General features: G+C 71.4%; 97 protein-coding genes, 1 pseudogene and 1 riboswitch (1 of these 99 cut by a window edge). Of the genes and pseudogenes, 67 read left to right on the top strand and 31 right to left on the bottom strand.

The window, feature by feature from the left end; all coding sequences use genetic code 11:
* Positions 1 to 363, top strand: the end of a protein-coding gene (thiD, locus tag ACFZCP_RS31055) for a bifunctional hydroxymethylpyrimidine kinase/phosphomethylpyrimidine kinase (protein ID WP_391433309.1). It extends 423 nt beyond the left edge of the window; the window shows 363 of its 786 coding nt (coding positions 424-786); its start codon lies beyond the left edge, outside the window; it ends in the stop codon at positions 361 to 363.
* A gap of 232 nt (positions 364 to 595) precedes the next feature.
* On the opposite strand, the gene rpmB is transcribed toward thiD, so the two are convergent.
* Complete coding sequence (rpmB, locus tag ACFZCP_RS31050) at positions 596 to 781, bottom strand: 50S ribosomal protein L28 (RefSeq protein WP_009190838.1); 186 nt, start codon at positions 779 to 781, stop codon at positions 596 to 598.
* A 257-nt stretch (positions 782 to 1,038) separates the two neighbouring features.
* On the opposite strand from rpmB, the gene ACFZCP_RS31045 reads away from it, so the two are divergent.
* Positions 1,039 to 2,883, top strand: a complete 1,845-nt coding sequence (locus tag ACFZCP_RS31045) for a DAK2 domain-containing protein (protein ID WP_391433306.1) — start codon at positions 1,039 to 1,041, stop codon at positions 2,881 to 2,883.
* Positions 2,884 to 2,898: 15 nt separating this feature from the next.
* On the opposite strand, the gene ACFZCP_RS31040 is transcribed toward ACFZCP_RS31045, so the two are convergent.
* Together ACFZCP_RS31040 and ACFZCP_RS31035 are read right to left on the bottom strand one after the other, a co-directional pair.
* On the bottom strand, positions 2,899 to 5,919 hold the full coding sequence (locus ACFZCP_RS31040; protein ID WP_391433303.1) for a tetratricopeptide repeat protein: 3,021 nt from the start codon (positions 5,917 to 5,919) through the stop codon (positions 2,899 to 2,901).
* Positions 5,919 to 7,745 (bottom strand): HSP90 family protein, encoded by a 1,827-nt coding sequence (locus tag ACFZCP_RS31035; RefSeq protein WP_391433300.1) that lies wholly within the window; start codon positions 7,743 to 7,745, stop codon positions 5,919 to 5,921. Before ACFZCP_RS31035 ends, ACFZCP_RS31040 begins: the two co-directional genes overlap by 1 nt.
* Positions 7,746 to 8,105: 360 nt before the next feature.
* Here ACFZCP_RS31035 and recG point away from each other — a divergent pair, with 360 nt between their 5' ends.
* From recG to mutM, 8 genes are all read left to right on the top strand, one after another.
* The gene (gene recG / locus ACFZCP_RS31030; protein WP_391433297.1) at positions 8,106 to 10,385 is read left to right on the top strand and encodes an ATP-dependent DNA helicase RecG; all 2,280 of its coding nucleotides are present in this window, start codon (positions 8,106 to 8,108) and stop codon (positions 10,383 to 10,385) included.
* A 163-nt stretch (positions 10,386 to 10,548) separates the two neighbouring features.
* Positions 10,549 to 11,136 carry a 16S rRNA (guanine(966)-N(2))-methyltransferase RsmD gene (rsmD, locus tag ACFZCP_RS31025; protein WP_391433294.1) on the top strand — a complete coding sequence of 196 codons (588 nt, stop codon included), beginning with the start codon at positions 10,549 to 10,551 and terminating at the stop codon, positions 11,134 to 11,136.
* 26 nt (positions 11,137 to 11,162) lie between these two features.
* On the top strand, positions 11,163 to 11,642 hold the full coding sequence (gene coaD, locus ACFZCP_RS31020; RefSeq protein WP_391433406.1) for a pantetheine-phosphate adenylyltransferase: 480 nt from the start codon (positions 11,163 to 11,165) through the stop codon (positions 11,640 to 11,642).
* 83 nt (positions 11,643 to 11,725) lie between these two features.
* Complete coding sequence (locus tag ACFZCP_RS31015) at positions 11,726 to 12,880, top strand: DivIVA domain-containing protein (RefSeq protein ID WP_391433291.1); 1,155 nt, start codon at positions 11,726 to 11,728, stop codon at positions 12,878 to 12,880.
* 130 nt (positions 12,881 to 13,010) lie between these two features.
* Positions 13,011 to 13,655: a YceD family protein gene (locus tag ACFZCP_RS31010; RefSeq protein ID WP_362691137.1), complete on the top strand. Its 645-nt coding sequence runs from the start codon at positions 13,011 to 13,013 to the stop codon at positions 13,653 to 13,655.
* Positions 13,656 to 13,657: 2 nt separating this feature from the next.
* A complete protein-coding gene (rpmF, locus tag ACFZCP_RS31005; protein WP_003951102.1) occupies positions 13,658 to 13,831 on the top strand; it encodes a 50S ribosomal protein L32 in 174 nt (57 codons plus the stop codon).
* 8 nt (positions 13,832 to 13,839) lie between these two features.
* The gene (gene rnc / locus ACFZCP_RS31000; RefSeq protein WP_391433287.1) at positions 13,840 to 14,664 is read left to right on the top strand and encodes a ribonuclease III; all 825 of its coding nucleotides are present in this window, start codon (positions 13,840 to 13,842) and stop codon (positions 14,662 to 14,664) included.
* A gap of 229 nt (positions 14,665 to 14,893) precedes the next feature.
* A complete protein-coding gene (mutM, locus tag ACFZCP_RS30995; RefSeq protein WP_391433284.1) occupies positions 14,894 to 15,754 on the top strand; it encodes a bifunctional DNA-formamidopyrimidine glycosylase/DNA-(apurinic or apyrimidinic site) lyase in 861 nt (286 codons plus the stop codon).
* On the opposite strand, the gene ACFZCP_RS30990 is transcribed toward mutM, so the two are convergent.
* Positions 15,727 to 16,152 carry a winged helix-turn-helix transcriptional regulator gene (locus ACFZCP_RS30990; protein WP_391433279.1) on the bottom strand — a complete coding sequence of 142 codons (426 nt, stop codon included), beginning with the start codon at positions 16,150 to 16,152 and terminating at the stop codon, positions 15,727 to 15,729. The two genes, mutM and ACFZCP_RS30990, sit on opposite strands and share 28 nt — an antisense overlap.
* Before the next feature lie 126 nt (positions 16,153 to 16,278).
* Here ACFZCP_RS30990 and ACFZCP_RS30985 point away from each other — a divergent pair, with 126 nt between their 5' ends.
* Positions 16,279 to 16,863 carry an NAD(P)H-dependent oxidoreductase gene (locus tag ACFZCP_RS30985; RefSeq protein ID WP_391433276.1) on the top strand — a complete coding sequence of 195 codons (585 nt, stop codon included), beginning with the start codon at positions 16,279 to 16,281 and terminating at the stop codon, positions 16,861 to 16,863.
* A gap of 573 nt (positions 16,864 to 17,436) precedes the next feature.
* Here the strand turns inward: ACFZCP_RS30985 and ACFZCP_RS30980 are convergent.
* Complete coding sequence (locus tag ACFZCP_RS30980) at positions 17,437 to 18,612, bottom strand: CAP domain-containing protein (protein ID WP_391433274.1); 1,176 nt, start codon at positions 18,610 to 18,612, stop codon at positions 17,437 to 17,439.
* A gap of 185 nt (positions 18,613 to 18,797) precedes the next feature.
* Between ACFZCP_RS30980 and ACFZCP_RS30975 the strand changes: the two genes are divergently transcribed.
* The 4 genes from ACFZCP_RS30975 to ACFZCP_RS30960 all read left to right on the top strand — a co-directional run bounded on the left by ACFZCP_RS30975 (position 18,798) and on the right by ACFZCP_RS30960 (position 25,208).
* Positions 18,798 to 19,079, top strand: a complete 282-nt coding sequence (locus tag ACFZCP_RS30975) for an acylphosphatase (protein ID WP_067301301.1) — start codon at positions 18,798 to 18,800, stop codon at positions 19,077 to 19,079.
* Positions 19,080 to 19,461: 382 nt separating this feature from the next.
* On the top strand, positions 19,462 to 19,665 hold the full coding sequence (locus ACFZCP_RS30970) for a hypothetical protein (protein ID WP_359061453.1): 204 nt from the start codon (positions 19,462 to 19,464) through the stop codon (positions 19,663 to 19,665).
* 291 nt (positions 19,666 to 19,956) lie between these two features.
* On the top strand, positions 19,957 to 23,589 hold the full coding sequence (smc, locus tag ACFZCP_RS30965) for a chromosome segregation protein SMC (RefSeq protein WP_391433270.1): 3,633 nt from the start codon (positions 19,957 to 19,959) through the stop codon (positions 23,587 to 23,589).
* A gap of 200 nt (positions 23,590 to 23,789) precedes the next feature.
* Positions 23,790 to 25,208 (top strand): sugar porter family MFS transporter, encoded by a 1,419-nt coding sequence (locus ACFZCP_RS30960; protein ID WP_362691108.1) that lies wholly within the window; start codon positions 23,790 to 23,792, stop codon positions 25,206 to 25,208.
* Positions 25,209 to 25,362: 154 nt separating this feature from the next.
* On the opposite strand, the gene ACFZCP_RS30955 is transcribed toward ACFZCP_RS30960, so the two are convergent.
* Positions 25,363 to 26,334, bottom strand: a complete 972-nt coding sequence (locus ACFZCP_RS30955) for an LLM class flavin-dependent oxidoreductase (RefSeq protein ID WP_362691103.1) — start codon at positions 26,332 to 26,334, stop codon at positions 25,363 to 25,365.
* 98 nt (positions 26,335 to 26,432) lie between these two features.
* Between ACFZCP_RS30955 and ACFZCP_RS30950 the strand changes: the two genes are divergently transcribed.
* Positions 26,433 to 26,633, top strand: a complete 201-nt coding sequence (locus tag ACFZCP_RS30950; RefSeq protein WP_391433265.1) for a hypothetical protein — start codon at positions 26,433 to 26,435, stop codon at positions 26,631 to 26,633.
* A 6-nt stretch (positions 26,634 to 26,639) separates the two neighbouring features.
* Here ACFZCP_RS30950 and ACFZCP_RS30945 read toward each other — a convergent pair whose 3' ends face one another.
* Positions 26,640 to 28,100, bottom strand: coding sequence for a cytosine permease (locus tag ACFZCP_RS30945; RefSeq protein WP_391433262.1), 1,461 nt, complete (start codon positions 28,098 to 28,100; stop codon positions 26,640 to 26,642).
* A gap of 172 nt (positions 28,101 to 28,272) precedes the next feature.
* Between ACFZCP_RS30945 and ftsY the strand changes: the two genes are divergently transcribed.
* Entirely contained in the window at positions 28,273 to 29,484 is a 1,212-nt protein-coding gene (gene ftsY, locus ACFZCP_RS30940) for a signal recognition particle-docking protein FtsY (RefSeq protein WP_391433259.1), read from the top strand.
* A 96-nt stretch (positions 29,485 to 29,580) separates the two neighbouring features.
* Here ftsY and ACFZCP_RS30935 read toward each other — a convergent pair whose 3' ends face one another.
* Positions 29,581 to 30,243: a bifunctional DNA primase/polymerase gene (locus ACFZCP_RS30935; protein WP_391433256.1), complete on the bottom strand. Its 663-nt coding sequence runs from the start codon at positions 30,241 to 30,243 to the stop codon at positions 29,581 to 29,583.
* Between the two features lie 458 nt (positions 30,244 to 30,701).
* Here ACFZCP_RS30935 and ACFZCP_RS30930 point away from each other — a divergent pair, with 458 nt between their 5' ends.
* The 6 genes from ACFZCP_RS30930 to ftsH all read left to right on the top strand — a co-directional run bounded on the left by ACFZCP_RS30930 (position 30,702) and on the right by ftsH (position 40,363).
* The gene (locus ACFZCP_RS30930) at positions 30,702 to 32,180 is read left to right on the top strand and encodes a hypothetical protein (RefSeq protein WP_391433253.1); all 1,479 of its coding nucleotides are present in this window, start codon (positions 30,702 to 30,704) and stop codon (positions 32,178 to 32,180) included.
* 329 nt (positions 32,181 to 32,509) lie between these two features.
* Positions 32,510 to 33,850, top strand: coding sequence for an ammonium transporter (locus ACFZCP_RS30925; RefSeq protein WP_391433250.1), 1,341 nt, complete (start codon positions 32,510 to 32,512; stop codon positions 33,848 to 33,850).
* The gene (locus ACFZCP_RS30920; protein WP_039656487.1) at positions 33,847 to 34,185 is read left to right on the top strand and encodes a P-II family nitrogen regulator; all 339 of its coding nucleotides are present in this window, start codon (positions 33,847 to 33,849) and stop codon (positions 34,183 to 34,185) included. The genes ACFZCP_RS30925 and ACFZCP_RS30920 overlap by 4 nt, the downstream gene beginning before the upstream one ends.
* 27 nt (positions 34,186 to 34,212) lie before the next feature.
* Positions 34,213 to 36,666, top strand: a complete 2,454-nt coding sequence (locus ACFZCP_RS30915) for a [protein-PII] uridylyltransferase (RefSeq protein WP_391433247.1) — start codon at positions 34,213 to 34,215, stop codon at positions 36,664 to 36,666.
* 83 nt (positions 36,667 to 36,749) lie between these two features.
* Complete coding sequence (gene ffh / locus ACFZCP_RS30910) at positions 36,750 to 38,297, top strand: signal recognition particle protein (RefSeq protein ID WP_391433244.1); 1,548 nt, start codon at positions 36,750 to 36,752, stop codon at positions 38,295 to 38,297.
* Between the two features lie 128 nt (positions 38,298 to 38,425).
* Complete coding sequence (ftsH, locus tag ACFZCP_RS30905; RefSeq protein WP_391433241.1) at positions 38,426 to 40,363, top strand: ATP-dependent zinc metalloprotease FtsH; 1,938 nt, start codon at positions 38,426 to 38,428, stop codon at positions 40,361 to 40,363.
* Positions 40,364 to 40,618: 255 nt separating this feature from the next.
* On the opposite strand, the gene ACFZCP_RS30900 is transcribed toward ftsH, so the two are convergent.
* Positions 40,619 to 41,422, bottom strand: a complete 804-nt coding sequence (locus ACFZCP_RS30900; RefSeq protein WP_391433238.1) for an SAM-dependent methyltransferase — start codon at positions 41,420 to 41,422, stop codon at positions 40,619 to 40,621.
* Positions 41,423 to 41,980: 558 nt separating this feature from the next.
* Here ACFZCP_RS30900 and ACFZCP_RS30895 point away from each other — a divergent pair.
* From ACFZCP_RS30895 to ACFZCP_RS30815, 17 genes and pseudogenes are all read left to right on the top strand, one after another.
* The gene (locus ACFZCP_RS30895; RefSeq protein WP_116146747.1) at positions 41,981 to 42,583 is read left to right on the top strand and encodes a hypothetical protein; all 603 of its coding nucleotides are present in this window, start codon (positions 41,981 to 41,983) and stop codon (positions 42,581 to 42,583) included.
* Positions 42,584 to 42,867: 284 nt separating this feature from the next.
* On the top strand, positions 42,868 to 43,287 hold the full coding sequence (gene rpsP, locus ACFZCP_RS30890; protein WP_391433235.1) for a 30S ribosomal protein S16: 420 nt from the start codon (positions 42,868 to 42,870) through the stop codon (positions 43,285 to 43,287).
* 5 nt (positions 43,288 to 43,292) lie between these two features.
* Positions 43,293 to 43,532, top strand: a complete 240-nt coding sequence (locus ACFZCP_RS30885) for an RNA-binding protein (RefSeq protein WP_005479813.1) — start codon at positions 43,293 to 43,295, stop codon at positions 43,530 to 43,532.
* An 82-nt stretch (positions 43,533 to 43,614) separates the two neighbouring features.
* Positions 43,615 to 44,235, top strand: coding sequence for a ribosome maturation factor RimM (rimM, locus tag ACFZCP_RS30880; protein ID WP_391433232.1), 621 nt, complete (start codon positions 43,615 to 43,617; stop codon positions 44,233 to 44,235).
* A complete protein-coding gene (trmD, locus tag ACFZCP_RS30875) occupies positions 44,232 to 45,065 on the top strand; it encodes a tRNA (guanosine(37)-N1)-methyltransferase TrmD (RefSeq protein ID WP_391433229.1) in 834 nt (277 codons plus the stop codon). The genes rimM and trmD overlap by 4 nt, the downstream gene beginning before the upstream one ends.
* A 135-nt stretch (positions 45,066 to 45,200) precedes the next feature.
* Positions 45,201 to 45,551 carry a 50S ribosomal protein L19 gene (rplS, locus tag ACFZCP_RS30870; protein ID WP_362691061.1) on the top strand — a complete coding sequence of 117 codons (351 nt, stop codon included), beginning with the start codon at positions 45,201 to 45,203 and terminating at the stop codon, positions 45,549 to 45,551.
* 45 nt (positions 45,552 to 45,596) lie between these two features.
* Positions 45,597 to 46,295: a signal peptidase I gene (gene lepB, locus ACFZCP_RS30865; RefSeq protein WP_391433224.1), complete on the top strand. Its 699-nt coding sequence runs from the start codon at positions 45,597 to 45,599 to the stop codon at positions 46,293 to 46,295.
* Positions 46,288 to 47,376: pseudogene (lepB, locus tag ACFZCP_RS30860) on the top strand (signal peptidase I); the annotation flags it as partial. The gene lepB (ACFZCP_RS30865) and the pseudogene lepB (ACFZCP_RS30860), both read left to right, overlap by 8 nt.
* Positions 47,267 to 48,274, top strand: a complete 1,008-nt coding sequence (gene lepB, locus ACFZCP_RS30855) for a signal peptidase I (protein ID WP_391433221.1) — start codon at positions 47,267 to 47,269, stop codon at positions 48,272 to 48,274. The pseudogene lepB (ACFZCP_RS30860) and the gene lepB (ACFZCP_RS30855), both read left to right, overlap by 110 nt.
* A gap of 65 nt (positions 48,275 to 48,339) precedes the next feature.
* Entirely contained in the window at positions 48,340 to 49,122 is a 783-nt protein-coding gene (gene lepB / locus ACFZCP_RS30850; RefSeq protein WP_391433218.1) for a signal peptidase I, read from the top strand.
* Positions 49,112 to 49,636, top strand: coding sequence for an NUDIX hydrolase (locus ACFZCP_RS30845; protein WP_362691049.1), 525 nt, complete (start codon positions 49,112 to 49,114; stop codon positions 49,634 to 49,636). Before lepB (ACFZCP_RS30850) ends, ACFZCP_RS30845 begins: the two co-directional genes overlap by 11 nt.
* 56 nt (positions 49,637 to 49,692) lie before the next feature.
* Positions 49,693 to 50,001 carry a DUF2469 domain-containing protein gene (locus ACFZCP_RS30840; protein ID WP_003965949.1) on the top strand — a complete coding sequence of 103 codons (309 nt, stop codon included), beginning with the start codon at positions 49,693 to 49,695 and terminating at the stop codon, positions 49,999 to 50,001.
* Positions 50,002 to 50,246: 245 nt separating this feature from the next.
* On the top strand, positions 50,247 to 50,642 hold the full coding sequence (locus tag ACFZCP_RS30835) for a YraN family protein (protein ID WP_391433215.1): 396 nt from the start codon (positions 50,247 to 50,249) through the stop codon (positions 50,640 to 50,642).
* Position 50,643: 1 nt separating this feature from the next.
* A complete protein-coding gene (locus ACFZCP_RS30830; RefSeq protein WP_391433211.1) occupies positions 50,644 to 52,254 on the top strand; it encodes a YifB family Mg chelatase-like AAA ATPase in 1,611 nt (536 codons plus the stop codon).
* Positions 52,255 to 52,717: 463 nt separating this feature from the next.
* Positions 52,718 to 53,914: a DNA-processing protein DprA gene (dprA, locus tag ACFZCP_RS30825; RefSeq protein ID WP_391433208.1), complete on the top strand. Its 1,197-nt coding sequence runs from the start codon at positions 52,718 to 52,720 to the stop codon at positions 53,912 to 53,914.
* Between the two features lie 342 nt (positions 53,915 to 54,256).
* Positions 54,257 to 55,099 carry an RNA polymerase sigma factor WhiG gene (gene whiG, locus ACFZCP_RS30820; RefSeq protein WP_362691037.1) on the top strand — a complete coding sequence of 281 codons (843 nt, stop codon included), beginning with the start codon at positions 54,257 to 54,259 and terminating at the stop codon, positions 55,097 to 55,099.
* A gap of 65 nt (positions 55,100 to 55,164) precedes the next feature.
* Complete coding sequence (locus ACFZCP_RS30815) at positions 55,165 to 55,722, top strand: TetR family transcriptional regulator (protein ID WP_391433402.1); 558 nt, start codon at positions 55,165 to 55,167, stop codon at positions 55,720 to 55,722.
* A 340-nt stretch (positions 55,723 to 56,062) separates the two neighbouring features.
* Here the strand turns inward: ACFZCP_RS30815 and ACFZCP_RS30810 are convergent, their stop codons facing one another.
* Positions 56,063 to 56,644, bottom strand: a complete 582-nt coding sequence (locus tag ACFZCP_RS30810) for a peptidoglycan DD-metalloendopeptidase family protein (RefSeq protein ID WP_391433204.1) — start codon at positions 56,642 to 56,644, stop codon at positions 56,063 to 56,065.
* Between the two features lie 274 nt (positions 56,645 to 56,918).
* Here ACFZCP_RS30810 and rpsB point away from each other — a divergent pair, with 274 nt between their 5' ends.
* From rpsB to ACFZCP_RS30785, 5 genes are all read left to right on the top strand, one after another.
* Entirely contained in the window at positions 56,919 to 57,842 is a 924-nt protein-coding gene (rpsB, locus tag ACFZCP_RS30805) for a 30S ribosomal protein S2 (protein WP_391433202.1), read from the top strand.
* Positions 57,843 to 57,993: 151 nt separating this feature from the next.
* Positions 57,994 to 58,830: a translation elongation factor Ts gene (tsf, locus tag ACFZCP_RS30800; RefSeq protein ID WP_391433199.1), complete on the top strand. Its 837-nt coding sequence runs from the start codon at positions 57,994 to 57,996 to the stop codon at positions 58,828 to 58,830.
* 203 nt (positions 58,831 to 59,033) lie between these two features.
* Positions 59,034 to 59,792 (top strand): UMP kinase, encoded by a 759-nt coding sequence (pyrH, locus tag ACFZCP_RS30795; protein ID WP_116146707.1) that lies wholly within the window; start codon positions 59,034 to 59,036, stop codon positions 59,790 to 59,792.
* Between the two features lie 184 nt (positions 59,793 to 59,976).
* A complete protein-coding gene (frr, locus tag ACFZCP_RS30790) occupies positions 59,977 to 60,534 on the top strand; it encodes a ribosome recycling factor (RefSeq protein WP_391433195.1) in 558 nt (185 codons plus the stop codon).
* Positions 60,534 to 61,736: a phosphatidate cytidylyltransferase gene (locus ACFZCP_RS30785; protein ID WP_391433193.1), complete on the top strand. Its 1,203-nt coding sequence runs from the start codon at positions 60,534 to 60,536 to the stop codon at positions 61,734 to 61,736. Before frr ends, ACFZCP_RS30785 begins: the two co-directional genes overlap by 1 nt.
* A 93-nt stretch (positions 61,737 to 61,829) precedes the next feature.
* On the opposite strand, the gene ACFZCP_RS30780 is transcribed toward ACFZCP_RS30785, so the two are convergent.
* Both ACFZCP_RS30780 and ACFZCP_RS30775 read right to left on the bottom strand, forming a co-directional pair.
* Complete coding sequence (locus ACFZCP_RS30780) at positions 61,830 to 62,615, bottom strand: SMI1/KNR4 family protein (RefSeq protein WP_391433190.1); 786 nt, start codon at positions 62,613 to 62,615, stop codon at positions 61,830 to 61,832.
* Positions 62,612 to 62,944, bottom strand: a complete 333-nt coding sequence (locus tag ACFZCP_RS30775) for a deoxyxylulose-5-phosphate synthase (RefSeq protein WP_391433187.1) — start codon at positions 62,942 to 62,944, stop codon at positions 62,612 to 62,614. Before ACFZCP_RS30775 ends, ACFZCP_RS30780 begins: the two co-directional genes overlap by 4 nt.
* A gap of 244 nt (positions 62,945 to 63,188) precedes the next feature.
* Between ACFZCP_RS30775 and ACFZCP_RS30770 the strand changes: the two genes are divergently transcribed.
* The 6 genes from ACFZCP_RS30770 to ACFZCP_RS30745 all read left to right on the top strand — a co-directional run bounded on the left by ACFZCP_RS30770 (position 63,189) and on the right by ACFZCP_RS30745 (position 71,188).
* Entirely contained in the window at positions 63,189 to 64,397 is a 1,209-nt protein-coding gene (locus ACFZCP_RS30770) for a cytochrome P450 (RefSeq protein ID WP_391433184.1), read from the top strand.
* An 852-nt stretch (positions 64,398 to 65,249) separates the two neighbouring features.
* The gene (gene rlmN, locus ACFZCP_RS30765) at positions 65,250 to 66,356 is read left to right on the top strand and encodes a 23S rRNA (adenine(2503)-C(2))-methyltransferase RlmN (RefSeq protein WP_391433180.1); all 1,107 of its coding nucleotides are present in this window, start codon (positions 65,250 to 65,252) and stop codon (positions 66,354 to 66,356) included.
* Positions 66,357 to 66,389: 33 nt separating this feature from the next.
* A riboswitch (TPP riboswitch) is annotated at positions 66,390 to 66,497 on the top strand.
* Positions 66,498 to 66,578: 81 nt separating this feature from the next.
* Positions 66,579 to 67,652 carry a thiamine ABC transporter substrate-binding protein gene (locus tag ACFZCP_RS30760; protein WP_391433177.1) on the top strand — a complete coding sequence of 358 codons (1,074 nt, stop codon included), beginning with the start codon at positions 66,579 to 66,581 and terminating at the stop codon, positions 67,650 to 67,652.
* 89 nt (positions 67,653 to 67,741) lie between these two features.
* Positions 67,742 to 69,343, top strand: coding sequence for an ABC transporter permease subunit (locus tag ACFZCP_RS30755; RefSeq protein ID WP_391433173.1), 1,602 nt, complete (start codon positions 67,742 to 67,744; stop codon positions 69,341 to 69,343).
* Positions 69,343 to 70,365, top strand: coding sequence for an ATP-binding cassette domain-containing protein (locus tag ACFZCP_RS30750; protein ID WP_391433170.1), 1,023 nt, complete (start codon positions 69,343 to 69,345; stop codon positions 70,363 to 70,365). The genes ACFZCP_RS30755 and ACFZCP_RS30750 overlap by 1 nt, the downstream gene beginning before the upstream one ends.
* Before the next feature lie 25 nt (positions 70,366 to 70,390).
* Complete coding sequence (locus ACFZCP_RS30745; RefSeq protein ID WP_391433166.1) at positions 70,391 to 71,188, top strand: maleylpyruvate isomerase N-terminal domain-containing protein; 798 nt, start codon at positions 70,391 to 70,393, stop codon at positions 71,186 to 71,188.
* 72 nt (positions 71,189 to 71,260) lie between these two features.
* Here the strand turns inward: ACFZCP_RS30745 and ACFZCP_RS30740 are convergent, their stop codons facing one another.
* From ACFZCP_RS30740 to ACFZCP_RS30710, 7 genes are all read right to left on the bottom strand, one after another.
* Positions 71,261 to 71,950, bottom strand: coding sequence for an LAETG motif-containing sortase-dependent surface protein (locus ACFZCP_RS30740; protein WP_391433162.1), 690 nt, complete (start codon positions 71,948 to 71,950; stop codon positions 71,261 to 71,263).
* A gap of 160 nt (positions 71,951 to 72,110) precedes the next feature.
* The gene (locus ACFZCP_RS30735; RefSeq protein ID WP_391433159.1) at positions 72,111 to 73,235 is read right to left on the bottom strand and encodes an LOG family protein; all 1,125 of its coding nucleotides are present in this window, start codon (positions 73,233 to 73,235) and stop codon (positions 72,111 to 72,113) included.
* Positions 73,236 to 73,272: 37 nt separating this feature from the next.
* Positions 73,273 to 73,680 carry a VOC family protein gene (locus ACFZCP_RS30730; RefSeq protein WP_391433156.1) on the bottom strand — a complete coding sequence of 136 codons (408 nt, stop codon included), beginning with the start codon at positions 73,678 to 73,680 and terminating at the stop codon, positions 73,273 to 73,275.
* A 124-nt stretch (positions 73,681 to 73,804) separates the two neighbouring features.
* On the bottom strand, positions 73,805 to 75,172 hold the full coding sequence (locus ACFZCP_RS30725) for a hypothetical protein (RefSeq protein ID WP_391433153.1): 1,368 nt from the start codon (positions 75,170 to 75,172) through the stop codon (positions 73,805 to 73,807).
* Positions 75,154 to 75,897, bottom strand: a complete 744-nt coding sequence (locus ACFZCP_RS30720; protein ID WP_362690983.1) for an ATP-binding cassette domain-containing protein — start codon at positions 75,895 to 75,897, stop codon at positions 75,154 to 75,156. The genes ACFZCP_RS30725 and ACFZCP_RS30720 overlap by 19 nt, the downstream gene beginning before the upstream one ends.
* A gap of 211 nt (positions 75,898 to 76,108) precedes the next feature.
* Positions 76,109 to 77,491: an aspartate aminotransferase family protein gene (locus ACFZCP_RS30715; RefSeq protein ID WP_391433150.1), complete on the bottom strand. Its 1,383-nt coding sequence runs from the start codon at positions 77,489 to 77,491 to the stop codon at positions 76,109 to 76,111.
* The gene (locus ACFZCP_RS30710) at positions 77,476 to 77,994 is read right to left on the bottom strand and encodes an Lrp/AsnC family transcriptional regulator (RefSeq protein ID WP_351323573.1); all 519 of its coding nucleotides are present in this window, start codon (positions 77,992 to 77,994) and stop codon (positions 77,476 to 77,478) included. Before ACFZCP_RS30710 ends, ACFZCP_RS30715 begins: the two co-directional genes overlap by 16 nt.
* Before the next feature lie 170 nt (positions 77,995 to 78,164).
* Between ACFZCP_RS30710 and ACFZCP_RS30705 the strand changes: the two genes are divergently transcribed.
* A complete protein-coding gene (locus tag ACFZCP_RS30705) occupies positions 78,165 to 79,604 on the top strand; it encodes a gamma-aminobutyraldehyde dehydrogenase (RefSeq protein WP_362690974.1) in 1,440 nt (479 codons plus the stop codon).
* 324 nt (positions 79,605 to 79,928) lie between these two features.
* Positions 79,929 to 81,122, top strand: a complete 1,194-nt coding sequence (locus tag ACFZCP_RS30700) for an extracellular solute-binding protein (RefSeq protein WP_391433147.1) — start codon at positions 79,929 to 79,931, stop codon at positions 81,120 to 81,122.
* 28 nt (positions 81,123 to 81,150) lie between these two features.
* Here the strand turns inward: ACFZCP_RS30700 and ACFZCP_RS30695 are convergent, their stop codons facing one another.
* On the bottom strand, positions 81,151 to 82,062 hold the full coding sequence (locus ACFZCP_RS30695; protein WP_391433144.1) for an ADP-ribosylglycohydrolase family protein: 912 nt from the start codon (positions 82,060 to 82,062) through the stop codon (positions 81,151 to 81,153).
* A 169-nt stretch (positions 82,063 to 82,231) separates the two neighbouring features.
* Entirely contained in the window at positions 82,232 to 82,354 is a 123-nt protein-coding gene (locus ACFZCP_RS30690; RefSeq protein ID WP_391433141.1) for a hypothetical protein, read from the bottom strand.
* 305 nt (positions 82,355 to 82,659) lie between these two features.
* On the opposite strand from ACFZCP_RS30690, the gene ACFZCP_RS30685 reads away from it, so the two are divergent.
* From ACFZCP_RS30685 to fxsT, 3 genes are all read left to right on the top strand, one after another.
* Positions 82,660 to 82,968, top strand: a complete 309-nt coding sequence (locus tag ACFZCP_RS30685) for a trypco2 family protein (RefSeq protein ID WP_391433138.1) — start codon at positions 82,660 to 82,662, stop codon at positions 82,966 to 82,968.
* 142 nt (positions 82,969 to 83,110) lie between these two features.
* Positions 83,111 to 84,559: a hypothetical protein gene (locus ACFZCP_RS30680; RefSeq protein ID WP_391433134.1), complete on the top strand. Its 1,449-nt coding sequence runs from the start codon at positions 83,111 to 83,113 to the stop codon at positions 84,557 to 84,559.
* Between the two features lie 193 nt (positions 84,560 to 84,752).
* Positions 84,753 to 88,658, top strand: a complete 3,906-nt coding sequence (fxsT, locus tag ACFZCP_RS30675) for an FxSxx-COOH system tetratricopeptide repeat protein (protein WP_391433131.1) — start codon at positions 84,753 to 84,755, stop codon at positions 88,656 to 88,658.
* Between the two features lie 53 nt (positions 88,659 to 88,711).
* Here the strand turns inward: fxsT and ACFZCP_RS30670 are convergent, their stop codons facing one another.
* The gene (locus ACFZCP_RS30670; RefSeq protein ID WP_391433128.1) at positions 88,712 to 90,580 is read right to left on the bottom strand and encodes an aKG-HExxH-type peptide beta-hydroxylase; all 1,869 of its coding nucleotides are present in this window, start codon (positions 90,578 to 90,580) and stop codon (positions 88,712 to 88,714) included.
* 339 nt (positions 90,581 to 90,919) lie between these two features.
* A complete protein-coding gene (locus ACFZCP_RS30665) occupies positions 90,920 to 91,954 on the bottom strand; it encodes a trypsin-like peptidase domain-containing protein (RefSeq protein ID WP_391433399.1) in 1,035 nt (344 codons plus the stop codon).
* A gap of 309 nt (positions 91,955 to 92,263) precedes the next feature.
* On the opposite strand from ACFZCP_RS30665, the gene ACFZCP_RS30660 reads away from it, so the two are divergent.
* The 6 genes from ACFZCP_RS30660 to ACFZCP_RS30635 all read left to right on the top strand — a co-directional run bounded on the left by ACFZCP_RS30660 (position 92,264) and on the right by ACFZCP_RS30635 (position 98,553).
* A complete protein-coding gene (locus ACFZCP_RS30660) occupies positions 92,264 to 93,274 on the top strand; it encodes an alpha/beta hydrolase fold domain-containing protein (RefSeq protein ID WP_391433125.1) in 1,011 nt (336 codons plus the stop codon).
* A gap of 146 nt (positions 93,275 to 93,420) precedes the next feature.
* Positions 93,421 to 94,383 carry a hypothetical protein gene (locus tag ACFZCP_RS30655; protein WP_362690944.1) on the top strand — a complete coding sequence of 321 codons (963 nt, stop codon included), beginning with the start codon at positions 93,421 to 93,423 and terminating at the stop codon, positions 94,381 to 94,383.
* Between the two features lie 28 nt (positions 94,384 to 94,411).
* Positions 94,412 to 95,074 carry a hypothetical protein gene (locus ACFZCP_RS30650; protein ID WP_391433122.1) on the top strand — a complete coding sequence of 221 codons (663 nt, stop codon included), beginning with the start codon at positions 94,412 to 94,414 and terminating at the stop codon, positions 95,072 to 95,074.
* Positions 95,058 to 95,942 carry an inositol monophosphatase family protein gene (locus ACFZCP_RS30645; RefSeq protein WP_391433119.1) on the top strand — a complete coding sequence of 295 codons (885 nt, stop codon included), beginning with the start codon at positions 95,058 to 95,060 and terminating at the stop codon, positions 95,940 to 95,942. The genes ACFZCP_RS30650 and ACFZCP_RS30645 overlap by 17 nt, the downstream gene beginning before the upstream one ends.
* A gap of 58 nt (positions 95,943 to 96,000) precedes the next feature.
* Positions 96,001 to 96,123 carry a DUF397 domain-containing protein gene (locus tag ACFZCP_RS30640; protein WP_391433116.1) on the top strand — a complete coding sequence of 41 codons (123 nt, stop codon included), beginning with the start codon at positions 96,001 to 96,003 and terminating at the stop codon, positions 96,121 to 96,123.
* Between the two features lie 135 nt (positions 96,124 to 96,258).
* Entirely contained in the window at positions 96,259 to 98,553 is a 2,295-nt protein-coding gene (locus tag ACFZCP_RS30635) for a hypothetical protein (RefSeq protein ID WP_391433113.1), read from the top strand.
* A 132-nt stretch (positions 98,554 to 98,685) separates the two neighbouring features.
* Here ACFZCP_RS30635 and ACFZCP_RS30630 read toward each other — a convergent pair whose 3' ends face one another.
* From ACFZCP_RS30630 to crcB (ACFZCP_RS30605), 6 genes are all read right to left on the bottom strand, one after another.
* Positions 98,686 to 99,027: a hypothetical protein gene (locus tag ACFZCP_RS30630; RefSeq protein ID WP_391433109.1), complete on the bottom strand. Its 342-nt coding sequence runs from the start codon at positions 99,025 to 99,027 to the stop codon at positions 98,686 to 98,688.
* 392 nt (positions 99,028 to 99,419) lie between these two features.
* A complete protein-coding gene (locus ACFZCP_RS30625) occupies positions 99,420 to 99,842 on the bottom strand; it encodes a hypothetical protein (RefSeq protein WP_391433395.1) in 423 nt (140 codons plus the stop codon).
* A gap of 267 nt (positions 99,843 to 100,109) precedes the next feature.
* Positions 100,110 to 101,273 (bottom strand): NAD-dependent formate dehydrogenase, encoded by a 1,164-nt coding sequence (locus tag ACFZCP_RS30620; protein ID WP_391433106.1) that lies wholly within the window; start codon positions 101,271 to 101,273, stop codon positions 100,110 to 100,112.
* A 160-nt stretch (positions 101,274 to 101,433) separates the two neighbouring features.
* Positions 101,434 to 101,808, bottom strand: a complete 375-nt coding sequence (crcB, locus tag ACFZCP_RS30615) for a fluoride efflux transporter CrcB (protein WP_362690923.1) — start codon at positions 101,806 to 101,808, stop codon at positions 101,434 to 101,436.
* Positions 101,805 to 102,152, bottom strand: a complete 348-nt coding sequence (locus ACFZCP_RS30610; protein WP_391433101.1) for a DUF190 domain-containing protein — start codon at positions 102,150 to 102,152, stop codon at positions 101,805 to 101,807. The genes crcB (ACFZCP_RS30615) and ACFZCP_RS30610 overlap by 4 nt, the downstream gene beginning before the upstream one ends.
* A complete protein-coding gene (gene crcB, locus ACFZCP_RS30605) occupies positions 102,149 to 102,586 on the bottom strand; it encodes a fluoride efflux transporter CrcB (protein WP_362690917.1) in 438 nt (145 codons plus the stop codon). Before crcB (ACFZCP_RS30605) ends, ACFZCP_RS30610 begins: the two co-directional genes overlap by 4 nt.
* Before the next feature lie 219 nt (positions 102,587 to 102,805).
* Between crcB (ACFZCP_RS30605) and ACFZCP_RS30600 the strand changes: the two genes are divergently transcribed.
* From ACFZCP_RS30600 to fmdA, 3 genes are all read left to right on the top strand, one after another.
* A complete protein-coding gene (locus tag ACFZCP_RS30600) occupies positions 102,806 to 103,084 on the top strand; it encodes an FmdB family zinc ribbon protein (RefSeq protein ID WP_362690914.1) in 279 nt (92 codons plus the stop codon).
* An 87-nt stretch (positions 103,085 to 103,171) separates the two neighbouring features.
* The gene (locus ACFZCP_RS30595; protein ID WP_391433096.1) at positions 103,172 to 103,807 is read left to right on the top strand and encodes an AmiS/UreI family transporter; all 636 of its coding nucleotides are present in this window, start codon (positions 103,172 to 103,174) and stop codon (positions 103,805 to 103,807) included.
* A gap of 27 nt (positions 103,808 to 103,834) precedes the next feature.
* Complete coding sequence (fmdA, locus tag ACFZCP_RS30590) at positions 103,835 to 105,085, top strand: formamidase (RefSeq protein WP_362690908.1); 1,251 nt, start codon at positions 103,835 to 103,837, stop codon at positions 105,083 to 105,085.
* A gap of 151 nt (positions 105,086 to 105,236) precedes the next feature.
* On the opposite strand, the gene ACFZCP_RS30585 is transcribed toward fmdA, so the two are convergent.
* Positions 105,237 to 106,526: an SLC13 family permease gene (locus tag ACFZCP_RS30585; protein ID WP_391433091.1), complete on the bottom strand. Its 1,290-nt coding sequence runs from the start codon at positions 106,524 to 106,526 to the stop codon at positions 105,237 to 105,239.
* A gap of 101 nt (positions 106,527 to 106,627) precedes the next feature.
* Between ACFZCP_RS30585 and ACFZCP_RS30580 the strand changes: the two genes are divergently transcribed.
* Together ACFZCP_RS30580 and ACFZCP_RS30575 are read left to right on the top strand one after the other, a co-directional pair.
* Positions 106,628 to 112,471, top strand: coding sequence for a TIR domain-containing protein (locus tag ACFZCP_RS30580; RefSeq protein WP_391433088.1), 5,844 nt, complete (start codon positions 106,628 to 106,630; stop codon positions 112,469 to 112,471).
* 211 nt (positions 112,472 to 112,682) lie between these two features.
* Positions 112,683 to 113,195, top strand: a complete 513-nt coding sequence (locus ACFZCP_RS30575; RefSeq protein ID WP_391433085.1) for a hypothetical protein — start codon at positions 112,683 to 112,685, stop codon at positions 113,193 to 113,195.
* A 111-nt stretch (positions 113,196 to 113,306) separates the two neighbouring features.
* Here the strand turns inward: ACFZCP_RS30575 and ACFZCP_RS30570 are convergent, their stop codons facing one another.
* Positions 113,307 to 115,301: a glycosyltransferase gene (locus tag ACFZCP_RS30570; protein ID WP_391433082.1), complete on the bottom strand. Its 1,995-nt coding sequence runs from the start codon at positions 115,299 to 115,301 to the stop codon at positions 113,307 to 113,309.
* Positions 115,302 to 115,343 lie beyond the last annotated feature (42 nt).

Below are 115,343 nucleotides of genomic sequence, written 5' to 3'. Positions count from 1 at the left end.
GCCCGGCTCACGGGGGTGCGGGTCGAGTCCGAGGACGATCTGCGACGGGCTGCGCAGGCCGTGCTGGAACACGGTCCGCGCTGGGTGCTGATCAAGGGCGGGCATCTGCCCGGGGACGCCGTGGACCTGCTCACGGACGGCCGCGACGAGTACTTCCTGCGCGCGCCCCGCCATGACAACCGGCACACCCACGGCACGGGCTGCACGCTCGCCTCGGCGATCGCGTCGGGGCTGGCGAAGGGGCTGGCGGTGCCGGAGGCCGTCACCCAGGCCAAGGAGTACGTCACCGGGGCGATCGCGGCCGGGTTCGCGCTGGGCGCGGGGATCGGGCCGGTGGACCACGGGTGGCGCTTCAGGGACTGATCCGGGTGGGACGGCGGGGAGCGCGCCCGGAACCGGACCGGGCGGCGCGGCGGGGGCGCCCCCGGACCGGACCGGGTGGGACGCCGAGGGCTCGGCAGGTCACTTTGCAGAAGGCCGTGCAGGAAGCCGCGGTGAGAGGGCACGGTGGCAGGGCACGGCAAAAAGCCGGTCCACCCTCAGGTGGACCGGCTTTTTGCAGCGAACCGAACAGTGGCCGCGCGCGGATGTAACGTCAGCGCGAGACCTTGCCGGCCTTGATGCACGAGGTGCAAGCGTTCACGCGCTTCGGCGTCCCGCCGACCACGGTACGCACACGCTGGATGTTCGGGTTCCAGCGACGGGACGTACGGCGGTGCGAAAACGAGATGTTGTTGCCGAAGCCCGGCCCCTTGCCGCAGACGTCGCAGTTGGCAGCCACGGGTCACTCCAAAGACTTCAGATGCACTTACGGATAATCCCGGCATGCCGGGATCGAGATCGCAGGATCAGAGATCTGAGTGGCGCTGCCAGGGGAACGGCCCGATGTGTATCGGGCAACCGGAGCAGCATACAACGACTGCGCCAGCACAACGAAACTACCATGGCAGCTCAGGGGTCCGCTCCCGGCCCTCTTCCGGAGCACACCCCTGCGGGGTCTACGCTGCGTCCACGTCCAGCCAGTTCAGGGAGGCGCAGGTGGCGCAGGTGCCGCAGACATTCTTCGATGCTCTCGCGGTGCGCACCTGGTGCGGTCTGGCGCTGGGTGCGCTCGGCAGGGCGCGCGAGGAGATCGACGCGATCAACGTCTATCCGGTGGCCGACGGCGACACCGGAACCAATCTGTATCTGACCCTGGAGTCGGCGGCGACCGCCGTGGAGGCCGTGTTCGCCGGGTACGGGACGGGCACGCAGGAGCCGTCGCTCGCGGACACCGTGCGCGCGATGGCCCACGGGGCGCTCATCGGGGCCCGCGGCAACTCCGGGACGATCCTCGCCCAGCTGCTGCGGGGCATGGCCCAGGTGCTCGCGGCGCGGGAGGCGGGCGAGGCGTCCCGCATCGACGGTGCCGGGCTGCGGCTGGCCCTGCGGCGCGCCGCGGACTCCGCCCGTGAGGCCGTGGCCCACCCGGTCGAGGGCACGGTGCTGACGGTCGCCTCGGCCGCGGCCGACGCCGCCGAAGGGGCCGAGGGGGACTGCGGGACGGTCGCACGGGCCGCTTACGACGGCGCCAGGGCGGCCCTGGCGGCGACTCCGGGCCAGCTGGCCGTGCTGCAGCGGGCCGGGGTGGTCGACGCGGGCGGCAGGGGGCTCGTGACGGTGCTGGGGGCACTGGTGGAGGCATGCACGGGGGAGGCGGTGCGGGAGGCCGAGGGGGCGCGCGGGGCCGGGGCGCCGCGGGAGGCCGGGGTGGTGCGCGAGGCCGCCGTCGGGCCGTCGCGGGCGGTTTCCGAGGCGGTCTGCGGAGCTGCCTCGGGTTCCGGTTTCGAACCTGCCTCCGGTTCCGTTTCCGGATCTGTCACCGGTTTCCGTTCCGGACCCGGTTCCGACCCGCACGCGCGCGTGGATCGCGTGGACGCCGCAGGCGAGGGGGAGCCGTGCGCGGAGGGGATCGGGGACGGCGGGCCCGCCTACGAGGTGATCTATCTCCTGGAAGCCGGCGACGGGGCCGTGGCCCGGCTGCGGGAGCGGCTCGACGTCCTCGGGGACTCCCTCGTCGTGGTCGGCGGCGACGGGCTGTGGAACGTCCATGTGCACGTCGACGACGCGGGTGCCGCGGTGGAGGCCGGCGTCGAGGCCGGGCGGCCCTACCGGATCCGGATCACGCACTTCGGGCTCGGCGACGTGCACACCGGCGGCGAGCGGCCACCGCGCGAGCGCGTCCAGCGAGCCGTCGTCGCCGTCGTGCCCGGGGAGGGCCTGGCCGGGCTGTACACCGAGGCCGGCGCGACCGCCGTCCTCGCGCGCCCAGGGGAGCCGCCCGCGAGCGGGGAGCTGGTGCAGGCCGTACGACGGGCCCACGCGCGCGAGGTGGTGCTGCTGCCCAATGACGCCGAACTGCGCCACACGGCAGCGGCGGCCGCCGAGCAGGCCCGCACCGAGGGCATCCGCGTGGCCCTGATCCCGACCCGCTCGGCGGTGCAGGGCATCGCCGCGCTCGCCGTGCACGAGCCGGAGCGCCGCTTCGACGAGGACGTCGTCCAGATGACCTCGGCGGCCGGCGCCACGCGCTACGCCGAGGTCCTCGTCGCCGAGCACCAGTCGTGGACGACGGCCGGGATCTGCCAGGCCGGGGACGTCCTCGGCCTGATCGACGGCGACGTGGCGGTGATCGGCGCGGACGTCACCGCCGTCGCCGAGACCGTCCTGGACCGCATGCTCCAGGCCGGCGGCGAGCTGGTCACCCTCGTCGTCGGTGACGAGGCGCCCGCGGGTGCCGCCGACCGCCTGGAGGCACGCGTCCGGGAGTCCTACCTCGCTGTGGATACGACGGTGTATCCCGGTGGCCGTCAGGGAGCGCTGTTGCTCATCGGTGTGGAGTGAGCGGGCGCCCGCCGCTCACCGCTCCGTCTCGGTGAGCCGGAGCATCCGGGCCGCCTCCGCCCGCCGTGCCTCGGTCGTCTCGTCCTGCTCGTCGGCGGATGCGTAGGCCGCGAGCACGGCACGCGCGCGTGCCGCCGCCTCGGCGGGGCGGCCGAGTTCGGTCTCCAGCCGGCCCGCGGCCAGTTCGGCGCCGGTACGTTCGTGCAGGCCCTCCGTGCCGAGCGAGCCGAACAGCGCCGCAGCGCGGTCCAGCTGGGCCAGTGCGTCCTCGAACGCGGCCCGGATCGTCCCGCCCTCGGCTTCCTCCGTCATCCCTTCCGTCTCCTCGGCTTCCTCCGTCACCTCCGCCTCCTCGGCCGCCCAGCGTGCCAGCAGGTCACCGAACTGCAGGTGCGTGTCGGCGAGTTCCGCGGTGAGCTGTTCGCCGGCCGCCGGGTCCCCGGCGGTCTCCAGCGCGTGCTCGCACTCCCGCACCGCGTCCGCCATCGCGTCCCGAGCGCCCTGCGCCCCGGCCTCCGAGCGCAGCGCCAGCCAGGCGCGGGCGCGCAGCGAGCGGACGAGGAAGTGCGGGTTGCCGATCGAGCGCCACAGCTCACCCGCGCGCGCGTAGGCCCGGTCCGCCTCGTCCAGCAGCCCGGCGCTGCTCAGGGACTCGCCGGCGAGATGGGCGAGCGTGGCGTGGTCCTGCTGCTCGGGCCAGTGCCGGGCGATCTCGGCGGCCTGCAGCCGGCGCTCGGCGGCCGCCCGGTGCTCGCCCAGCTCGCTCAGGCAGTCCCCGAGCCACCACTGCGCCTGGACCACGGCCCCGTCGCCGTGCGTCTCGGCGGACAGGTCGGGCAGCGCCGACTCCAGCACCTCGGCGGCCTCAGCCCACCGGCCCTGGCGCAGCAGGAAGCCGCCCAGCTGGTGCCGGGCCCAGGCGCCCAGCGTGGCGCTCTCGCCCGCCTCGTCGGCCCAGTGAGCTGCCTCAAGCGCGTGCTCCGCCGCTTCCACGGGCTCCTGCCGGGCGCCGATCACCTCGGCGAGCTGGAGATGCAGCTGGGCCCGCCCGATCGGCTCCACGTACGGCCCGCCGTGCTCCAGGGCGGCCCGCAGTGCCCCCTCGGCCTCGCCCATGTCGCCGAGCTGATGCGCCAGCGCCGCCGCGCGCACCTCGTGCTCCAGAGCGAACCACGGCAGCCCGGCGGCCACGTACTCCGCGGCGGCCTGCCGCAGCAAGCGCGCTGCCCGCCCGGCCGCGCCGGTCCGCTCGGCCAGTTCGGCCAGCATCGCCCGCGCCTCGGCGGACCGCGCCGCCAGCCGCACGTCGTCCCCGAGCCGTCCGTCGACGAGCGCCAGCACCTCACGCACGGCCTGCTCGGCGTCGGAGAGGGGGCCCTGGACAGGGCCGCCGGCCGCGGGACCCGGCCCGTGCGCACCCGCTTCCGCCGCGGCCCCCGGAACCTCTGCCGCCTCGTGCACCCGTCGCATCAGGATGCGCGCCCGGCTCATCACCACCGACGCCGTCTGCCGGACGCCGGTGGCCTCCTCGGCGTACAGCGCGAGCGCCTCGTCGTAGAGCCCGGCGACCGCCGTCAGGGCCGCGTCGACCTCGCCCGTCAGCGCGCGTATGTACGCGCCACGCGCGCGTGCCGCCAGCGCCTCGCCGGGGTCGCCCGCCTCCGCGTACAGCTCGGCGGCCCGCTCGAACAGGGGGACGCCCTCGGGGCCGCGGGCCATCGCCTCGTGATCGGCGATCTCCGCGCGGTCGCGCGCCTCCAGTCCGGCGCCCTCGGCGGCCTGCGCCACCGCCGCCCACGCCTCCAGGGCGTGCGGCTGCAGGGTGTCGGACAGCCGGCGGGCCTCGGCGATCAGCGCGGACAGGCCGGACGGGGAGGGGACCCGGGGCGCCGGGGGCGCGGCCACCGGCGCCGGTGCGGAGCGCACCGTCCGCACCCCCAGCGGCAGCCGCTCCACCAGCGGGCGCTGCGCCATGCGCGCGCGGGCGCGGTCGCCGACGTACGAGGTGCCGTTGCGGGTGTCGAACCGTCCGGCCAGTTCCAGGGCCTCGGCGCGCGTGTGTGCGGCCAGTCCCTGTGCGGTCCAGGACCGTCCGGCAGGGCCCGGTACCTGCCGCTCGCCCAGCCCCAGCCCGGTCAGCCGGTCCATCAGCAGCGTGACGACGGCCAGGAAGTCCAGCCGGCTGCGCGGGTGCCCGGTGTCCGTGAAGTACGCCGGCCGCTCGGCGAGCAGTTCCAGACCGCGCGCCTCGTTCCCGGTCAGCGCGCAGAACTCCACATGGTCGGCGAAGGCGCCCCGCATGCTCTCCATGGACCGCACGAGGCGGAAGCCCCGCAGGTGGTGGGCGCGGGCCTCGTCCAGGCGGCCCAGCCGCAGCAGCGGCGTGAGCGAGGAGGCGAGCACCGAGTGCGGCTCGTGGGCGCAGCTGTACTCGCCCTCCAGCACCGGCCGCCACAGCTGGAGCGCCTCGGTGTCCCGGCCGCTCCTGACCTGCCACACGCCCTGCCCGTGCAGTTCGCAGGCGTGGCAGTCGGCCATCCGGTCCCGGTCCGCGGCCAGCCAGGCGGTGTACGCCCGCTGTGCCCGCTCCAGGTCGCCGGTGTGCGCCGCCACACTGAACTCGGCGCTGCGCACAGCCCGTTCGGAGTGCCCGGCGAGCCGGTAGCGGTGCTCCATCTCGCCGAGCCACTTCTCGATCGAGGCGAGCGGGATGTGCGGCTGGTCCAGCATGCCCGCCGACACCCACTTGAAGACCCAGTGCAGGGAGTGCGCCTCGTACTCGTCGAAGTCCTCCGGGTGTTCGTCCCACAGGCGCAGCAGCCGCGCGAACGGGACGAACATCCGGTCCTTCTCGGAGCTGTAGTTGTAGACCTTGAGCTGGTGCCCGAGCGCCTCGATCACGGCGAGCGGGACGTTCAGCTTCTCGGCCTCGGCGAGCAGCTCCTCCGCGCGCGCGTTGCGGGCCGGGCCCTCCGGCTGCCCGGAGTTCTCCGCCATCGCCCGGCGCAGTGCGTCGAAGTCCGTGATCTCATCCATCAGCGGCCGTCCTCACGGTGCGTGGCCCACTCCAGGAGGCCGATGAACGCGCGGTTCAGCAGTGCGGAGTCGGCGGGCCGGAGTGGCCGCTGCGCCATCAGCAGTGCCTGCCCGTACAGCGACTCGGTCGCGGTGCCGATCAGTTCCGGCTCCCCGAGCGAACTGATCCTGCGGATCAGCGGGTTGAGATGGTTGAGCACCAGACGCGCGCGCGGGGCGCTGCCGCGCAGCGAGCCCAGGATGCCCGCCCACAGGTCGTCGGCCTGTTCCTCGGCCTCCGCCCGCGCCTGCTCGTGCCGGGCGGCCCGGTCGTCCAGGTGCAGCGCGGGCACCGACAGCGGATGGAAGGCGCGCAGGACGACGTCACAGCCCAGCGGGTCGAGCTTCGCACGCGCGGCCGCCAGGAAACCGGACAGCGCCAGTTCCTCGGCCGGGTCCACCGCGTCCAGATGGGCGGTCACGGTGTCCGCGTCCAGCTCGGCGACCACGGTTCCCGCGCGCACCGAGGGGAGCGCCTCGACCAGCTCGCTGTCGTACGTGTAGCCGCCGTTGACCACACCGACGCCCTGGGCGGAGGCGATCGGCGCGACCTGCCGGTACTCCTCGACGGTCCGCGTGAAGTGCACCACCGGGTGCCGCTGTGCGAACTCCTCAAGGGACAGCTGCCCGTCGGTCGTCTCGAAGGGCAGCCACGGCAGCATCGTGCGCAGCATCTCCCGGTCGTGCCGGGCCAGGGACTTCACCCCGAGGTGGTGCACGGCGAGGAAGGCGGCCAGCCGCTCGGGGTCGCCGGCCGCGAGCGACGTGAGCCAGGACCGGATCCGTTCGCCGAGCGCTTCCCGCACGGCCGAGAGCGTCTCGTCCTCGTACAGCGACTCGCGCGAGGCGGTGGGGCGCAGGCTGTCGGTGTCCAGGACGCAGCGTACGAAGAAGGCCCAGTCGGGCAGCAGCTGTTCGGCCCGTTCGGTCAGCAGCATGCCCTTGAGGTGCACACGGTGCGTGGCCCGCTGGGCCGGGCTGACCGCGGCGGGCAGTACGTACGCCACCCCGCGGATCCCGGCCAGCGGCACGTCGAGACCGATCGAGTCCAGCGGGGTGAAGCCGAACAGCTCGTGGCAGTGCCGGGCCAGCGCCACCCTGCGGGTGGCGGGACTCGGATAGGAGCGGTCCCAGGGCGCGGGGAGATCCGTGACCGCCTCCTCGCCCACCCGGATGTCGTACGGCAGCAGCGAACCGAACTCCCGGGCGAGCGCGAGCACCCGCGGCTCGGCCAGCCACTCGGCCGCACCGGCCCGCGCCGTCAGATGCACGGTGGTGCCCGGCTCGGGCCGCGCCGAGGCGGGCAGCGTGCGCACGGTGTACGAGCCGTCGTCGCTCGCCGTCCACTCGACCGGCGGGGCCTCGGGCGTACGGGCGCTGCGGCTGACCACCCGGATCCGCTCGGCGACCACGAAACAGGCCAGCAGGCCGATCCCGAACTGGCCGAGGAAGTCCGAGCGGGCCTCCTGCAGGCCGTCCGCCCGCTTGGAGCTGCGGCCGATGGTCGCCAGCAGGCTGTGCACGTCCGACTCGGTGAGCCCGACGCCGCTGTCCTCCACTCGCAGGGCACCGTCCGCGGCATACAGCCGCACCCGTGCCGGGGCGCCGGGCTCCTCGGTCCGCCGGGCGGTGACGGCGTCCACGGCGTTCTGCAGCAGCTCGCGCAGATAGACCTTGGGGCTGGAGTAGAGGTGATGGGAAAGCAGGTCCACCAGACCACGCAGGTCGACCTGGAACGTGTGAGGTGACTGGGATGCCTGGGATGACTGTGAGGTCTGGGAGTCCATCGTCGCAGCGCCGGAGGGGGGAGCAGGCGTTCGGCGCGGGGTCGGGCGGTCCCGGATGGGGCGGTGACCGCGGGGGATGGCCGGAACGCGCCATCCTAGAGCCGGATCGGGCCACCTGACCAGGGCTTTCCCAGACGTAAACGACCTGATTCGACGAATGCGCAGGGCAGCGTCCGACACTCGTGAACGACGGCGACCGGCGATCCGCGGCGCGGTGAGTGGCGATCCGCGGCGCGGTGTGTGGGCATCCACGGCGCGGTGTCCGGTGATGCGTGGCGCGCGGCGTCCGGCGATCCGTGGCGCGGCGTCCGGCGAATCCCCAGGGCAGCGTCTACGGCATTGTCAGTGGTGTGGTGTGCAATGGATCTCGTGCCCGCACTGGAAGAACCACTGAAGCAACCACTGAAGTCAGTGCTCGGCCCCGCCACCGCGAAGGTGATGGCCGAGCACCTCGGCCTGCACACCGTCGGCGACCTCCTGCACCACTACCCCCGCAGATACGAGGAGCGCGGCCAGCTCACGCACCTCGCCGACCTCCCCATGGACGAGCACGTCACCGTGGTCGCCCAGGTCGCCGACGCCCGCCTGCACTCCTTCGCCTCCGCCAAGGCCCCGCGCGGCAAGGGCCAGCGGCTGGAGGTCACGATCACGGACGGCAGCGGCCGGCTCCAGCTGGTCTTCTTCGGCAACGGCGTGCACAAGCCGCACAAGGAGCTGCTGCCGGGCACGCGCGCGATGTTCGCGGGCAAGGTCTCCGTCTTCAACCGCCGTCTCCAACTGGCCCACCCCGCCTACGAGTTGCTCCGCGGCGACGGTGAGGAGGCGGTCGAGACCTGGGCCGGAGCCCTGATCCCGCTCTACCCTGCCACCGCCAAGCTGGAGTCCTGGAAGATCGGCAAGGCCGTCCAGACGGTCCTGCCGAGCGCCCAGGAGGCCCTCGACCCGCTGCCGCCCGCCCTGCGCGAGGGCCGCGGTCTGCTCCCCCTCCCCGAGGCCCTGCTCAAGATCCACCGCCCGCACACCAAGGCCGATGTCGCCGACGCCCGCGCCCGCCTGAAATGGGACGAGGCCTTCGTCCTCCAGATCGCCCTGGCCCGCCGCCGGTACGCCGACAGCCAGCTCTCCGCCGTGCCGCGCACACCGAAGCCGGACGGCCTCCTCTCGGCCTTCGACGACCGCCTGCCCTTCACCCTCACCGAGGGCCAGCGGAAGGTCTCCCGGGAGATCTTCGACGACCTCGCCACCGAACACCCCATGCACCGGCTGCTCCAGGGGGAAGTGGGGTCGGGCAAGACCATGGTGGCCCTGCGCGCCATGCTCGCCGTGGTCGACGCCGGCGGCCAGGCCGTCATGCTCGCGCCCACCGAGGTCCTCGCCCAGCAGCACCACCGCTCGGTCACCGAGATGATGGGCGAGCTGGCCAGTTGGGGGCTGTGGCGCGAAGCGCCTCCGCAGAAGGGCGGTGGTGGGCGACGGGAGGGCGGCATGCTGGGCGGCGCCGAGCACGCCACCAAGGTCGTGCTGCTCACCGGCTCGATGGGCGCGGCCGCCCGCCGCCGGGCCCTGCTGGACCTCGCCACCGGTGAGGCGGGGATCGTGATCGGCACGCACGCGCTCATCGAGGACAAGGTGCAGTTCCACGACCTCGGGCTGGTGGTCGTGGACGAACAGCACCGCTTCGGCGTCGAGCAGCGCGACGCCCTGCGCGGCAAGGGCAAGCAGCCTCCGCACCTGCTGGTCATGACGGCGACCCCCATCCCGCGGACGGTCGCCATGACCGTCTTCGGCGACCTGGAGACCTCCGTCCTGGACCAGCTCCCGGCCGGCCGCTCCCCGATCGCCAGCCATGTCGTCCCCGCCGCCGACAAGCCCCACTTCCTCGCCCGGGCCTGGGAGCGCGTCCGCGAGGAGGTGGAGGGCGGCCACCAGGCCTACGTGGTCTGCCCCCGCATCGGCGACGACATCGACGAGGCGGCCGATCCGAAGAAGTCCGGGAAGAAGTCCCCCGAGGACGAGGCCGAGAAGCGTCCCCCGCTGGCCGTCCTCGACGTGGCCGACCAGCTGGGCGGCGGCCCGCTCAAGGGCCTCGTGGTCGAGGTCCTGCACGGCAGGATGCACCCCGACGACAAGGACGCCGTCATGCGCCGCTTCACGGCAGGCGAGACGGATGTCCTGGTGGCCACCACGGTCATCGAGGTCGGCGTGAACGTCCCCAACGCCACCGCCATGGTGATCATGGACGCGGACCGCTTCGGTGTCTCCCAGCTCCACCAGCTCCGCGGCCGGGTGGGCCGGGGATCCGCCCCCGGCCTCTGCCTCCTGGTCACGGAGATGCCCGAGGCGAGCCCCGCCCGCCAGCGCCTGAACGCCGTGGCCTCCACCCTCGACGGCTTCGAACTCTCCCGCATCGACCTGGAACAGCGCCGCGAGGGCGACGTCCTCGGGCAGGCCCAGTCCGGCGCCCGCTCCAGCCTGCGCGTCCTTGCGGTCATCGAGGACGAGGAGGTCATCGCGGAGGCGAGACAGGAGGCGGCGGCGGTGGTGGCCGCCGACCCGGAGCTGACCGGCCTCCCCGGCCTGCGCACGGCCCTGGACGCCCTGGTGGACGAGGAGAGGGAGCAGTATCTGGAGAAGGGCTGAAGCGGACCGCCCGACAGGGCGGCGCGGGGCGACACTGACATGCGGCTCCACCGCGCGGGCGCGAGGGGCCACCACGCTGCCGCACTGCCGGCGGTGGTCGGGCACCACCCCATGGGGCCTGCCAAAATGACCACAGAAAGCCGCTAACGCAGAAGGACCTCCCATGACCCGCGTGATCGCCGGCAGGGCAGGCGGACGGCGCCTGTCAGTACCCCCCGGCACCGGAACCCGGCCGACATCAGACCGCGCACGTGAGGGCCTCTTCTCCACCTGGCAGTCCCTCCTCGGCGGCCCCCTGGACGGCGAACGGGTCCTCGACCTCTACGCCGGCTCCGGAGCCGTGGGGCTGGAGGCCCTCTCCCGGGGCGCGAGCCACACCCTGCTGGTCGAGGCGGACGCCCGCGCCGCGCGGATCGTCCGGGAGAACGTGAAGAACCTGGGCCTGCCCGGCGCCGAGGTGAGAGCAGGCAAAGCGGAACAGATCATCAGAACCGCACCCCCCACCGAGCCGTACGACGTGGTCTTCCTGGACCCGCCCTACGCCGTCGGGGATGACGATCTTCGAGAGATTCTCCTCACACTCCGCTCGGAAGGCTGGCTCGCCGGGGAAGCCCTCGTCACCGTGGAGCGCAGCACCAGAGGCGGCGAATTCCACTGGCCGGACGGCTTCGAGGCCCTCCGGTCCCGTCGCTACGGCGAGGGAACGTTTTGGTACGGTCGCGCCGCCTCTATGTGCGAAGACGCACGATGACCGGACCGGAGAGCGAGGGATCTCAAGTGCGCCGCGCCGTCTGTCCCGGGTCGTTCGACCCGATCACCAACGGACACCTCGACATCATTGCCCGCGCCTCCCGTCTGTACGACGAGGTCTACGTCGCAGTGATGATCAACAAGTCCAAGAAGGGCCTGTTCGAGATCGAAGAGCGGATCGAGCTGATCCGCGAGGTCACCGCCGACTGCGCCAACGTCCGGGTCGAGGCCTTTCACGGCCTCCTCGTCGACTTCTGCAAGCAGCGCGACATCCCCGCCATCGTCAAGGGCCTGCGCGCGGTCAGCGACTTCGACTACGAACTCCAGATGGCCCAGATGAACATCGGCCTCACCGGAGTCGAGACGCTGTTCGTGCCGACCAACCCCACCTACAGCTTCCTGTCCTCCTCCCTCGTCAAGGAGGTCGCGGCCTGGGGCGGCGACGTCTCCCACCTGGTCCCGGCGCCCGTCCTGGAGGCCCTCGCCGAGCGTCTGCGCAAGGACTGAGCACAGGGACTGATCACCAGGACCGAAAGGGCTACAGTCGTCCCGTCCGTCTCCAACACAGCTGTAGAGAGTGGCGAGCACAGGTGGACGTCCAGAAGAAGCTCGACGAGATCGTCTCCACGGTCTCCGGCGCCCGGTCCATGCCCATGTCGGCCTCGTGCGTGGTCAACCGCGCCGAGCTGCTCGCGCTGCTCGAAGAGGTGCGCCAGGCCCTGCCCGGATCGCTCGCGCAGGCGCAGGAACTGATCGGCGGCCGTGAGCAGATGGTCGAGCAGGCCCGCCAGGAGGCCGAGCGGATCATCGGGAACGCGCACGCCGAACGCGGCTCGCTGATCTCGGACACCGAGATCGCCCGGCGTTCCCAGACCGAGGCCGACCGGATCGTCACCGAGGCCCAGAAGGACGCCGAGGAGATCCGCGCCGAGGCCGACGACTACGTCGACTCCAAGCTCGCCAACTTCGAGGTCGTCCTCACCAAGACCCTCGGCTCGGTCGGCCGCGGCCGCGAGAAGCTGCTCGGCACCGGACCCGGCCTGGACGAGAACGGCTACGAGGACGAGGACGCCCCCGAGCGCAGCCAGGACCCGGAGACCCTGCGGCACAACGCGGACGCCTACGTGGACGCCAAGCTCGGCGCCTTCGAGGCGGTCCTCGCCAAGACCCTGGAGGCCGTCGGCCGCGGCCGGCAGAAGCTGCACGGCCGGATCGCCACCGACGACCTCGGCGCCCTCGCCGACGACGCCACGACCTTCCAGCACTCCAGCGACGCCGACTACCTCGCCGACCTCGCGGGCCTCGCGGACACCCCGGCCGCGCGCCCGGCCGGGGCGCAGCAGCCCCAGTCCCAGCCGACGCAGCCGTCGTACGACCCGCAGCCCGCCTATGCCCCCGCCGCCGACTACGCCCCGGCGGCAGGCGCCCCGGTCCAGCAGCCCGACCCGTACGCGGGCTTCCCGCAGCAGGCCGACTACGCCCAGCAGGAGCAGGTCGACTACACGCAGCAGGACCCCTACGGCTACCAGCAGGCCGATCCGTACGCCGCCGCCTCCGGCTACGCCCCGGCGGCAGGCGCCCCCTTCCAGGCCTACGACCCCCAGCAGGCCGCCTACGACCCCCAGCACGGCCAGCAGCAGCCCCAGCCGCAGCAGGGCTACGCCCTCGACGAGACCAGTCTCTTCGACACCGGCATGATCAGCGCGGAGCAGCTGCGGGCCTACGAGCAGGGCCGGGGCCTGTAGCCACCACCGGATTGGGCCCTGAGCCAAAGGTCCAGTATCCTGGCTGTTCGGTCGCGCGTACGTCCGCGATCAACGCTGCCCGGAACACCGATGGGCGGCGTCCCTTCGAGTTTGAAGATCGAAAGCAGGAATGGCTTCCAACGCCCGCCTCGACCACCGCAACCCTCTTGTGTTCGACACGCACGAGCTGGGGCGGCGTCCTGGCGCGCAGCAGCGCCTGACCCGCGAGATCGACGCCCCCGCGGATCTCGGTATCCAGGGAGTCGTCGGAGTGCCGCAAGGCGCCCCGGTGGAGCTCGAACTCCGACTTGAGTCGGTCATGGAAGGGGTGCTCGTCACAGGCACCGCCCGTGCACAGGCCGAGGGGGAGTGCGTAAGGTGTCTGGAGCCGGTCGGGCTGGAGCTCGAAGCGGAATTCCAGGAACTGTTCTCGTACCCTGACGCCGACGACCGGGGCCGCGTGATCGCGGAACCGGGCGACGACGCCGAGGACGACGAGGACAGGTTCTTCCTCGAGGACGGACTCTTCGACCTCGAACCTCTGCTGCGTGATGCGGTGGTGCTCGCACTGCCGATGCAGCCGGTGTGCCAGGACGACTGCCCGGGCCTGTGCTCCGAGTGCGGAGTGCGGCTCGCGGACGACCCGGACCACCACCACGACGCCGTCGACATCCGTTGGGCGGCACTGAAGGGACTCGCCGGTTCGTCTGAGCCCGGCGAGAAGGACGAGATGAGCGGCGCCGAAGCGGGCGTCGACGAGAAGCAGGAGAAGTAGCCGTGGCTGTTCCGAAGCGGAAGATGTCGCGCAGCAACACGCGCCACCGCCGGTCGCAGTGGAAGGCTGCGGTCCCCACCCTGGTTGCGTGCGAGCGCTGCCACGAGCCCAAGCAGCAGCACATTGCGTGCCCGTCTTGCGGCACCTACAACAAGCGCCAGGTCCTCGAAGTCTGAGCGGGCTGGTGAGAGGCACTGTGTCCAGTCCCAAGAAGGCGGAAGACGCCAAGGCGGACGCACCCGCCAAGAAGAAGGCGGACAACCAGGCCTCGTCCCACACGCTTCTGGAAGGGCGGCTCGGCTATCGGCTCGAGTCCGCCCTTCTGGTGCGCGCGCTGACCCACCGTTCCTACGCGTACGAGAACGGCGGTCTGCCGACGAACGAGCGCCTGGAGTTCCTCGGGGACTCCGTGCTGGGCCTCGTCGTCACGGACACGCTGTACCGCACCCACCCCGACCTGCCCGAAGGCCAGCTGGCCAAGCTGCGGGCCGCGGTGGTCAACTCTCGTGCGCTGGCGGAGGTCGGACGTGGCCTGGACCTGGGCGCCTTCATCCGGCTCGGCCGTGGTGAAGAAGGCACGGGCGGCCGGGACAAGGCGTCCATTCTTGCCGACACCCTCGAAGCGGTGATCGGCGCGGTCTATCTCGATCAGGGCCTCGACGCGGCGTCCGAGCTGGTCCACCGGCTCTTCGACCCGCTGATCGAGAAGTCCTCGAACCTCGGAGCCGGCCTGGACTGGAAGACCAGTCTCCAGGAGCTCACCGCGATCGAGGGGCTCGGCGTGCCCGAGTACCTGGTCACGGAGACCGGCCCCGACCACGAGAAGACCTTCACTGCTGCTGCCCGCGTCGGAGGCGTCTCGTACGGCACCGGCACCGGCCGCAGCAAGAAGGAGGCGGAGCAGCAAGCCGCCGAGTCCGCCTGGCGGTCCATCCGGGCCGCGGCGGACGAGCGGGCCAAGGCGGCCGAGAAGGCCGCCACGGACGACACCTCGTCCACGCCCGCCTGACCCGAGCACCACCCGAGCGCCCGCCCCGCTGACCCAGGGGGCGGGCGCTCGGCTTGTCTCCGGCGGTCATGGGCCTCGGCGATCATGGGTCCCTGCGGTCATGGGTATCCGGGAGGCCAGGTTTCCGGAGGTCCTGGGTCGCCGGCGGCCGGACCGCCGGGCCCGGCCGACGCACCGGGCCCGACCGGCGCTACGCTGCCGTTGCCCGCACTACTGCCCAAGGAGCCCTGTGCCCGAGCTGCCCGAGGTCGAGGTCGTCCGGCGCGGTCTGGAGCGCTGGGTCGCCCATCGCACCGTCGCCGACGTCGAAGTGCTGCACCCGCGCGCGGTGCGGCGGCACATCGCGGGCGCCGACGACTTCGCGCACCGGCTCAAGGGCCACCACATCGGCACGCCCAGCCGGCGCGGCAAGTACCTGTGGCTGCCGCTGGAGGAGACCAACCAGTCCGTCCTCGCCCACCTCGGCATGAGCGGCCAGCTGCTGGTGCAGCCGCACGAGGCGCCCGACGAGAAGCACCTGCGCATCCGCGTCCGCTTCGCCGACGGCCCGGACACCGAGCTGCGCTTCGTCGACCAGCGCACCTTCGGCGGTCTCTCCCTGCACGACAACACCCCCGAGGGCCTGCCGGACGTCATCGCGCACATCGCACGGGACCCGCTCGACCCGCTGTTCGACGACGAGGCATTCCACCAGGCCCTGCGCCGCAAGCGCAGCACCATCAAACGTGCCCTGCTCGACCAGTCCCTGATCAGCGGCGTCGGCAACATCTACGCGGACGAGGCCCTGTGGCGCGCCCGCGTGCACTACGAGCGTCCGACGGCGAACTTCACCCGCCCGCGCACCGCCGAACTCCTGGGCCACGTCCGGGACGTCATGAACGCGGCCCTCGCCGTCGGCGGCACCAGCTTCGACAGCCTGTACGTCAACGTCAACGGCGAGTCGGGCTACTTCGACCGGTCCCTGGACGCCTACGGCCGCGAGGGGCTGCCCTGCAAGCGCTGCGGCACCCCCATGCGCCGCCGCCCCTGGATGAACCGGTCCAGCTACTTCTGCCCCAGGTGTCAGAGGGTCCCGCGCGTCTCGTCGTAGTGCGCACGGGACGCGAGGACGTCGTCCATGGCGCCCTCCACGCAGTGGATGAGGGCGAGCAGCCGTTCGGCGACCTCGCGGCCCAGCGGTGTCAGTTCGTAGTCCACGCGGGGCGGGTTGGTCGGCTGGGCCTCGCGGTGGACCAGGCCGTCGCGCTCCAGCGCGTGCAGGGTCTGGGACAGCATCTTCTCGCTCACCCCGTCGACGCGGCGGCGCAGCTCGTTGAAGCGCAGTGAGCCCTCGTACAGCGCGCCGATCGTCAGTCCGCCCCAGCGCCCGGTGACGTGCTCCAGCGTGCCGCGCGACGGGCAGGCCTTGGCGAACACGTTGTAGGCGAGGTCGTCCTGGTCCTGGGTGCAGGTGTCCGGAGTGTCGGTCAGGTCCTGGGGGCTGCTCATGACACCAGCCTACGCCTGCACAGCGCTTACCACCCGCTTGCACTAACTCAAGGTTAGTGCTTTCCTGAGGTCAGTGCTTTTGAGCTGCCCGTTCGAGTTCTTCATCTGCTTCGAGGAGCAAACATCGTGACCACCCCCGTTGTGTCCATCGCCTACCACTCCGGCTACGGCCACACCGCCGTACTCGCCGAGGCCGTGCGCGCCGGTGCCGCCGAGGCCGGTGCCGAGGTGCACCTGATCAAGGTCGACGAGATCACGGACGAGCAGTGGGAGACGCTCGACCGCTCCGACGCGATCGTCTTCGGCTCGCCCACCTACATGGGCACCGCGTCCGGCGCGTTCCACGTCTTCGCCGAGGCGTCCTCCAAGCGCTGGTTCGGGCAGGACTGGAAGGACAAGCTGGCGGCCGGCTTCACCAACTCCGGCTCCAAGAGCGGCGACAAGCTGCACACCCTGCAGTTCTTCCAGATCCTCGCCGGCCAGCACGGCATGCACTGGGTCAACCTCGGTCTGCACCCCGGCTGGAACAACAGCGAGGGCACCGAGCACGACCTCAACCGCCTCGGCGTCTTCGCGGGCGCGGCGGCCCAGACCAATGTGGACCAGGGCCCGGAGGCCGTGCACAAGGCCGACATAGCCACGGCGGAGCACCTGGGGCGCCGGGTGACGGAGACCGCTCAGGTGTTCGCACGGGGACGCGCCGCCGCATGACGGGCCCGAGGCCCGGCGGACCGCCTCGGTGGCCGAAGTGCGGACCGACTCGGTAGCCGAAGAAGTGCAGGGCCGGGTCCGTCACCTGCGGCCCTGCACTCGACCGACGCTGCGACCTGCGACGTGACGTCGGTGGTGGTCGGCGTCGAGCGCCCTCCGCGTGATGGCGACGCGGGTTGCAGTCGCGGTGCCGAAGGATTGCAGTGGTCCTGTCAGGGGAGCGTGCCCTGCCTCGCACGGGCAGTGTGCGTCGGTGGCCGCGCTGCACAGGAAGGCTGTGGCCATGGCAACGATGCCGCACAGGACCCGGCACGGAGGGCCCGACAGCAGCGAAACGATAGACCGCGCGTCCTTGTTCGCCGGGGCTGCGCTGATGCTCAGCGGGCCGCTCGGCATTCTCATGGGCGCATCCGGTGGCCGAGCGAGCCCCGCCCCCGGGCCGTCGGCGACCGCGTCGGGGTGACGAGCCTGAGGATGACGGCCCTGAGACGCTCCGGAGCGACGCTCAGGTCGCCCCAGTGCCAGGTTCAGGTCGCTCCAGGGCCAGGCTCAGATGTCTGACCTGCGGTTGTCTCAGTAGCCGAAGTCCTGCGTCCACCAGGGCCCGTCCGGGCCGAGGTGCACGCCGACGCCGAGCGTCTTGAAGTCGCAGTTCAGTATGTTGGCGCGGTGGCCGGGGCTGCTCATCCAGGCGGTCATCACGGCCGCCGCGTCCGCCTGGCCGCGGGCTATGTTCTCGCCGCCGAGGTCGGCTATGCCCGCCTTCGCGGCCCGGTCCCACGGGGTGGCCCCGTCCGGGTCGGTGTGGTCGAAGAAGTCCCGCGCGGCCATGTCGTCGCTGAAGGCCTCGGCCAGCCTGGTCAGCGAGGAGTTCGCCGCCAGCGCGCTGCAGCCGACCTTCGCCCGCTCCTCGTTGACGAGCTTGAGCACCTCCGCCTCGGCGGCGGCCTGCGTCGACACCGTCACCGGCGCGGAGGAGGCCGTCGGCGCCTTGCTCGCCGTGCGCGACGGCTCGGGGGCCGCCGGAACCGCCCTGCGGGTCGGCTTCCGGTCCGGGTCCGCCGTCCGGGAGGGCTTTTGTGTGTGCGTGGGGGCGGCCGGGGCGGGGGCCGACGGGGAAGTCGAGGCCGAGGGGGAGGCGGAGGCCGACGGGGAAGCGGAGGCGGAGGCCGACGGAGAGGCGGGCGGGGTCGGCGAGGCCGTGCGCCCGGCGCCGCGGCTCGCGGGCGCGCCGCCGCCGGCCGGGCTGTCCGCCTTGCCGGAGGTGCCGCCCTGCTCGCTGGCCGTGTTGCTGGGGGCGGCCGCCGACTGCACACGGTCGCCGCCGGTGGTGTGCGTGCTGCCGCCGAGCTGGTAGTTCTCCAGGCCCGGCACCACGCCCGTGACCACGGCGACCGTACCGAGGGCGACGGCCGCGGAGACCCCGAGGAGGCCGGTGCGCACCGGCTTGGCCACCTTCTTCGTGTGCCGGTGCTCCCGGGACGGGCCGCCGTCCGGGGCGAAGCCGGCATCGCCCTGGGCGTCCGGCGACGGCTCGGCGTCCATCGCGTAGAGGTAGGCGGTGCTCCGGGCGGTGGTCTCGGCGTACGCCTCAGGGTTCAGGTAGGGCGCGATGCCCTTGGGCGCTCTCCCACTCGCGTACGAGTCCTTCGGGTCCTCGCCGCCCGTGACCGGGCCGTGCGGGTGGGTGACCCCCGTGGCGCGGCCGGTGGTGGCGCGGCCGGCGTCGGAGCGACGGTGGCGTCCCATGTCCTTGCCCTCTTCCTGGTCCTCGCGGTCGACCCGGCGACGCCGTGCTGGCGAGTGACTCCTTCTGGCCAACCCGACTCACTCGATCGAGCGAGTTTCATATGAGATGCATTGGGTGGGGACGGTACCCCATGGCGCTCGGGGAGGAAGTGTTCCAAGCGACATCGCCCGGCTAGGTTGCACCCATGAGTGAGGATGTACGGCTGGTCGCCTGGGTGCGCGGACGCGTTCAGGGTGTGGGTTTCCGCTGGTTCACGCGTGCCAAGGCGCTGGAGATCGGCGGCTTGAGTGGTTTTGCTCTCAATTTGGGCGATGGTCGCGTCCAGGTGGTTGCGGAGGGGGCGCGCGAGGGGTGCGAAGGGCTGCTCGACTGGCTCCAGGGCGGCGACACGCCCGGGTGGGTGGACGGTGTCACCGAGATCTGGGACACACCCCGCGGCGGCTACGACGGCTTCGCCATCCGCTGAGTCGTTTCTGTAAAGCCTTGCAGGCCGGCCCGCGGCGAGCTGCCGCGGGCACATGCTCCCAGCAGAAACGTCCTGGTGGTTGCCAAGAAGGGCGTGGCGTGGCAGGCTCCGCTGGTACAACTGATCGCCACGCCCTGAGGGCCCCGCAGGAGACGCAGCACCGCCGTTCGAAGGCCGTGCGCCCCGGGTTTGCCCGTCAATACGGGGCGTGATCGTGTTGACCGTCAAACTTTTTGGTGAGACGCTGAAAGCCCCGCGCACCTTAGCTGTTTGGCATGTAAGAACGGCAGAGCAACACTCGAGTGTGCCAAGCACCCCGGGTGCGAATCCCTCACGACCCACACCGCATCGGTCGGTCACTCAGTGTGGAGGACCATCCATCATGGCAAAGGCGCTTCTCGGTTACGTCGGCGGCTCCGACCCTCGACTCCTCGCCGAGATGCGACGGCTGCAGCAGCGCGTCCAGGACCTGGAGTCCGAGCTGGTACGGATCCAGGCCGAAAACGACGAGCTGACGGCTGCCGCCTCTCAGGACAGGATCATGGAGAGCATCGACGCACACCAGGCGGAGCCTGCGCTCACCTGATCGCTGCATCGCTCCACAACAGCAGTCGCAGCGGTTGGGCTGCCCGTATCAACCGCACAGTTGTCAGACACCGGGTTTCCCGATAAGTCAGAGTTGCAAGGGACGCTTCGGCGTCCCTTCTTTCTTTCCCCCGTGCATCCTTTCACCCTCTTTAACGTTTGGTGTGCCCTGCAAGTTCAACGGTGAAACCGTGGGCGTGGGGATGCTGTCCGCGGACCGCCGCCCGGTCTGCGGGAACGGGTTGCGAGTGTTCGTGGAGTGAGATAGCGGCGCCGGGTAGAGTCCACCGGCGTGCACCTCAAGGCCCTGACCCTGCGCGGGTTCAAGTCGTTCGCCTCGGCGACCACGCTCCGGTTCGAACCGGGGATCACGTGCGTCGTCGGCCCGAACGGCTCGGGCAAGTCCAATGTCGTGGACGCGCTCAGCTGGGTCATGGGCGAGCAGGGTGCCAAGTCCCTGCGCGGCGGCAAGATGGAAGACGTCATCTTCGCCGGCACCACCGGCCGCCCGCCGCTGGGCCGCGCCGAGGTGTCCCTGACCATCGACAACTCCGACGGGGCGCTGCCCATCGAGTACGCCGAGGTCACCATCACGCGGATCATGTTCCGCAACGGCGGCAGCGAGTACCAGATCAACGGCGACACCTGCCGCCTCCTGGACATCCAGGATCTGCTGTCCGACTCCGGCATCGGCCGCGAGATGCACGTCATCGTCGGCCAGGGCCAGCTCGACTCCGTCCTGCACGCGGACCCGATGGGCCGAAGGGCCTTCATCGAGGAGGCCGCGGGTGTGCTCAAGCACCGCAAGCGCAAGGAGAAGGCGCTGCGGAAGCTGGACGCGATGCAGGCCAACCTCGCGCGCGTGCAGGACCTCACCGACGAACTGCGCCGTCAGCTCAAGCCGCTCGGCCGCCAGGCGGCGGTTGCGCGCCGGGCGGCCGTCATCCAGGCGGACCTCCGTGACGCCCGCCTGCGCCTGCTCGCCGACGACCTCGTACGACTGCGCAAGGCGCTCAGGACCGAGATCGCCGACGAGGCCGCGCTCAAGGAACGCAAGGAAGCCGCCGAGCAGGAACTGAAGAAGGCGCTCCAGCGCGAGGCCCTGCTGGAGGACGAGGTACGGCAGCTCACGCCGCGCCTCCAGCGCGCCCAGCAGACCTGGTACGAGCTGTCCCAGCTGGCCGAACGCGTGCGCGGTACCGTCTCGCTGGCCGACGCCCGGGTCAAGAGCGCCACCTCGGCACCCCCCGAGGAGCGGCGCGGCCGGGACCCCGAGGACCTGGAGCGCGAGGCCGCCCGCATCCGCGAGCAGGAGGCCGAGCTGGAGGCCGCCCTGGAGGCGGCCCAGCGCGCCCTGGACGACACGGTCGCGCACCGCGCCGAACTGGAGCGCGAGCTGGCGGCCGAGGAGCGCCGCCTCAAGGACGCCGCCCGCGCCATCGCCGACCGCCGCGAAGGCCTGGCCCGGCTGTCCGGCCAGGTCAACGCGGCCCGCTCGCGCGCCGCCTCCGCGCAGGCCGAGATCGACCGGCTGGCCGCGGCCCGGGACGAGGCCCGGGAGCGCGCGGCCTCGGCCCAGGAGGAGTACGAGACCCTGAAGGCGGAGGTGGACGGCCTCGACGCCGAGGACGTGGACCTCGCCGAGCAGCACGAGGCGGCCAAGGGGCGGCTCGCGGAGGCAGAGGCCGCACTCGGCTCGGCCCGCGAGGCGGCCACCGCGGCCGAACGCCGGCGCGCCGCGACCCAGGCCCGCCGCGAGGCGCTGGCGCTCGGCCTTCGCCGCAAGGACGGCACCGGCATACTGCTGGGCGCCCGCGACCGCCTGGCCGGAGTCCTGGGCCCGGCGGCGGAGCTGCTGACGGTGACCCCCGGGTACGAGGCGGCACTGGCCGCAGCTTTCGGCGCGGCCGCCGACGCCGTCGCCGTGACCAGCGCGGTGTCCGCCGCCGAGGCCCTGCGCCTGCTGCGCAAGCAGGACGGAGGCCGGGTGGCACTGCTGCTGGCGGGAGCCCCGGAGGAAGCGCCCCGAAGGGGCGCGGGACACCGCGCGACAAGCCACGACGAACCCGCAGACGCCGGGCCGGCCGTCACGGCCCTCCCCGCGGAGCGCACGATCCCTGCCGCCGAGTACTTCGCCGCCGACCTCGTGCGCGGCCCCGCCGAACTCATGCCCGCCGTGCGGCGGCTGCTGCGCGGGATCGTCGTCGTGGGCACGTTGGAGGACGCCGAGGACCTCGTCCACGCCCGCCCCGACCTCACCGCCGTCACCGCCGAAGGCGACCTGCTCGGCGCGCACTTCGCGCACGGCGGGTCGGCCGGGGCGCCCAGCCTGCTGGAGGTGCAGGCCTCCGTGGACGAGGCCGCGGCGGAGCTGGAGGAGCTGGCCGTGCGCTGCGAGGAGCTGACCGAGGCGCAGCGCGCCGCGGCCGAGCGGCGCGTCGGCGCCGCGGCGCTCGTGGAGGAGCTGGGGGAGCGGCGCCGGGCCGCCGACCGGGAGAAGTCGGCCGTGGCCCAGCAGCTGGGCCGGCTCGCCGGGCAGGCACGCGGGGCGGCCGGGGAGGCCGAGCGGTCGGCCGCGGCGGCCGACCGTGCGCAGCAGGCGCTGGAGAAGGCCGCCCAGGAGGCCGAGGAGCTGGCCGAGCGGCTGGCCGTCGCCGAGGAGATGCCGGTCGAGGAGGAGCCGGACACCTCCGTACGGGACCGCCTCGTCGCCGACGGCGCCAACGCCCGGCAGACCGAGATGGAGGCCCGCCTTCAGGTCCGTACGCACGAGGAGCGGGTCAAGGGGCTCGCCGGACGGGCCGACTCGCTGGATCGGGCCGCCCGCGCGGAACGCGAGGCACGCGCGCGTGCCGAGCAGCGGCAGGCCCGGTTGCGGCACGAGGCCGCCGTCGCGGAGGCCGTCGCGTCCGGCGCCCGGCAGCTGCTCGCCCACGTCGAGGTGTCCCTCGGCCGTGCCGACCAGGAGCGGTCCGCCGCCGAGGCGGCCAAGGCCGTACGCGAGCAGGAACTGACCGCCGCGCGCAGTGCGGGGCGCGAACTCAAGTCCGAGCTGGACAAGTTGACCGATTCGGTGCACCGGGGCGAGGTGCTGGGCGCCGAGAAGCGGCTGCGGATCGAGCAGCTGGAGAGCAAGGCGCTGGAGGAGCTGGGCGTGGAACCGGCCGGGCTCATGTCCGAGTACGGCCCCCATCAGCTCGTGCCGCCCTCCCCGCCCGCCGAGGGCGAGGTGCTGCCGGAGGACCCGGAGCATCCCCGCAACCAGCCGAAGCCGTTCCTGCGCGCCGAGCAGGAGAAGCGGCTCAAGGCCGCCGAGCGTGCCTACCAGCAGCTGGGCAAGGTCAATCCGCTGGCGCTGGAGGAGTTTTCGGCCCTGGAGGAGCGGCACAAGTTCCTCAGCGAGCAGCTCGAAGACCTGAAGAAGACCCGCGCCGACCTCCTCCAGGTGGTGAAGGAGGTGGACGAGCGCGTCGAGCAGGTGTTCACCGAGGCCTACCGGGACACGGCCCGCGAGTTCGAGGGCGTGTTCAGCCGGCTGTTCCCGGGCGGCGAGGGCCGGCTGATCCTGACCGATCCCGACAACATGCTCACCACCGGTGTCGATGTCGAGGCCCGCCCGCCGGGCAAGAAGGTCAAGCGGCTCTCCCTCCTCTCCGGCGGCGAGCGGTCGCTGACCGCCGTCGCGCTGCTGGTGTCGATCTTCAAGGCCCGGCCGAGCCCCTTCTACGTCATGGACGAGGTCGAGGCAGCCCTCGACGACACCAACCTGCAGCGGCTGATCCGGATCATGCAGGAGCTGCAGGAGGCCTCGCAGCTGATCGTGATCACGCACCAGAAGCGCACGATGGAGGTCGCCGACGCGCTGTACGGCGTCTCCATGCAGGGCGACGGTGTGTCAAAGGTCATTTCGCAGCGGCTTCGCTAGCCATCCCATCAAGATCAACTAACTCGATGTTCACTTCTTGAACATGGGGAGGTCGGTCACGTCTAAAAACTCACAGGGTTTGAACTATTGACTTCGAAACTTGAAGGCATAGTCTCTGCAACGTTGCTTTTACCTTCAGGTCTTACCTGTAAGGGCTGACCCCCCACCCGGCAGCGTTGCCGTGGCCCGAGGAGCTTTTCGTGACCAGCACAGCGCAGGCACCCAAGTCAGGAGCCAGGACGGCTCCGCCCGAGCATCTCGGGCACGTCATCTTCATCGCGGCGGCGGCCGCGATGGGCGGTTTCCTCTTCGGCTACGACAGCTCCGTGATCAACGGCGCCGTCGAGGCCATCCGGGGCCGTTACGACATCGGCTCGGCAGCGCTGGCCCAGGTCATCGCCATCGCCCTGATCGGCTGTGCGATAGGCGCCGCGACCGCCGGCCGCATAGCCGACCGGATCGGCCGCATCCGGGTCATGCAGATCGCCGCCCTGCTGTTCACGGTCAGCGCCGTCGGCTCGGCGCTGCCCTTCTCGCTGTGGGACTTCGCCCTCTGGCGCGTCGTCGGAGGCTTCGCCATCGGCATGGCCTCCGTGATCGGCCCCGCCTACATCGCGGAGGTCGCCCCGCCCGCCTACCGCGGCCGCCTCGGCTCCTTCCAGCAGGCCGCGATCGTCATCGGCATCGCCATCTCGCAGCTGGTCAACTGGGGTCTGCTGAACGCCGCCGACGGCGACCAGCGCGGCAAGCTGATGGGCCTGGAGGCCTGGCAGGTCATGCTCGGCGTCATGGTCGTCCCGGCCGTCCTGTACGGCCTGCTCTCCTTCGCCATCCCCGAGTCCCCCCGCTTCCTGCTCTCGGTCGGCAAGCGCGAGCGCGCCAAGGAGATCCTCGCCGAGGTCGAGGGCACGGGCACCGACCTGGACGCCCGCGTCGCCGAGATCGAGCACGCGATGAAGAGCGAGCACAAGTCGGGCTTCAAGGATCTGCTCGGCGGCGGCTTCTTCTTCAAGCCGATCGTCTGGATCGGTATCGGCCTGTCGGTCTTCCAGCAGTTCGTCGGCATCAACGTCGCGTTCTACTACTCCTCGACGCTGTGGCAGTCGGTCGGTGTCGACCCGACGGACTCGTTCTTCTACTCCTTCACGACGTCGATCATCAACATCCTCGGCACCGTGATCGCGATGATCTTCGTGGACCGCGTCGGCCGCAAGCCGCTCGCGCTCATCGGCTCGGTCGGCATGGCCGTCGGCCTGGCCCTGGAGGCCTGGGCGTTCTCGCACCACCTCGTGGACGGCAAGCTGCCCGCCACCCAGGGCTGGATCGCCCTGGTGGCCGCCCACCTGTTCGTCCTCTTCTTCGCCCTGTCCTGGGGTGTGGTCGTCTGGGTCATGCTCGGCGAGATGTTCCCGAACAAGATCCGTGCCGCCGCCCTGGGCGTGGCCGCCGCCGCGCAGTGGATCGCCAACTGGGCCATCACCGCGAGCTTCCCGTCGCTGGCCGACTGGAACCTGTCCGGCACCTACGTGATCTACGCGGTCTTCGCCGCGCTCTCCGTGCCGTTCGTCCTGAAGTTCGTCAAGGAGACGAAGGGCAAGTCGCTGGAGGAGATGGGCTGAGCAGCCCCCCTGAACTCGGGGAGAAGGGCCAAGTCCCCGCTGCCCCTCTCCCCGTACCGTCCGCCGCCCCCGGCCCGGCCACTGCCCGGACCGGGGGCGGCGGTCTCGTACCGGCCCTTCACCGGATGAGGATCCCGGCGTTCGTCGCCGCAGCTCAGCCGCCCAGTGCCGGAACCACCCGCTCCGCGAACAGCCTGAGGCTCCGCCATCCCTCCTCCACCGGCATCCCGCCCGCCAGCGGATGCAGCACGAGACTGTCCAGGTCCTGGGCCACGCACTGCTCCGGGGTGAGGATCCGGTAGACGCCCTCGGCGCGCAGCTCGTCCACGGTCGTCGCCGCCGATCTCACCGCCGACGTGATGTCCCGCGACTGCCAGGAGGCGTAGGTGCGCGCCTCGTGCAGGAAGTGCCCGCCGTACTCGGACCAGGCCCGGTCCGGATCCTCGGCGAGGTGCAGCAGCGGAGTCTCGGCCGCGGGCATCATCGTCCAGCCCTCGGTGCCGTACTCCGTGAGCTTCTCCTTGTAGTACGTCTCCAGCTCCGGCAGGTGCGCGCTGGGGAAGAACGGCAGGCCGAGCCGGGCCGCCCGGCGGGCCGCGGCCTTCGACGAGCCGCCGACCAGCAGCAGGGGGTGCGGCTGGGTGAACGGGCGCGGGGTGAGCCGTACCGTGCGGCCCCGGTAGGCGAACTCCTCCCCGGTCCAGGCCTTCAGCAGGGTCTCCAGCAGCTCGTCCTGGAGCCGGCCCCGCCGCCTCCAGTCGACGTCGAACAGGGCGTACTCCTCGGGCCGGTAGCCGATCCCGGCCACCGTCACCAGCCGCCCGCCGCTGAGCAGGTCCAGCACGGCGATCTCCTCGGCCAGCCGCAGCGGGTCGTGCAGCGGGCCGATCACCGCCGACACCGTGACGGCGATGGTCCGGGTCGCCCCGAACACCGCACCCGCGAAGGCGAAGGGCGACGGCAGCCAGTTGTTGTCGGCGCCGTGGTGCTCCTCGGTCTGCACGGTGGTGATCCCGTGCTCGTCCGCGTACGCGGCCATCTCCAGGGCGGCCCGGTAGCGGGCGGCGAGGGAGGCGGGGGCGGCGCCGGGTGCGACGAGGTTGAAACGTACGACCGTGACGGGCATGGGAAGTCCCCCTCCGGTGCTGCTCGGTGGAGGGGGACGGTAGCTGACAGTACGTCAGATGGCCATGGGTGCGGCACGGCCGGCCGTAGGCTCGCCACATGACCGATCCTGAACCCACGGATGCGCAGGCCGAGGCGGCGCGCGGTCGGGTCGCCCTCTGGCTCGACCCGGACGATCTGCACCGGCTCGCCCGTCACTGCTGCTGTCCGGACGACGCGCCGGAGGAGGAGAAGGAGCGCTGTCTCCGCATCCGCTTCCGGGCGAACGCGGCCCTGCACAGGAGCGGCCTGTCAGGCTGAGGCCGGTCAGACGCCGGCGGTCGCGGGCTCCTCGGCGGGCTCGGCGGACTCGGCGGCCTTCTCGGGGATCACCACCGCCGGCTTCGGCAGCGCCATGTACAGCAGGCCGGAGATCACGATCGTGGCGACCCAGCCGAGGCCGTACTCGCCGACGACGTTGTTCTTCGCCAGCGGGCCGGTGAACCAGTCCGAGGTGGTGAACATCAGGCCCGCCGCCAGGCCGATCGCCCAGGCGGCCACCGCGGCGGGGGAGAAGCCTCCCCGGTACCAGTAGGCGCTGGTGCGGGTGGTGTCGGCCATGGCCCGGCCGTCGTACTCGGTCCGGCGCAGCATGTCCGCGCCGAAGACGCCGACCCAGGCGGAGAAGGCCACCGCGAGCAGCGAGAGGAAGGCGATGAACGAGCCCATGAAGCTCGTCGCCACCAGCATCAGCACACCGCCGAAGATCAGCGAGATCACCGCGTTGACCGAGACCGCCCAGTGGCGCGGCACCTTGAAGCCGAGGGTCTGCGCGGTGAAGCCGGCCGAGTACATCGACATCGAGTTGATCAGCAGCATGCCGATCAGCGCGATCAGCAGGTACGGCACCGCGATCCAGGTCGGCAGGATCTCCCCGAGGAAGGAGACCGGGTCGGAGGCCGAGGCCAGGTCCGGCGTGGACACGGCCATCACCGCGCCCATCAGCACCATCGGCAGGACGACGATCCCGGCGCCGCCCACCGCCGTGCCCACGATCGCCTTCGACGACGCGGTGCGCGGCAGATAGCGGGTGAAGTCCGGTGCGGAGGGGATCCAGCTGACCCCGCCCGCCGCGATCATGCCGATCCCGGTGATCACCGCCGCCGTGGACCCCGCGCCGTGGTCCATGACCTTCGACCAGTCGGTGTTCACGGCCAGGTACACGAGGACGAGGACCGAGAAGACGCCGAAGACGTACGTCGCGTACTTGTTGCACTTCTGGACGGCGTTGATGCCGAGCCCGGAGATCGCGAAGGTCGCGACGACGAAGATCAGCAGCATCACCATGTCCAGCACGCTGTTCGCCCTGATGCCGAGCACGATGTCCAGGATGGTGAGCATCGCGTAGGCGCCGGTCACCGCGTTGATCGTCTCCCAGCCCCAGCGGGCGACCCAGATCAGCGAGCCGGGCAGCAGATTGCCGCGCTGCCCGAAGACCGCGCGCGACAGCGCCATGCCCGGCGCCCCGCCCCGCTTGCCCGCGATGCCGATCAGCCCGACCAGGCCGTACGACAGGATCGGTGCGGCGGCCGCGACGACCAGCGCCTGCCAGATGTTCAGGTGGTAGGCCACCACGAGGCTCGCGCCCATGGTGAGCAGCAGCACGCTGATGTTCGCGCCGACCCAGGTGGGGAACAGCTCGCGGGTTCTCGCGGTGCGTTCGTGGTCGGGTACCTGCTCGATGCCGCGGGTTTCGAGAGCGCCTTCGGTCTCGGCTGTCTTGCTCATGAAAGAGGGGTGCCTCGGAATGGGGGACAGGGGGACGTCGGGACTCTACGCGCGTTGAGGGATTCGGTGCCATCGTACTTTGATCCGACTCATCCCGCGCAGGGGCCTTTGTCCCTCAGAGGAAGCCACAATCAGGGTCTCGCCGGAACGTATGGCCGATACTGGTCGGGTTATGGAAACCGTCATCCTTGCTGTAGTCATCGCCGTGGTCGTGCTCGGCGCGCTCGGCGGGCTCATCGTCGGCAGCCGACGCCGCAAGCCGCTGCCCCCGCCGCCGCCCACGACGCCCGACATCACCGCGCCCCCGGCCGAGCCGCACGTCGGCGACGAGGCCGAGACGCCGCGCGACGAACCGCGCCGGACCATCGAGGAGGTGGATCTCCCGGGCGGCTCGGCACCGGTCGCCGTGGAGGAACCCCCTGCCGGTCCGGCCGTCGAGGCTCCCGAGATCGAGATCCCGGAGCCCACCGCAGGACGGCTGGTCCGCCTGCGCACCCGCCTGTCCCGCTCGCAGAACGCCCTCGGCAAGGGCCTGCTCACGCTGCTCTCCCGCGAGCACCTCGACGAGGACACCTGGGAGGAGATCGAGGACACCCTTCTCACCGCCGACGTCGGCGTGCAGCCGACCCAGGAGCTGGTCGAGAACCTGCGCGAGCGCGTCAAGGTGCTCGGCACCCGCACCCCCGAGGAGCTGCGCGCACTCCTGCGCGAGGAGCTGCTCAAGCTGGTCGACACCGATGTCGACCGCACCGTGAAGACCGAGCCCGAGGACCGCAAGCCCGGCATCGTGATGGTCGTCGGCGTCAACGGCACCGGCAAGACCACCACCACCGGCAAGCTCGCCCGTGTCCTGGTCGCCGACGGCCGTACCGTCGTCCTCGGCGCCGCCGACACCTTCCGGGCCGCCGCGGCCGACCAGCTGCAGACCTGGGGCGAGCGGGTCGGTGCCTACACCGTGCGCGGGCCGGAGGCCGGCGACCCCGCCTCCGTCGCCTTCGACGCGGTCAAGGAGGGCAAGGAGATGGGGGTCGACGTCGTCCTCATCGACACCGCCGGCCGCCTGCACACCAAGACCGGCCTCATGGACGAGCTGGGCAAGGTCAAGCGCGTGGTCGAGAAGCACGCGCCGCTCGACGAGGTGCTGCTCGTCCTGGACGCCACCACCGGCCAGAACGGCCTGGTGCAGGCCCGGGTGTTCGCCGAGGTCGTGGACATCACCGGCATCGTGCTGACCAAGCTGGACGGTACGGCGAAGGGCGGCATCGTGGTCGCGGTCCAGCGCGAGCTCGGCGTCCCGGTCAAGCTGGTCGGTCTCGGCGAGGGCGCGGACGACCTGGCGCCGTTCGAGCCGGAGGCGTTCGTGGATGCCCTTATCGGTGACTGAACCATCGCGGGGAGACGCATGCGCTCCCTTCGAGGAAGCGCCCGCCTCACGGTGTTGAGGACGGGCGCTTCGCTTGTACGGGGCCCTGCGGTGCGCTCACGCCCACGCCCGCGACCGGTGTGCCACGTACGCCAGCGTGCCCAGCAGCAGCCGGGCCGCCGGCGGTCGCGTCGCCGAGTCCAGGGCCGGCGGGCGCAGCCAGCGCACCGCGCCCAGGCCGCCCCGGTCCGAGGGCGGCGCGGTGATGTGGCTGTCCGGGCCGAGACCGCGCAGGTCCAGGGCGCAGGGGTCGTCCCAGCCCATGCGGTAGAGCAGCCGGGGGAGCTCGGCGGCGGCGCCGGGGGCGACGAAGAAGTGGGCGCGGCCGTCCGGGGTCGCGGTGACCGGGCCGAGCGGGAGCCCCATGCGCTCCAGGCGGACCAGGGCGCGGCGCCCGGCGGCCTCGGCGACCTCGATGACGTCGAACGCCCGGCCGACGGGCAGCATCACGGAGGCGCCGGGGAACTCGGACCAGGCCTTGGTCACGTCGTCGAGCGTGGCCCCGGCCGGCACCTGGGGTGCGAAGTCGAGCGGGTGTGCCCCCGGGGCCGGGCACTCGGCGTGACCGCAGGAGCAGGCGCCCGCCGCGGCCCGGGCGCCGGGAACCACGTCCCAGCCCCACAGTCCGGTGAACTCGGCGACGGCGGTGCACTCCGACGAGCGGCCGCGCCGACGCGTGCCGGAGCGGATCTCGCGAATGCCGCCGATCGTGAAGCCCATGCCCCCTCCAACGGGTCCAACGCGCCGGTGGTTACGACACGGAGTGAGACGGAAACGGAACGTGACGCTACGGCTCCGACTTCCCTCGTCGCCGTGAGGGCAAGGCAGCGCCTTGCAGCGTCACGGGTCGCGCACCGAGGGCTGTGCGCCCCTGCGCGCTTCACTCCGCCCACTTGCCGATCGTCCTATGTCAAGTGAATCGCGAGGCGCCGTCCGTGAGTTCATTCGAAGGGGTGGCGAATGGTGGCGTTTCCGGGATCGCCATGGCTGTACCGGTGATCGTAGGATTACTGTGAGTGTGCGAGGCCTGAAGGCACATGCACCCGTGGGTATGCCGGAGGCAAGTCGTCATCTCGTTCGAACGGTGAGAACCGGGGGACGAGAGGCCGTATATACCGGCATTCTGTTAGGGCTTGGCGCATTCGGCGACAAGTGGTCTCAGGGATGGGGGCGTTCCAGTGGGCGGCGGTAACGGAAGCGTGACGAACGCTGACAAGGGCCCCAACGAGCTGCTCGGCTCGTGGTTCGTGCGCAGCGGGTGGTCCAAGGGCGAGCTGGCCCGCCAAGTGAACCGCCGGGCACGTCAGTTGGGCGCCAACCACATCTCCACGGACACCTCGCGCGTGCGCCGCTGGCTGGACGGGGAGAACCCGCGCGAGCCGATCCCGCGGATCCTGTCCGAGCTGTTCTCCGAGCGCTTCGGCTGCGTCGTCTCCATCGAGGACCTCGGCCTGCGCGCCGCCCGCCAGTCACCCTCCGCGTCCGGTGTCGACCTGCCCTGGACGGGCCCGCAGACAGTGGCCCTGCTCGGCGAGTTCTCGCGCAGCGACCTCATGCTGGCGCGGCGCGGCTTCCTCGGAACTTCGCTGGCCCTGTCGGCGGGCCCGTCCCTCATCGAGCCCATGCAGCGCTGGCTCGTGCCGACGCCGTCCTCGCCGGCCCCGCCCGAGCCCGAGCAGGCCCTGGAGTCCCGCAGGCCCGGCCGGCTGTCCAAGCCCGAGCTGGACCTGCTGGAGTCCACCACGCAGATGTTCCGCCAGTGGGACGCCCAGTGCGGCGGCGGCCTGCGCCGCAAGGCGGTCGTGGGCCAGCTCCACGAGGTCACCGACCTCCTCCAGGAGCCCCAGCCCGAGGCCACCACCCGCAAGCTCTTCAAGGTCGCCGCCGAACTCGCCGAACTCGCCGGCTGGATGTCGTACGACATCGGGCTCCAGGCCACCGCGCAGAAGTACTTCGTCCTCGCCCTGCACGCGGCGAAGGAGGCCGGTGACAGGCCGCTCGGCTCCTATGTCCTGTCCAGCATGAGCCGCCAGATGATCCACCTCGGCCGGCCGGACGACGCCCTGGAGCTGATCCACCTCGCGCAGTACGGCAGCCGCGACTGCGCGAGCCCGCGCACCCAGTCCATGCTGTATGCGATGGAGGCCCGCGCCTACGCCAACATGGGCCAGCCCGGCAAGTGCAAGCGGGCGGTCCGGATGGCCGAGGACACCTTCTCCGAGGCCGACGAGTGGGACGAGCCGGACCCCGACTGGATCCGCTTCTTCTCCGAGGCCGAGCTGTACGGCGAGAACTCCCACTCCTTCCGCGACCTCGCCTACGTCGCCGGACGCAGCCCCGCCTACGCCTCCCTGGCCGAGCCGCTGATGCAGCGGGCGGTGGAGCTGTTCGCCAAGGACAGGGAACACCAGCGGTCGTATGCGCTGAACCTGATCGGCATGGCCACCGTCCACCTGCTCCAGCGCGAGCCCGAGCGGAGCACGGAGTACGCCTCGCAGGCCATGGAGATCGCCAAGAAGGTCCGCTCCGAGCGTGTGAACACCCGTATCCGAAAGACGGTCGACACGGCCGCGCGCGACTTCGGCGATCTCAGCTCCGTCGTCGACCTCACCGACCAGCTCGCCGTCGACCTGCCGGAGACCGCCGAGGCCGTCTGACCACCGCAGGACCCATGCTCCGGCCGCGGCCGGTCCTCCCGAACAGCCCGACTCGGCTCCCCCATGCCAGGTCATCGAGAGGCCCGCCGCGGCCGGTTTTTCTTCTGCCGAAGAAGGTTGCGCCACGATAACGATCGGCGTGCCGGACATCCGGCAGTTCATGGACGTGTAACACGTAGGGCGTCTTCGTCACCCCGGCGAAACAACGAGGGGCCTCCACCGAAACCGCGCTGCGCCACTCTCATGGCGCATAACCGGCCCACCCCTCACTGACCGGACCGCTCAGGCACCGCCCGCACGGGGCCGTACCAACCGACGAGGAGACGCCGATGGCCCCAGCCATCATGCTTGCCGCGGAGGCACCCAAACTGTCCTCCGCGAACACAGGCTTCATGCTCATCTGTTCCGCCCTGGTACTGCTCATGACCCCGGGCCTGGCCTTCTTCTACGGAGGCATGGTCCGCGTCAAGAGCACGCTCAACATGCTCATGATGAGCTTCATCAGCATGGGCATCGTCACCATTTTGTGGGTGCTCTACGGCTTCTCCCTCGCCTTCGGCACGAACAACAGCCTCATCGGCTGGAACTCCGACTGGTTCGGCCTCAGCAACATCGGGCTGACGGAGCTGTGGGACGGCTACACCATCCCGATCTTCGTGTTCATGGTCTTCCAGATGATGTTCGCGATCATCACGCCGGCCCTGATAAGCGGCGCCCTCGCGGACCGCGTCAAGTTCTCCGCGTGGTCGCTCTTCATCGCCCTGTGGGTCACGATCGTCTATGTCCCGGTCGCCCACTGGGTCTGGGGTGCCGACGGCTGGGCCTACAAGCTCGGCGTGATCGACTTCGCCGGCGGTACGGCGGTCCACATCAACGCCGGTGCCGCGGCCCTGGGCGTGATCCTGGTCATCGGCAAGCGCGTCGGCTTCAAGAAGGACCCGATGCGCCCGCACAGCCTCCCGTGGGTGATGCTCGGCGCCGGCCTGCTGTGGTTCGGCTGGTTCGGCTTCAACGCCGGCTCGTGGCTCGGCAACGACGACGGCGTCGGCGCGCTGATGTTCGTCAACACGCAGGTCGCGACGGCCGCCGCCATGCTGGCCTGGCTCGCCTACGAGAAGATCCGGCACGGCGCGTTCACCACGCTGGGCGCCGCCTCCGGTGCGGTCGCCGGCCTGGTCGCGATCACCCCGTCCGGCGGCGCGGTCTCCCCGCTCGGCGCGATCGCCGTCGGCGCCATCGCCGGTGTCGCCTGCGCCGCCGCGGTCGGCCTGAAGTTCAGGTTCGGCTACGACGACTCGCTCGACGTCGTCGGTGTCCACATGGTCGGCGGCATCATCGGCTCCCTGCTCATCGGCTTCTTCGCCACCGGCAAGGGCCAGTCCGCCGCGACGGGCGTCTTCTACGGCGACCACACCTTCACCCAGCTGTGGAAGCAGTGCGCCGGTGTCGGTGCGGTCCTCGCCTACTCGCTGATCGTCTCCGCGGTCCTCGCCTTCCTCCTCGACAAGACCATCGGCATGCGGGTCTCCGAGGACGAGGAGATCTCGGGCATCGACCAGGCCGAGCACGCCGAGACCGCCTACGACTTCAGCGGCGCCGGCGGCGGTGTCATCGGATCCGCAGCCTCCTCGGCCCTGGCCGCCGCGCAGACCAAGAAGGTGGACGCATGAAGCTCATCACCGCCGTCGTCAAGCCCCACCGGCTCGACGAGATCAAGGAGGCACTGCAGGCCTTCGGCGTCCACGGACTGACCGTCACCGAAGCCAGCGGCTACGGTCGGCAGCGGGGCCACACCGAGGTCTACCGCGGAGCCGAGTACACCGTCGACCTGGTCCCCAAGATCCGCATCGAGGTGCTGGCGGAGGACGACGACGCCGAGCAGCTGATCGAGGTCGTCGTCAAGGCGGCCCGTACCGGCAAGATCGGTGACGGCAAGGTCTGGTCCCTGCCGGTCGAGACGGCCGTACGGGTGCGTACCGGCGAGCGCGGCCCGGACGCGCTCTGATCAGCACAGAAGAACAGGAGTCGCTGGGTGACGGGTACGGAAGTACAGAACGAAGCGGATGACTCGGGACCCAGCGGCTATGCGGCGGCCCGGCTGCGCCTCCTCACCGAGGGAGCGCGGTCCGGGCCGCCGCGCCGTGCGGCCCTCGCCGAGCTGACCGACGACTGGCTCGCCGGCCTCTTCACGGCGGCAGCCCGGGGGCTCACGGGCGTATCCCTCGTCGCGGTCGGCGGCTACGGCCGCGGCGAGCTGTCCCCGCGCAGTGACCTGGACCTCCTGCTGCTGCACGACGGCGGCGACCCGAGCGCGGTCGCCGCCCTCGCGGACCGCCTCTGGTACCCCGTCTGGGACCTCGGCCTCGCCCTCGACCACTCCGTGCGGACCCCGGCCGAGGCCCGCAGGACGGCCGGCGAGGACCTGAAGGCCCACCTCGGCCTCCTGGACGCCCGCCACCTCGCCGGCGACCTCGGCCTCACCGCCACCCTGCGCACCACCGTCCTCGCCGACTGGCGCAACCAGGCGCCCGGGCGCCTGCCCGAACTCCAGGAACTCTGCGCCGACCGCGCCCGGCGCCAGGGCGAGCTGCAGTACCTCCTGGAACCCGACCTCAAGGAGGCCCGCGGCGGCCTCAGGGACGCCACCGCCCTGCGCGCCGTGGCCGCCTCCTGGCTCGCCGACGCCCCGCGCGAGGGCCTTGCGGACGCACGCCGGCGGCTGCTGGACGTCCGCGACGCGCTCCATCTGGGCACCGGCCGCGCCACCGACCGGCTCGCCCTCCAGGAACAGGACCAGGTGGCGGCCGAGCTGGGCCTGCTGGACGCCGACACCCTGCTGCGCCAGGTGTACGAGGCGGCGCGGGTGATCTCGTACGCCAGTGACGTCACCTGGCGCGAGGTGGGGCGCGTGCTGCGCTCGCGTGCCGTGCGGCCGCGCCTGCGCGCCATCCTGGGCGGCGGCAAGCCGGTCGCCGAGCGCTCCCCGCTGGCCGAGGGCGTGGTGGAGCAGGACGGCGAGGTGGTGCTCGCCCGGGCCGCACGCCCCGAACGCGACCCCGTGCTCCCGCTGCGCGCCGCGGCCGCCGCCGCACAGGCAGGGCTCCCGCTCTCCCTGCACGCCGTACGGCGCATGGCCGCCACCGTGCGCCCGCTGCCCACGCCCTGGCCCGCCGAAGCCCGCGAGCAGCTGGTCACCCTGCTCGGCTCGGGCCGCCCCACCGTCGACGTCTGGGAGGCCCTGGAGGCGGAAGGCCTGGTCAGCAGCCTCCTGCCGGACTGGGAACGGGTCCGCTGCCGCCCGCAGCGCAACGCCGTCCACATCTGGACCGTGGACCGGCACCTGATCGAGACGGCGGTCCGCGCCTCCGAGCTGACCCGCCGCGTCAGCCGCCCCGACCTGCTCCTCGTCGCCGCCCTGCTGCACGACATCGGCAAGGGCTGGCCCGGCGACCACTCCGTGGCCGGCGAGATCATCGCCCGGGACGTGGCCCTGCGGATCGGCTTCGAGCGCGCGGACGTGACGGTGCTGGCCACGCTCGTCCGCCACCACCTGCTGCTCGTCGAGACGGCCACCCGCCGCGACCTGGAGGACCCGGCGACGGTCCGCTCGGTCGCCGAGGCCGTCGGCACACAGAGCACCCTGGAACTGCTGCACGCCCTCACCGAGGCGGACGCGCTCGCCACCGGCCCGGCCGCCTGGTCCTCCTGGCGCGGCTCCCTCGTCGCCGACCTGGTGCGGCGCGTGGCGGCCGTCCTCGCCGGGGACGCCCCCGACGAACCCGAGCCCGGTGCCCCGACGGCCGAGCAGGAGCGCCTCGCCATCGAGGCCTTCCGCACCGGCAGCCCGGTCCTCTCCCTGCGCGCGCAGCCCGAACCGGCTCCGGAGGGGGAGCCCGCGGGCGGGCCCGAGCCGCTCGGCGTGGAACTGCTCATCGCCGTACCGGACCAGCCCGCCGTGCTCCCCGCGGTCGCCGGTGTCCTCGCCGTGCACCGCCTGACCGTGCGGACGGCCGAGCTGCGGATCCTGAGCCTGCCCGACGACGTCGACGACGCCGGCTCGGTGCTGCTGCTCAACTGGCGGGTCGCCGCCGAGTACGGCTCGCTGCCCCAGGCGGCGCGGCTGCGCGCCGACCTCGTCCGTGCCCTCGACGGCTCCCTGGACATCGCGGGCCGCCTCGCCGAGCGGGACGCGGCCTACCCCCGCCGCCGCGGCTGGACGGCCCCGCCGCCCCGCGTGACCGTGGCCCCGGCGGCCTCCCGTCACGCCACCGTGATCGAGGTCAGGACGCAGGACGCCCCCGGGCTGCTGCACCGGATCGGGACGGCCCTGGAGAAGGCGGCCGTACGGGTCCGCAGCATGCACGTCAGCACCCTGGGCTCGAACGCCGTCGACGCCTTCTACGTCACCACCGGCACCGGCGCACCCCTGCCGTTGCCGGACGCCTCGTCGCTGGCCCGTGTACTGGAGGAGACCCTGAGGGGATGACCCTGCCCCGGTGGGTTCACCGCCGGGATACCCTGGAGGGCGATTCCCTGAAGCCATCCCCGACCCCGAGGACCGCGAGCGCCGTGTTCGACACTCTCTCCGATCGCCTGTCAGCGACTTTCAAGAACCTGCGCGGCAAGGGACGGCTCTCCGAGGCGGACATCGACGCCACCGCACGTGAGATCCGCATCGCGCTCCTCGAGGCGGACGTGGCGCTCCCTGTCGTGCGCACGTTCATCAAGAACGTCAAGGAACGTGCGCTCGGTGCCGAGGTCTCCAAGGCGCTGAACCCGGCCCAGCAGGTCCTGAAGATCGTCAACGACGAGCTCGTCACCATCCTCGGTGGCGAGACCCGGCGCCTGCGCTTCGCCAAGCAGCCCCCGACCGTGATCATGCTGGCGGGTCTGCAGGGTGCCGGTAAGACCACCCTCGCGGGCAAGCTCGCCCGGTGGCTGGGGGAGCAGGGCCACTCGCCGCTGCTGGTCGCCTGTGACCTCCAGCGCCCGAACGCCGTCAACCAGCTGAGCGTCGTCGCCGAGCGCGCCGGTGTCGCGGTCTACGCCCCGGAGCCGGGCAACGGCGTCGGCGACCCGGTGAAGGTCGCCAAGGACTCCATCGACTTCGCGAAGTCCAAGGTCCACGACATCGTGATCGTGGACACCGCCGGCCGCCTGGGCATCGACCAGGAGATGATGCAGCAGGCCGCGGACATCCGCGACGCCGTCTCCCCGGACGAGATCCTGTTCGTCGTCGACGCGATGATCGGTCAGGACGCCGTCAACACGGCCGAGGCCTTCCGCGACGGCGTCGGCTTCGACGGCGTGGTGCTCTCCAAGCTCGACGGTGACGCCCGCGGTGGTGCGGCCCTGTCGATCCGCCAGATCACCGGCAAGCCGATCATGTTCGCGTCGAACGGCGAGAAGCTGGACGACTTCGACGCGTTCCACCCGGACCGGATGGCCTCCCGCATCCTCGACATGGGTGACCTGCTCACCCTGATCGAGCAGGCGGAGAAGACCTTCAGCCAGGAAGAGGCCGCCAAGATGGCCTCGAAGCTGGCGTCCAAGAAGGGCCAGGACTTCACCCTCGACGACTTCCTCTCCCAGATGGAGCAGGTCCGCAAGATGGGCTCCATCTCCAAGCTCCTCGGCATGCTCCCGGGCATGGGCCAGATCAAGGACCAGATCCAGAACCTGGACGAGCGGGACGTCGACCGCACCGCCGCGATCATCAAGTCGATGACCCCGGGCGAGCGCCAGGAGCCGACGATCATCAACGGCTCCCGCCGTGCGCGTATCGCCAAGGGTTCCGGCGTCGAGGTCAGCGCCGTGAAGAACCTCGTGGAGCGGTTCTTCGAGGCCCGCAAGATGATGTCCCGCATGGCCCAGGGCGGCGGCATGCCCGGCATGCCGGGGATCCCGGGCATGGGCGGCGGCCCCGGCCGCACCAAGAAGCAGCCCAAGAAGGCCAAGGGCAAGCAGCGCTCCGGCAACCCGATGAAGCGCAAGCAGCAGGAGCTGGAGGAGGCGCAGCGCCGCGAGGCGGCCGCGCAGGGCGGTGCCTTCGGGCTGCCGCAGCAGGGCGGCCAGGACTTCGAGCTGCCCGACGAGTTCAAGAAGTTCATGGGCTGACGAAAGACCCGAAAGGCCCGGCGCAGGGGCTGACGCCCACCGAAGCCGAACGTCACCCAGGGCGCCTCTCCGCCGGGGAGGCGCCCTCAGCATGTGCCATGCGCCGTCATGTGCCGTAACGTCCAGATATGAGCAATGCGGCGCCCCCACGCAAGGCCCCTGACCAGCCGTGGCGCGCCGAGGGCACCCCGGACGAGTCGCCCCGGCGGCCCGGTGGTGGACTCAGGGGCGGCAAATGGTGGGGCCTGCTCGTCACCGCGGTGATCGTCTTCCTGCTCGCCTACGTCGGGCTGAACTACCTCGGCCAGGGCAACGAGCCGACGGTCTCGTACACCGAGTTCAGCAAGGAGGTCGGCGACGGCAACGTCGCCAAGATCTACTCCAAGGGCGATGCGATCCAGGGCGAGCTGAAGAGCGCCCGGGCCAATCCCGAGGGCGGTGGCTCGTACACCAAGTTCAAGACGCAGCGCCCGGCCTTCGCGGACGACAAGCTGTGGCAGAACCTGAGCAGCCACGGGGTCACGGTGACCGCCCGGCCGGTCGTGCAGGAGCGCGGCTTCCTGTCCAATCTGCTGATCTCACTGATCCCGATCGTGCTCCTGGTAGCGGTGTGGATCTTCTTCGCGCGGCGGATCGGCTCGGGCCTGGGTGGCGCCGGCGGCATGTTCGGCCGCAAGGCGCCGCCGAAACCGGTCGAGCTGCGGCCCGGGACCGAGCGCACGACGTTCGCGGACGTGGCCGGTATCGACGAGGTCAAGGGCGAACTGGACGACGTCGTCGACTTCCTGGAGAACCCCGACGCCTACCGCCGGATGGGCGCGAAGCTCCCGCGCGGGGTGCTGCTCGCCGGGCCGCCCGGCACCGGCAAGACCCTGCTCGCCCGAGCGGTGGCGGGCGAGGCCGGTGTGCCCTTCTTCTCGGCCTCGGCGTCCGAGTTCATCGAGATGATCGTCGGCGTCGGCGCCTCCCGCGTCCGTGAGCTGTTCGCCGAGGCCCGCAAGGTGGCGCCGTCGATCATCTTCATCGACGAGATCGACACCATCGGGCGGATGCGCGGCGGCGGTGCCTCGATGAGCGGCCACGACGAGCGCGAGCAGACGCTGAACCAGATCCTCACCGAGATGGACGGCTTCTCGGGCTCGGAGGGCGTGATCGTCATCGCCGCGACGAACCGCGCGGACATCCTGGACCCGGCACTGACCCGGCCCGGCCGCTTCGACCGGGTGGTGACGGTGGCCCCGCCGGACCGCGGCGGGCGGGAGTCGATCCTGCGCATCCACACCCGGGAGATCCCGCTCGCCTCCGACGTCGACCTGACCCAGCTGGCGCGGGTGACCCCGGGCATGACGGGTGCGGATCTGGCCAATCTCGCCAACGAGGCCGCCCTCCTCGCGGTCAAGCGCAAGCAGTCCGAGGTGACCGGCTCGGACCTGTCCGAGGCGCTGGAGAAGGTCCAGCTGGGCGCCGAGCGCACGCTGGTGATGCCCGAGGAGGACCGCCGCCGCACCGCGTTCCACGAGAGCGGCCACGCCCTGCTCGGCATGCTGCAGCCCGGCGCCGACCCCGTCCGCAAGATCACCATCGTGCCCCGCGGCCGCGCGCTCGGCGTGACGATGTCCACGCCGGAGGTGGAGCGGTACGCGCACTCGGAGGAGTACCTGCGCGGCCGCATCATCGGCGCCCTGGGCGGCATGGCGGCCGAGGACGTCGTCTACGGAGTGGTCACCACGGGCGCGGAGAACGACCTCGAACAGGTCACCAACATCGCGCGCGGGATGGTGGCCCGCTGGGGCATGAGCGAACGCGTCGGCCGGCTCTCCGCTCTCCCGAGCGACGCCCAGCAGGCCTACGGGCTGTCGGCCGCCCCGCACACCCTCGACGTGATCGACGGCGAGATGCGCCGCATCGTCGACGGCTGCTACGAGGAGGCCCTGCGCAAGCTCCGCGACCACCGCGGCCAACTGGACGCCCTGGCCGAGGCGCTCCTGGAGAACGAGACCCTGGAGGAGGCGGACGCCTACCGCATCGCGGGAATTACTCGCCTGACCAAGGAAACCGAGCCCTGAGCCCCCCTACGCACCCCGATCCACGCGCCCCGATCCACGCGCCCCAAAGGGGCGCGGGGAACTGCGCGACCAGCCACGACGCACCCGCGGACGAAGCTTCTGCGGACGGCGCACCCGCGAACGAGTGATCTGCAGGCGAGGCTCCTGCGCGAGGCACCCGCAGGCAAAGCACCTGCGACGAGGCACCCCCGGACGACGCCCCCGAGGACGACGCACCCACCGAGGCCACCCCACGGGCACCACGCCTCCGGCGAATCAGCGCACGCGGGCGATCAGATAGCGGAACACGTTCGGCATCCACACGGTGCCGTCGGGGCGGCGGTGCGGGTGCAGCGCCTCCGCGAGCTCCTTGTCCACCTGCTTGCGGTCGGTCGCCGCGATCGCCGCGTCGAACAGGCCCGTCGACAGCAGACCGCGTACGGCGCTGTCGAGGTCGGCGTAGCCGAACGGGCAGGCCACCCGACCCGAGCCGTCCGGCTTCAGCCCGGCCCGCTGGGCGACCTCCTCCAGGTCGTCGCGGCGGGACGGCCGCCAGCTGCCCGCGCTGCCCAGGGGATCGGCCAGTTTCGTCGCCACCCTGAGGACCGACGAGGTGGCGCAGCGCTCCGGCGGACCCCATCCGGCCAGCACCACGGCCGCTCCGCGCCCGGCCGACGGCAGCGCCTGGGCCAGCAGCTCGTCGAGCCCCTCCGCGTCGCCCGCCAGGCAGCCGACCGGCTCGAAGACGGTCACCACGGTGTACGCGGGCGTCAGCGCGCCGGCCGCGTCGGCGGGCGAGCCGTCGACGAGCGTCGCGGCCGCACGCGCGCGCGTGGCGCGCGCGGAGTCCGGCAGCAGGCGCTCGCGGGCGAGGGCGAGCCGTTCGGGACAGGTGTCGACGCCCGTGACCGCGGCCCTTCTGGAGGCCGCCATCAGCAGGGCGAGCCCGGTACCGCAGCGCAGGCCGAGCAGCCGGGTGGCCGGGCCCACCTCAAGACGCTCGTAGACGGCCTCGTAGAGCGGGACCAGCATCCGCTCCTGAATCTCGGACCAGTCACGCGCGCGTGCGTTCTGGTCCACGCGGACCGGTACGGAACCCGCGTGAGACAGGTGTTCCCGCACGAGCGTAGGTGTCATAGGTAAGCGCCCCAATCCGCCGACAGTTCGTCGCTGTGCCCGATTGCGTGGCCCCCGTGCCGTGCGCTCGCACCATCCACGTATGTCAGGTAACTCCCGGCTCGCCATGCCGTCCAGGGGTCGTGGCGCCCGGCTTGGCGAGGGCAGCCCACTGTGGCGAGATTTCACATCCGGGCAACCTCCGGGACCGCCTCGGCCCGGGGCGCGGTGAGGCACCCGGTAACGTCGCGGACGTCGCGGGCGCTGAGAGAGACAGCGGCCCGATCCACGAGAGCGGCCGAAAGGCCTCTTGTGCCTTCCGCCGACCACTGCCGCACCGGGGGCTACGTGCCGTGCCGTACGTGGGACTACGCACCGGCTTGTGGTGAGCTGTGAGGCTTCTCCGCAGATCAGCGCACCCGCCCTCGTCAGGACGCATCAGTGCCAACTGACGGGTACGTGCAAATTATTTGGGATGGCCCGGAATAGGAACACAGCGGCACCCCCGCTCGTTGTGATTACGTGAGCACGACACAGACACCACCTGTTCTCGCCGCAGAGCTGGCACAGGCGTGGGCCGACATTCAGCGGTACCACCCCGAGCTGCCGGACCTTGCCGCGCCAGAGTCCCTGATCGGGGAGTCGTCGTCCGCGTGCGGTCACGAACTCTCCTTCGAACGGCTGCTCCATGAGGCAGTCCACGGCATCGCCGCCGCCCGAGGTGTACGCGACACCTCCCGGGCCGGCCGCTATCACAACCGCAGGTTCCTCGCGATCGCCGAGGAGCTGGGCCTGGACCACCCCGAGGAACCGCACCCCAGCAGCGGCTTCTCACTGGTCACGCTCAACCCCGAGGCCAAGCGGCGCTACCGCCCGACGATCGAGCGTCTCCAGCGCGCCCTGAAGGCCCACACGGTGGCCACCTCCGCCGACACCTCCCGCACCTTCCGGGGCCCGGCCGCCCGGCACGGCTCCTCCGGCGGCGGCGTACGCGTGAAGGCCGTCTGCGACTGCGGCCGCAACGTCCGGGTGGTTCCGTCGGTCCTGGCCCAGGCCCCCATCGTGTGCGGCGGCTGTGGCAAGCCGTTCCGCATCCCGGAGGTCGTGGGAGCGGCGGCGGGCTAGGGGTACGGCTGCTCGTGGCAGCCGTACCCGGCCTCCCCCGCCGGGCCTCGTGCACCCGACGTTTCCTCACCTCTGCGCCGGGTGCCTCTTCGGCATGCCCACGCCCGTCCACCCCTCGACCGGAAGCGACTCGCGGGGTGTGGCACAATGGCTAGCTGTACTCGACAGCCGCACAGGACCCCTCTCTCCTCCGGCTGACGCGTCCGTCGGGCACTCGGGTACCGCAACCCCACGCGGCTCTCTCGCCGTGCCCAACCACGTCAAATCCAGGAGAACCCACTCCCGTGGCAGTCAAGATCAAGCTGAAGCGTCTGGGCAAGATCCGTTCGCCTCACTACCGCATCGTCATCGCCGACTCCCGTACCCGCCGTGACGGCCGGGCCATCGAGGAGATCGGCAAGTACCACCCGACCTACAACCCGTCGGTCATCGAGGTGGACGCCGACCGTGTGGCGTACTGGCTGGGTGTCGGCGCGCAGCCGACCGAGCCCGTCCTCGCCATCCTGAAGAAGACCGGCGACTGGCAGAAGTTCAAGGGCGAGCCGGCTCCCGCGCCGCTGCTCGTCGCCGAGCCGAAGGCCGTGCGTCCGACGTTCGAGGCTCTCGGCGGTGACGACGAGGGCAAGGGTGAGGCGATCACCCAGAAGAAGAAGGCTGAGAAGAAGGACGAGGCCGCTGCCGAGTCCGAGTCGACCGAGGCCTGAGCAGCATGCTCGAAGAGGCGCTTGAGCACCTCGTGAAGGGCATCGTCGACAACCCTGACGATGTGCAGGTCGCCTCGCGCGACCTGCGCCGTGGGCGCGTGCTGGAGGTCCGGGTCCACCCCGACGACCTCGGCAAGGTGATCGGCCGCAACGGTCGTACCGCGCGCGCTCTGCGTACCGTCGTGGGCGCCATCGGCGGCCGCGGTGTCCGCGTCGACCTCGTCGACGTGGACCACGTCCGCTGACGCTTCATCGCAACCGGCTCGGGCCGGGGAGGGCCACTGGGCCGTCCCCGGCCCGCAGTCGTATGACAGGAGATCTGTACACGTGCAGCTGGTAGTCGCGCGGATCGGCCGCGCCCATGGCATCAAGGGCGAGGTCACCGTCGAGGTACGTACCGACGAGCCCGAGCTCAGGCTCGCCCCGGGCGCCGTCCTGGCCACCGACCCGGCCTCCGCCGGGCCGCTCACCATCGCCACCGGCCGTGTGCACAGCGGCCGCCTGCTCCTGCGCTTCGAGGGCGTCGGCGACCGCAACGGCGCCGAGGCCCTGCGCAACACGCTGCTGATCGCCGAGATCGACCCCGAGGTACTCCCCGAGGACGAGGACGAGTACTACGACCACCAGCTCATCGACCTCGACGTGGTCACCGAGGACGGCACGGAGGTCGGCCGGATCACGGAGATCTCGCACCTGCCCTCCCAGGACCTCTTCATCGTGGAGCGCCCGGACGGCAGCGAGGTGATGATCCCCTTCGTGGAGGAGATCGTCACCGAGATCGACCTGCAGGAGCAGAGGGCGGTCGTCGCGCCCCCGCCGGGTTTGATCGACGACCGCGCGGAGGTCGCCTCGTCCAGGGACGAGTCCGGGGGAGAGCCCAGGGAAAAGTCCGGGGCAGAGCCCAAGGAAGAGTCCGGGGAAGAGTCCGGGGAAGACAGCAGCGCATGAGGCTCGACGTCGTCACGATCTTCCCCGAGTACCTGGACCCCCTGAACGTCTCCCTCGTCGGCAAGGCGCGTGCGCGCGGACAGCTCGACGTCCACCTGCACGATCTGCGGACCTGGACGTACGACCGGCACAACACGGTCGACGACACGCCGTACGGCGGCGGCCCCGGCATGGTCATGAAGACGGAGCCGTGGGGCGACGCCCTGGACACGGTGCTCGCCGAGGGCTACGAGGCCGGCGCCCGGGTCCCCGCGCTGATCGTCCCCACCCCGAGCGGCCGTCCCTTCACCCAGGAACTGGCCGTCGAACTCTCCGAGCGCCCCTGGCTGATCTTCACGCCGGCCCGCTACGAGGGCATCGACCGGCGTGTCATGGACGAGTACGCCACCCGGATGCCGGTGTACGAGGTGTCCATCGGCGACTACGTCCTCGCCGGCGGCGAGGCGGCCGTACTGGTGATCACGGAGGCGGTCGCCCGGCTGCTGCCCGGCGTCCTCGGCAACGCGGAGTCCCACCGGGACGACTCCTTCGCGCCCGGTGCGATGGCCAACCTCCTGGAGGGCCCCGTCTACACCAAGCCGCCCGTGTGGCGCGACCGGGACATCCCGGAGGTGCTGCTCAGCGGCCACCACGGGAAGATCGCCCGCTGGCGCCGCGACGAGGCCCTGCGGCGCACGACGGCCAACCGTCCCGACCTGATCGAGCGCTGCGACCCCGAGGCCTTCGACAAGAAGGACCGGGAGATGCTCTCCATCCTGGGCTGGGCCCCGGATCCGGCGGGCGAGCCGTACGGCCGATTTTGGCGCAGGACCGAGGCCGTGGAAGAATAGACCGCTGTTGTGCGTCCGTCCGGCGTGCGCCCCTGCCACAGGGGGACACGACGCCCGTTCCGACTCGCACGGCACACCCCATTTACACCTAGTTTCCGTTGATGACCTGTGGCATCGGCGAAGAAAGCAGACGAAATGTCTCACCTGCTCGACAATGTCGACGCCGCGTCGCTGCGCAGCGACGTCCCGGCCTTCCGCCCGGGTGACACCGTCAACGTCCACGTCCGCGTCATCGAGGGCAACCGCTCCCGTGTGCAGCAGTTCAAGGGCGTTGTGATCCGCCGCCAGGGCTCCGGTGTCCGCGAGACCTTCACGGTCCGCAAGGTCTCGTTCTCCGTCGGCGTCGAGCGCACCTTCCCGGTGCACACCCCGATCGTCGAGAAGATCGAGCTCGTCACCCGCGGTGACGTGCGTCGCGCCAAGCTGTACTACCTCCGTGACCTGCGCGGCAAGGCCGCGAAGATCAAGGAGAAGCGCGAGAACTGAGCGCTCTGCGGAGGTCACAGCGGGGCGGGATAGCATCCTGCCCCGATGGACACCGAAGCACAGCCGACCGAACGCGACCGCTCGTCCCACCCCGGTACCGCTCCGGGCAGGGAGGGCCGGTCGCGTTTCGCGTTGGTGCCGCGGATCGCCGAGTGGCTGCCGGGCGGCAGGATCACCCTCACCTTCTTCGTCTGCCTGGCGTTCCTGCTCCTCCTCAACGCCTTCGTCGTCCAGCCGTTCCAGATTCCCAGCGGATCGATGGAGCAGGGATTGAGGATCGGCGACCGCGTTCTCGTAAATAAGTTGGCGTACCGTTTCGGTGCCCGGCCGGGCCGCGGCGACGTGGTTGTCTTCGACGGGACCGGGTATTTCGGGGACGCCGACTACATCAAGCGCGTTGTAGGGGTGGGGGGAGATCGTGTGGTCTGCTGCGACAAGGAGGGGAGGCTGAAGGTGAACGGCCGGCCGGTCGACGAGACGGCGTTCCTGTATCCCGGGGACACCCCGTCCAGCGTCCCCTTCGACGTCGTCGTGCCCGCGGGCCGTCTGTTCGTCCTCGGGGACCACCGCAGCGACTCCAGCGACTCCCGCGACCACCTCGGCTCACCCGGCGGCGGCATGATCCCCGTCGGTGACGTCATCGGCCGGGCCGACTGGATCGCCTGGCCGTACGCCCACTGGACGCACCTGACGCGGCCCTCCGCGTACGCGCGCGTCCCGGCCCCGGAGGGTGCGCATGGGTAACCGCGGCAAGCCGCGCGGGGTGCCCAGCACGCCCGCGGACAACCTGCTGCCCACCGGCTCCCGCCGCACCTCCGCGCCGAGCGGCGGCCGCACGCGCGCGGAGCGGCGCAAGCTCCAGCGCAAGGTGAAGCGCAAGCGCAGGCGGTCGGCCGTACGGGAGATCCCGCTCCTCGTCGGTGTCGCCGTCCTCATAGCGCTGGTCCTGAAGACCTTCCTCGTCCAGGCCTTCGTGATCCCCTCGGGCTCCATGGAGCAGACGATCCGGATCGGCGACCGTGTCCTGGTCGACAAGTTCACCCCGTGGTTCGGCTCCAAGCCGCAGCGCGGGGACGTCGTGGTCTTCCACGACCCGGGCGGCTGGCTGGCCGACGAGCAGACCGCCAAGAAGAACGACCCCATCGGCGTCAAGCAGGTCAAGGAAGGCCTCAGCTTCATCGGCCTGCTGCCCTCGGACAACGAGAAGGACCTCATCAAGCGGGTCATCGGCGTCGGCGGGGACCACGTCAAGTGCTGTGACGCGCAGGGCCGGGTCACCGTGAACGGCGCTCCGCTGACCGAGGGGAACTACCTGTATCCGGGGAACGCCCCGTCCTCGACCCCCTTCGACATCACCGTGCCCAAGGGACGCCTGTGGGTGATGGGCGACCACCGGGACGACTCCGCGGACTCCCGCGCCCACCAGAACACCCCGTACGGCGGAACGGTCTCCGAGAACTCGGTGGTCGGCCGGGCCCGGGCCATCGGCTGGCCCTTCGGCCACTGGACCATGCTGGATGAACCTAAAACCTTCGCAAGCGTCGGGAACACCGTGTCGGGGTCGACCGCGGCCCCTCGGCCGTCGCATAGGGTTGCCCCCGACGATCCGAACGGAACGACCCGACTCCCGATCCCTGCGGAACTCCCGCTCGTTATGGGAGTGGTGGGCCTGCACCGCATCCGGGGCAGGCGGCGGCAGAGAGTAAGGAGTTGGCGTGGGGGATGTGGCGGTTGGCGCACGGTCGGGACACGACGGCGAGGAGCACCGCGGGCACCCCGTGGAGGCGAGCGGTCCCGCTGCGGACGGCGCCGTGACCTCCGGGAACTCCGACTTCTCGGCGGGCGGCGACGGGACACCCGAGGACGGGCAGGAACCCCGCGCGGAGGGAGAGGGAACGGGGGACACGGGCGAGGACACCCGGCAGCCGAAGAAGCCGCGCTCCTTCTGGAAGGAGCTGCCGATCCTGGTCGTCATCGCGCTGGTCCTGGCACTGCTGATCAAGACGTTCCTGGTGCAGGCGTTCTCGATTCCGTCCGACTCGATGCAGAACACCCTTCAGCAGGGTGACCGCGTCCTGGTCGACAAGCTGACCCCGTGGTTCGGCTCCAAGCCCGAGCGCGGCGAGGTCGTCGTCTTCCACGACCCGGACGACTGGCTGGCGGGCGAGCCGACGCCCACCCCGAACCCGGTGCAGAAGGTGCTCAGCTGGATCGGCCTGATGCCGTCCGCCGAGGAGAAGGACCTGATCAAGCGGGTCATCGGGGTCGGCGGCGACACGGTCCAGTGCAAGGGCACCGGCCCGCTCGTGGTCAACGGCAAGGCGCTGAACGAGCCGTACGTCTACCCCGGCAACACGCCGTGCACCCAGGACGACCAGGGCGGCCAGTTCAAGGTGACGGTCCCCAAGGGCTTCATCTGGGTGATGGGCGACCACCGCCAGAACTCCCGTGACTCCCGCTACAACCAGTCCGACAAGAACCACGGCATGGTCCCCGTCGACAAGGTCGTCGGCCGCGCCATCGTGAAGGCCTGGCCGATCAACCGCTGGGGCACGCTGCCCGTCCCGGACACCTTCGACCAGGGCCTGGACCAGAAGTCCTCCGCGGCCGCGTCCCTGACGGTCGCCCCCGAAGGAGTCGCCGTCGCGGCGGTCCTGCCGGTGCTGCCGCTGGCGGCCCGGCGGCGCAGGCGGGCGGACCGCCCGGAGTCCAAGAAGCGGTAAGCAGTGGCCCAGGCCGTGAAAGAGGGGCTGCCCCTGCCCGGTACCGCCGGGTAGGGTGCGGGTCCATGAGCGGCGAGAGCACGACGCGTACGGCCCCGCGCACCGCGGGCGCAGGCACGGCACAGGCCGGCGGCAGCCGGATCGGGCAGCGACTGTCCGGGCTGGCCGTGGCCCTGGGCCTGGTGCTGTTCCTCGGCGGATTCGTGTGGGGTGCACTGATCTACCGGCCGTACACCGTGCCCACCAGCTCGATGACCCCGACGATCGACGTCGGCGACCGGGTGCTGGCCCAGCGCGTCGACGGCAGCGACGTCCGGCGCGGTGACGTGGTCGTCTTCCGCGACAAGACCTGGGTCACCAACGCCAACGTGGTCAAGCGGGTCGTCGCGGTCGGCGGCGACACGGTCTCCTGCTGCACGAACGGCAAGCTCACCGTCAACGGCAAGCAGATCGACGAGCCGTACCTGCCCGCGGGCAGCCTGGCCGAGATCCAGAACTTCCAGAGCGTGACCGTCCCCAAGGACCGGCTCTTCCTCCTCGGCGACGAGCGCCAGGGCTCCCTGGACTCCACCGCCCATCTCACCGACGCCGCCAAGGGCACGGTGTCCCGGGGCGCCGTCTCCGCCCGTGTCGACGCGGTCGTCTGGCCCATGAACGGCATGCTCAAGCGCCCCACCGGCTTCGAGGCCCTGGGAGCCCTCTCCCGGCCGGGTCCGCTGCGGACCATCGAGCTGCTGGTCGCCGCCGGTGGCGTCCTGGTCCTCGTGGGCGGCGCGTACGGCCCGATCGCGAAGCGGCTGGGCCGCTCCCGCACCCGCAGCACCCCGGAGCCCGCCGGTGCCCGCTGAGACCACGCGGACGGGCGAGGACACCTACCGGGGCGGCCTGCGCAAGGTGGCCCGGGTGATCCTGCTCGACCCCGAGGACCGCATCCTGCTGTTGCACGGCCACGAACCGGACGATCCGGCCGACGACTGGTGGTTCACCCCCGGCGGAGGCCTGGAGGGTACGGAGACGCACGCCGAGGCCGCGCTCAGGGAGCTCGCCGAGGAGACCGGCATCACCGACGTCGAACTCGGCCCCGTGCTGTGGCGTCGCCGCTGCTCCTTCCCGTTCGCGGGCCGCCGCTGGGACCAGGACGAGTGGTACTACCTGGCCCGTACGGCCCAGACGGCCACGGCGCCCTCGGGCCTGACCGAGCTGGAGCGGCGCAGCGTCGCCGGAGCACGCTGGTGGACGTGTCAGGAACTGACCCGGGCGCATGAGACGGTGTATCCGACCAGACTCGCCGAGCTGCTGCGCAGGCTGCTCGACGAAGGTCCCCCCGCCAGGCCCGTGACCCTGGACACGGAAATCGTCTGAGGGCTCGTCGGACTGGCGCACAATGGTGGGATCGCACGGCTGAAGGGGAACATGCCATGAGCGCCGAGGACCTCGAAAAGTACGAGACCGAGATGGAGCTCAAGCTCTACCGGGAGTACCGAGACGTCGTCGGTCTGTTCAAATACGTGATCGAGACCGAGCGACGCTTCTATCTCACCAATGACTACGAGATGCAGGTGCACTCGGTCCAGGGTGAGGTGTTCTTTGAGGTGTCCATGGCGGACGCCTGGGTATGGGACATGTACCGGCCGGCCCGCTTCGTGAAGCAGGTGCGCGTCCTCACGTTCAAGGACGTGAACATCGAGGAGCTGAACAAGAGCGACCTGGAGCTTCCGGGCGGCTGATCACGGGGCCGGGGCGCCGAGGCTTCCCCGCGGCCTCTGCGTGGCTTCCTCGCGGCCTGCGTGCGGTGTGGGCCCGGCCTTGCGTGCGGTGTGTGCGTGGCCTTGCGTGCGGTGCGGGCCCGGCCTCGCGTGCCGCGTGTGTGGCCGGCTCTCTCGCGGCTCTCCTGTGACATCCCTGTCCGGGTGACGGAGTTTTCCACAACCGCCGAGTAACCCACCAAGATCCACTTCATCTCGCGTGATGCATGACGGTTGGCGCCGGAGGTGGTGCCGACATGAGCAAGGCACGCAGTGGACTGGGCAGGTACGGCGAGGATATGGCCGCTCGGCGGCTGACCGAGGCCGGAATGACGATCCTGGAGCGCAACTGGCGCTGCGGACGGTCCGGCGAGATCGACATCGTGGCCCGGGACGGGAACACGCTGGTCGTCTGCGAGGTGAAGACCCGTCGCGGCGGCGCCTTCCAGCACCCGATGGCCGCCGTCACGGCCGAGAAGGCCAGGCGCCTGCTGAGTCTCGCCGAACGCTGGATCCAGACCCATGGAGGAGCGCCACCGGGAGGCGTGCGCATCGACCTGGTCGGCGTCCTCCTGCCCCGCCGCGGCGCCCCGGCCGTCGAGCACGCGCGGGGGGTGGCCTGAGATGGGATTCGCCCGCACGTGCTCGGTGGCCCTGGTCGGAGTCGAGGGAGTGGTCGTCGAGGTCCAGGCCGACCTGGAACCCGGAGTGGCCGCCTTCTCCCTGGTGGGCCTCCCGGACAAGAGCCTGACGGAAAGCCGCGACCGGGTCCGGGCGGCGGTGGTGAACTCGGGCGCCGCCTGGCCGTCCAAGAAGCTCACAGTGGGCCTCAGCCCCGCGTCCGTGCCCAAGAGCGGCAGCGGCTTCGACCTGGCCGTGGCCGCGGCGGTCCTCGGTGCGGCCGAGCGGATCGACCCGCGTGTGCTCGCGGACATCGTGATGATCGGCGAGCTGGGCCTGGACGGCCGGGTCCGGCCGGTCCGGGGGATCCTGCCCGCGGTCCTCGCCGCTGCCGACGCGGGGTACGAACAGGTGGTCGTCCCGGAGTGCGCGGTGCCGGAGGCTTCGCTCGTGCCGGGCGTCTCGGTCCTGGGCGTGCGCAGCCTGCGGCAGCTGATCGCCGTCCTCACCGAGGAGCCGGTGCCCGAGGAGGAGCCCGTGCCGGGAGAGGTCCGTCCCGACCCCTTCCTCGCAGGGCTGGCCCTCCCCGGGACGGGGCTCGGTACCGGAGCGGTCGGCGGAGCCCATGCGCCGGACCTCGCCGATGTGGCGGGCCAGCACCTGGCCCGGGCGGCACTGGAGGTCGCCGCGGCCGGCCGGCACCACGTCTTCTTCAAGGGACCGCCCGGTGCCGGCAAGACGATGCTGGCCGAACGGCTGCCGGGTCTCCTGCCCGTGCTCGGCCGGGGGGAGTCCCTGGAGGTCACGGCGGTGCATTCGGTGGCCGGAATGCTGCCTTTGGGCCACCCGCTGGTCGACAAACCCCCCTACTGCGCTCCGCACCACTCGGCGACGATGGCCTCCCTGGTCGGCGGCGGGAACGGGCTGCCGCGCCCCGGTGCGGTGTCCCTGGCTCATCACGGGGTTCTCTTCCTGGACGAGGCCGCGGAGTTCCACAGCAGCGTCCTCGACGCCCTGCGCCAGCCGCTGGAGTCGGGGCACGTGGTGATCGCCCGTGCCGCCGGCATGCTGCGGATGCCTGCCCGGTTCCTGATGGTTCTGGCCGCGAATCCGTGCCCGTGCGGCCGCCACGGCAGGGGCGAGGACGTCTGCGAGTGCCGGCCGTCCTCGATCAAGAGGTACCGCGCCCGGCTGTCCGGGCCCCTCATGGACCGAGTGGACCTGCGGGTGACCGTGGAGCCGGTCGCCAAGGCCGAGCTGCTCCGGCTGCACACCGGCGCCGAGACGTCGGCCGTCGTCGCCGACCGCGTCAGGCTGGCCCGGGAGCGCGCAGCCCGGCGGTACGAGGAGCTGCCCTGGCGGACGAACAGCGAGGTCCCCGGCCATGAACTGCGTACCCGCTGGCATGTGCAGCCCGGGGCGCTCACCAAGGCGGAGGACGACCTGGACCGCGGCCTGCTCACGGCGCGTGGTCTCGACCGTGTGCTCAGGGTCGCCTGGACGCTCGCCGACCTCGGCGGCCGGGACCGCCCCTCGGCGAACGACGTGAACTGGGCCCTGGAGCTTCGCACCGGCGTCCGGCGCGGCGCGACCCTCGAAGGGATCGGCCGATGAGGGCGAGGGACCGCGTTCGGCGCCGACGCCGACCAGGGACACCGTTGGCAATGCTCCCGGGGACACCGACGGCGGCGCCGGCAAGGACACCCGCAGCGACGCGGGCAGGGACACCGACGGCGACGCGGGCAAGGACACCCGCGGCCACGCCGGCAGGGACACCGGTGGCCACGCCGGCAGGGACACCGGTGGCCACGCTCACCGGGACAGGGACACCGGGGGCAACCTCGACAGCGTCGCCCTCGGGCGCCGGCCGGGTTCCGCCCCTGAGCGGACGGCATGTGCGGTGCGGCGGTGAACGGAGGGTCCTCCGGCTCCGTGGGAGGGCGGGCACGGACCGCCGCCCGGAGGACGGCCGACGCCGTGACGGGAACGGGCGCGTGGCGCCACAGGTCGGCGGCGCGGAACCGCACCGGCCGCCTGCCGCTGCCCGGGCCGAAGCGGTCCTGGGGGTGGATGGGGCATGACGGACGACAGCAGCGGTACCCCCGCGCCCGATGAGACCACAGGAGACGCCCGGGGCGAGGAGCTGGTCGGGCGGGTCTTTCTCGCTCGGGTCGTGGAGCCGGGGGACGAGGTCGCAGGCCGGTGGTTGCGGGAGTGCGGAGTGAGGGAGGTGGTGCGGCGGCTGCGCAGCGGCGGGGAGCCGCTGCCGGGGGTCGGCGGGTCCCGGTGGGCCGGTCTGCTGGCCCGGGCCGGACGGGCCGATCCGGACCAGGATCTTGAGGACGCGGGCGCCGCCGGAATGCGGTTCGTGTGCCCGGGGGACGCCGAGTGGCCGGGGCAGCTCGACGATCTGGGGGACGGCCGGCCCATCGGACTGTGGGTGCGTGGCGTGCCCAGTCTGCGGATGTGGGCGCTCAGATCCGTGGCCGTCGTGGGAGCCCGCGCATGCACCGAGTACGGCGCGCACACGGCGGCCTCCCTCTCCTCGGGGCTCGCCGAGCGCGGATGGGTCGTGGTGTCCGGGGGCGCCTACGGGATCGACGGGGCCGCCCATCGCGGCGCCCTCGCCGTCGGCGGAGCCACCGTCGCCGTCCTGGCCTGCGGCGTCGACCGCCCCTACCCCCGCGGCCACACCGCGCTGATCAGCAGAATCGCCGAACAGGGGCTGGTGGTGGGCGAGTTGCCGCCGGGTGATCACCCCACCCCGAGCCGCTTCATCCTCCGCAACCGCGTGATCGCCGCGCTCACCCGGGGCACCGTCGTCGTGGAGGCGGCCTGCCGCAGTGGCTCGCTGGTCACCGCGCGGGCCGCCCAGCGCCTCGGCAGGTTCACGATGGGGGTGCCCGGGCCCGTCACCAGCTCACTCTCCGCAGGCGTGCACGAACTGCTGCGCGGTGAGGCCACCCTCGTCACTGACGCCGCGGAAGTCGTCGAACTCGTGGGCGACATGGGTGAGCTGGCCCCGCCCCGACGCGGTCCCGTCCTCCCGCGTGATCTTCTGGAACCCGCCGCCAGGACCGTCCTGGCCGCGCTGCCCGGCAACCGCGCGGCCTCCGCGGAGGAGATCGCGTGCGGCGCCCGCACCACGCCGGACGAGGCGATCGCGAGACTGTACGAACTCCGAGCACTTGGTTACGTGGAACGACACGGCGACGGCTGGAAGTTGACACGCCAGGCGATGATCTCCGTTCGCGGAGGTCGCAGTCCATGTTGACCGAGCGTGTTCGGCCGTCCGGGGGAAGCGCCTACGACCTTGGGGTTTCCCGGAGTTGGCGTCCTCGGCCGGTCACACACGGCGAGGCTCGGGGCGTGATGCTGCGGACCGCGGAAGTGGCCCGCGCACGGGTGGTGCCTCGCTGTTCGCGCACCGCGACTCCTCAGTCACGCTACGCTCACGAAAGCCCGGGCGCAGACCGCGCCAACTCGACATCAGACCGACAGCTCACCCAGGTGGCCTACTTCCCCCCACGACCCCCTACCCCCGCTCACTTGCCTCACCGCACAGCACTTCGCAGCACTTCACAGCACTTCACGGCAGAACGGCACAAGGCGACGAATGCCCCAGCACACCTCCGGGTCCGACCGGGCGGCGATCCCCCCAGCCGCCCGCGACGGTGGCAGCGTGCGGCCGCCGGCTCCCTCGACACTCGACGAACTGTGGCGGTCGTACAAGGCGACGGGGGACGAGCGGCTGCGGGAGCAGCTGATCCTGCACTACTCCCCGCTCGTCAAATACGTGGCGGGCCGGGTCAGCGTCGGCCTGCCGCCCAACGTGGAGCAGGCCGACTTCGTCTCCTCGGGGGTGTTCGGGCTGATCGACGCGATCGAGAAGTTCGACATCGACCGGGAGATCAAGTTCGAGACGTACGCGATCACCCGGATCCGCGGCGCGATGATCGACGAGCTGCGAGCGCTGGACTGGATCCCCCGCTCCGTGCGGCAGAAGGCGCGGAACGTGGAGCGGGCCTACGCCACGCTGGAGGCACGGCTGCGACGGACGCCGTCGGAAGGGGAGGTCGCCGTCGAGCTGGGCATGGAGGTCGATGAACTGCACGCCGTGTTCAGTCAGTTGTCGCTGGCCAACGTGGTCGCCCTGGAGGAACTGCTGCACGTCGGCGGCGAGGGCGGGGACCGGCTCAGCCTCATGGACACGCTGGAGGACACCGCCGCCGACAATCCCGTGGAGGTGGCCGAGGACCGGGAGCTGCGGCGGTTCCTGGCACGGGCGATCAACACGCTGCCCGAGCGGGAGAAGACCGTCGTCACGCTCTACTACTACGAAGGGCTCACCCTCGCCGAGATCGGCAATGTGCTCGGGGTCACCGAGAGCCGGGTCAGCCAGATCCACACCAAGTCGGTGCTGCAGCTGCGGGCCAAGCTGGCGAGCTTCGGACGTTGAGTCGCTCCCGTTCGCGGGGGCGCGTCCGTAGAGTGGTTGACGTGCCAAGGATTCGAGCGGCCTCCGTGGCCGAGCACCGGTCGATGCAGCGAGCCGCCCTGCTGGACGCGGCGCGGTCCCTGCTGTCCGAGGGCGGGACGGAGGCGCTGACCTTTCCCGCGCTGGCCGAGCGTACGGGGCTGGCGCGGTCGTCCGTGTACGAGTACTTCCGCTCGCGGGCCGCCGTGGTCGAGGAGCTGTGCGAGGTCGACTTCCCCGTGTGGGCGGCGGAGGTCGCGGCGGCGATGGAGCGGGCGCCGTCGGCCGAGGACAAGGTCGAGGCGTACGTGAGGCAGCAGCTGGCGCTGGTCGGGGACCGGCGGCACCGGGCCGTGGTGGCGATCTCGGCGAGCGAGCTGGATACCGGGGCGCGGGAGAAGATCCGGGCCGCGCACGGCGGGCTGGTCGCGATGGTCGTCGAGGCGCTGGGGGAGATGGGGCACGGGGAGCCCCGGCTGGCGGCGATGCTGTTGCAGGGCGTCGTGGACGCGGCTGTGCGGAGGATCGAGTTGGGGGCGGCGGAGGATCCTGGGGCGATCACCGATGCGGCTGTGGTCATGGCTCTGCGGGGTGTGAAGGGCTGAGGTGTGCGGGGGCCGCGGTGCCGCGGTGCCGACGCCGGTGTCCGTGCGGGTGCCGGGTGTGGGGGTTGCTGGCCTGCGCTGGCAGTTGCCGCTGCGCCCACCCCTGCCGCCCCAGCGGCACGACTGCCCGCAGCCAGGTGGGGCCACGACTGCCCGCGGCTAGCTGGGCCACGGGCGTCCGCGGTCGGGCGGGGCGGTGACTGCCCGCAGCCGGCTTGGCCCACGACTGCCCGCAGCCAGGTAGAGCCACGACTGCTCCCAGGAAGGCAGGGCCGCGTCTGCTCGCAGGCCGGTGGGGCCACGACTGTGTGCGGCAAGGTCGGGCAGGTGCTGCCCGGGGTCACGGGGGCGCCGGGACACCCAGGACCGGCAGCAGGCGCGACGGCCCCGTGGGCAGCAGGTCCGGGGGGAGCAGGGCCAGCGGGTCGAGGTAGGTCTCACCCCTGCGCAGGCCCCAGTGCACGCAGGTGACGGGGCAGTGCGATCCCATGGCCTCGACCGTGCCCAGCACCTCGCCCGGTCCCACGGTGACCCCCTTCTTCACCGACGGGTTCACCGGTTCGTAGGTCGTCCGCAGATTCGTCCCCGTCAGCTCGACCGAGACCACGCCCCGGCCCGCCACCCGGCCCGCGAAGGTCACCCGGCCGGCCGCAACCGCTCGCACCGGAGCACCGGGGGACGCGCCGAGGTCCACCCCGCGGTGCCCGGGGCCGTACACCGTCGCCGGGGGCTCCCAGCCGCGCAGCACCACGGGCCGCACGCCCACCGGCCAGGCGCGGGCGACGGCTGGAACCCGCTCCGCGGGAAGCGGCCAGGGCGCCGGGGCAGGGGTGTCCGCCCAGGCCAGGGGGGCCAGTACCGTCACCGCCGCGGCCGGCAGCCAGGCCGCCGCCAGGGCCGTGCATCGCCTCACTCGTCGCATGCGAGAACCCTCCCGCAGCCTCTCGGATCATGGCCGGGATCTGTGGACAACTCCCCGGTTGTGGAGAGCGGCGTCACCCGGTGCTCCGCCGGTCCCGTACACTTCTTCTGGCGACCCGGGCCACCGGGTCGACTTCGCACGCCCCGGTACGGCTCCCGGAAACGGTTCGTACCAAGCGCCCCTCGGTCCTTTGTGGCACGGCGCGTCGTGGGCGTCAGGCGCGTCCGCCGTCCGGCGGACGCGGCACAACCGAGAGTTTCAAGGAGATACGGCCATGGCCGTCGTCACGATGCGGGAGCTGCTGGAGAGCGGCGTCCACTTCGGTCACCAGACCCGTCGCTGGAACCCGAAGATGAAGCGCTTCATCTTCACCGAGCGCAACGGCATCTACATCATCGACCTGCTCCAGTCGCTGTCGTACATCGACCGCGCCTACGAGTTCGTCAAGGAGACCGTCGCCCACGGCGGCACGGTCATGTTCGTCGGCACGAAGAAGCAGGCGCAGGAGGCCATCGCCGAGCAGGCCACCCGCGTCGGCATGCCCTACGTCAACCAGCGCTGGCTGGGCGGCATGCTCACCAACTTCTCGACCGTCTACAAGCGTCTGCAGCGCCTGAAGGAGCTTGAGCAGATCGACTTCGAGGACGTCGCGTCCTCCGGTCTGACCAAGAAGGAGCTGCTGGTCCTCTCCCGCGAGAAGGCCAAGCTGGAGAAGACCCTCGGCGGTATCCGCGAGATGCAGAAGGTGCCCAGCGCCGTCTGGATCGTGGACACCAAGAAGGAGCACATCGCCGTTGGTGAGGCCCGGAAGCTGAACATCCCGGTCGTCGCGATCCTCGACACCAACTGCGACCCCGACGAGGTCGACTACAAGATCCCGGGCAACGACGACGCGATCCGCTCCGTCACCCTGCTCACCCGTGTGATCGCCGACGCCGTCGCCGAGGGCCTCATCTCCCGCTCTCGCGTCGCCACCGGTGACAAGGGCGAGAAGGCCGCGGGCGAGCCGCTCGCCGAGTGGGAGCGCGACCTGCTCGAGGGTGAGAAGAAGGACGAGGCTCCGGCTGCCGAGGCCGCCCCGGCCGCCGAGGCTCCGGCCGCTGAGGCTCCGGCCGCCGAGGCCCCTGCTGCCGAGGCCCCTGCCGCCGAGGCCGCCCCGGCCGAGGCCGAGAAGGCCGCCGAGGGCGAGCAGGCCTGACGTCAGTGTTGACGGCGGGGGCGGCGACACGAAGTCCGCCCCCGCTGTTCACCCGTAGGTCGGCACGGTGTCCGTGATCCGCGGCTACATGTGGTTCGCAGACCGTGCAGATCTCCGATCTCCCAAGACTCCGAGAAAGACTCACAGACTCATGGCGAACTACACCGCCGCCGACGTCAAGAAGCTCCGTGAGCTCACCGGCGCCGGCATGATGGACTGCAAGAAGGCGCTGGACGAGGCCGAGGGCAACGTCGAGAAGGCCGTCGAGGCGCTGCGTATCAAGGGCCAGAAGGGCGTCGCCAAGCGCGAGGGCCGCTCCGCCGAGAACGGCGCCGTGGTCTCCATCATCGCCGACGACAACTCCTCCGGCGTCCTCGTCGAGCTGAAGTGCGAGACGGACTTCGTCGCCAAGGGTGACAAGTTCCAGGCCGTGGCCAAGGCCATCGCCGAGCACGTCGCCAAGACGAACCCCGCCGACATCGAGGCCCTGCTCGCCTCCGAGATCGAGGCCGGCAAGACCGTCCAGGCGTTCGTGGACGAGGCCAACGCCAACCTCGGCGAGAAGATCGTCCTGGACCGCTTCGCGCAGTTCTCCGACGGCTTCGTCACCGCCTACATGCACCGCACCATGCCCGACCTGCCCCCGCAGATCGGTGTCCTGGTCGAGCTGGACAAGCCGAACGCCGAGGTTGCCAAGGGCATCGCCCAGCACATCGCCGCCTTCGCGCCGAAGTACCTCTCCAAGGAGGACGTGCCGGCCGAGGTCGTCGAGACCGAGCGTCGTGTCGCCGAGGAGACCACCCGCGCCGAGGGCAAGCCCGAGGCCGCGATCGCCAAGATCGTCGAGGGTCGTCTGGGCGGCTTCTTCAAGGACGCCACGCTGCTCGGCCAGCCGTACGCGCTGGACAACAAGAAGTCGGTCCAGAAGGTGCTGGACGAGGCCGGTGTCACCCTGAAGCGCTTCTCGCGCATCAAGGTCGGCATCTGAGTCCGTACCGCGATCGACGCGCGACCCGAAGAGAATTCTCGGTAGGGTCGACAGCAGTCGTCCGCGCACACAGCCGCATCCAGGCATGTGGCGGACGGCAGCAGATCTGACGAGGAGGCCATTGCCGCGCATGGGAGCGAAAAGCGACCCCACCGGCAATGGCCTTCTTCGTATGTGCAACACGTGAAAGAGGCGGGATCTCCATGACCACCAAGGCCCAGAAGAGCGACGACGGCAAAGTACGCGGCCGGTTTCTGCTGAAGCTGTCCGGAGAGGCCTTCTCCGGCGGCGGCGGCCTGGGCGTGGACCCGGACGTGGTACACAAGATCGCCCGCGAGATCGCGGCCGTCGTGCGTGACGGGGCAGAGGTCGCGGTCGTGATCGGCGGCGGCAACTTCTTCCGCGGCGCCGAACTGCAGCAGCGCGGCATGGACCGCGCCCGCTCCGACTACATGGGCATGCTCGGCACCGTGATGAACTGCCTCGCCCTCCAGGACTTCCTGGAGAAGGAGGGCATCGACAGCCGGGTGCAGACCGCCATCACCATGGGCCAGGTCGCCGAGCCGTACATCCCGCTGCGCGCCGTGCGTCACCTGGAGAAGGGCCGCGTGGTCATCTTCGGCGCCGGTATGGGCATGCCGTACTTCTCCACCGACACCACCGCCGCCCAGCGCGCCCTGGAGATCGACGCCGAGGCGCTGCTCATGGGCAAGAACGGCGTGGACGGGGTCTACGACTCCGACCCCAAGACCAACCCCGACGCCGTCAAGTTCGACGCGCTCGGCTACGGCGAGGTCATCACCCGCGACCTCAAGGTCGCCGACGCCACCGCGATCACGCTGTGCCGCGACAACAAGCTCCCGATCCTCGTGTTCGAGCTGCTCGCGGAGGGCAATATCGCGCGGGCCGTCAAGGGTGAGAAGATCGGCACGCTGGTGGGTGACCAGGGCAGCCGGGCCTGACCGGCACACCCCCGTCACCCGGGGTACGACACCTGTCCGGGGGACGGACGGGACGCACCCTGGCCGGGGGATGGACAATGTCCTGCCGGTCGGGAACCGTGCAGGAAGAAGACGCGACGCAGCCGGCCGCCGCCCCGACGAGGAACAGCAGCCGGGCCTTACTCAAGACACACAGGAGCAAGTGGTGATCGAAGAGATCCTTCTCGAAGCCGAAGAGAAGATGGAGAAGGCCGTCGTGGTCGCCAAGGAGGACTTCGCCGCGATCCGCACCGGTCGTGCCCACCCGGCGATGTTCAACAAGATCGTGGCCGACTACTACGGTGCGCTGACCCCGATCAACCAGCTGGCTTCGTTCTCCGTGCCGGAGCCGCGCATGGCGGTCGTGACGCCGTTCGACAAGACCGCGCTGCGCAACATCGAGCAGGCGATCCGCGACTCCGACCTGGGCGTCAACCCCAGCAACGACGGCAACATCATCCGAGTGGTGTTCCCCGAGCTGACCGAGGAGCGCCGCCGCGACTACGTCAAGGTCGCCAAGGGCAAGGCCGAGGACTCCAAGGTGTCCATCCGCTCCGTGCGCCGCAAGGCCAAGGACGCCATCGACAAGGCGATCAAGGACGGCGAGATCGGCGAGGACGAGGGCCGCCGTGCGGAGAAGGAACTCGACGAACTGACGGCGAAGTACGTCGCCCAGGTGGACGAGCTCCTCAAGCACAAGGAAGCGGAGCTGCTCGAAGTCTGATGAGCGACTCTTCCTGGGGGGCGCCGCCACCATCCGGGTACTGGGGGCCCACTGAGCGTGGGCCTGTCCAGGGGGCTGCCCCGGCGGGTCCCGCGTACGATGCGCCTGTGGCGCAGCAGACTCGCCCCCTGCCCATCGTGCCCGACGGATCCGAGTACGGGGGAGACCAGGACGGCGACCGGGGGGCCGCTCGGCCGAGCGGCCCCTTGTTCGGGGACGAGACGTCGCATCCGGTGCCGCATCCGGCGCCGAGCCCCACCCGGGGGCACCCGCAGAGCCACACCCACCCCCAGCGCCATCACCAGAGTCCAGCGCAGAATCTCTCGCAGAATCCGGAGCCCATGCCCGACGCCCCGCAGCCGGCGCCCGCGCCGGCGCCGCAGAAGAAGAGCGCGGGCCGTGACCTGAGCGCGGCCATAGGGGTCGGTGTCGGGCTCGGTGTGGTGATCATCGCGTCGCTGTTCGTCTACAAGGCCGTGTTCGTCGGCGTGGTCGCCATCGCCGTGGTCGTGGGTCTGTGGGAGCTGACCAGCAGGCTTCAGGAGCGCAAGGGCATCAAGGCGCCGCTGGTGCCGCTCGCGGTCGGCGGTGCGGCGATGGTCGTCGCGGGGTACGCGCGGGGAGTCGAGGGTGCCTGGGTCGCCATGGCCCTGACCGCGCTCGCGGTTCTGGTCTGGCGCATGACCGAGCCGCCCGAGGGCTACCTCAAGGACGTCACGGCCGGTGTCTTCGCGGCGTTCTACGTGCCCTTCCTGGCCACGTTCGTCGCGCTCATGCTCACCGCCGACGACGGCCCGTGGCGGGTGCTGACCTTCCTGCTCCTGACGGTCGTCAGCGACACGGGTGCCTACGCCGTCGGCTGGCGCTTCGGCAAGCACAAGCTCGCCCCGCGCATCAGCCCCGGCAAGACCCGCGAGGGCCTGCTCGGCGCGGTGCTCTTCGCCATGGTCGCGGGCGCCCTGTGCATGCAGTTCCTGATCGACGGCGGCAGCTGGTGGCAGGGTCTCCTGCTGGGCTTCGCGGTCGCGGCCAGCGCCACCCTCGGCGACCTCGGCGAGTCCATGATCAAGCGTGACCTGGGCATCAAGGACATGGGCACCTTGCTTCCCGGGCACGGCGGCATCATGGACCGCCTGGACTCCCTGCTGCCCACCGCTCCGGTGGTGTGGCTGCTGATGGTGGTCTTCGTCGGCTCCGCGTGAGGACCGTCCGCGTGCGGCTTTCGGGCCTCGTCCTGAGTACAGGGCGGGGCCCGTCGTCGTACACCCGCTGCGCGGGGAGCGGCGCCCGGGGGGTCAGGCGTCGTCGGCGTCCCAGTCCGCCAGCGGCAGGCCGTCGGGTGCGGTGATCTCCAGGAGGGTGCAGCCCATGAGCCGGACGGCAGCGAAGAGGCGGTCGCGGACCTGGGTGCGGTCCCCGGGCGGGAAGGAGACACGGATCTGGTGCGGGTGGGAACGGTCGTAGGTGAGATGCCAGTCCGAGTCGCCGGTCGCGAAGTGGTCCTGGCCCTGCTCGCCGTCCGCGGACTGCCACGACCCCCGGTCCACGGTCGGGGCCAGTACGTCCCGAAGGATGCGCAGCCGCTCGTCGTAGGGCCGTGAGCCCTCGGAGAGCCGCAGGCAGCGGTGCAGGCGGGGCCGGAAGGTGTTGAACCAGGGCTGCAGATCCGGCTCCATGCCGGCCAGCACCGTGGTGGACAGCCGCCCCGTCACCCACTCCTCGATGAACCCGGCCACGCCGGTCGCGAACTCCTCCCGCCCGGTGCCCCGGCCCACGACCACCACCGGCCACTGGTCGGGATCCCCGTCGGTGCGCCAGCACAGCCGGTCGGCGTCCATCGTGACGCCCCAGACCAGCAGGCCGTCGTACCGCTCCAGGACGTTGTACGGACTCGTCCCGAACGGTGTGCGCAGGTACAGGTAGTCGCAGAACTCGCCCCAGCCGTACGCCGCGGCCAGCAGCCTGTAGTCCGCGGGCAGCCGTACCCCGAGCCGCTCCTCCGCCTCGGTCCAGTCCCCCTGGGCGTCCACCGGGTCGGCCGGCGGGGGAACGGTTCGGGTGAGGGAGCCCAGGCCCGTCACGGCAGGTCGGCCCGGCACAGGGCCGTCGCGGCCGGCTCGCCGGTACGGCGGGCGTACACCAGCCGCTCGCGTACCTCGCGCAGGGTGCGCGGCCGGTAGCCGGGGCCGTCGCTGCAGCCCATGCGGAAGTGCACTCCCGCATGGAGCAGCACCGTGAGGGTGCGCCAGGCGGCCCGGTCCCGCCTCGGGGGCGCGGCGAAGGCGGATCCCGCGTGCCTCAGCGCGCCCGCACAGCGTGGGCAGGTCCTCCGCTCCCGCCACGGGTCGGGCCACAGCTTGTACGAGACCCGGCAGGACAGGCAGACGTACGAGGTCTTCGCGGGAGGCATGGCCTCAGCGTAGGGAGCCCGCAGGGCGCGGCCAAGCGGGTTTCCGACACCCGGCGCACGTCGGCCGGCGCCTCGCGTTCCGAGGGATCACCCCGCCGGAGCGCGGCCCACGTGAACCGGTGGCGGGGGTCAGCGGCGGGTCACCGGGGTGTCAGCGGCCGGTGCTTGTGTGGTCCGGTTGGGGCCCCCGCCGCCAGGGATGCCGGCCGGCGCGGGTGTTCGTACGCGATGAAGGGGGAGGAGCATGCTCAGTGCTTACTCCAGCGTGCTCGACTGGCCGCTGGCCCGCGTGTGTCCGATGTCGCCGCCGCCGGCCCTCGGTGCGGTACGGGACGGCCCGCCGACGCTGGTCCGTCTGCCGGCGGGCGCCGGTGAGGAACAGCTGGTCTGGCTGATCACCCGCTACGAGGAGGTGAAGGCCGCCCTCAAGGATCCCCGGCTGAGCGCCGACGAGACCCGGCCCGGATTTCCGCTGCGCATCCCGGTGCCCGCCGACGACCGGCCGAGCGGATTCCTGCGCATGGACGACCCGGAGCACGGCCGGCTGCGCAGGATGGTCGCTCCGGAGTTCACCGTGCGCCGGGTGCGCGCCCTGCGGCCCCAGGTCCAGGAGCTGACCGACCGGGCGGCCGACGCGCTGGCCGCCGGCCCGCAACCGGCCGACCTGGTACGGGACTTCGCGGCCAAGGTGTCGGCGCTGGTCATCGCACGGCTGATGGGGATCCCGGACGAGCACACCGCGTTCTTCCTGGAGCAGACCCAGATCCTGCTCACGGATGGTGACCCGGACCTCTCCCTGGCGGCGCACCACCGGATCATCGGCTTCCTCGACGAGAACGCGCGCGCCAAGGAGCACGACCCGGGTGACGACCTGGTCAGCCGTCTCGTCGTCCACCACATGGCCACCGGCGAACTCGACCGCGCCGATCTCCTGGGAATCCTCAAGCTGCTGCTCATCGCCGGCCATGAGTCGACCGCCACGCAGATCGCGGTCAGCACGCTGAGCCTGCTGACCGACGACGGGCTGCGCGCCGAGGTCCTCGCCGACAACGGGGCGCTCCTGCCGAAGTTCGTGGAGGAGTCGATGCGGTTCTGGTCGATCATCCAGGACGGCGTCGTGCGCCAGGCCACCGAGGACCTCCGGATCGGCGAGACCCTGGTCAAGGAGGGCGAGTCGGTGATGATCAGTCTCGTCGCCGCCAACCACGACGCCGCCGTCTTCCCCGATCCCGAGCGTCTCGACATCCACCGCGACGCCTCCGGCCATCTGCTGTGGGGCCACGGCCCCCACTTCTGCCTCGGCGCGTCGCTGGGCCGGCAGGAGGTGACACTCGCCCTCGGCTCCCTCTTCTCCAGGCTGCCCACCCTCCGCCTGGCCTGTGAGGCCTCCCGCCTCCGTTTCCGCGAGAACCCCGTCTTCCACTGCCTTGCCGAGCTGCCGGTCGCCTGGTGACCGACCGCCCGATAGCGCGCGAGGGGACGCCCCCGGCGTGGAGGGACCGAAGTATGCGGGGGGACGACCTCGGCGTGGCTGCCGCCCGACTCGGCGACCGCTCACACAAGCGCCCACGCAGGCGCTCGGCGCGAACCCCGGCCGAGCGCCCGCACTCGGTCTCCGCCTCGTTCGTAGTCGTAGTCGTAGTCGTAGCCGTAGCCGTAGTCCTACGCGGCCGTCCACACGTCCGGTCCGCCTCCACGCCACTCGATCAGATCTGATGTCGAAGGGTCGACGTCGTCGAGTCCTGCCCGTCTCAGGAACTCCTCGACGTCCCCCGGGCCGCCTGCCAGACCAAGGGACTCCGCGGCCACCGTCACGCGGCGTCGACCGCCCCGCGACGGTGGATGTACGACCACGGGTCGCTTGTGGGGCATGCCCATGGGATCACCGCTCTTTCGGTCATGCGTTTCCGGGCGCCGGTGCGCCACGGTCCAGCAGTCGCCCATGGGCACTGGGCCATGACGCGACGCGCGAAGCGCACCAGCTCCGGACGGGGCAGCATGGATTCGTTCGCGCGTTCGATTCTAGGGGGTCGGTGTCACGAACACCACGGGCCCGGCGGCGGCCCGCATCCGGTCGGCCGGCGGACGTGCAGAGCTTCAACCTGCGAAGACGCTCTCGCTGCCCTCGGCGGGCCGGGCCGTCCGTGGGCCGTCCGCGGGTCGTCCGTGGGCCGTCCGCGGGTCGTCCGCGGGTCGTCCGCGGGTCGTCCGAGGGGTGGCACGACACCTGGGAACGACCGGTGGCGGCCACCCGCACGACCGAGTCCCCAGGTCACCCGATTGGATCTGCGACACTGATAAGGCCATGCCTAAGCCCGGAGAACTCATTTTCGTCGCCCCGCGCGGAGCCAAGAAGCCGCCGCGGCACCTTGCCGACCTCACACCCGCCGAGCGCAAGGAAGCGGTGGCCGAGATCGGCGAGAAGCCGTTCCGCGCCAAGCAGCTCTCGCAGCACTACTTCGCGCGGTACGCGCACGACCCCGAGCAGTGGACCGACATCCCGGCCGGCTCGCGGGACATGCTGCGCGAGGCGCTCTTCCCGGAGCTGATGACCGTCGTCCGGCATCTGTCGACCGACCAGGGCACGACCCGCAAGACACTGTGGCGCCTGTTCGACGGCACCCTCGTGGAGTCCGTGCTGATGCGCTACCCGGACCGGGTGACCATGTGCATCAGCTCCCAGGCGGGGTGCGGGATGAACTGCCCGTTCTGCGCGACCGGGCAGGCGGGGCTCGACCGGAATCTGTCGACCGCCGAGATCGTCCATCAGATCGTGGACGGGATGCGGGCGCTGCGCGACGGCGAGGTTCCCGGCGGCCCGTCGCGGCTGTCCAACATCGTCTTCATGGGGATGGGCGAGCCGCTCGCCAACTACAAGCGTGTGGTGGGCGCCGTCCGTGCGCTCACCGATCCCGCCCCGGACGGACTCGGGCTGTCCCAGCGGGGCATCACCGTGTCGACCGTCGGGCTGGTGCCCGCCATCCACCGGTTCGCCGACGAGGGCTTCAAGTGCCGCCTGGCGATCTCCCTGCACGCCCCGGACGACGAGCTGCGCGACACCCTCGTCCCCGTGAACACGCGGTGGAAGGTGCGCGAGGTGCTGGACGCCGGGTTCGAGTACACCGAGAAGTCCGGGCGCCGGCTCTCCATCGAGTACGCGCTGATCCGGGACATCAACGACCAGGCCTGGCGTGGTGACCGGCTCGGGCGGCTGCTCAGGGGCAAGCCCGTGCACGTCAACCTCATTCCGCTGAACCCGACGCCGGGGTCGAAGTGGACGGCCTCGCGCCCCGAGGACGAGAAGGCGTTCGTGGAGGCGATCGCCGCCCACGGAGTGCCGGTCACGATCCGGGACACCCGGGGCCAGGAGATCGACGGGGCGTGCGGTCAGCTCGCGGCCACCGAGCGGTAATCTGGCTGCGTTCGATTACGTCTCAACATCTTCATATTCCGACAGGGGAGCGCCACAGCGCTGAGAGTGCGGCGATCGGGCCGCAGACCCTCTGAACCTTGCCCAGGTCATTCTGGGTAGGAAGTTCGGTCTTCACTCATGCTGTTGCGCCCTGCCCGCAATCCTCTCCGAGGGACCGGGCGGGGCCGCGTTCTTCCTGGCCAACCCCAGGAGGACATTCACGTGCACACCAAGACCCTCGTGGCCGCGGCGGTCGGCCTCGGCCTGGTCACCTTGTCCGCATGCGGATCGACGGACACCAAGGGCGCCACGGACTCCAGGACCGTGACCCTCGTCAGCCACGACTCGTGGGCCGTGTCCAAGAACGTGCTCAAGGACTTCGAGAAGCAGTCCGGTTACAAGGTGCGGGTCCTGCCGGGCGGCGACGCCGGCCAGGCCGTCAACAAGGCGATCCTGACCAAGGACAACCCGCAGGGCGACGTCTTCTTCGGCGTCGACAACACCCTGCTGTCACGGGCCCTCGACAACGGCCTGTTCCAGCCGTACGCGGCGAAGGGCCTGGCAACGGCCGGTGCCGCCTACCAGCTCGACAAGGACAAGCACCGGGTCACGCCCGTCGACTACGGCGACATCTGCGTCAACTACGACAAGGCCTACTTCGCCCAGCACCACCTGACCCCGCCGCAGACCTTCGCCGACCTGGCCAAGCCCGCGTACAAGAACCTCCTCGTCACCGAGAACGCGGCCACCTCCTCGCCGGGCCTCGGCTTCCTGCTCGGCAGCGCGGCCCAGTACGGGGACGGGGGCTGGCAGGGCTACTGGAAGAAGCTCCAGGCCAACGGCGTCAAGGTCGTCGACGGCTGGGAGCAGGCCTACTCCCAGGAGTTCTCCGGCTCGTCCGAGGGGAAGAAGGCCGGGGGCGACCGGCCGCTCGTGGTGTCCTACGCCTCCTCCCCGCCCGCCGAGGTGATCTACGCCAAGAAGCGGCCCGACACCGCCCCGACGGGCGTCGCGACCGGCACCTGCTTCCGGCAGATCGAGTTCGCCGGGCTGCTGAGCAACGCGAAGAACACCAAGGGCGGCAAGGCGTTCATCGACTTCCTGCTCTCCAAGGAGTTCCAGCAGGACATGCCGCTGAACATGTTCGTGTACCCGGTGGTGAAGGGCGCCGCGGTGCCGGCCGACTTCACGAAGTACGGGCCGGCCGCCAAGAGCCCCGAGACGATGGCCCCCGAAAAGATCGCCGCCAACCGCGACCAGTGGGTCAAGTCGTGGACGTCGCTCGTACTGAAGTAGCGGCGGGGGCGGCTGCCGGCCCGGCCGCCGACGAAGCGGCCGGGCCGACGGCCGGGAAGCGCCGTGGGAGCGCGGCGCGGCTCGGGCTCATGGCCCTGCCCGTCGCGTTCTTCGCCGTGTTCTTCGCCTGGCCCGTCGCCGCGATCGTGGCGCGCGGGCTGAAGGTGGACGGAGTCTGGCAGTTCGGCCGGATGGCGGACGTCGTCACCCGGCCGGACATCCGCCACGTGCTGTGGTTCACCACCTGGCAGGCGCTCGCCTCCACCGCGCTCACCCTGCTGCTCGCCCTGCCCGCCGCCTACGTCTTCGCCCGTCTCGACTTCCCCGGCAAGCAGGTGCTGCGGGCCGTCGTCACGGTCCCGTTCGTGCTGCCGACCGTCGTCGTCGGCACCGCCTTCCTGGCACTGGTCGGGCGCGGCGGACTGCTGGACGACCTGTGGGGTCTGCGGCTGGACACCACGGTGTGGGCGATCCTGCTGGCGCACGTCTTCTTCAACTACGCGGTCGTCGTCCGCACGGTCGGCGGGCTGTGGGCCCAGCTCGACCCCCGGCAGGAACAGGCCGCCCGGATGCTCGGCGCCTCGCCCCTCGGGGCCTGGCGGAAGGTGACCCTGCCGGCCCTCGCGCCCGCCGTCGCCGCCGCCGCGCTGATGGTGTTCCTGTTCACCTTCACCTCCTTCGGCGTGGTGCAGATCCTCGGCGGGCCCACCTTCTCCACCCTCGAAGTGGAGATCTACCGCCAGACCTCCGAGATCTTCGACCTGTCCACGGCCGCCGTCCTCACCGTCGTCCAGTTCGTCGCGGTGGGCGCGATCCTCGCCGTGCACGCCCGGACGGTACGGCGGCGGGAGACCGCCCTGCGCCTGGTGGACGCCGCGGTCACGGCCCGCCGACCGCGCGGGGCCGGGCAGTGGGCGCTGCTCGCCTCGGTCCTCGTCACCGTCGCGCTGCTCCTGGTGATGCCGCTCGCCGTGCTCGTGCAGCGCTCCCTCGACGCCCCCGGTCTCGGCTACTACCGGGCGCTGACGAACGCCGACGGCGGCACCTTCCTCGTGGCGCCGCTGCACGCCGTGTGGACCTCCCTGGAGTACGCCCTCGCCGCCACCGCCATCGCGGTGCTGATCGGGGGTCTCGCCGCGGCCGCGCTGGCCCGCCGGGACGCGGGCCGGCTGGTGCGCGGCTTCGACGCGCTGCTGATGCTGCCGCTCGGCGTCTCCGCCGTGACCGTCGGCTTCGGCTTCCTGATCGCGCTGGACAAGCCCCCGCTGGACCTGCGCCAGTCCTGGATCCTGGTACCGCTCGCCCAGGCGCTGGTGGGAGCCCCCTTCGTCGTACGGACCATGCTGCCCGTGCTGCGGGCGGTGGACGGACGGCTCAGGGAGGCGGCGGCCGTGCTCGGGGCCTCGCCCTGGCGGGTGTGGCGGGAGGTCGATCTGCCGCTCGTACGGCGGGCGCTGCTGGTCGCGGCAGGGTTCGCGTTCGCCGTGTCCCTCGGGGAGTTCGGGGCGACCGTGTTCATCGCGCGGCCCGACGACCCGACGCTCCCGGTCGCCGTGGCCCGTCTGCTGAGCCGGCCCGGGGACCTCAACTACGGGCAGGCGATGGCCCTGTCCACGATTCTGATGGTGGTCTGCGCGGCCGCCCTGCTCGTGCTGGAGCGGCTGCGCATCGACCGGACGGGGGAGTTCTGATGCTGCTGAGCCTGGACGCCGCGACCGTACGCTTCGGCGGGCGTCCCGTCCTGGACGCGGTCGGCCTGGACGTCGCCGAGCACGAGGTGGTGTGTGTGCTCGGGCCCAGCGGCAGCGGGAAGTCGACGCTGCTCAGGGCGGTGGCCGGGCTGCAGCCGCTGGACTTCGGGCGGGTGCTGCTCGACGGCCGTGACCAGGCGGGTGTGCCCGCGCACCGGCGGGGCGTCGGGCTGATGTTCCAGGACCATCAGCTCTTCCCGCAGCGGGACGTCGGCGGCAACGTGGACTTCGGGCTGCGGATGCACGGGGTGCCCAGGGGCGAACGGGACGCGCAGATCGCACAGTTGCTGGAGATGGTGGGTCTGCCGGGGGCCGCCGGGCGGCCCGTGGCCGCGCTGTCCGGCGGCGAGCAGCAGCGGGTCGCCCTCGCCCGGGCACTGGCGCCCCGGCCCCGGCTGCTCATGCTCGACGAGCCGCTGGGCCAGCTCGACCGCTCGCTGCGGGAACGGCTGGTGGTCGAACTGCGCGAGCTGTTCGGCCGGCTGGGGACGACCGTGCTCGCCGTCACCCATGACCAGGGCGAGGCCTTCGCGCTGGCCGACCGGGTCGTGGTGATGCGCGACGGGCGGATCGCCCAGTCCGGGACGCCCCTGGAGGTGTGGCAGCGGCCGGCCGACGAGTTCGTGGCCCGTTTCCTCGGCTTCGACAACGTGGTCCCGGCGACCGTCGCGGAGTCGGTCGCCAGCACCCCGTGGGGCAAGCTGCCGGTGCCCGAGGGCTCGCCCCAGGGCGACCGTCCGCTGCTCGTCCGGCCCGCCGGCGTCCGGCTCGTGGCGGCCGGCGACGGACTGGCGTGCACGGTGGTGGCCCGCACCTTCAAGGGCACCCATGTGTCCGTCCGGCTGCGGCCCCGCGACGGCGGCCCGCTCCTGGAGGCGGCCTGTGCGCTGCGGGATGCGCCGGACACCGGGGCCGACGTGGGCGTCGGGTTCGACGTGGCCGAAATCGACGTGCTCGGGTGATCACCGCGCCCCTAGGGTGAGGGGCATGACTTTGCTCGCACATGACCGATACTGCGATGAAATCGCCCATCAGGTAGACCGGTTGAGGGCAGTGGTGACCTCCGGCACGGACCTGTCCGCCACCGTGCCGACCTGCCCGGACTGGTCGCTGGAGGACCTCGTGCGCCACATGGGCGGCGCCCTGCGCTGGGTGGACACCCTGGTCCGCAGCCGGGCACAGGAGAACATCCCCGAGGAGCGGATCCCGCTCGCTGCGGGGCCCGGTGAGCGGGGCGACGCGGCGGCCCTGGACAAGTGGCTGGCCGAGACCGGCGAGCGGGTCGTCGAGGCGCTGCGCGAGGCCGGGCCCGACACCTCGGTGTGGACATGGGCCGGGACCGCCGACTCCGGCTTCTGGGCCCGCCGCATGACCCACGAGATCACCGTGCACCGCGCCGACGCGGCGCTCGCGGCCGGGCTGCCCTACGAGGTCGCCCCCGAGATCGCCGCCGACGCGGTGGACGAGTGGCTGCAGCTCGTGGAGTGGGTGCAGCGCAGCGGCGCGCACCCGGCGGCCCAGGAACTGCGCGGCCCCGGCCACAGCATCCATCTGCACGCCACCGACACCGATCCGGCGCTGAACGCCGAGTGGCTCATCGAGCTGGGCGAAGAGGGCGTCGGCTGGCGCCGCGGCCACGAGAAGGCGACCGTCGCCCTGCGCGGCCCCCTCACCCCGCTGCTGCTCGCCTTCTACCGGCGGCTGCCCCTGGACGCCCCGGGCCTGGAGGTGCTGGGCGAGCGCGAGGTGCTGGAGTTCTGGCTGGAGCGGGCGACGTTCGGCTGAACACGACCGCGGCCCGCCCCCGGGATACGGGGACGGGCCGCAGTGGTGCACGCGCGGGAGGTGAAGGCGGCGTCAGCTGCCGCTCTTCGCCCCGCGTCGGCGCATGCCGAAGTAGACGGCGCCACCGCCGACGACCACCAGGGCGCCCGCGACACCGGCGATCAGGGGGGTGTTGGAGTCCGCTCCGGTCTCAGCGAGGTTCGAGTCACCGGCCGCGGGGGACGGCGCGTTGCTCGGCGCGCCCGCCGGGGCGGAGCTGCTCTCGGAGGCCGAGGGCGTGGGGGTCGCGGTGGGCGTCGAGGGCTTCGACGGCTTCGTGGACGCGGGGGCCGACGGAGTCGGAGTCGAGGACTCCTCCTTCTTGCAGGCCGTGGCCGGGGTCACGAGGTCGGGCTTGATGTCCTCGTCGACCTTGTTGCCGGCCTTGACGTGGACGCGGTAGGTCGCGTTGGGCTTCCAGTCCTCGGCGAAGGTGACCGTGACGCCCTCGGCGGTGCCTTTGACGTTCTCCGGCTTGCCGACCTGCTTCTCGACGCCGGCGTCGCTCTTGGAGAACACGGTGATGACGGCCGGGGTGCCGGAGCCGTCCTTGTCGCTGACGACGATGGAGCCCTTGTCACCGGCGCACGTGGCCTCGGCGGAGAACTCGGTGATGCTGCAGGCGAGGGCCTGCCCGGCGACACCGAGAGCCAGTGCGGCGGACGCGGAGGCAACACCCAGGATGCGCACGGAACGGCTTGCGCTGCGGCGAGTTATGGACACGTTTGTCCTTTACAGAGTGCATAACTGCGGGGGGTTGAGGGAGGGAGGGACGACGTGTGAGGTGAGGTCCCGGCACCCCCAAGAGGCTCACAGGTTTATAAGCGCTCCATAAGAAGTGTCAATGCATATGCCTCCGGCGGCCGTTGCCTTTGCCTTCTTATTAACTGCAGAGACGTTTCAACACCGGAGCAGCCTGCTCGATCCGGTCAACGAGGGCGATACGGGACTCCATCGCCCGTCCCCGGGCGAGTGACCGCAGCAGCGGCCAGGCGGGCAACTCCCGCGTCCAGTGGTCCTCGTTCACGAGCACCATGGGCGTGGGTTCGCCCCGCGACTCGTAGTAGTTCGGCGTCGCGTTGTCGAAGATCTCCTGTACGGTCCCGGCGGCGCCCGGCAAAAACACCACCCCGGCGGTGGAGCGGGCCAGCAGTCCGTCCTCGCGCGTGGCGTTGGCGAAGTACTTGGCTATGTGCGCGGCGAAGGCGTTCGGCGGCTCATGGCCGTAGAACCAGGTGGGGATGCCCACCGACTCGCCGCCGCCGGGCCAGCGCTCGCGCACCTCGAACGCGGCACGCACCCAGTCGGTGACGGACGGCCGGAACGAGGGCGCCTTGGCGAGCAACTGCAGCGCGTCGTCGAGCATGGCGTCCTCGAAGGGGGCGGCGTACGCGCCGAGGTTCGCCGCCTCCATCGCGCCGGGCCCGCCGCCGGTGGCGACCGTGAAACCGGCGCGTGCCAGCTCGCGGCCGAGCCGGGCCGCTCCCGCGTAGGCGTCCGTGCCGCGGGACATCGCGTGCCCGCCCATGACGCCCACCACCCGGGCGCCGGCGAGGAGTTCGTCGAGCGCGTCGGAGACGGCGTCGTCGTGGATCGAGCGCAGCATCGAGGCGAAGATGTCCCCGTCGGACTTCGTCGCCTGGAACCAGGTGTAGGCCCGGGCGTCCGGTGTCCCCTCGTAGCCGTCGCCGAGCGAGGCGAACAACTCGTTGGGCGTGTAGACGAAGCCGCGGTAGGGGTCGAAGGGGAGTCCCGGGACCGGCGGGAACACCAGGGCGCCCGACGCCCTGACGTGCGCGGCCGCCTCGGGCTCCATCGGGCAGCCGAGGAAGACGGCTTCCGTGGTGTCGACGGCGAGGAGGGCGTCCGTGCGGGCCGTCAGATCGACGGCCTGGACACGGAACCGGGCGAGCGAGCCATGCCGGCCGACGACCTCGTCGAACTCGGTGAGGGACTCGATCTCGCGGTCGTGGGAGGCCCGTTCGGGCCGGGCGGGTGTCGGATGCACCCGCCCATGCTAGGCACGGATGTTCGGTTCGCGAGGGTCAGCCCTGGACCGCCGCCGGGTCCATCCACATGACCTCCCAGGTGTGGCCGTCGAGGTCGTCGAAGGCGCGGCCGTACATGAACCCGTGGTCCTGGGGCTCGCCATGGGCGGTGCCGCCCGCCGCGATCGCCCTGTCCACCAGCTCGTCCACCTTCGCGCGGCTCTCGGCGCTCAGACACAGCAGCACCTCGCTGGACTTGGCCGGGTCCACGATCTCCTTGTCGGTGAACTGGGAGTAGTGCTGCCGGGTCATGAGCATCGCGACGATCGTGTCGCTGATCACCACACAGGCGCACTCGTCGGTGCTGAACTGCGGGTTGATGTCGTAGCCCAGCTCCGTGAAGAACTGCTTCGTGGCGGCGACATCGTTGGTGACCAGGTTCACGAAGATCATCTGCTGGTACATGGGGTCTCTCCCTCGGGTCCGTGCGCTGCTGCTGTTCGATGGGGTAGACGCCGGCCCGCCGCGGAACTCATCGGCCGTCGGAGAACTTCTTCGCACGGCGTGCGCAGCGCTCTCCCGCCACGCCTCAGCGGGCCTTCGGTAGCGCCGTCAGGTTCGCGATCAGCAGGGCGAACGGGCCGAACAGGGTGAGCAGGGCGGCCGCGCGCAGGGCCGCGGCGCTGCGCAGCATCGAGGCGGGAGCGCCGAGGCGCAGCAGGGCGGCGGTGGTGTCGGCGCGGCTCTGGCGGGCTTCGACGGCCGCCGTCAGCAGGGTGGCCACCGTGCAGCCGGCGACCACGAGCGTGCCCAGCGCGGTGAGGGGGCCGAAGTCGGCGGCGGGACGGTCGTGGAGCACGGCCATGGCGTAGGCGGCGGACGCCACCGCGCAGACCACGCCCAGGGGCCGCCCGATCCGGGTGGCCTCCGCCATCAGGACCCGGCCGGCCAGGAGCCGGAGCGCTCCGGGGCGGTACGACTGGAGCAGGCGTCCGCACAGCTCGGTCAGGCCGGGGGAGGCGATCACCAGGCCCACGGCGGTGATGATCCAGCCGGCCAGCACGGCCCCGGCGTCGACGGGCAGCGCGGTGAGGGCAGGGACGGCGGCGGAGGGGCTCGCATAGGTCTGCACGGCGAGACCCGCGGCGAGGGCGGCCACACCCCAGGGCAGGCCGGCCACCGCCCGGCTCGGGCCGCCGCCGGCGAGCACCTCGCTCCAGCCGGTGTCCGGGGCGGCGGGCACGGGGCCGGTTCCGGCACCGGGGGCGGGCACGGAGTCACCGGTGGACTGCGGGACGTCACCGTCCTGCGCGGTCCCCGCCCGCGCATCACCGTCCTGTGCCCCGGCGCTCCCACGGCCGCGCGTACCGGAGCCCCCGGGACCGCCGCCCCGCCGGGCGCCGAAGAGGCCGAGGGCGCGGGCGGCGCGTCCGGTGGCCGGGCGCCTCTCCGCCGGGTGCAGGGCCAGGGCCACCGTCGTCGATGCGATCGCCGGGACCAGGACCAGCAGGGTCAGGGCCCCGGGGAGGGGGAGGGGCCGGCCGGCGGCCAGGAAACCGGCCGCCGCGCCGTCGAAGGGCATGCCCGTCAGGTCGCCGCGCAGGTGCAGGAAGATCAGCAGCGCCAGCAGCGAGCCCAGGGCGCACGACAGGGCCGTGGTCAGCGCCGAGACCGCCATCAGACGGGCCGGGCCGAGGCCGACCGCCGACAGGCCGGGGCGCGGCCGGGTGCCCGGGTCCGTGCGGGCCACCGCGAGCGCGAAGTACGCCGTGGCGGCCAGCGGGACCACGCACCAGGCCAGGCGCAGCAGGGCGGAGCCCGTTGATTCGGGGTGGCCCAGCGCGTAGCCGAGGCAGGACAGGAGGAGGAAGCCGGTGCCGGCCGAGGCCGCGGCCACCAGGAGGCGGCGCAGCTGGACGGCGGGCCGGGCCGCGCGGGTCAGACGTAGAGCGAGCACGCGGCGGCCCGGCCTTCCGCCTCCGGGGAGTCCGGCAGGTGCAGGGTCCTCACGCACCGCCCGTCGAGCAGCGAGACCGTGCGGTCGGCGAAGGCCGCGGTCGCCGCGTCGTGCGTGGCCAGGACGATGGTGATGCCGTGCGAGCGGGCCGCCGTGGTCAGGGTGCGCAGCACCGGAGTCTGGTCCGCGCGGTGCAGCGGGGCCGTCGGCTCGTCGGCGAACAGGACCGTGGGTCCGGAGGCGAGCGCACGGGCGAAGGCGACGCGCTGGCGTCCGGCCTGGCGCAGCTCGTGCGGGCGTCTGCGGGCCTGGTCGCCGACGTCGAGGCGCTCCAGCCACTCCATGGCGGCCACCTTGGACCGGCGGCGGCTGGTGCCGCGCAGCATCAGGGGAAGGGCGGCGTTCTCCCAGGCGTTCAGCTCCGGGACGAGCACGGGGGCCGGGTCGATCCAGCCGAAGCGGTCGCGGCGCAGCCGCTCACGGGCCATCGGTCCCATGGTGTGCACCGGTGTGCTGTTGAACCAGACCTCGCCGCGCTCCGGTGTGACCTGGCCGGACAGACACCGCAGCAACGTGGTCTTGCCGCTGCCGCGCGGGCCGGCGACGGAGAGGATCTCGCCCTCGCGCACGCTGAGCGAGACCCCGGCGAGACCGGGCGAGCCGTCCTGGTGCCTGAAGTGCAGCGAGCGTGCCCACAGCACGTCGTTGTCCGGAGGGGCCTCCATCGGCGTACACCTCGTTCTGATCCGTTTTCCCGTGCCTGATCCCCCGTCCGGGGGAACGAACGGACGGCCGATCGGTCACTGGAACGCTAGGCAGCCGGGGCGCGGAGCCGGGACAGCACACGGCCCCGGGCCTCCGTTCTCACTCGAACGGATGGCACGGGGCCGTGTGCTGATCATCTGGTCAGAGGTATGAGGCCCGGAGCGCGGGGGCTCAGAGCTTCGTCCACGCCTCCGTCAGCGTCGCGCGCAGGATCTGCTCGATCTCGTCGAAGGTCTCCTGGTTGGAGATCAGCGGCGGGGCGAGCTGGACGACCGGGTCGCCGCGGTCGTCGGCACGGCAGTACAGGCCGTTCTCGAAGAGCGCCTTGGAGAGGAAGCCGTACAGGACGCGCTCGGTCTCCTCCTCGTTGAAGGACTCCTTGGTGTTCTTGTCCTTCACCAGCTCGATGCCGTAGAAGAAACCGTTGCCGCGGACGTCGCCGACGATCGGCAGGTCGTGCAGCTTCTGCAGCGTCGAGAGGAACGCTCCCTCGTTGTCCAGCACGTGCTGGTTGAGGTTCTCGCGCTCGAACAGGTCGAGGTTGGCGAGACCCACGGCCGCCGACACCGGATGACCACCAAAGGTGTAGCCGTGCAGGAAGGTGTTGTCGCCCTTGTAGAAGGGCTCGGCGATCCTGTCGGAGACGATGCAGGCGCCGATCGGGGAGTAGCCCGAGGTCATGCCCTTGGCGCAGGTGATCATGTCCGGGACGTAGCCGAACTTGTCGCAGGCGAACATCGTGCCCAGGCGGCCGAAGGCGCAGATGACCTCGTCCGACACGAGCAGCACGTCGTACTTGTCGCAGATCTCGCGCACGCGCTGGAAGTAGCCGGGCGGGGGCGGGAAGCAGCCGCCGGCGTTCTGCACGGGCTCCAGGAAGACCGCGGCGACCGTGTCCGGGCCCTCGAAGAGGATCTCCTGCTCGATCTGGTCGGCGGCCCAGCGGCCGAAGGCCTCCGGGTCGTCGCCGAAGAGCGTGGCGCGGTAGATGTTGGTGTTGGGCACCTTGTGCGCGCCCGGCACCAGCGGCTCGAAGGGGGCCTTCAGGCCCGGCAGGCCGGTGATGGACAGGGCGCCCTGCGGGGTGCCGTGGTAGGCGACCGCACGGGAGATGACCTTGTACTTGGTCGGCTTGCCCTGCAGCTTGAAGTACTGCTTGGCGAGCTTCCAGGCGGTCTCGACGGCCTCGCCGCCGCCGGTGGTGAAGAAGACCTTGTTCAGGTCGCCCGGGGCGTAGTCGGCGATGCGCTCGGCCAGCTCCACGGCCTTCGGGTGGGCGTAGGACCACACCGGGAAGAACGCCAGCTCCTGGGCCTGCTTGAAGGCGGTCTCGGCGAGTTCCGTGCGGCCGTGACCGGCCTGGACCACGAACAGACCGGCGAGACCGTCGAGGTAGCGCTTGCCCTTGTCGTCGTAGATGTAGGTGCCCTCGCCCCGGACGATGGTCGGGACGGGAGAGTTCTCGTACGAGGACATGCGGGTGAAGTGCATCCACAGGTGGTCGTACGCGGTGCGGCTGAGGTCCTTCTGGGTCACGGTTATCGGGTTCCCCACATGTAGGTCTGCTTCTTCAGCTTCAGGTAGACGAAGCTTTCGGTGGAGCGCACCCCGGGAAGGGCCCGGATGCGTTTGTTGATGACGTCCAGCAGGTGGTCGTCGTCCTCGCAGACGATCTCGGCGAGGATGTCGAACGAGCCCGCGGTCATCACCACGTACTCGACTTCCGACATGGCAGTCAGCGCCTCCGCGATGGACTCGACATCGCCCTCGACGTTGACACCGACCATCGCTTGCCGGCGGAAGCCCACGGTGAGCGGGTCCGTGACGGCGACGATCTGCATCACGCCCTGGTCCAGCAGCTTCTGGACGCGCTGGCGCACGGCCGCTTCGGAGAGGCCGACGGCCTTGCCGATCGCGGCGTACGGCCGGCGGCCGTCCTCCTGGAGCTGCTGAATGATGGCGAGGGAGACGGCATCCAGCTGGGGGGTGCCGTTCCTGGACTCGCGGGAGGAGTCCCTCTGGTCTGCGCTTCGACTGGCCACGACCTCACTGTGCACGACGTCTCGACAGTTTCGCAAGGGTGTAGCGATGAAATTCGTTGTCTGAGAGTCCGAGACTTGCGGATTTCGCAGAAGTGGCCGCAGTGGGGGTGTTGAAAACGTGGATGCGGCGACTAGGGTGGGTGTCTCAGTGATCGGACAGTTCGAACCAGACCAGGAGGCCGGCAGTGAGCACCGAGCTGCGTCGTCTGCGCAACTACATCGACGGTGAGTTCCGGGACGCCGCCGACGGACGGACCACCGAGGTGGTCAACCCCGCGACGGGCGAGGCGTACGCCACCGCTCCGTTGTCCGGGCAGGCGGACGTGGACGCCGCGATGGCGGCCGCCGCCGCGGCCTTCCCGGCCTGGCGCGACACGACCCCCGCCGAGCGGCAGAAGGCCCTCCTGAAGATCGCCGACGCGTTCGAGGAGCGCGCCGAGGAACTGATCGCGGCCGAGGTGGAGAACACGGGCAAGCCGACCGGGCTGACCCGCTCCGAGGAGATCCCGCCGATGGTCGACCAGATCCGCTTCTTCGCGGGTGCGGCCCGGCTGCTGGAGGGACGCAGCGCCGGCGAGTACATGGACGGGATGACCTCGATCATCCGCCGCGAGCCGGTCGGCGTCTGTGCCCAGGTCGCCCCCTGGAACTACCCGATGATGATGGCCGTGTGGAAGTTCGCCCCGGCGATCGCCGCGGGCAACACGGTCGTCCTCAAGCCCTCGGACACGACCCCCGCCTCCACCGTCCTGATCGCCGACATCATCGGCTCGGTCCTGCCCAAGGGCGTCTTCAACGTCATCTGCGGCGACCGCGACACCGGCCGCGCGATGGTCGAGCACGAGACCCCGGCGATGGCCTCCATCACCGGCTCCGTACGCGCCGGCATGTCCGTCGCCGAGTCCGCGTCCAAGGACCTCAAGCGGGTCCACCTGGAGCTGGGCGGCAAGGCCCCCGTCGTCGTCTTCGAGGACACCGACATCGCCAAGGCCGTCGAGGACATCTCGGTCGCCGGCTTCTTCAACGCCGGCCAGGACTGCACGGCCGCGACCCGCGTCCTCGTCCAGGAGTCCATCCACGACGAGTTCGTGGCGGCGCTCGCGAAGGCCGCCGCCGAGACCAAGACCGGGCAGCCGGACGACGAGGACGTCCTCTTCGGCCCGCTGAACAACCCCAACCAGCTCAAGCAGGTCTCCGGCTTCATCGAGCGCCTGCCCGCCCACGCCAAGGTCGAGGCGGGCGGCCACCAGGTCGGCGACAAGGGCTACTTCTACGCCCCGACCGTCGTCTCCGGCCTGAACCAGGACGACGAGATCGTCCAGAACGAGGTCTTCGGCCCGGTCATCACCGTCCAGTCCTTCACGGACGAGGACCAGGCCGTCCAGTGGGCCAACGGCGTCGAGTACGCCCTCGCCTCCTCGGTGTGGACCAAGGACCACGGCCGTGCGATGCGCATGTCCAAGAAGCTCGACTTCGGCTGCGTGTGGATCAACACCCACATCCCGCTGGTCGCCGAGATGCCCCACGGCGGCTTCAAGAAGTCCGGCTACGGCAAGGACCTGTCGGCGTACGGCTTCGAGGACTACACGCGGATCAAGCACGTGATGACGTCGCTGGACGCGTAAGCGCTCCGCTTCGGCGCCGTTTCGGCCGCAGGTGCGCGGCCCCAGGTGTGCGGCCCAGGTGCGCGGGCGCAGGTACGCGGCCCCAGGTGCGCGGCCGCTGGTCGCGCCCGCGCGCCGGAGCCGCACAGGATGCAGCTCCGCGCCCCCGCGCAGGCAGGTGCGCAAGCCGGTGCTTTCGGGCGCGGCCCCGGACGGGTTCACCACCCCGTCCGGGGCCGCGCTTTTCTGCGCCACCGGGCTGATCGACAAGGTGTCGGGTCCCACCCGACGGGCTCGACGCAGCGTCGATTGTCCGTGCGAGGGGCATCGGGGCATCCTGCCGTGGTGCCCCAGACATCCTCGCTTTCGCGTCCCGTCTCCCGCCGTTCCCTGCTGCGCGCGCTCGGCGGCACCGCCGCGTTCGGAGCGCTGGCCGGCTGCGGGGTGCCCGCCGCCTACGTCGGGCCCGGCGACCGTGCCGTACCCGACGAGTCCGCCGCCGACCGGAAGCTGACCTGGGCGAACTGGCCGCTGTACATCGACACCGATGACAACGACCCGAACAAGCGGCCCACACTGGACGCCTTCGGGAAGCGCACCGGGATCTCCGTCGACTACAGCGAGGAGATCAACGACAACGACGAGTTCTTCGGCAAGATCAGCCCCGCGCTCATGAACCACCAGTCGACCGGCCGCGACCTGATCGTCGTCAGCGACTGGATGTGCGCGCGGTTCGTGCGGCTCGGCTGGGTGCAGCGGATGGACCGCGACCGCCAGCCGAACGTGGCGAAGTACCTCGACCCGCTGCTCCGCTCGCCCGGCTTCGACCCGGGCCGCCGGTTCACGATGCCGTGGCAGTCGGGCATCACCGGGATCGCCTACAACCGCCGCAAGCTGGGCCGCGAGATACGCCACGTCTCGGACCTGTGGGCGAGCGACCTCAAGGGCCGCGTGACCCTGCTCTCCGGGCTGGACGAGGCCTTCGCGCTCCTGATGCAGGGCAACGGCGTCGACATCACCCAGTGGACCGCGGACGACTTCCACAAGGTCTGCGACCAGGTCGAACGCGAGGTCCGGCGCGGCCAGATCCGCCGCTTCACCGGCAACGACTACACCAAGGACCTGGTCAGCGGCGACGTGCTTGCCTGCCAGGCCTACTCCGGCGACGTCATCCAGCTCCAGGCCGACAACCCCGACATCCGCTTCCTCGTCCCCGAGGAGGGCGCCGAGCTGTGGTCGGACTCCCTGATGATCCCCAACCGGGCCCGCCACAAGTCCAACGCCGAGCGCCTGATCGACTACTACTACGACCCCGAGGTCGCCGCGAAGCTCGCCGCCTGGGTCAACTACGTCTGTCCCGTCCCCGCGGCCAAGGAGGTCCTCGCCGCCTCCAAGGACAAGGACACCGCAGCCCTGGCCGACAACCCGCTGATCTTCCCCGACAGCACGATGCGGGGCAGGCTCGCGATCGCCCGGGACATCACGTCGACGGAGCGGGTGGAGTTCGCGAAGCGGTGGAACAGGATCGTGGGGTTGTAGGGAGCGGCCGGGATCTGGAGCAGTCCGGCTACGAGACCGGGGCCGGGGGCAGCGGTTCACGGGCTGCGTGCCAGGCGGGCGGGAGAGCGGCGACGCCCGTACGAGCGGCGATCACCCCGCCCGCGACCGCGCAGGTGGTGTCGATGTCGCCGCGCCCGGCGACCGTGAACCACAGGCCCTCGTGCAGGTCGTCAAGGTGTCCCGCCGCGCACCAAAGGGCGTAGGGGACGGTGTCGGGCCCGGACATCCGGTAGCCGGAGCCCAGGACCTCCGCGGCGTGCCGAACCGAGGTACGTGCCGGCATGCGGGCCGCGACCCGCACTCCCGACCGGACGTCGCTGTCGGGGAGTCGTGCGGCGACCGCCTGGAGGAAGTCCGGGCGGGCCGGCGCGGGCCCGCCCCGGCTGCGCGTTGCCAGCGCCGCGGCGAGGGCTACCGCCACCGCCCCGGCGACCGCCTCCGGGTGGTGGTGCGAGACCGCGCTCTGGAGGGCGGCCTGCTCGGCGACGACGTCGAGGTCGGCGGCGTGCCAGGCGCCCAGCGGGGCGACGCGCATGGCCGCGCCGTTGCCCCAGGAGCCCTGGCCGCCGAACTGTCCAGCGACCACCTCCTGCCAGGGCTCACCCGCGCCGATCCGGCGGAGCACGTCGTGCATCGAGGCTCCGTAGCCGCGGTGCGTGTCGTCGGCGTAGGCCTCGGCGAGGCGCAGGGCGAGGCGGTCCTGGTCGACGGTGCCGCCGCCCGCGGCGAGTTCCCGGACGAGAACGAGCGCCTGGGCGGTGTCGTCGCTCCACCGCCACAGCGGCTCCGGGGGCAGGATCCGTGCCTCCAAGGCTGCCGGGCCTTCGCGGCGCAGGATGCCGAACCAGCGGTCACCGAAGGCATCACCGAAGGCGAGCCCGGACAACGAATCCAGCACAGGGGTAGGCAGGTTGATCACCGGAGCAGTATCACCAGGCGACGGCGTCCCCGGCACTCCGATTTTCGGCGCGGCCGTGTTTCCGGCGCCGCCCGTGCCCTGCTGTGCACCCATGTGCCAAGAAGACCTCCTCAAGTGAGGTCTCCGCGACGAGGCCCAGTCGGCAACAACCCTGGTCAGGATCTCTGCTTCACGCCATCTCGCGGTCGTCGTCACACGTGTGCAGCCACTCCTCCGCCTTGTCCTCGGCTGCGACCGCCGCGCGTCGCGCCCCGACGAGCAGCGAGACGTCGTGGTGCTGATGCATCTCCACGGTTACTCCGTCGAAGACGCCGCCTACCACCTCGGCAGGGGTTGGGGCGGAGTCCGCCACTTGGACCGCCTGGCCCGGCGTGCCCTTTGGCACCACCTGGCACTCATCGGCGAGCCGACGGGGCGGACCTGAAGCGGCGGGGCACGACGTCCGTCAACCACCAGCCGTCCGCGGCCCGTTGCCCGTCGAAAGGCGGCAGTCGGCGATCGACCGGCGATCGTGCGGAGGAACGTGAGGAGAGTGGCCCGGCGCACCCCGAAACCTCGGTACCATCTCAACCCTGTGATGCAGCCGGGGGAGGACTGTTGATCGAACTGGCCGCCATGGTCCGTGAGTTGAAGGAACAGCTCAACGCCGCCATGGCCGAGACGGGACCCGGTCCGCTCCGCTTCGAGCTCGGCTCGGTGGAGATCGAGGCGACCGTCGCGGTCGACCGCACCGGCGGCGTCGACGGCAAGGTGAAGTTCTGGGTCGTCGAGGCGGGTGCTGACGCGTCCCTCTCCGATTCCCGGACCCATCGCATCACGCTCACCCTCCATCCCTCCCTGGTGGCTCCCGACGGCACCCCTCACCGCGTTCTGATTGCGGGCGAAGAGGCGGACGGAGAGCGTTGAGGATTACGCCTTGTTCGTGCCGATGACGCAGCGGGAAGGCTAGACGTACGCTGTCCGGACCGGACTGCGGACGAACTCGATCACGGCCGGAGGGGGTCACGAGGTGGAGGGGCGCAGCGCCGCACGCGTTCGCAACGAGCTCATGGCCGAGATGTCCGGTGTGCTCGCGGCCACGGACACCGTGCGGCGGCAGACGGGTGCGGACATGCTGGCCCAGGACCTGTGCGCAGAACTCCGGCTGTCCGTGGACCCGCCCCACGACCAGCCGCTCACCCTGTGGTCGCGGCGCCTGGTCAAGATGTGCGCGGAGACCGACGAGGGACTGCAGACCCTGGCCCGCTGCCTCGGCTACGCGGAACAGGCATCGGTGAGCGTGCTCGCCCTGTGGCGCCTGGTGGACGAGTGGGAGGCCGCGGCCTTCTTCAAGGACACCGATCTGCACCCCCTGCGGTCCGTCCTCCGCGAGATCCGTTCCACCTCCCTCCTCACCGCCCTGGCCCGCAGAGCCAGCCACGCACGCACCCAGGAACTGGAGGAGTGGTGCGACACGGGCTGGGCGGTCTTCCTGCACCTGGCCGGGAACAACACGGCGGCGGAGGAACTGCCCCCGTCCATGGCGTTCCTCTCCCTCGTCTCCGAGTACCTGGTGAAGGAGGGCCGCACCGAGGAGGCGGAGCATCTGCGCCGCTGGAACCGCAGGCAGGCCCAGCTCCGGGGACTCGCCGAGGAGATGGCCGAATGGCAGCAGGGTGAGTTCGTCTCTCCCGGCGAGGCCGCGTTACACCCGGCGTACCTGCTGATCCAGTTCGAACCGGACGGCGTGGACCCGGACAGCTTCTGGGTGGCCCACTGGCGGCAGTCCGACTCCGACGGCTGGCACCCCATCCCCGGCGAGACGCTCAAGCTGCACCGGGACGACCTTCCGGCCGCCGTGGACCGCCTCATCGAGCAGGCCGAGGAACGCTGGTGGGATCTGCGCCAGCCCGTCGTGATCGAGTTCATCCTTCCCTGGGCGCTCATGGGAGAGCCCGTGGAGTGGTGGCACAAGGAGAGCGACGCGGACGTGCCCACCCCTTTGGTCATGGACTACACCGTCGTCGTACGAAGCTTCGAACGTCTGCGCAAGGGCGCCTGGCACCGGCCGTGGAACAACCGCTGGCGGCAGCTCAAGGACCGGCCCGCGGACAGCCGCTCGCACTGGAGCGAGCCGAACCAGCCCGCCTTCCATCTGGAACGGGAACTCAAGGACGACCAGCAGATCGTCTGCCTCGTGCTGAGCGAGCCGCCGGGCAGCGAATCCCCCGCCGCCCGCAGGGAGTTCATCGCGGCCATGCGGGCCGGGATCCCGGCCGTTCTGTGGGACCGGGGGGACCTCGGCCCCGCCTTCCGGGAGGCGGCCGCGGACATAGTCCAGGAGCGCGGCCTGGCCGGAGTCCTGGAACGCACGCGCCGATGGCGCAATGAGGCGCTGGCGCTGGGACCGGACGACTGGCACGGACATGTGGGCCGTCATCTGGCCCTTCTCCTGGACGATCCGGAACGCATGCCCGGCCCCACCGGATCGGGCAGTGAGCCCCATGGCGACAGGTGAGATGGTGACCGCGGACGGGGGACAGAAGGGAGGGCCTCTGTGATGTCGAGCGCGTCGAGCGGAGAGCACGGGCACCCGCCCGTACTGTGGGTGGGCTGGCCCTCCCACGGGGTGCTCACCACGGGAACCCGGGCTGGTACCGGAGGCCTCCCGTCCGCGTTTTTGCGACCCCAGCGATGCCTTGAGAGTGACCATGGCCAGTGACAACGCCCGGCGTGACCGGCCGGGGTCCGGAGCCGACCTGACGCGTCTGTGGGGCGACTGGCGTTTCGAGGGCGGGGCATTACCCCGGGAAGCCGTTCTCGTCGTCGACTCCCACGTCACCATGCGCGTGTGGGACGAGGCGATCGCCGGCCTCTCCCGGGCCCTGGCCCGGAATTTCACGGCGGTGCACGACGTGGCACTGCTCGGTACGGACGAGATGTTCCCGGCCTCCGTCCGCACCGATCCCGAGCCGTCGACCCCGACGGACGGGACGCGCCGCGTCATCCTCGTGGTCACCGACGGCCTGGCGGCCGGCTGGCATCTCGGGGCGGTGCAGCCGCTCTTGCGGTGCTGGGGCCGGTTCCAGCCGGTCGCCGTGCTCAACCCGCTCCCGCCCCACCTCTGGTTCCGTACCGGCCTCGACGTGCTGCACCTGCGGGTCGGGGCCCACGGCCCCTGGGCCGCCAACGCCGACTGGGACTGGCACGAACGAGAGGTCCCCGCCGCGCCGGGGGAGGAGCAGGGCGACCCGGTGCAGCCGGTTGCGGACGCGGACGACGACGTTCCCCCGGTGGCCGTACCCGTCCTCTCCCTCACGCATCACGGCGCGCGCGCCCTGTCCGGCGTGCTGGAGGGGGCGCAGCCGCACGGGCTGGACCTGCCGGCGACGCTGGCCAATGCGTGGAAGGGACGGCCGGACGCCGCCCGGAACTTTCCGTGGGCGACCGAGTCCGACGACTCCGACGGCTCCCTGTCCGCTGCCGACCGGGTCTTCGATTTCCGTGCAGCGGCGTCCCCCACGGCCTTCCGGCTGGGGGTCCGCCTGGCCGCGGCACCGCTGAGCCTGCCGATCGTCCGCAGGCTGATCGCGTCGACTCCCGGCGCCGGGCCGGTGCACGCCTCCGAGTTCTTCATGAGCGGCCTGGTCCAGCCGACCGGCGTCCACCTCGACGCCCCGGGAGCGATGGTCTACGACTTCCTCCCCGACGCCCGCGAGCAACTGCTCGCGGGCGGCCGCCGCAGCGCCACCATCCGTACGCTGCGCGACGTTCGCGAGGTGCTCGCCTCGGACCCGTCGACCGCGTCCCTGCTGCCGCCCCCTGCGGAACCGCTGGGCAAGACGTCACGGCCACGGGTGACCCAGAAAAGCGCGCCGTTTCTCCGTATTGAGCTGACCGCGCTGGACGCATTGTCCGGGTCACACCTTCAGCGCGCCCGATTGTTGCGACATGCGCTGAAATGGCACGATCAGCGGTATGCAGTCTCGCTTGCCAAGGTCCCGCCTGCCGAAGCCGCCATAGCCCCGTCCACCGCTTCAGGAGCCACCGAAGGAGCCCCGCCGATGTCCACCACGCCCCAGCGCACCGTGGAGGGAGAGCGCACCGTACAGCCACGCGTCTGGGGGAACCTGCCGCCGCGCAACCAGAACTTCACGGGCCGCAACGAGCTCCTCGAACTGCTCGAACAGCGGTTGCGCGAGGGCACGACGACGGTGCTGCCCGAGGCGATCCACGGCATGGGCGGCGTCGGCAAGACACAGTTGGCGATCGAGTACGCCTACCGGCACCAGTCGGACTACGACATCGTGTGGTGGATCCCCTCGGAGCGACCGGGCCAGATCGGCCAGTCGCTGGTGGAGCTGGCCAAGCGGCTGGGGCTGGTGACCACGTCCGAGGCCAACATCGCCGGTCCCGCGGTCCGCGAGGCGCTGCGCGAGGGACGCCCGTACTCCAGGTGGCTGTTGATCTTCGACAACGCGGACAGCCCCGAACAGGTGCGCCCGTACTTCCCGACCGGCGGCACGGGCACGATCCTGGTCACCTCCCGCAACCGCCGCTGGGGGCTGGTGGGCGGCTCCCTCGAAGTGGACGTGTTCACCCGCGAGGAGAGCAAGGAACTGCTGCGCGGATCGGGGCCCGAGCTGGCCGACGAGGAGGCCGAGGCGCTGGCCGAGGCCCTGGGCGACCTGCCGCTGGCCCTGGTGCAGGCGGCCGCCTGGCGGGCCGAGACCGGTATGCCCGCATCCGAGTACCTGCGGCTCTTCGAGAGCAAGCAGAACGAACTCCTCGAAACGGCCCCGCCGCCGGACTACCAACTGCCGGTGGCCGCCGCGTGGAACGTCTCGCTCGACCATCTGGAGACACGCAGCCCGGGCGCACTGCGGCTCCTGCAGCTGTGCTCGTATTTCGCTCCCGACCCGATCTCCAGGCAAATCCTCTCCGGCCCGGGATACAACACCGCTTTCCCGGAGCTGGATGCGGCTCTGAACGACCCGATGAAGCTCGCGCGCGCGATACGGGAGATCAACCGTTACTCCCTCGCCCGTATCGACCACCGCACGAACTCCATCGAGATGCACCGGTTGGTCCAGCACGTCCTGATCAACCGCATGAGCCCAGAGGAGCAGAACCGCATGCGCGAAGGCGCCCACGCCCTGATGGCGTCCGCCGATCCGCGGACACCCACCGACCCGGAGAGCTGGCCACGCTATGCGGAGCTGTACACGCACGTCATCGCCTCCGACGCCGTAACCTCCGACCAGCCCTGGGTGCGCCAGCTGGTGATGAACATCGCCAAGTACCTGTACTACTGGGGAGATCACGAAGTCTGCCTCGACTTCTCGGAGACGGCCTGGAACACCTGGGTCGACGTCTTCGGCGAGGACGATGTGAAGACGCTCCTCATGGGCCAGTGGCTGGTCTTCGTCTACCTGAACATCGGCCGGTACACCGATGCCTCCACCCTGGTGGAGCGCATCCGGGTCGCCTTCGAGCGCGTGTCCGCACCGGACAGCGAGGAGGCTCTGGACACGATCCAGACGGAAGCCGCCGTACGCCGTGTCCAGGGCCGCTTCCCCGAAGGGGCCGAACTGGACCGGGTCGTCTACGAGCGGGCGCGCCGGGCCTTCGGCGACGACGACCCGGCCAGCCTGAACATGGCCCACAACCTCGGCGTCAGCCTCCGCCTCACCGGTGCCATCCGCGAGGCCCTGGAACTCGACAGGAAGACCTGGCACCTGAAACTGCGTCTGTTCGGACGCGACGACCAGCGCAGTCTCGTCACGGAGAACTCCATCGCCATCGATGTGCGCGAGTCGGGGGACTACGTCGGTGCGCTCAGGCTCCAGGAAACCGCGCTGGAGGCCTTCCAGGACGTCTTCGGGAACAACAATCCCGCCACCATCAGCACCGAGCGTGAACTGGGTATCGCCTGCCGGAAGGCCGGGCTCCACGCCCGCGCGCTGGAACTGGCCATCAAGGCCCATGAAGCCTTCACCCGGCGTTACGGGGACACCCACCCCCAGTCCCTGGCCACCGCCCTCCCGCTCGCCATCGCCCTGCGCCAGAACGGCGATCTGGAGGCGGCACGCGCGCGCGGGGCCCAGGCCTGCGCCGGCTACCGCAAGGTCTTCCACGCGCAGCACCCCTACGCCCTGTCCGCCGACGTCGGCCTCGCGGTGTCCGAGCGCCTGCTCGGCAGGCCGGAGGAGGCCCGCCGTCTGGACGACGCGGCGCTCGAAGCGCTGACCGGGAGTCTCGGGGCCGACCACCCGTTCACCCTCGTGGCCGCCGTGAACCTGGCCAGTGACCTGGCGGCACTCGGAGAGCACGATGTGGCCCAGGCCAAGGGGCGCGACACCCTGGCCCGCTGCCGGCAGACCTTCGGCCCCGACCACCCGACCACGCTGGCCTGCGCCGGGAACCTGTCGTCGGATCTGCTGTCCGCAGGGCTCGACAGCGAGGCCACGGAGCTGCGGGTCGACACCGAGGAGCGCCTGCGCCGCGTGCTGGACACCCGGCGGGTCGGCGAGGAGGAGGCCACGCCCCACCCGGCGACGGTGGCCTTCCTGAACGGCACACGCCTGAACTGCGACATCGACCCCATGCCGTTGTAAGAACCGCCGCCAGTGAGGCCGAAGGGGCTGCGCCGTCACACTCGGGCAGTCCTTCAGCCGAGCGGCCCCGGCCGGGTCGTGGCGACACCCAGCCACGCGGCCAGGGCCAGCGGATCGGGCCGTTGCCCGTGCTCCTCGTACAGGGTCTCCCGTACGGCGCGGGCCCACTGGGGCGACCGCATCAGAAAGCGGCTCGCGGCCCGGTGTTCGGGGCTGTCGACCAGGGCCCGGCCCAGTGCCGCCCACGAGCCCACCGCGGGATCCCCGTGCAGCAGCTGATCCGCTAACTCCCGTCGGGCGGCGGACCGCTCCCCGCGGGCCAGGAGGACGTCCACCGGGCCGGCTCCGCGCACCCGGTCGCCGACGGCGGCGGGATCCCGCCAGGAGCCGTCCGGATCGGTGAGGTGATGTCTGGCCAGGACCGCCGCAGTGTCCAGAAAGCGGGCGTCTTCGTCCGGCACCAATGAGGACGCGGTGTGCGTCAGAGGGGGACAGGCGTCGTTCCGTCTCCACGCGCGCACCGCCTCGTCCACCAGATCCGGGGACGGCCGCAGATGATGTTCGCGCCATCGGGCTCGGTGGCTGGCCGAGGCTTCACGAGCCAGCCGCAACTCCGCGTCGGGGACGTCGTCGCCGAGCCAGTCGGCACAGCAGTGCAGCAGCGATTCGAGGAGCCGGTGCCCGAGGGGCGCCAGCCGGTCATGGCCCCGGACGCTGTTGAGTGTCGACCACACCGCCTCCCTCCACAGGGCGAACTCGAAGTGGGCCAGGGGTGCGTGCGCCGGGTCGGCGGCGCGCCGGTTGACGCGCCAGAACCGGGCCACTCCCAGGAAGGCGTAGATGCCCTGTAAAACACCCTCCAGCGGTCTCGGGTCGTCCCGCCACGGCGCATGGAACAACTCGGCCCGCTCGGGTGTCTTCTCGGCCCTTCGCACCAGCGGCGACAGGTGTGTCAGCGCCCCGAGTTTGACGTGCTGGAACTCGTGCACCAGGGTCGCGGCCAGCTCGGAACTCTCCTCGGGCAGCGAGGCGTTGATCCCTCCGAAGGCCTCCGCGGAGGAGCTGCTGTAAGGCCGAAACCTTTCTCCTTTCGGCATGGGAGTAATGGACCTCAGGCCCTGCCGTATCGCGTCCGTCTGGGCCGGCGTGTCGCGGAGCAGGATGTCCCACGCCTCGGTGAGCGAGGACTGCCAGGACCGCGCCTCGGACTCGGAGAGGACCCTCGCAGCGGTGGGTCCGAAGAAGGTGCGATAGGGGTCGTGTTCCTCAAGGGGCACGGAGCCGGCGGCGTCGCCCCGTCCCAGCGTCATCCGGCGAGTGGGCCACCAGCCCGGTACCTGCCGGTCCCGGGCGGGACCCACGACGACCTCGCCGCCGCCACCGGTGATGCGCACGACCGACCGGTCTCCGACGACGTGCGCGGTCGACCAGCCCTCCTGGGCCGGAAGAACCGCGCACCCCAGTCCCGGGAGGGACACCGTCCCCTCGCACACCGGAACCTTCAGGGCGAACTCGATGCGAGCCGCGGCGGACGCTGCGGCGGCCAGAGAGGCCAGGTGTCCCAGCGTCGCCCAGAGCGGGACGTCACTGTGCAGCGTGCCCCGCAGGCGCCTCAGGGCGCAGGACACCCAGGTTCCGGTCCCCGGAGCCAACAGGACCTGCTCGACCACCGCGGGGGCCTGGGCCTGCGCGCGTTCGAGTGACTCCCAGGCGGCGCCGAGGGACACCGGAAAGTCCCCGGACCCGGCGGCGACCGGAACGCTCCGGTCGTAGAGGGCGCGCAGAAGCAGCAGCCGGCGACTGCGTTCGGCGCTGAGCAGCTCCTCGACGGCAGCACCGTCGCCGTCCCCCCGCAGAAGCCCGTGGAGGCCGACGGCCGAGATACTGTGGAAGGCGGATCGATCGTCAGGTGGGCTGCTCACCGAGCACACCGGCATTCTCGCCCCGCCACGCGTGCTGCCCTACTTCTCAACGGCTCCGCGCGGCGGGTTGTGGCCGGCCATCGTGAGGGCGTGGGGGTCGTCGACATCCTCCAGCAACCGTTCGAGTGACTCGGACAAGGCGGGGCCGTCCAGAGAACGCAGTGCCTGAAGTGACACTCCTGAGAGGTCCATGAGTCCGGACTCAAAGGCCGGCGTCGCCCGCTTCACGGCTGCCAAGTCCCCTCCCCCTGCATGATCGTCGCGGCGGTCGTTTCTTTCTAATGATGGCCCAGGCAACGGGTGCCCGAAACCCTGCGTACCGGCCAGTTGCCATCCAACTCAGCTGTGCCGCACCGCAAGTTCGGCCGCCACGCGGTCGACCGTGCGCAGTTCCTCCGAGTCCTCCTCCCAATCCCGCAGTACTTCCATGAACCGGTCGAGAGTGCCCGGATAGCGCAGGCAGGTGCGCAGCACGCCGTACACCTCGTAGCGCAGCCGGTCGTCGCGGGGCCGGTGGGCGGCCACCCGGGGGTCGACTCCCTCCAGGACCGTGTCGAGGCCGTTCGGCCGGCGCAGTGCCGGTACGGCGGTCAACGCGTCCACCAGGTCCTTGAGTTCACGCATCGACAGGGTGTGCGGCAGTGAAGCCAGGCTCGGGGCGCGCGGTGACGGCACGGCCGGGCCGTCGGCGGAGCCGGGGGAGCCGACCGGTACGGGCTGCACGGGCAGGCCCGCGCAGGACCGGAGCAGTTCCAGTTCGGCGGGGACGAGCCCGTCGTACCAGCGTTGCACCCGCACCGCCGCGAGCCGGCCGAGGCCGTCGGAGCGGTGATGGGCGCTGATCAGGCCGATGATCGCACCGCCGGCCCAGAGGGCGGCGCCGGACATGCCCTCCCAGGGCGAGTGTTCCGGTGCGACGTCGTCGGCCGGGGGCCGGACGGCCACCTCCAGGGTTCCCTCCCGCAGGTTGGAGAGGACGGAGACCGTGCCCTCGATGTGGCAGGAGTCGCGGTACCGGACGAGCGCGCCCTGCGCGACGGGACCGGGATCCTCGCGCAGCTTGAAGCGGGGGAAGCCGACCGCGGTGACGGACAGGGTGGTGTCCGACTCCGGGAGGACCGCATAACGGGGCGTGTGGTGGACGGGCGGGGCCGCGGCGGGGAGGCCGGTCATCTCCAGCAGGGCAAGGTCGGCCCGGCCGGAGCGGAGGACCACCTGGGCGTCGCTGGTCCACTCGCCGGGCCGGTCGGCCTCGAAGCGGACCCGGAGCGTGGTCAGGGGCGGCTCCACCACGTGGGCGGCGGTCAGGACGTGCCGCACGCCGACGCGGTACCCCGAGCCCCGGCGCGACGCGCCCCCGGGACGACTCACCATGACCTCTGCGACCCGGGCCATCTCCAACCCCGCAGTCCCCCGCTGCTGTTCACTCACACGGGGCATGTACCCCTCGGCGCGGCGGGGTAAATACCGAGGCCCTTGTGCCCACCCCCTTGTGCCCATCCCCTTCTGCCCGCCCACTTCTGCCGACTGCCGACTGCCGACTGCCGACTGCCGACTGCCGACTGCCGACTGCCGACTGCCGACTGCCGACTGCCGATCGCCGCCTGCCGCTCGCCACTGGACCCGTCTGGCTCGTCAGACCCGTCAGGCCCGGCAAGCCCCGCAGGTGATTGACTGCGCCGCATGGATCTCGCGCGGACGGTCTGGAATGCGCCCCCCTTCGACCCCGAACTGGGCGCGGTGCTGGCGGACTTGGGGGAGGAAGCGAGGGAGCCGTTCACCCCGGAGAACCTCGCGGCCCGGCAGGAACGGGACGCTGCCGCCCGTCCCAGGCCGACGGTCCGCGACCTTGCGGACGGCGGCCGTTTCGAGGTGGCCGAGCTGCGGGTGCCGGGACCGCCGGGCGCGCCGGACGTCACGCTCGTGCGCGCACGGCCCGCCGGGGTCAGCGGGCCCCTGCCGCTGCTCTACTACATGCACGGCGGCGGCATGATCACGGGCAACGCCTGGTCCGTGCTTCCGCGCCTGCTCCGGGAGTGGGCGCTCCCGCTGGAGACGGCCGTGGTCTCGGTCGAGTACCGGCTGGCACCCCAGGCGCGGTACCCCGGACCGGTGGAGGACTGCTACGCCGGACTGGTCTGGGCGGCCGCGCACCCGGACGCGCTGGGTATCGACGCGGACCGCATCGTCATCGGGGGCAAGAGCGCCGGCGGCGGACTGGCCGCGGCACTGGCCCTGCTCGCCCGCGACCGGGGCGGGCCCGCCCCGGTCGGGCAGCTGCTCCTGTGCCCGATGCTCGACGACCGGGGCGACACCGTCTCCGGCCACCAGATGGCCGGTCTCGACACCTGGGACCGGACCTCCAACGCGACCGGGTGGCAGGCGCTGCTGGGCGACCGGTACGGCGCCGCGGACCTGCCGCCCTACGCCGCTCCCGCCCGCGCCACGGATCTGTCCGGGCTGCCCGCCGCCTACATCGAGGTCGGGTCGGCCGAGACCCTCAGGGACGAGGGCGTGGCCTACGCCCAGGCGATCTGGCAGGCCGGTGGCCAGGCCGAACTGCACGTGTGGCCGGGAGCGTTCCACGGCTTCGACACCCTCGCGCCGCGCGCGGCCCTCAGCCGGGACGCCCGCGACGCCCGCTCCCGCTGGCTCCGGCGCATCCTCGCGCACACCGGCGCGTCCCGTCCCTGAGGGCCCCACGCTTTTGCACCGGCGCCCGACGCCTGACGCGGAGGCCCGCACCCACCTCTCACCCGGTCCGCCGAAGGCCGATTGCACCATGGCTGACGGAGCGTCCTTCCTCCTACGATGGAAGCCACCGTCGGGGGAGGGTGGACGTGACGCGCAGGACACCACAGGGGGCCGGGCACCGGCTGGAGGACTCGATCGCCTGGGCGGTCAGGAACGCGGACGGGGTCGTCGCCATCGGCGTCGCCCTGGTGGTCGGCATCATGGACGTCGCCAACCAGAACATGAGCTCCAACATCGTCTCCGGCGCCACGCTGCTGGTCCTCGCCGCACTCGTCTTCGGCTCGCTCACCGAGCGCAGACGCCGGCTCGCCGACATCCAGTGGGCCACCGAGGGGACCAGCCGGGCCATCGAGGATCTCGCCATGGTGCGGACCCTGACCGGTACGGAGGTGGCGCTGGCGCACGAACGGGCCCGGCGCAACACCACCCGCTGGGTGTTCAAGGGCGGTACCGGCACCTATCTGCGCGCCGTCACCCTGCCGGAGTGCGTCGTGGAGGCGCAGCGGCAGCGCCGCTCGCTCAGCATGAAGATCGACATCGTCAACCCGGCCGATGACCAGGTGTGCGACGCCTACGCACGCTTCCGGCGCACCTTCGGCCAGGACCACGGCGGCGACTTCGCCGAGTGGACCACCGAGCGCACCCGCAAGGAGTCGTACGCCACCGTGGTCGCCGCCGTCTGGCACCGGCAGCGCCTGGACACCCTGGAGATCGACGTCCATCTCTCCTCGGTGGCACCGGCGTTGCGCTTCGACCTCTCCGACACCTGCCTGATCATCACCCAGGACGATCCGCGCCGGGTCAGCCTGTACGTGGAGCGGGACCGGCCGCTGTACGACTACTACGTCACCGAGCTGCACCAGAACAGGGAGCAGGCGGTCAAGCTCGACCTGCGGGAGGCCGTCCCGCTGAGCGACGAGCCGACCGTCGACGAGGTGCGGCGGCTGCTCGACCGGCTCGGCCTGCCCCTGGCGCCGAGCTTCACCGACCGTGACGTCGGCGACATCATCGACAAGGCGCTGCGCGCGGAGAACCCCTACCGCAGGTGAGCGCCGTGTTCCGGCCAAGGGGGACACGATGGACTACCCGGCCCTGGAACGGGCCGCCCGGCGGCACGCCACCGCCGAGCTGATGCGGCACGCCGCATCCGAACTGGACCGGATCGCCTCGGGCCGCCGCGCCCTGCGCGCGGTACGCCATCCTCTGGGGTTCGCCTGTCTGCCGATCCTGCGCGACGGCGACGACGGGGTCTGCGTCCACGTCTTCGGTGCCTTTCCGGCGGAGCCCGCCGGCCCGGTGCCCCAAGTGCACTGCCACAGCTGGGACCTGACCAGCACGGTCCTGTACGGCCGCCTGGGCAACCGGCGCATGGACGTCGTCGACGACGACACGACCGGCGATGCCACCCACCGCGTGTTCGAGGTGCTCAGCGATCCCTCGGGCGTCGACCGGATCCGGCCCACCGAGCGGCTGGTGCGCTGCCTGCCCGGGACGGAACAGACCAGCTCCCGGGGCCAGCTCTACGGCCTTCCGGCCGGCGAGTTCCACACCACCAGGGTGCCGGACGGGCACCCCACCGCCACCCTGGTGCTGGGCCGGACCCTGCCCGGCCGGGTGGACCTGTCCCTGGGCCCGCTGTCGGCCCGGGCCCACCGCATGGTCCGCCGGACCTGCGACGCGACCGAGACCGCCCGGATCGCTCGGGCCGCCCTCAGGAGGATCCATGAGCCCGAACCCTGACCCCGCGGCCCCGCGGCCCGGCTTCGCCTCCGAGCACCGCACGGCGGTGGCCGCCGCGGAGGAGGCCGGGGCCCTCCTGAGGTCCCGCTTCCCCGACGGCTTCGCAGCCCGCCCCAAGGGCCAACTGGGCGATGTGGTGACGGACTTGGACGTCATGGCCGAGGAGCTCGTCGTCGGCCGCATCCGCCACCGCTTCCCGCACGACCGGATCCTCGCCGAGGAGTCCGGCGCGCTCGACGGCGACGGCGACGGCGGCCGCACCTGGCTCATCGACCCGCTCGACGGCAGCAACAACGTGGTCATCGGCCTGCCCGTCTACGTCGTCGGCATCGCTCTGTGCGTGGACGACGCCCCGGTGGTGGGCGTCGTCCACGACCCGATGACCGGCCGCACCTGGTCCGCCCTGCGCGGCGGCGGCGCGCACGGTCCCGGCGGCCGGCTCGCCGCACCCGCCGCCGGCCGGCCACTTCCCGCCGCCGGACCGCTGCTCGCCTGGACCCAGGGCCACGCCGTCCGCCGCGACGACACCGCCGCCTGCGCACTCAGGCACACCCTGGAACTCCGCTCCCGGCGACTCCTCCAGCTGTGGGCGCCCCTGGTCGCCTGGGCCATGCTCGCCCGCGGCGACATCGACGGCTTCGTCGGCTACCGCGCCGAGGCCATCGACCTGCCCGCCGGTGCGCTGCTCGCCCGCGAGGCCGGGATGGTCCTGCGGCACTTGGACGGCGCCGAGTTCGGCGGCGGCTTCAGCGGGCCGGACACGGGGCGCTCCTTCGTCGCGGGGCGCCCCGAGATGCTGCCCCACCTGCTCGACCTCGTCGCTACGTCGGCGTCCTCTCCCGTTCCACGTCCGCGTGACAACGGATAGCGCACGTACGCGAGTTTGAGGACGTCTACGATCATGCGCTGGGTGGCGCGCTCTCGAAGTGGACGACGCCGCCGCCCCCACCCACATCCCGGTCCGCGACAGCAAGAACCCCACCGGCCCCGCGATCGTCTTCTCGGCGCGCGCCTGGTCGGCGTTCATCGGTGCTTCATCGGCGTGGTGAAGATCTGCGTCATGGACCCGGGGGCCCGGGCAGGGTGAGGGATCGCCGTACGTTCCGTGTGCGCTGCGGGTGCCTCGTCCGGTGAACCCGGCTCCGGGGGACGATCCCGCGAAACGGGGGAAGGAGCCGCAGCCCATGCTGTCCGCACTCTTATGCCGTGCTCTCAGACGTCGCGCCGCGCTGGGACTGTCCGCGTGTGCGACCGCCGTCGCGCTGACGCTGACGCCCGTGCTGCCGCCGGGAGTCGCGGTGGCCCGGCCCGCGGCGGCCGCCGACACCGCCGCCCAGGGCAAGGCGAAGAAGCCGCCCGCGCCGAAGCCCCGCGGCAAGCAGATCACCAAGTGGTTCCAGGACCCCGTCGGCAACATGGCCTACCAGGCGCGCAAGAGGGCCGGGCTCGGCCAGGCCTACGGCCGCAACCTGGCCATCGGGTTCGTGGACATCACCGGCCTCGACGACGTGGACACCACCGGCTACGACGTGGTCGAGGCCGGGGAGCTGAAGCAGAACGACCCCGCGCTGTATAAGTCGCTCGGCCTTGCCGAGCGTCCGCAGATCGAGCGGTTCGTGATCGTGCCCACCTTCAACAACCCCTCCACCGGCAACGTCGACGGGGCTCACTCCGAAATCCGGTTCTTCTCGCAGGAGTTGAAGTACATGCGGGTCGAGGACCCCGCTCGTACCTTCCTGCTGTACTCCGACCTGTCGCCGTGCGACGGATGCGCGCCGAAGATCCCGGCGAACACCGAAGTGCGCTGGATGACCAAGCAGGGGAAGGGCTCGTTCCAGCGCAGGGAGCGCATCCTCAACGCCGCCGCGACCGCGGCCCACGACGAGAACATGACGGACGCGGACCGCGAGCGCAACGCCAAGGCGGTGGCGCGCAGCCGGCAGCAGGTGCTGGACAAGCGGGCGCGGGAAGCGGAACGGCTGGCGAACCTGTGGGGGAAGGCGCCGTCGGCTCCCTGCGCGACACCGCAGGCGGCGCCGCTCCCGGCAGGCGGGGCCGGTGTCCTCGCACGAGCGGCAAGCCGGTACGTCGTGGCGGCCGACTGCGGGGAGCCGGACGACAAGGCCCCCGCACAGGGTGCCCCGAGCGGGCTGGGCCGCGCACTGGCCGGACCCGTCGCCCAGGCACCCGGCGGCATCGACTTCTCCGCCCTCCAGCTGCGTTACCTCTCCGACCCGGGCGACGGCAGCGGCCTCCAGTACTCCTTCGAGGCCCCGGCCTCCACCACCGGCGGAGCCTCCCCGACGGACGGAACGAACGCCGCCCGGCTCAGTTCGGACGCCTTCTTCGTCTGGCTGGAGCTGAACCCCTCGACGTTCTGGGTGAACCTCAACCCCACCGAACCCGACCGCATCGTCGACGCCGACATGGGCCGTACGGACGTGGGCCGGGTCATGCTCCAGGCGGACCTGCGGCTGAAGAAGGACGTGGGACGGCTCATCCACCCGGCCACGGAGCTGGGCAAGGAGTACCACGACCGGCTGCAGGGCACCTGCTCGTCGTCACGCGTGTGGATCGTGCCCGACCCGGCCGACGTGCGGGCCGACGGTGACAAGCTGTACATCCTCAAGGCGCCGCTCAAGGTCAGGATGGAGTCCGAGTACATCCGTCTGCCCAAGGGACAGAGCGAGTTGGGCAACTGCCCCAAGGAGGACGACGCGACCCGCAGGCACAACGAGTCGCTCTTCCGCAGCCTGGTGCTGCCGAAGCTCACCCAGCTGGTGAACACCGACGCGCACTACGCCGACCTGCGCCGTGTCTACCTCTCCCGCGTCGCCGCCCAGTGGTACCGGGACCTGAGCGTCTCCCGGCACACCACCTACCGTGATCTCGTCGACCACGGTGACATCAACTCCTGGACCACCAGGACGGGTTGGAAGCCCAGGGACACCTTCGACCGGTACGTCCGCTCGTACACCAAGGGCGACTACCACTACACCCGCAAGGAGACCAAGGGGAACACCATCTACACGTACACCTATGTGTACGGGGGCGTGGACCTGACCTCCGTGCCGCTGCGGAAGCTCTCGGACAGCTCCTTCGCCGCGCGCTACTCGGATCTGGCGAAGGACATCCGTGCTTCCCTGACGAGCCCGGCAGGAGGGGCCCAAGCGGCCGGGGCCGACGACCCGCTGTGGCTGGGCTCCGGCACCCCGCGCCAGGCGGCGGCGGAACACGGATCGTCCGAGGACGGCGACGGAACGGGCAAGCCCGTGGCCGACGGCGGACCGGGTGGGTCCGGGCCGGGCCTGCCCACCGCGTGGGTGCTGCCGCCGGCCCTGCTGGTCCTCCTCGCCGCCGTCCTGCTGTGGCGCCGCCGCCGTCGCCCGTCCGCTTCCGGTGGGGCGCTCCCCTCGCGCCGCCCCACCGCCGGCACGGGCACCGACCGACCTCGTTCGCCGTACGACGACTACCTGTGAAGTCGGCTCGTCCACGGCTGCCGTGACGAACGGGATCATGCCGTCGGCGTTCTCCCCGTTCCGGTGTCCGAGAAGGGCACCGGAACGGTCGCCCCGGTCAGGGTGCGGCAGCCTGACCGGGGGCGGGCTCGGTCATGGCGCGGCCGCCCGACCGATGGTGGACGCATTGCAGTGCGGAGCGCCCACCGCCGGGCCTCGCGCGTGCACCGCCAGGACGGGCGAGCACACGGCGCCCGTCGAGTTCGTCATGCACAGGTTGATGGAGAGCCCGGTGCCCTCGGCGACGTCCTTGGTCCGATGGACACGGTCGCCCGCTCCGCTGGTGCTGATCTTGATGCCGTTTCCCGGTTCCCCCCGCACGCCCGCCCCGGTCCCGCGTACGACGAACGACAGGTGGTACGCCTCGGGGTCTGACTGGCGGATCAGCTTCGGCGTGCGCCGGAAGACCAGCGGCTGGAACTCGGCGGACCACACGGTTTCTGAACCCGCAGGCCAAAGGGCGGCCACCGGTGGTCAACGGTGGACTGCACGCCCCGGTCCCATGTCATGACGGGCGCATGCCCAAATGGTGTGAAAGGCGTGCGCACCACCACCCGGCCGCCCACGACCGCACAGGGCCGTTACGGAAGTACGGCACCCACCGACCGTGGACAGCGTCCAGCTGTGTTGTCCCGGGACGTCGGTGACACGCGTGCGGGGTTCTTGAACAGGTGAGGGCCTTCTGGGTCCGGTGGGGATTGCGACATCTACCACCGAAGCTCAGGAGGCCCTCGTGTCCCACCGCAATGCCCCGCTGGCCCCGACCGGCAGGCGTGTGCTGAGGGGATCGCTTCAAACAGCACGCGCAGCGCGCGAGGTCGACCCCGTCAGAGCTTCCCGCCGATCTCGCACGCCCGGCACGGCGGCTGGCCGCAGGTGCACTGCATGAGGGCGTCAACGACCTCGTGGTCGTGGTAGAGGCACTCGTCCCGGCAGGTGTGGCGCGGAATGAACCCGGCCGGGATCTCGCCGGGCCACGGCTCATGGCCGTCCCTGCAGCGGGCGAACCGCTCGGGATCGGTGGAGTGGAGGTCGTGCATCTTCGACCGCGCCTCGTCCTCCAGCTCTCGCACGCGCTCCATCAGCCCCTTGAGCTCGGCGGCGATGCCGGAGTAGTGGTCGGTGCCCGTCCTCACGTGTGCCGCCCGCAGCGCCATCGCCGCGTTGCCCAGAAACCTTCCGGCATCCTGAAGGTCGGTCACGTGATGCATCTGAATGCCATTCACGCTCCGTACCCATACGGCGTCCATGCTGCTCACTGATCCACCTTCCCGGCGTACACCCAGGTCGTTGCGAGACGGTATGCGCGGCGCCGGTGCCTCCGCATAAGGAAAAAAATCAACCTATTTAAGGACGCTAAGGGCATTGGTTGTGCCCGGTCCAGTGGTTTTGGGGTGAATCGCCTCACAAGGGGTGCGGGCCCGCATTGGGCGCGACGCGCTGCGAAGGCCATGCCCCATTCGCCCGGTGGATCTTCGTGAATCTTCGGCTGTTTTCCCGCCCGCCGGCGCTATTCGCTATCCGGCGACCGTGTAAGAGCGTGCTCCTGCTCCGGCGAGTCCGCCGCCGTCGACGATCAGGTAGTCCGGGCGGATGGGCCGCCCGTCGAACCAGCACTCCAGGATCTCCCGGGTACCGGCCGCGTAGCGGGCCTGTGCCGAGAGGGTCGAGCCGGACACGTGCGGTGTCATCGCCTCGTGCGGCATGGTGCGCCACGGATGGTCCGCGGGCGGCGGCTGCGGATACCAGACGTCACCGGCGTAACCGGCCAGCTGTCCGCTGTTGAGCGCACGCACCACGGCGTCCCGGTCGCAGATGAGCGCGCGTGCGGTGTTGACGATGTAGGAACCCCGCTTCATGGCGCCGATCATGTCGTCGTCGAAGAGATTCATCGTCTGCGGATGCAGCGGAGTGTGGATCGACAGTACGTCGACCGCGGAGGCCAGCGAACGCGCGTCGGGATGCCAGGTCAGCCCCAGTTCCTCCTCGACCTCCCCGGGGAGCCGGTGCACGTCGTGGTAGTGCAGGCGGACGTCGAACGGCTTGAGGCGGCGCAGTACCGCCTGGCCGATACGGCCCGAGCCGAGGACGCCGACGTCCATGCCCTCGATGTCGTAGGAGCGGGCGACGCTGTCCGCGATGTTCCAGCCTTTCTTGGTGGTCACCCACTCGTGGGCCGGCATGTAGTCGTGCACCAGGGTGAGGATCTGCATCACGGCGTGCTCGGAGACGCTGATGCTGTTGCTGAACGTCACCTCCGCCACCGTCATGCCGTGGTCGATGGCGCTCGGCAGGTCGACGTGGTCCGAGCCGATCCCCGCGGTGATCGCGAGTTTGAGGCGGGGAGCGGCGGCGATCCGCTCGGGGGTCAGGTAAGCGGGCCAGAAGGGCTGCGAGATCACCACGTCGGTATCGGGCAGCTCGCGGTCCAGGGTGGAGCCGGGCCCTTCCTTGTCGCTGGTCACGACGTAGGTGTCGCCTCGGTCCTCAAGAAATCCGCGCAGTCCCAGTTCGCCCGAGACACAGCCGAGGAGCTGGCCCGGGGTGAAATCTATGGCTCGCGGGGTCGGCGCGGTCTGTCCGCCCGGATATCCGGTGATGCTGGGAATTTCGTCGCGGGCGTAGTTCGGAGGGTAACCGCCGACTGGGTCGGGGTAGAGCACCGCAAGAATCTTTGCCATGGCCGTCCTCCATCGGTGAGGCCGCTGTACGGGTAAACCAGGCCGGACACCGAGGATCTTCCGATTTTAGTCGAGTGCGTGCCGGTGCTTCAATCCCCGCCAACGGCACGGCATGGGGCCGCTGGATAGGCATGCGGGCAGGACGTCGGGCACTTGCTGTCTATCCGAACACGGCCTGCGCCAGGGCCAGACCGAGGAAGACGGCCCCGAGTCCGGCGATGACCGAGGCGAGCACGTTGACCGCCGCAAGGAATCGCGCCCCGGCCTCGGCCAGCCTCAGCGTCTCGTAGGAGAACGTGGAGTACGTGGTCAGGGCTCCGCACAGGCCGGTGCCCAGAAGGAGTTGCACATTCTGCGAGGCGGCCCCGGCCAGGGCCGCTCCCGTCAGCACGCCCAGGATCACCGCCCCGGTGACATTGGCGGCGAAGGTGCCCCACGGAAAGATGGTGTCGTGACGGGCCTGGACCATCCGGTCCGTGAGGTACCGCAAGGGGGCACCGACGGCGCCGCCGAGGGCGACCAGCAAGAACCTCATTCGCTCTCGGCCTCCCGGCCTGTGTAGCGGACCACTTCGACCTCGTGCACGGTGACCAGACCCTCGATGGGCAACTCCTCCAGCTGCGGCAGGAAAGCGCGGATCCTTTCCTCTTCATCGACGATGAAGACCATCGCCGGCAGGTCGTCCGCCATGGACAGCAGCCGTGTCGTGTGGACGATCGAACTCGCGCCGAACCCCTCCACGCCGCGGAACACGGTCGCCCCGGCCAGCCCGGCCCGGTGGGCACGGTGCACGATCTCCGTGAACAGGGGCTTGTGATGCCACGTGTCGGTGTCGTCGACGAAAATCGTCAGATGCAACGCGCGTCCTTGGAGTCTCATCTCGATCCTCTCATCGTCCGGAGGACTCTGCGGGCGCCGACCACGCCGATCGTCACGGCGGCCATCGCCGCGACCACGGTCAGCGCCAGGTAGGCCAGGGCGACGGCGGCCCTGCCCTCCCGCACCAGGCGCTCGATGTCGGCGCAGTACGTCGAGAAGGTCGTGAAGCCGCCGAGGACCCCCGTACCGAAGAACGGGCGCAGCAACGGCGGCGCAGTCCACGCCTCGGTGATCACCACCATGAAGGCGCCGATGACGAGACACCCCACGGCGTTCACACACAGCGTGGTCCAGGGGAAGTCCGCCGCGCCGGTCGGCCACAGCAACGCGGCCGCGTACCGGGCGCAGGCGCCCGCCGACCCGCCCACGGCGACGACCGTGAGCACGTGCACGTGCCGGCGCCGGGCGTCCCTGAGCCGAAGCGCCTCTCCCACGGCGCCGCTCCCCTCAAGATTCCCCGAGCCTGTGACGGGGCGCTGAGTCCGCGGCTACGCGAATTCATCGCCACGGGCCCGCACACCGATTTTATCGGCACGTGTTTCTGTGACACTCGTACGACGCTCTCCAGTCGTCGTCGGCCTGACGTCTTCGGCTTGACACGGAGATTTACGAGACGTCTCCTGGAAGGGAGAAAAAAACCTCGGAGGCTGCTGATGGCAACCTACGAATATCTATGCGGCTGCTGTGGGGCATTCGAAGTGCAGTTGCCGATCGGCACGGCACCCAAAGCCTGGGATTGCCCTGATTGTGCGGGTGCGGCACGGCGCGTGTACTCCGTCCCCGGCTTCGCGCGGACTTCGAGCGCGGTCGCTGCGCTCCATGCCCGGGAGGAGCTGTCCCGTGAGGCCCCGGCAGTGGTCTCCGAAGTGCCGCCGGGCAGGAGGGTGCGCACGCAACCGCACCCGGCGCTTTCCCGGTTGCCGCGGCCCTGAGGGCGGTGGTCGACACAGCGGAACCTTTCACGCGTCGACATCCGGACACGGACGTCCTCCCCAAGCGGACTTAGGAGGTGCGTCCCTGTGGCAAACGTGGGACTGCTCTTCGTCGGTGCGGTGCTCTTCCTGAACGGGCTGATCCTCCTCAACAAGGTCGGCGCCCGGTCGGGAGCGGTTTTCAACCTTTTCGTCGGTGCACTCCAGGTACTGACGCCGACGTACCTCATCTTCACCGCCGACAACGACCCCAAGAAGATACTGGCGGCATCCGGAATCTTTCTTTTCGGATTCACCTATCTCTATGTGGGCATCGGCCTGCTCGCCGGCCTCGAAACCGAGGGCGTCGGCTATTACTCGCTCTTTGTGGCAATCGCTGCCCTGGGATATTCGTTCGTCAATTTCCACCAGTTCAAGGACTACCCGTTCGGAGTCATCTGGCTCTACTGGGCATTCCTGTGGTTCCTGTTCTTCCTGTTGCTCGGCCTCAAGAAGGACGGACTCCGTACCTACGTCGGCTGGGTCACGGCGATCGAGGGCTGGGTCACCGGCGTGATACCCGCCGGGCTGCTGCTCGCCGGCTACTGGAAGCACCCCGACGAGACCGCCATCGCACTGGGCGTCTTCGCCGTGGTGGTGTTCTTGCTGCTGTGGCCGCTCACCCGGGCATCGAGGCAGCCGGCCCCCGCCATCCCGACGTCCGGCGCGGACACATCTACGTGACCGGATCACAAGCACGAGGAAGCTGTCATGCCCGAAGTCATCTTCAAAGTGGACCAGACCAAGTCCATGCGTGATCAGGACGTCCCCGGACACAACAGGTGGCATCCGGACGTCCCCACGGCCGTCATGGTGAAGCCAGGGGCGGAGTTCCGCATGGAATGCCGTGACTGGACCGACTGCCAGGTCGGCAACAACGACTCCGCCAACGACGTACGGGACATCGACCTCACCATCCCGCACATGCTCAGCGGCCCCATAGGCGTGGAAGGCGCCGAACCGGGCGACCTGCTCGTCGTCGACATCCTCGACCTCGGCCCCGTGCCCCAGCAGACCGGGACCGCGGCAGGCCAGAGCTGGGGCTACACCGGCATCTTCGCCAAGGCCAACGGCGGAGGTTTCCTGACGGACTACTTCCCGGACGCCTACAAGGCGATATGGGACTTCCACGGCCAGCAGGCGGTCTCCCGCCACCTGCCCGGCATCCGCTTCACCGGAATCACCCACCCCGGGTTGTTCGGAACCGCCCCGTCCACCGAGATGCTCGCCCGCTGGAACGCCCGCGAGAAGGCGCTGATCGACACCGACCCGAACCGGGTCCCGCCACTAGCCGTACCACCGGACGCCAGCAACGCGCTCGCCGGCACGGCCACCGGGGACCTCGCGCGGCAGATCGGCGAGGAAGGCGCCCGCACGGTTCCGGCCCGGGAGAACGGAGGCAACCACGACATCAAGAACTTCACCCGGGGATCGCGGGTCTTCTACCCCGTACAAGTCAAGGACGCCAAGCTCTCCGGAGGTGACCTGCACTTCAGTCAGGGCGATGGGGAGATCACCTTCTGCGGCGCCATCGAGATGGGCGGCTTCATCGACTTCCACGTCGACCTGATCAAGGGCGGCATGGAGAAGTACGGCATCTCCACCAACCCGGTGTTCGTACCGGGCAACGTCGAGCCGAGGTACACGGAGTTCCTCACCTTCATCGGAATATCCGTCGACCACGACACGGACACGAACTACTACCTGGACGCGACGCTGGCATACCGCCGGGCCTGCCTCAACGCCGTCGAGTACTTCAAGAAGTTCGGCTACAGCGGAGAGCAGGCCTACCTGCTGATCGGCTCCGCTCCCATAGAGGGACGCATCAGCGGCATCGTGGACATCCCCAACGCCTGCTGCTCGCTGTACATCCCCACCTCCATCTTCGATTTCGAGGTCCGGCCCAGCGCCGCCGGCCCCATGAAGGCCGATCGCGGCCAGTGCGCGGTCTCCGCAGCCTGACCGGACAACGGCCCCGGAAGGACAGGGCGGGTCAGGGGCGCTGCAACGAGCGCCCCTGACCGTTGCATGCGGGCCCCGGGCAGCCGAGAACCAGGGCCCTCTCACGGATCACCGGGCGGACCACATGAACCAACCTCCCGGGACAACACACCTAGCGCGTCAGCGCCAGCGCGGTCACCGACGCCAGCACCGCCGCCGTGGCCAGGACCGCGCCCGTTCCCATCAGGCGTGCCACCGGCACACGCACCCCGTACGCATGGCAGCGCTCGTACCACAGCAGCGTCGCCAGGGAGGCCCACGGTGTGATCACCGGGCCCGCGTTGGTGCCGACCAGCAGGGCGAGGAGCTGGTCGTGGTTGGCGACCGGGACGGCTGCCTCCCCGGCCAGGTACACGGGGAGGTTGTTGAGGGCGTTGGACAGGCCGCCGCCGACCGCCGCGGCGCGGAACATGCCGAGCGTGCCGCCGTCGTGGCCGACCGCCGACGCCAACAGGTCGTGCAGCCCGTGCGCGTTGACCGTCTCGACCACCAGGAACATCCCCGGCACCATCACCAGCAGCCGCCAGGGCACGAGGGACAGCCGGAGCGCGGAACGGTGCCGCAGCGCGAACGCCGCCACGGCGAGCGCCGCCGCCGTCGCGGAGGCCATCCACAGCGGTACGTCGGCCACCAGGATGGCCAGCAGGAAGCCGGCGCAGGCGAACGCGCAGGCGTGGAAGAGGACCGGGTCGGCGGGACGGTGCACGCCGGGGGGCGTGTACCGGTCGGTGGTGGGCGTACGCAGATCGTCCGCCCGGGCCGCGCCCGGCCCGGAGACGGAGACACCCGCCAGGTCCGGCCTGTGCGCACCCGGCCCGTCGTCCTCAGCCCCACGCCTGCCCCGGCGCCAGAAGAACAGCCACAAACAAGCCATGGTCACTGCGACAGCGGCGAGCTGCGGCGCCCACATCCGTCCCGCCAGCCCCAGCGGTGACAGCGCGACCCTGTTCGCGGCCAGCAGGTTCGTGAGGTTGGAGACCGGCAGGAGCAGGCTCGCCGTGTTGGCCAGCCACACCGTGGTCATCGCCAGCGGCACCGGTGCGATGCCCACCCGGGAGGCGAGCGCCAGCATCACCGGGGTCAGCAGGACGGCTGTGGTGTCCAGGTTCAGGGCGATGGTGGTGACGGACGCGAAGGCCACGCAGAGCAGGAACAGCAGCGGGTAGCTGCCCCGTCCCGCCCGGGCCACGCGGGCCGCGAGGACGTCGAACACCTCGGCCCTGCTGGTCAGTTCGGCCAGCACGATGACCGTGCCCAGGAACCCCAGCAGCGGGGCGATGCGCGTCATCGCGTCGGACGCCGAACCGGTGGGCAGCAGACCCGTGGCCACGCACAGCAGCCCGAGCGCCAGCAGGCCGATCGCCACCCGGTCGAGGACATGCAGACGCTGAAGGACACGCACGCCTGGAAGCCTCGCACATCTGTGCCCCGCTGTGACCACGGGGCCGTCGAACGCCTGGAAACGGCCGGTATCACGCTCGCTGCTCACGGCATCATGAATACATGGTGGCTCGTCAGATCATCCCGGGGGACACCGGGCCATTGGATTTCTTCATCAGTTACTCACCGGCCGACGAACGCTGGGCGTCATGGATCGCCTGGACCCTGGAGGAGGCCGGCTACCGCACGGTGCTCCAGGCCTGGGACTTCGTGCCGGGAACCAACTTCGTCGACTTCATGGACCGCGGTGTGAGCGAGTCCGCCGCCGTCATCGCCGTCCTCTCGCACAACTACGAGCGCTCGCGGTACGGGCGGATGGAGTGGCAGGCCGCCCTGCGGGCGGACCCGGACGCACCGGAGCGAAGACTTCTCACCGTGCGGGTGGAGGACATCCCGGTGGAGGGGCTCCTGGCCACCATCACCTATGTCGACCTGGTGCCGGTCACCGACCCGTCGGCCGCCCGCGACCTGCTGCTCACCCGCGTCCGGCAGGCCCTCGACGGCCGCGCCCGGCCCGCGCTGCGCCCCGACTACCCGGGCGGAGCCGGCCCCCTCGCCCCGTCGGCCCCGGCCATGCCGTCCCTGCCCGCAGGGCGGCCGCTCGGCCGGTCCGGCTGGGCCGGGCGGCGCAGGCCCGCCGCCCCGCCGTCGTATCCGCGGGTGACGGGCGAGGCCCGCGGGCGTGAGGCGGTCACCCTGCTCCATCTGGCCGGGCCCGCCTTCGGGCGGGGCCAGGACCCCGCCGAGCTGCAGGCGGCGATCTGGGGCGACCTGGTGGAACTCACCGACGCCGGAGCGCCTTCACCCGATCTGCTGGTGGTCACCGGCGACCTGACCGCGAGCGGCAGCCGCCGGGAGTTCGAACAGGCCCTGTCCTTCCTTACCGGACTGCGCGCCCTGCTCGGCCTCGAACCGCACCGGGTCGCCCTCGTCCCGGGCGGCCAGGACGTCAACCAGGCCGCCTGCCACGCCTACTTCAGCACCTGCGAGGCCGACGAGATGCCGCCCCGGCCGCCGTACTGGCCCAAGTGGCGGCACTTCGCCGGTCTCTTCCAGGAGCTGTACCAGGGCCTGGACGTGGTCTTCGACAGCGACCAGCCCTGGACCCTCTTCCCCGTGCCCGAACTGCACACCGTGGTCGCGGGACTGAACTCCTCGATGGCCTACAGCCACCGCCGCGACGACCAGTACGGCCTCGTCGGCCCCGAGCAGGCCGCCTGGTTCGCCCAGGCGCTGCGCCCGCACGAGGCAGAGGGATGGCTGCGCATCGGCGTGCTGCGCCACGCACCCGGCACCGCCCGGCCGCCCGCGGTCCGCCGCACCGCCGCCTCCCCGGACGGCTCCGGGCCGCTGCGCGACACCGACGTCCTCACCCGGCTGACCGCGCCCCGGCTGCACCTGCTGCTGCACGGTCCCACCGACCCGGGTGCGCTGCCCGCCCTCACCACCCCCTCCGGCGAGGTGCCGGTGATCGGTGCCCTCGCGCCCGGCCGGCACCAGCTGCTCCGGGTCACCCGCGAGGGCCTGGCGACCTGGCAGGGCCCAGGAGATCCGCAGCGGCGCCCGGTCCAGTGGCGGCGGGCCCACCGCGCCTTCGGGCCCGAGGACGCCGACGGACCCGCGGTCGCCCCGGCCCACACCCCGCAGCCGGACGGGGCCCTGCGCCCCGAGCCCGAGCTGCGCGCCGTGCAGAGTCCGGCCGAGATCCTGCTCGCCCGGGTCACCGAGGTCTGCCGCACCCGCCACGAGGGCGCCCAGATCCGCCAGGTGGACGGACCCGTGCCCCAACTCCTGGTCACCTGGAGCCAGTCGGGCTTCGTACGGCAGCAGCGGGTGGCCGTCCACACCGGCACCCCGACCGCGCAGGACATCGACCGGTTCGTGGCCCTCGTGCACGCCGCCGACTCCGAGACCGAGGCCGAACTCGTCCACGACGGCCGGCCGCCCGCGGGCGAGCTGCGCGACGCGGCCCGCCGCAGGGGCGTCAGGGTGCGCAGCTTCACCGAGTTCCAGGGGCTGCTCGACCTGCGTGCCTACGTGGCCGCGCAGAGCGAGCGGCTGCGCACCGACCCCCGCTACCCACCGGGCATGTACCTGCCCCAGCGGTACCGGGAGGTGGAGCGCCTCGACGCCGAGGACCGCGACGGGCTCGTCGACGAGATGCTCCGGCTGCTCGACTCCGACCAGGGCCGCTTCCTACTGCTCCTCGGCGACTTCGGGCACGGCAAGACCTTCGCGCTGCGCGAGCTGGCCCGCCGCATCCCCGCAGAACTGCCGCACCTCGTGCCCCTGCTGGTGGAACTGCACGCCCTGGACCGGGCCTACTCCTTCGAGGGGCTGGTCGCCGCCCACCTCGCCGCCCACGGCGTCGACAACATCGACCTGCGCGCCTTTCGCTACATGCTCCAGCAGGGCCGGATCGTGCTCCTCTTCGACGGCTTCGACGAGCTCGTCAACCAGGTGACGTACGACCGTGCCGCCGAACGCCTCCAGGTGCTCCTCGACTCCGCCGTCGACAGCGCCAAGATCCTGGTGAGCAGCCGCACCCAGCACTTCCGCTCCCAGGGCCAGGTGCTGACCGCGCTCGGCGAACGCGTCGGCCTGCTCCCGCACCGCCGGGTGCTGGCGGTCCAGGAGTTCACCCCGCAGCAGATCCGCGCCTACCTGGTCAACCGCTACGGCGGCGACGCCCAGGCCGCCGACCGCCGGCTGCAGCTCCTCGACGCCATCCCCGACCTGCTCGCCCTGTGCCGCAACCCCCGGCTGCTCGGTTTCGTCGCCGACCTGGACGACGACCGGCTGCGCGCGGTCGCCGGTGCCGGCCGCGCGCTCAGCCCCGCCGGCCTCTACCAGGAGGTGCTCACCGCCTGGCTGCGCTTCGAGGAACAGCGGGCCGGCGCCGCCCCCGGCCGGGCCGCCGGACTCGGCCTGGACCAGCTGTGGCACGCGGTCACCGCGCTCGCCCTCAGACTGTGGGAGAGCGGCCAGGACTCGCTGCGCCTGGACGAACTGACCGATGTCGCCGAGACCCTGGCCGGGCTTGCGGGCACCCGCCTCTCGGTGCCGCAGACCGCGCACGCCATCGGCTCCGGCACCCTGCTGGTGCGCAGCGACGAGGGCATGTTCCGGTTCATCCACGGCTCGGTCGTGGAGTGGCTCGTCGCCCGTGAGTGCGCCCAGCGGCTGACCGCCGGGGACGACAGCCTGCCGGCGCGACGCCAGCTCAGCCAGCTGGCCGTGGAGTTCCTGTGCGACCTCGCCGACCACCGGCTGTGCCAGGGCTGGGCCGAGCGGCAGCTGAGCGGCGGCACCGGTGACGAACCCGAGGGGACCGAGGCCGGGCGCGCCAACGCCGTGAAGATCCTCAGCCGGCTGCGCGTGCCCGCCCACACCGACCTGCGCGGCGCCTCGCTGGCCGGCGAGGACCTCTCGCACCGCGACTTCTCGGGCGTCGACCTGACCCGCGCCGACCTCACCGACGCCCGGCTGGTCGGCGCCAACCTCTCCGGAGCCGTCCTGCGGCACGCCCGGCTGACCGGAGCCCGGCTCGACGGCGCGGATCTGACCGGCGCCGACCTGCGCGGCGGAGATCTGCGCCGGGCCCGGCTGATCCGCGCCGACCTGACCGGCGCCCGGGTCGACGGCGGCCGGTGGCGGCAGGCGGCCGTCATCTCGGCGACCACCGGCCCCCTGGCACAGACCCCCGAGCTGGCCACCGCCGCCGTTGCCCCCGGCATGGCCGTCGACTCCGGCTTCCGGCCCTCCGCGGTGGGCGTCCCGTACGGCTTCAGCAGCTCCACCCGGCTGCCGGAGCCCATCTCGTACAGCCCCGACGGCGAACTGCTCGCCGTGGGCAGCGAGGACGGCGGTGTGCTGCTCTGCGAGGCCGCCACCGGGCTCGCGCTGCGCACCCTGGAGGGCCACACCGGCCGGGTCTACGCGGTCAAGTTCCGCGAACGGGTGCTGGCCACCGGCAGCTCCGACGGCACCGTACGGCTGTGGGACCCGGTCTCCGGCCGCTGCCTGCACCGGCTGGACATCCACCCCGGCGGGGTCTGGCCGGTCGCCCTCGACACCGACGGCTCCCTGCTGGTCACCGGCGACGCCGACGGCGTGGTCACCGTGTGGGACCCGGCCACCGGCACCCCCCTGCACCGGCTGCCCGGACACACCGCTCCCGTCTACACGGTGGCGTTCGGCCCGGACAGCAGCACGCTGGTCACCGGGGACGCCTCCAGCGGTGTACGCCTGTGGGACCTTGCCACCGGAGCGCAGACGGGTGAACTGCCGGGCCACCGCGGCGTCGTGTACCGGGCGCGGTTCAGCCCGGACGGCACCCAGCTCGTCACCGGCGACCGCGGCGACGAGCGGCGGGGCGGCACCGTCCGGGTGTGGGACCTCGCCACCCGGACCCAGCGGCACGAATTCACCGGCCACTCCGGGCGTGTCTACACGCTGGACTTCCACCCCGGCGGACGGTTCCTGGTCAGCGGCGACACCGACGGCGAGGTGCGGCTGTGGGACCTGGCCGCCGGGCGCAGCGCCGGGCTGCTCGGCGGCTGCCGCGGCGCCGTCTACCAGGTGCTGTTCGACCCCGACGGGACCCAGCTCGCCGCGGGGGACAGCGCCGGAGTGGTCCGGCTGTGGCGGATCGACCCGGTGTCCGACCCCGTCGCCGTACCGCTGAACCGGCAGCCCGCCGAGCACCGCGGCTCGGTGTGGGTGTGCAAGTTCCGTCCGCACGGCGACACACCCGCTCCGGGCACCGGCCCGCTGCTGGTGACCGGCGGCAACGACGGTGTCGTCCGCCTGTGGGATCCGTCCACCGGCCAGGGCAGGCGCATCCTGCGCGGCCACGGGCGCCGCATCGGGACCCTGTCCTTCAGCGCCGACGGCTCGATGCTGGCGGCCGGCGGCAACGACGGTGTGGTGCGCGTGTGGCACTCCGCCTCCGGCCGGCGGCTGCGCGAACTGACCGGGCAGAGCGACCGCCTGGTGTCGGCGGTGTTCGGCCCCGCAGGCCCGCTGCTGGCCACCGCGAGCAGCGACGGCGACATCTATCTGTGGAACGCCGCCACCGGTGAGTACCAGCGTGAGCTGGACGTCGAGACGGACCATGTGTGGGCCGAGGCGTTCAGCGCCGACGGCGAACTGCTGGCCACCGCCAACGACGACGACACGGTCCGCCTGTGGTACCGGGCGACCGGGGCCCATGTGGCCACCCTCACCGAGCACTTCGGGCGGGTCCGCGCGATCGCCTTCCGCCGGGACGGCGCCGTCCTCGCCACCGGCTGCGACGACCGCAAGGTGCGGATCTGGGACATGGCCGAGCACCGGATCACCGGCGCCCTGGACGGACACCAGGACCGGGTCTACGCCGTGGCGTTCGCCCCCGACGGCTCCTGGCTGGCCAGCGCCTCCTGGGACGGTACGGCAGCGATCTGGAAGGACGGGGAGATCGCCCACCGCCTGACCGGTCACACCGGCAAGCTGTGGACGGCGGCGGCGCATCCGCTGCGGCATCTGCTGGCGACCGCCGGCGACGACCGGACCGTACGGCTGTGGGACCCGCACACCGGCGCCGCGACCGCCGTCCTCACCGGCCACACCGGCCGCGTGCTGGCCGTCGCCTTCAGCCCCGACGGCTCCCGGCTCGCCTCCGCGGGCGAGGACGGCACGGTCCGCCTGTGGAACGTCCCCGCGGACGGCCCGCCCGCCCTGCGCGCCACCCTCGTCGGCATGCCCGGAGGCTGGGCCGCCCTGTCACCCTCCGGCGGCTACAAGTACGAGGGAGACGTCACCGGCGAGTTCTGGCACGCGGTCGGCATGTGCCGCTTCGAGCCCGGCGAGCTGGACGGGCATCTGCCCGGCGTGCGGCAGGTCCCGCTGGACGGGCCGCTGGAGTGAGGCGGACGCGGGCACCGGAAGCGAGGCCGGCGCGGCAGCGGAAGCCGGGTGGGCACAGGCGCCGGAGGTGAGCCGGGCACAGGCACCGGAAGAGAGGTGGGCACAGGCACCCGAAGCGAGGTACAGGCACCGGAAGCGAGTGGGCGCAGGCACCGGGCAGAGGGGCCCCCGAGGTTTTGAACATGTTCAATTCCAGGCGTACGCTCCTGCCATGAGCGACAGAGCCGCCCTGCTCAAGGGCATTCGCGCCTGGCTGGCCTTCTTCGTCGTGTGCCTGGTGCTCAGCGGCACCACCGCGTTCCCGCTGGTGCACGAACTGCACTGGACCGAGGACGCGCTGCGGTCCCTGTCCGCGCAGCAGTACCTGCCGGGGCTGACGGACTGGATCTCACGGGTACGGCAGGGGCTGGACACGGCCGACGCGGAGTACCCCTTCCTGCTGTACGGCACGGACTGGCTGGCGTTCGCCCACCTCGTCATCGCGGTCGCCTTCTACGGGCCCTACCGCGACCCGGTCCGCAACATCTGGGTCGTCGAGTTCGCGATGATCGCCTGCGCCGGCATCATCCCGCTCGCGCTGATCTGCGGTCCGCTGCGCGGGATCCCCTTCTGGTGGAGCGTGATCGACATGTCGTTCGGCGTGTTCGGGGTCGTCCCGCTGTACGTCGTACGGCAGAAGATCAAGCGGCTGGAGACGCTCGGCCGGCCGGTTCCCGCCGCTTGAGGACGGCCGCGACGACGCGCCGGGCGACCGGGTTCGCCCCCTGGCCCTTCCCGCAGCTGCGGCCCGGAGAGCCAGGGGGTTGTCAGGGGGCGTTCCCCGGGGGCGTGCCGCTCACCTCAGGCGCCGGGCGAGTGCCCTGACGAGTTCGGTCCTGGCGATGCGCAGGGCGGGGGTTCCCTCGTGGCGTGCGGGCTTCGCGTACCAGGGCAGCGCGCGGCGCCGCCACTTCGCGGGGGGAAGGGCCGCGGGGACGTGCGGCAGGGGCCACTGCCAGGGCCCGAGCCGGACGTGGCCGTTCCACAGGCCGGCCGGGAGGCCGGTGACCGGCACGCGCACCACGAAGCGGCCGTCTGCGCCCGGCGCGGGGCGGGCCGGGTAGCCGGCACTGTCGCCCCGGTCGCTGGTCAGGACGGCCCGCAGCTCGCCCTCGGGGTACTCGGTGAGCGTGCAGCGGCCGGTGAACTCCAGCTCGGTGGGGGCGTCGGCGGCCCAGCGGACGTCGTCGAGGCCGATGTGCGGCGCCACCCGGTGCTTGGCCTCGCCGAGGTCGAGGGTGAAGTTGCCGTGCGGTGTGGTGGTGTAGAGGGTGACGGCACGCAACGCGTCGCCCGTGGCGACGACCCGGGTACTGGCCTTCGCGAAGACGTCGGCGGACCGCTTGCTGCCGATCCGGACCTCCTTGGACAGCCCCTGGGCGCCGACGGCGAGGGAGATGTCCCACAGCCCGTCGCCGAGCGGCTTGCCGCCGGCGGCGGTGGCGATGTCGACGACGGCCTCGAACCCGGCTCGGTCGTAGGCGAACCGGCCCTCGTCCTCGCCCGCCCCCAGGCCGGGTGTCGCCGTGTGGGTGACGGGCAGGCGGTACTCGACGGCGCTGCCCCGCTCCCGCAGGACGAGATCGGTGGAGACGTCCCGGGTCTCCACACGGTGGAGGTAGGCATGGCCGGCCAGGTGCAGCACGGTGCCCTGCAGCTCCGCGCGGGTGAGGTGATGCCGGGTGCCGAGCTGGGCGGTGACGTCGTAGCAGGAGTCGGGGATACGGCGGTCCGGGTCACGGAGGTAGGGGTAGCGGGCGAGCGCGCGGCCCTGGTCGACGAGCAGGGGAGTGGCCGCCTTGGTCCGGCCCAGCTCCTTCTCGAACGCGACGACCTCCAGCAGCTCGTCCAGCATGCGACGGCGGACCAGGTGCAGCCGCAGCCGGGCCATCGCCGAGAGCCGGTCGTTCATCCCCTCGTGCCACAACGGCTCGATCGCGTCGGCCAGTTGGGCCAGCATCTTCTCCTGGACCTCCCGGGGCTCGTGGACGAGCTGGTCGGCGAGGAGCTGCTGGACCTCGACGGTCAGATGCCGGTGGGCCAGGTGGTCGCGGCCGGGGCCGGGCGGCACGGTGTCCAGGATCAGGTCGACCATGCGCGGCAGGAACCGCAGCCGCCGTTCGGAGCCGGTCAGCCGCCGGGTGATGTTGCCCTCGTCCTCGCGCAGCACCCAGTACAGGCAGTCGTAGTCGGCGACCACGGAGATGCCGGAGGCGTGCAGATAGGCCGCGCCGACGAACAACTGGTCCTCGCCGATGGCCAGATCCGTCGGGAACCGCAGCCGGTGGCGCTCCAGCAGCTCCCGCCGGAACAGCTTCATGGGGTTGAGCGTCCAGTACACGCGGGAGGAGAAGACGTCGGTGCGCGGCTGGTTGCGCTTGAACATCGACGCCGGAGCGCCGCGTCCGCCGACGCCCACCATCTTGCCCAGCACGATGTCGGTGCCGTTCTCCTCGGCCATGGCGACCATGCGCGCGAGGGCCTCGGGGCCGAGGTGGTCGTCGGCGTCCAGGAAGAAGACGAACGTACCCGTGGCGTGCGCGAGCCCGGCGTTGCGCGGCGCGGACGGGCCGCCGGAGTTGGCCTGGTGGAAGACGCGCAGCAGTCCCGGGTACAGGCCCTCCAGGCGCTCCAGCTCGGCCGTCGTGCCGTCGGTGGACCCGTCGTCGACGACGATGACCTCCAGCCGGTCACGGCCGATGGTCTGCTCGGCGACCGAGGCGACGCAGCGGGTCAGATAGGGCATCGCGTTGTAGGCAGCGATGATCACCGAGACGGTGGGGCCGGGCATGCGTGTGCGCTCCAAAGTAACCGGACAGCCCCACTTCACGGA

The organism is Streptomyces sp. NPDC007971, assembly GCF_042958635.1.
Lineage (GTDB): Bacteria > Actinomycetota > Actinomycetes > Streptomycetales > Streptomycetaceae > Streptomyces.
Note: the sequence above shows the minus strand (reverse complement) of the source record. Positions and strands in the feature narration are given on the sequence as shown.

Coding starts and splice junctions, on each gene's coding strand:
- ACFZCP_RS31010 (WP_362691137.1), top strand. CDS start 13,011: ATGGCTTCCAACGCCCGCCTCGACCACCGCAACCCTCTTGTGTTCGAC.
- ACFZCP_RS30625 (WP_391433395.1), bottom strand. CDS start 99,842: ATGGACGCCGTATGGGTACGGAGCGTGAATGGCATTCAGATGCATCAC.
- ACFZCP_RS30975 (WP_067301301.1), top strand. CDS start 18,798: ATGAGTGAGGATGTACGGCTGGTCGCCTGGGTGCGCGGACGCGTTCAG.
- ACFZCP_RS30750 (WP_391433170.1), top strand. CDS start 69,343: ATGCTGCTGAGCCTGGACGCCGCGACCGTACGCTTCGGCGGGCGTCCC.
- lepB (WP_391433224.1), top strand. CDS start 45,597: ATGGACACCGAAGCACAGCCGACCGAACGCGACCGCTCGTCCCACCCC.
- ACFZCP_RS30920 (WP_039656487.1), top strand. CDS start 33,847: ATGAAGCTCATCACCGCCGTCGTCAAGCCCCACCGGCTCGACGAGATC.
- whiG (WP_362691037.1), top strand. CDS start 54,257: ATGCCCCAGCACACCTCCGGGTCCGACCGGGCGGCGATCCCCCCAGCC.
- ACFZCP_RS30835 (WP_391433215.1), top strand. CDS start 50,247: ATGACGGTTGGCGCCGGAGGTGGTGCCGACATGAGCAAGGCACGCAGT.
- ACFZCP_RS30830 (WP_391433211.1), top strand. CDS start 50,644: ATGGGATTCGCCCGCACGTGCTCGGTGGCCCTGGTCGGAGTCGAGGGA.
- ACFZCP_RS30955 (WP_362691103.1), bottom strand. CDS start 26,334: ATGCCCGTCACGGTCGTACGTTTCAACCTCGTCGCACCCGGCGCCGCC.
- ftsH (WP_391433241.1), top strand. CDS start 38,426: ATGAGCAATGCGGCGCCCCCACGCAAGGCCCCTGACCAGCCGTGGCGC.
- fmdA (WP_362690908.1), top strand. CDS start 103,835: ATGCCCGAAGTCATCTTCAAAGTGGACCAGACCAAGTCCATGCGTGAT.
- ACFZCP_RS30580 (WP_391433088.1), top strand. CDS start 106,628: ATGGTGGCTCGTCAGATCATCCCGGGGGACACCGGGCCATTGGATTTC.
- pyrH (WP_116146707.1), top strand. CDS start 59,034: ATGACCACCAAGGCCCAGAAGAGCGACGACGGCAAAGTACGCGGCCGG.
- crcB (WP_362690923.1), bottom strand. CDS start 101,808: ATGAGGTTCTTGCTGGTCGCCCTCGGCGGCGCCGTCGGTGCCCCCTTG.
- ACFZCP_RS30650 (WP_391433122.1), top strand. CDS start 94,412: ATGGACTACCCGGCCCTGGAACGGGCCGCCCGGCGGCACGCCACCGCC.
- ACFZCP_RS30730 (WP_391433156.1), bottom strand. CDS start 73,680: ATGTACCAGCAGATGATCTTCGTGAACCTGGTCACCAACGATGTCGCC.
- ACFZCP_RS30660 (WP_391433125.1), top strand. CDS start 92,264: ATGGATCTCGCGCGGACGGTCTGGAATGCGCCCCCCTTCGACCCCGAA.
- ACFZCP_RS30810 (WP_391433204.1), bottom strand. CDS start 56,644: ATGCGACGAGTGAGGCGATGCACGGCCCTGGCGGCGGCCTGGCTGCCG.
- ACFZCP_RS30990 (WP_391433279.1), bottom strand. CDS start 16,152: ATGAGCAGCCCCCAGGACCTGACCGACACTCCGGACACCTGCACCCAG.
- trmD (WP_391433229.1), top strand. CDS start 44,232: ATGAGGCTCGACGTCGTCACGATCTTCCCCGAGTACCTGGACCCCCTG.
- ACFZCP_RS30645 (WP_391433119.1), top strand. CDS start 95,058: ATGAGCCCGAACCCTGACCCCGCGGCCCCGCGGCCCGGCTTCGCCTCC.
- ACFZCP_RS30925 (WP_391433250.1), top strand. CDS start 32,510: ATGGCCCCAGCCATCATGCTTGCCGCGGAGGCACCCAAACTGTCCTCC.
- ACFZCP_RS30755 (WP_391433173.1), top strand. CDS start 67,742: ATGGCCCTGCCCGTCGCGTTCTTCGCCGTGTTCTTCGCCTGGCCCGTC.
- ACFZCP_RS30935 (WP_391433256.1), bottom strand. CDS start 30,243: ATGGGCTTCACGATCGGCGGCATTCGCGAGATCCGCTCCGGCACGCGT.
- ACFZCP_RS30970 (WP_359061453.1), top strand. CDS start 19,462: ATGGCAAAGGCGCTTCTCGGTTACGTCGGCGGCTCCGACCCTCGACTC.
- dprA (WP_391433208.1), top strand. CDS start 52,718: ATGACGGACGACAGCAGCGGTACCCCCGCGCCCGATGAGACCACAGGA.
- lepB (WP_391433218.1), top strand. CDS start 48,340: ATGAGCGGCGAGAGCACGACGCGTACGGCCCCGCGCACCGCGGGCGCA.
- ACFZCP_RS30945 (WP_391433262.1), bottom strand. CDS start 28,100: ATGAGCAAGACAGCCGAGACCGAAGGCGCTCTCGAAACCCGCGGCATC.
- rplS (WP_362691061.1), top strand. CDS start 45,201: ATGTCTCACCTGCTCGACAATGTCGACGCCGCGTCGCTGCGCAGCGAC.
- ACFZCP_RS30770 (WP_391433184.1), top strand. CDS start 63,189: ATGCTCAGTGCTTACTCCAGCGTGCTCGACTGGCCGCTGGCCCGCGTG.
- ACFZCP_RS30635 (WP_391433113.1), top strand. CDS start 96,259: ATGCTGTCCGCACTCTTATGCCGTGCTCTCAGACGTCGCGCCGCGCTG.
- ACFZCP_RS30885 (WP_005479813.1), top strand. CDS start 43,293: ATGCTCGAAGAGGCGCTTGAGCACCTCGTGAAGGGCATCGTCGACAAC.
- rsmD (WP_391433294.1), top strand. CDS start 10,549: ATGACCCGCGTGATCGCCGGCAGGGCAGGCGGACGGCGCCTGTCAGTA.
- ACFZCP_RS31035 (WP_391433300.1), bottom strand. CDS start 7,745: ATGGACTCCCAGACCTCACAGTCATCCCAGGCATCCCAGTCACCTCAC.
- ACFZCP_RS30720 (WP_362690983.1), bottom strand. CDS start 75,897: ATGGAGGCCCCTCCGGACAACGACGTGCTGTGGGCACGCTCGCTGCAC.
- ACFZCP_RS30785 (WP_391433193.1), top strand. CDS start 60,534: ATGAGCGACTCTTCCTGGGGGGCGCCGCCACCATCCGGGTACTGGGGG.
- ACFZCP_RS30680 (WP_391433134.1), top strand. CDS start 83,111: ATGGCCGAGATGTCCGGTGTGCTCGCGGCCACGGACACCGTGCGGCGG.
- rlmN (WP_391433180.1), top strand. CDS start 65,250: ATGCCTAAGCCCGGAGAACTCATTTTCGTCGCCCCGCGCGGAGCCAAG.
- ftsY (WP_391433259.1), top strand. CDS start 28,273: ATGGAAACCGTCATCCTTGCTGTAGTCATCGCCGTGGTCGTGCTCGGC.
- ACFZCP_RS30600 (WP_362690914.1), top strand. CDS start 102,806: ATGGCAACCTACGAATATCTATGCGGCTGCTGTGGGGCATTCGAAGTG.
- ACFZCP_RS30840 (WP_003965949.1), top strand. CDS start 49,693: ATGAGCGCCGAGGACCTCGAAAAGTACGAGACCGAGATGGAGCTCAAG.
- rpsB (WP_391433202.1), top strand. CDS start 56,919: ATGGCCGTCGTCACGATGCGGGAGCTGCTGGAGAGCGGCGTCCACTTC.
- ACFZCP_RS30950 (WP_391433265.1), top strand. CDS start 26,433: ATGACCGATCCTGAACCCACGGATGCGCAGGCCGAGGCGGCGCGCGGT.
- ACFZCP_RS30610 (WP_391433101.1), bottom strand. CDS start 102,152: ATGAGACTCCAAGGACGCGCGTTGCATCTGACGATTTTCGTCGACGAC.
- ACFZCP_RS31040 (WP_391433303.1), bottom strand. CDS start 5,919: ATGGATGAGATCACGGACTTCGACGCACTGCGCCGGGCGATGGCGGAG.
- ACFZCP_RS30575 (WP_391433085.1), top strand. CDS start 112,683: ATGAGCGACAGAGCCGCCCTGCTCAAGGGCATTCGCGCCTGGCTGGCC.
- recG (WP_391433297.1), top strand. CDS start 8,106: ATGGATCTCGTGCCCGCACTGGAAGAACCACTGAAGCAACCACTGAAG.
- tsf (WP_391433199.1), top strand. CDS start 57,994: ATGGCGAACTACACCGCCGCCGACGTCAAGAAGCTCCGTGAGCTCACC.
- ACFZCP_RS30620 (WP_391433106.1), bottom strand. CDS start 101,273: ATGGCAAAGATTCTTGCGGTGCTCTACCCCGACCCAGTCGGCGGTTAC.
- ACFZCP_RS30775 (WP_391433187.1), bottom strand. CDS start 62,944: ATGCCTCCCGCGAAGACCTCGTACGTCTGCCTGTCCTGCCGGGTCTCG.
- ACFZCP_RS30665 (WP_391433399.1), bottom strand. CDS start 91,954: ATGGTGAGTCGTCCCGGGGGCGCGTCGCGCCGGGGCTCGGGGTACCGC.
- fxsT (WP_391433131.1), top strand. CDS start 84,753: ATGGCCAGTGACAACGCCCGGCGTGACCGGCCGGGGTCCGGAGCCGAC.
- ACFZCP_RS30570 (WP_391433082.1), bottom strand. CDS start 115,301: ATGCCCGGCCCCACCGTCTCGGTGATCATCGCTGCCTACAACGCGATG.
- ACFZCP_RS30745 (WP_391433166.1), top strand. CDS start 70,391: ATGACTTTGCTCGCACATGACCGATACTGCGATGAAATCGCCCATCAG.
- ACFZCP_RS30980 (WP_391433274.1), bottom strand. CDS start 18,612: ATGGGACGCCACCGTCGCTCCGACGCCGGCCGCGCCACCACCGGCCGC.